Origin of the sequence: Actinoplanes sp. NPDC048988 (assembly GCF_043197815.1) — a bacterium.
Lineage (GTDB): Bacteria > Actinomycetota > Actinomycetes > Mycobacteriales > Micromonosporaceae > Actinoplanes.
The window spans coordinates 113,794-226,139 of sequence record NZ_JBICTW010000017.1 but is presented as its reverse complement, the minus strand read 5'-3'; the positions used below and the strand labels follow the sequence as shown (position 1 = coordinate 226,139).

Below are 112,346 nucleotides of genomic sequence, written 5' to 3'. Positions count from 1 at the left end.
CTCGGGCTCATCGTCGCGATCGTGGGTACCGTGCTCGGCTTCGCCGCCAGCGCCGCCCTGCGATTGTTCTGATCAGAGGGCGAGCTGGGGCCGTACCGGAACCGCGGTCACCGCCGGGCCGACGCTGCGGCCCGGCAACTGCTGCTGGGGCACCGCGTACGGGCCGAGCATCGATTCGATGGCGGGCGCGATGGCGGGGCGGTCGTTCAGCTGGATGAGCCGGGCCGCCCGGGCCAGCGAGCCGGTCTCGCCGTCGCGGAAGCCCTCGCGGTATCCCTTCTCGTAGCGCTCGCCGCGGCCGAGGGCCCGGCCGAGGGCGAAGCATGTGGAGCCGGCCAGGGCGAGCAGGAAGAGCAGCGCGAAGGGTGTCACTGTTGTTTTCCTTCCGGGGCTTATGTACCAATTAGCCGAAAAGTACCCCTCAAGGATCCCGCATGCGGTAGAGCGGTGATCAAGTACGCCAACGGGTGAAGATCAACCCGGCACGGCGATCGATGTCCGTACCAGTTTGGCCGGCACCTCGGCCGGATCGGTCGGGCGGCACAGGTGGTAGCCCTGTCCATATCCGCAGCCCAGGCGCCTCAGGGCGGCGAGCTGAGCGGCGTTCTCGATGCCCTCGGCCACCACCCGGAGGCCCAGGATCTGCGCAAGTTCCACGATCGTGCGCACCAGCGCCAGGTCCTCGCCGGTGAGCTCGGCCCGGGCGATGAAGGCCCGGTCGATCTTCAGTTCGTCCACCGGGAGCTCGCGCAGGTAGGCGAGCGACGAGTAACCCGTACCGAAATCGTCTATCGACAGCTGCACCCCCAGCCCGCGCAACTGATGCAGCGCCGCCTTGCCCAGGTCGGGCTCGCTCATCAGCACCGACTCGGTCAGCTCCAGCGTCACCGCGCTCGACGGCAGCCCGGCGATGGCCAGCGCCTTCATCACGTTGTCGGCGAAGCGCGGATGGACCAGCTGGTGGCCCGAGACGTTCACGTTGAGCCCCAGGTCGGGGAAGTCGCGCCGCCAGCGGGCGACCTGCACCGCGCTGGTCTCCAGGACCCACTGGCCGATGTCGACGATCAGCCCGAACTCCTCGGCGATCGGGATGAAATCGACCGGCGAGACGAAGCCGCGGGCCGGGCTGTGCCAGCGGATCAGCGCCTCGGCGCCGACCGGCTCGCCGTCCGCCAGCCGGATCAGCGGCTGGTACTGCAGGCGGAACTCGCCCTCGCGCAGTGCCCGTTGCAGGTCGCCGCGCAGGCTCAGGTGGTCGAGCGCCTCGGCGTGCATGTACGGCTGGTAGGCCAGCACCCGGCCCGGCCCGTCCTTCTTGGCCCGGTACATCGCCACGTCCGCGTTGTGCAGCAGCTCCTCCGGCTTCAGCGTCGCCTCCCGGGAGACCGCCACCCCGACGCTGGCGCCGATGAAGATCTCCCGGCCGGCGACCCGGAACGGTTCCTTGATCGCGGCGACGATCCGCTCACCGATCAGCGTCGCCGTCTCCACCGGCGAGTCGTGCAGCAGCGCCGCGAACTCGTCGCCGCCGAGCCGGGCGATGGTGTCGCTCGCCCGTACGCATCCGCGCAGGCGCCGGGCGACCAACGCGAGCAGCTGGTCGCCGGCCTCGTGGCCGAGGCTGTCGTTCACCGCCTTGAACCGGTCCAGGTCGACGAAGAGCACGCTGGTCGGGTCCTCCGCGGTCGCCCGCGAGGCCAGCACCCGGTTGAGGATGGTCAGGAACAGGGCCCGGTTGGGCAGGCCGGTGACCGGGTCGTGGTGCGCCTCGCGGACCGCCTCGACCGTGCGGGCGTCGGTCAGGGCCAGACTGACCTGCTGGGCGAAGGCGGCCAGCTGGTCACGCCGCTCGGTGCTCTCGTCGGTCACCCCGCAGAGCAGCGCGACCAGGCAGCCGGCCATCTCGCCGGTGACCCGGACCGGGGCGGCGATCATCTGGCCGCGCGCGTCGACCCGTACGAGAGCCGCTCCTCCGGCCATCGCGGCCCGGGCCAGGCCCTCCGGCGGCGTCACGCCACCGCCCGAGGTCGAGGCGATCGTGAGCCGGCGCTCCGGGCCGCCCTCGGCCAGCAGCAGCGTCACCGTGGCCCCGCCCAGCAGGTCGGCCGCGCCGCCGGTCACCGCGTCCAGGATCTCCGGGAGCGGCCGCCGGGCCGAGATCCCCCGCTGGATCGTCAGCAACGTCTCCACGAGCCTCTGACGGGTCTGCGCGGAGGTTGCCTGCCGCTCCTTCTCGGCGCGCAGGTGCCGTTCGGCGGCCAGCACCCGGATGCTGCGCAGCGCCAGGCCCAGCACCTGGGCCATGCCCAGCAGCATCTGCCGTTCCTCGGGCGCGAACGGCTCGGCCAGCCGGGCCACCACGAGCGCCTCGCCGGCCTGATCGCCCAGCGGGTTCGCGACCGCGTGCAGGTCACCCACGTTCGGCACGATCAGCCGGGGCTGACCGGCGGCGACCTCCAGGACGCCCACTTCCGGGACAACCCGTCCGAAGCCGTACGCCCCGTGCACGCCACCCTCGCGCACGACCGCGCCGACCTCGGCGTCGACCATCTCGGCCGCGCGCTCGACCGCGTTCGCGATCGCCGAGGTCTCGTCCCCGGCGGCGTTGACCGCGGTGAAGTACTCGGTGAGCTGATGGGTCGACCAGGCCAGCATGGTCAGGCCAGGGCGAGGGTGACGAGGGTCAGATGGTGCATGCCGAGCGCGCCGCGCACCCGGGCGATCTCCCCCAGCGTGTAGAGGCCGGCGTACGGGGCGTCGCCGAGGGCCGCGTGCATCGCTCGCATCTCCGCGTCCAGCCCGCCCTCGATCAGGCCGGCCCGGCGGCCACCGCAGTCGAAGGCGAGCACGCCGAGCGGCGGCAGCGGCTCGAGCTGGGCGACCGCCTCGGCGCAGGACTGGGTGGTCCCGTCCAGCAGGGCCTGCCGGTCGCCCTCCATGAGCCAGACCAGCGCGCCCTGCGGCACGTCGGCGGTGCCCCAGACCGACCGCTCGGCGTCGTCCCCGGCGTGGATCACCCGGATGTCCTCGCCGCTGCGCCGGGAGAGCCCGAGCGGCTGCAGCTGCCGTCCCCGGTCGAAGAACTCCTCGGCCGAGCCGTCGAAGTCGTTGCGCCGCAGCAGCACGTCCAGCGCCGGCTGGTCGTCGAGCTGGTAGATGTGCGGGCCGTGGCTCTTGGTGACCACCATGGGCGGCTCGATACGCCGCCAGCCGTGCGCGACGCCGATGCCGATCGGGCCGTCGGAGCCGAGCCCGAGGCCGATCACCACGCCGCTGAGCACCTCGTCGCCGTAGAACTGAAAGGTCCGCTGGAAGCGCCGATCGTCGGCCGAGAATCCGCCGACCAGCGGAATCGTCGCGCCGAGGGCCGAGTAGGCGCCCCGGACGATCTCGTGCGGGCGTCCGGAAAGGCCCTCGCACAGCAGGATCAGCACCTGGTGCTCGTCGTGCAGGCCGTGCACGGCGTCGGCCGCCGCGGCGCCGGCCGCCCGCGGGTCGGACGGGTTGATCGGCGCCACCTTCACCCGCACGGTGAACCCGTCGCCGCCGAGAGCCGCGACCGATACCCCGCCGTCGGTGACTCCGGCGCTGCCCAGTTCGCCCATCGAGGTGCAGCCGACGATCTCGGCCGCCGGCCCGGCCTCGGCCCGCACGGCGGCCAGCAGGGCCGGCAGATCGTGGCTCGCGGAGGCGAAGACGAGGACCGCCTTGGCCGTACGCCCGCCCACGGCTGCGTGCGCCGCCTCGGCGCCCGCCTGGGCGGAGTCGGGGGCGCCACTCTGGCCCACGCCGAACCAACGGTGCGGGTTGATCTGCATGATCCTCTGATCGGCACGATTTGTCGGTTGCTGAGTGGTTGCTTGTGGGGTGCTGTCGTCCGTCCCCGGCGGGCCTGACAGGCTAGACCCTTGTGAGTGACTCTGACCTTGCGCGGCAGGTCCGCGCCGTGAGCCGGCTGACCGGCGAGTTCGTCCTGCGCTCGGGCCGGACCGCGACCGAGTACTTCGACAAGTACCAGTTCGAGGCCGATCCGGTGCTGCTCGACAAGCTGGCCGAGCAGATGGCCGTGCTGATCCCCGAGGGCACCGAGGTGCTGGCCGGTCTCGAGATGGGCGGCATCGCCGTGGTGACCGCTGTGGCCCGGCACGCCGGCCTGCCGACGGCCTTCGTCCGTAAAGAGGCCAAGAAGTACGGCACGGCCCGGCTGGCCGAGGGCGCCGAGGTGGCCGGCCGCCGGGTGCTGGTGGTCGAGGACGTGGTGACCTCCGGCGGCCAGGTCGTCATCTCGACCAACGAGCTGCGCAAGCTGGGCGCGCACGTCGACCACGCGCTGTGCGTCATCGACCGGCAGGAGGGTGGCACGGAGGCGCTGGCCGCCGACGGCATCACCCTGCGGGCGCTGTTGACCCGCGCCGACCTCGAAGCCGCCGCCTAGAAGACCCGGGCCGCCGGGCTACTTCGAGAGCTCGGCGGCCAGCATCTCGGCGATCTGCACGGTGTTGAGGGCCGCGCCCTTGCGCATGTTGTCGCCGGTGACGAAGAGGTCGAGCGCCCGCGGGTCGTCCATGGCCCGGCGGATGCGGCCGACCCAGGACGGGTCGGTGCCGACCGCGTCGATCGGCATCGGGAACTCGCCCGCCTCCGGGTCGTCGACCAGGATCACCCCGGGCGCGTTGCGCAGCGCCTGGCGGGCGCCCTCGGCGTCGACCTCGGAGCCGAACACGGCGTGCACCGCGATCGAGTGGCCGGTGACCACCGGGACGCGGACGCAGGTGGCCGACACCTTGAGCGCCGGTATCTGCAGGATCTTGCGGGACTCGTTGCGGAGCTTCAGCTCCTCGGATGACCAGCCGAGCGCCTCGAACGCCCCCGACCAGGGCACCACGTTCAGCGCCAGGGGCGCTGTGAACGGACCCAGATCGTCGCCGACGGCCTGGCGCACGTTGCCCGGCCGGGAGCCGAGCAGCCGGTCGCCCGCCACCTTGCTGAGCTGGTCGTGCAGGGTGTCCACGCCGAACTGACCGGCGCCCGAGGCCGCCTGGTAGGAGGCGAGCACGAGCTCGCGCAGGCCGTACTCGCGGTGCAGCGGCGCGATCGCCATGATCATGGCCATCACCGTGCAGTTGGCGTTGGCCACGATGCCGCGCGGGCGGTGCCGCAGCGCCTCGGGGTTGACCTCGGGGACCACGAGCGGCACCTCGGGCTCCATCCGGAACGCGGCCGAGTTGTCCACGACTGTCACGCCGCGGGCGGCCACGATCGGCGCCCACTCGCGCGACACGTCGTCGGGCACGTCGAACATCGCGACGTCGACGCCGTCGAACGCCTCGGGTGTGAGCTCGGCGACCGTGAGCTGCTCCCCGCGACAGCCCAGCTGCTTGCCGGCCGACCGCGACGAGGCGATCAGCCGGATCTCACCCCAGACGTTGCGCCGGGAGGAGAGCAGCTCGAGCATGACCGTACCGACGGAGCCGGTGGCTCCGACGACGGCGAGCGTGGGCTGCGCCATGGCAGGCGTTCTTACCGGCCGGTGCCCGCGTAGACCACCGCCTGCTCGCCGCCGCCCAGTTCGAACTGGTCGTGCACGGCGCGGACCGCGGTGTCGAGGTCACTGTCACGGCAGACCACCGAGACCCGGATCTCCGACGTGGAGATCATCTCGATGTTGACGCCGGCCTCGCCGATGCAGGCGAAGAAGGAGGCCGCGACGCCCGGGTGCGAGCGCATGCCGGCGCCGATCAGGGACACCTTGCCCACGTGGTCGTCGAAGAGCAGGCTCTTGAACTTCACCTGCTCCTTGATCTTGTCGAGCGCGGTCATCGCGGTCGGGCCGTCGGCCTTGGGCAGGGTGAACGAGATGTCCGTACGCCCGGTGCCCTCGGTCGACACGTTCTGCACGATCATGTCGATGTTGATCTCGGCGGAGGCCACGGTCTCGAAGATGCGTCCGGCCGCGCCGGGCTCGTCCGGCACCCCGACGATCGTGATCTTGGCTTCGCTTCGCTCGTGTGCGACCCCGGTGATGAGCGCTTGTTCCACGGAAGGGTCCTCCATCGATCCGGTGACCAGGGTGCCGGGCTTGTTGGAATACGAAGAGCGTACGTGGATGGGCACCTTGAAGCGGCGCGCGTACTCCACGCATCGCAACATCAGCACCTTCGCCCCACCGGCGGCCAGCTCGAGCATCTCCTCGTACGTGATCTGCTTGATGTGCTTGGCGTCGGGGACGATGCGCGGGTCGGCGGTGAAGACGCCGTCCACGTCGGTGTAGATCTCACACACGTCGGCGTGCAGGGCGGCGGCCAGCGCCACCGCCGTGGTGTCGGAGCCACCGCGGCCGAGCGTGGTGATGTCCTTGGTGTCCTGCGAGACGCCCTGGAAGCCGGCCACGATCGCGATCGCGCCCTCGTCGAGCGCGCTGCGCAGGCGGCCGGGCGTCACGTCGATGATCCGGGCCTTGCCATGGGTCGAGGTGGTCAGCACACCGGCCTGCGAGCCCGTGTACGACCTGGCCTCGTACCCCAAGTTGTGGATGGCCATCGCCAGCAGCGCCATCGAGATGCGCTCGCCCGAGGTGAGCAGCATGTCGAGCTCGCGGCCGGGCGGCAGCGGGCTCACCTGGTTGGCGAGGTCCATGAGCTCGTCGGTGGTGTCACCCATCGCGGAGACCACGACGACGACGTCGTCACCGGCCTTGCGGGCGGCGACGATCCGCTCGGCGACCCGCTTGATCCGCTCGGCGGTCGCGACGGACGAGCCCCCGTATTTCTGCACCACCAGTGCCACGGCGATCCAATCCTTGGCGTCGAACAATCGCCACCACACTAGCCGTGACCGCCTCGGACGCCGACAGGCGATCCCAGAATCCGGCGCGCCGCGACCCGGGACACGCACGACACGCCGACGTGCGGACCGAGCGATACGGCCGTTGGAGGCGAGAATGTCTCGGTGCGCCCTCGCTTGATGCCTCTGTCCGCCGCCGTCCTCCTCGCGACGGCCGTCGGCGCGTGCGGCGACGCCGCGGGCGGCACCACCACGCCCAGCCCGTCGGCCTCGGCGCCGCCCCCGGCCACGGGCACGCAGGACGCCCGGGTGGCGCTCGCCGGCCGGGCCGCCGCGGCCCTGGACAAGGCGTACGCGGCGCTCTACACGCTGGACCAGGGCGGCGGGAAGGTCCGCAACGTGGTCGCCACGGTCGGCGCCGACGGCACGTGGAAGGTGGACGTCGGCGGCGGGGCGCTGGGCGGCACGGCCGACGTGTCGCTCGTCTCGATCTCCACCGGCGTCTATCAGTGCAGCATCTCCTCGGCGACCAACCCGATCACCCCGACCTGCGTCAAGCTCGCCGACGCCGGCAAGCGCGTGCCCAAGGATTACGACCTCGAGGTCCAGCGGCTCTTCCGGCAGTGGCTGACCGTCTTCACCGACCGGGAGGCGGCGATCGCGGTGACCGAGGTGCAGCCGCTGTCCGGCGCCAAGGGCGACTGCTTCTCGGTCGACTCGACCGCCGCGTCGCTGGCCGACCCGGTCGACGTCGGCATCTACTGCTACTCGGCCGAGGGCGTGCTGACCGCGGCCCGGGTCGGCTTCGGCGTCCTCAAGATGGTCAGCGAGTCGACCGGGCCGGCCACTGTGCAGCTGCCGGGGGCCGTGGTGGCCGGGCCGCCGATGGGCCAGGACGCACCGCCGCCGCCGCCGGCCCAGCCTTCCGTCGCGCCGTCGGCCTGACTTCCCACGATCCGGGCGTCTTGCTGGCCACGCTGTTATCGAGCGCGTAACGTCGCAACCGACATGTGGCAGGCGTTCCTTCTTCTTAGCTGCCGCGACGAGGCCCCATCCCAGGCCGGCACCTCGTCGCGGAGCTGACGCGCGCCGCCTTCCTCGCCTCGCCCTCTCTTAGGAGCAGTTCCACATGTCCAGTCCCTTCGCGTCGCAGCGCGCCAGCACCATGCCGTTCGAGCGCTACGTGCCGTACGAGAAGCAATTCGCCGTTGACCTGAAAGATCGGCAATGGCCGGCCAAGCACGTCGAGGCCGCGCCGCGCTGGTGCGCCGTCGATCTGCGCGACGGCAACCAGGCCCTGATCGACCCGATGTCGCCCGAGCGCAAGCGGCGCATGTTCATGCTGCTGGTCCAGATGGGCTACAAGGAGATCGAGGTCGGCTTCCCGGCCGCCAGCCAGACCGACTACGACTTCGTCCGCCAGCTCATCGAGCAGGACCTGATCCCCGACGACGTCACCATCCAGGTACTGGTGCAGTGCCGGGAGCACCTGATCGACCGTACGTTCGAGTCGATCCGCGGCGCCAAGCGCGCGATCGTGCACTTCTACAACTCGACGTCCACACTCCAGCGCCGGGTCGTCTTCGGCCTGGACAAGGACGGCATCACCGACATCGCCACCACCGGCGCGCGGCTGTGCCAGAAGTACGCCGAGATCCACACCCCGGACACCGAGATCTTCTACGAGTACTCGCCGGAGTCCTACACGGGCACCGAGCTGGAGTACGCGCTGGAGATCTGCTCGGCCGTGATCGACGTGATCGACCCCACGCCGGACCGCCCGCTGATCATCAACCTGCCGGCCACCGTCGAGATGGCCACCCCGAACGTGTACGCCGACTCGATCGAGTGGATGCACCGCAACCTGCCCCGGCGCGAGTCGGTGGTGCTGTCGCTGCACCCGCACAACGACCGCGGCACCGCTGTCGCCGCGGCCGAGCTGGGCCTGCTGGCCGGCGCCGACCGCATCGAGGGCTGCCTGTTCGGCAACGGCGAGCGCACCGGCAACGTCGACCTGGTCACGCTGGGCCTCAACCTGTTCTCGCAGGGCATCGACCCGATGATCAACTTTTCCGACATCGACGAGATCAAGCGGGCCGTCGAGTACTGCAACCAGCTGCCCGTGCACGAGCGCCACCCGTACGTCGGCGACCTGGTCTACACCGCCTTCTCGGGATCGCACCAGGACGCGATCAAGAAGGGCTTCGCGGCCCTGCAGGCCGACGCCGACGCGGCCGGTGTCGACATCGACAAGTTCACCTGGGGCGTGCCCTACCTGCCGGTCGACCCGAAGGACCTGGGCCGCAGCTACGAGGCGGTCATCCGGGTCAACTCGCAGTCCGGCAAGGGCGGCGTGGCGTACATCATGAAGGAAGAGCACAAGCTCGACATGCCGCGACGGCTGCAGATCGAGTTCTCCGGCGTCGTGCAGCACCACACCGACGCCGAGGGCGGCGAGGTCAGCGCCCAGGAGATGTGGGACATCTTCGCCACCGAGTACCTGGTCGAGCACCAGCTCGGCTCCGCCTTCAAGGTCGTCGACTTCGGCACGTCGACGGTGGACGGCAAGGTCGAGGTCGACGTCGAGGTCTTCCACCGCGGTCAGCGGCGGCCGCTGGTCGGCGTCGGCAACGGCCCGATCGACGCCTTCGTGCAGGCGATCGAGCCGCTGGGCATCAAGGCCCGGGTGCTCGACTACCAGGAGCACGCGCTGACCTCCGGCGGCGACGCCCAGGCCGCGGCGTACGTCGAGGTCGAGGTGGGCGACCGCACACTGTGGGGTGTCGGCATCGACGAGAACATCGTCAGCGCCTCGATCAAGGCGGTGAACAGCGCGATCAACCGCGCTCGATAGGTTTTCCGCGGCGCCTACTCCCATCGGCTGATCTTGCTGAGCGGAGCGGGCGCCGCGCTCCTACGCTGGTGCACGTGTCCCCTCGCATTCCGCTGGCTCTCGCCGCTGCCCTGCTCGCTCTGACCGCCTGCGAGCCCGTCTCCGTCCCGCCCTCGTCCGATTCCGGGCCCACGGGGTCGACGTCCAAGCCGAGTTCCGCCAAGGACGCCTCGGCCCAGCTCAGCAAGCTGACCGTGGCCAAGGCCGGTTCGATGGCCGGTTACAAGCGGGAGGAGTTCCCGCACTGGCGCGACACCGGCTCCAACTGCGACGTGCGCGACTCGGTCCTGAAGCGGGACGGCAAGAACGTCAAGTTCTCTGGTTGCAACGTCGTCGCCGGCACCTGGACCAGCTTCTACGACGGCCAGGTCCTGAACTCGCCGACCAAGGTCGACATCGACCACATGGTGCCGCTGGCCAACGCCTGGCGCTCGGGCGCCTCGAAGTGGACGACCGCCAAGCGCGGCGACTTCGCCAACGACCTGGACGACCCGCAGCTGATCGCGGTCTCGGCCAGCTCGAACCGGTCCAAGGGCGACCAGGACCCGTCGACCTGGAAACCGTCGCAAACCAGCAGTTGGTGCGAATACGCGAAAGACTGGATCGCCGTGAAGTCCAAGTGGAAACTCACGGTCACCGACAAGGAGAAGTCCGCGCTCGACGACATGTTGAGGAAGTGCTGATGACCGAGCCCCAGCCCGCTGCCGCCGCACCGACCACCGACATCGTGGCCGGTCCCGGAGGGGTGATGACCGACGAGGTCGGCGTCGTGACCGGCGACCTGACGCTGCGCACCGAGCTCACCGGAACCGACGCCGTGGTCCGGGTCCAGTACAAGGACGCCGGCGAGTGGTACACGGTCACGGGCGCCAAGGCGTCCCTCAAGGACCCGGCGGACGCCGAGGCGATCCACAATGTCGTATCGGGCATCCTGAACCGGCCGGAAGGTTGATCTTCGTGGGCGGTACGGGCCAGCAGAACGGGTCCGTACCGTCCTATGCTCTTCGGAACCGCGTCTCCCCCCTCCGAGGTGCACATGCGTCGTTCCCCCTGGCCGGCCCGGATCGTCATTCCCGTGGCCGCCACCCTCTCCGCCGGCGCCGTGGCCGCGCCGGCCCAAGCCGCCACGATCGGCACCGTCTCCGTCGAGCGGTCGACAGTCGTGGCCTACGTGGCCGATCGCGGCACCGCCCGGCACAACGTCGGCATCACCCGCTCCGGCCGCACGATCACGGTCGACGACTCCGTACCGGTCAAGGCCGGGAAGGGCTGCGTGGCGGTCAAGGGTGACCGCACCAGGGCCCGCTGCACCCTGAAAGCCAACCCGACCTGGCTCCGCGTGGTCCTCGGTGGCTACAACGACATCCTGGTCAACCGGACCGACGTGTCGATGACCGCGAACGGCGGGGCCGGCAACGACCGGATCACCGGCGGTTCCCGGCGCGACATCATCGACGGCAACGCCGGGTCGGACGCGATCTGGGGCCTGGCCGGCAACGACGACATCAGCGACCCGGACGGCGCCAACGCCCTGTCCGGTGGTGACGGTGACGACGTCGTCGTCGGCGGCTGGGGCAACGACCGGCTGTACGGCGGCAACGGCCACGACGAGCTCAACGGCTTCCTCGGCAACGACGTGGAGGACGGCGGCCCCGGCAACGACCACTTCTCCCAGAACGACAACCCGAACCGCGCCGACGCGGACACCTTCGTGGGCGGCGCCGGGTTCGACACGGTCTCGTACGTCTTCCGCACCAAGCCGGTGACCGCCGACGCCGACTCCGTCCGCGGTGACGACGGCGTGCCGGGCGAGCGCGACACGATCAGCACGACGGTCGAGGCCATCATGGGCGGCTACGGCAACGACCGCCTGATCGGGACGCCGCGGGCCGACTACCTGTACGGCGAGGGCGGCCACGACGTCCTCACCGGCGCCGCCGGCAACGATCTCCTGATCGGTGGCACGGGCCGCGACTCCGTCAACGGCGGGGCCGGCACCGACCAGTGCGAGCGGGCCAGTGGTGACACCGTCGTGGCTTGCGAGGCGTCATGAGGCGCCTCGCCGCGACCGTCATCGGCGGCGCCGCCGTGGCCGCGTCCGTGATGGTCGCGCCGCCGGCTGACGCGGCGGTCAAGGGCAAGGTGTACGTGGTCGGCAAGTCGATCGTGGCGCTGGTCGACACCTCGAGCCGGGCCCACAACGTGTCGATCACCCGCTCCGGGCGCACGATCGTGGTCGACGACGTCGTCGGGATCACGGCCGGCGCCGGCTGCGCCAAGGTCGACGGCACGAAGGTCCGCTGCGCGCTCAAGGTCAACCCGTCTCGCATCCGGGTCCAGTTCGGCCCGAAGAACGACACCCTGGTCAACCGGACCGACGTCGCCATCACGGTGCGGGGTGGCGCCGGCGCCGACCGGATCACCGGCGGTTCCCGGGCCGACCTCCTGGAGGGCGATGCCGGAAACGACGCGATCTGGGGCCTGGGCGGCAACGACACCGTCGAGGGCCGGGCGGGCAACGACACCGTCTCCGGTGGCGACGGCAACGACAGCGTGCGGGCCGACGAGGGCAACGACACGTTGTACGGGGGCAACGGCCACGACGTCATGGACGACGGGTTCGGCACCGACCGGGTGTACGGCGGCAACGGCAATGACATGCTCTACGCCGACCGTGGGAACGACACCTACGACGCCGGACCGGGCGACGATCAGATCCGGCAGGAGGACGAGTCCGGAGCGCCGGACGCGGACAACTTCATCGGCGGAACGGGCCACGACTACGTGAGCTACGAGATGCTGAGCAAGCCGATCGTCGCCGACGCCGACGGCGTACGCCGCGACGACGGCCGGGCCGGCGAACACGACACGATCAGCACCTCGGTCGAGGGCATCCTCGGCGGATACGGCAACGACCGGCTGACCGGCACGGCCCGGCGGGACTGGCTCGACGGCGGGCCGGGCAATGACGTGATCGGGGGCGGCGCGGGCGACGACATCCTCAGCGGCGGTCCGGGACGTGACTACGTCAGCGGCGCCACCGGCAACGACCTGCTCCACGGCGACGAATGGCTCGACATGTACCCGGTCGCCGCCGACACCCTGCTCGGCGGGCCGGGCCGCGACACCGTCGACTACAGCTCCTACACCCGGCCGCTCACCATCGACCTGGACGGTGCCGCCGGCGACGACGGCCAGGCCGGGGAACGCGACACCGTCGGAGCCGACGTCGAGGACGTGGTCGGTGGCGCCGGAAGCGACCGGATCACCGGCAACGCGGCCGCCAACACCATCGACGCCGGCGGCGGCAACAACGTCGTACGCGGTGGGGCCGGCAACGACGTCATCAGCGCCTTCGACGGCCTGAACTACATCGGCGGGGACGCCGGCGACGACCAGATCACCACGTACGACCTCGACCGGGATGACCACGTGGACGCGGGCACCGGAACGGGTGACCGCTGTTCCGCCGATCTCGGCGACGCCATCAGCAAATGCGAGACGGTCGACCGCTACTAGAACAAAAGGAAGGGCCGCTCCCTCGACGGGAGCGGCCCTTCCTGCGTACGGCTGAATCAGGCGGGAGTCGCCGCCGGACGGCGACCCGCGACGGTCTCGTCCTCGACCACCGGGAAGTGGCAGGCGGTGAGGTGGCTGGCCGGGTCGTCGAGCCGCGTGACCAGCGGCGGCTCCTCCGTGGCGCAGATGTCCTGCGCCTTCCAGCAGCGGGTCCGGAACCGGCAACCCGACGGCGGGTTGATCGGGCTCGGCACGTCGCCGGTGAGCAGCACGCGGTCGCGCTGCGCCCGGTCACGCCGGACCGGGTCGGGCACCGGCACGGCCGACATCAGGGCGACGGTGTACGGGTGGCGCGGGTTCTTGTAGAGATCGTCCCGCTCCGCCACCTCGACGACCTTGCCCAGGTACATCACCGCGACGCGGTCCGAGATGTGGCGCACCACCGACAGGTCGTGCGCGATGAAGACGTACGTCAGGTCGAATTCGCGCTGAAGGTCGTCCAGCAGGTTGACGACCTGGGCCTGGATCGACACGTCGAGGGCCGAGACCGGCTCGTCCGCGATGATCAGCTTGGGCCGCAGGGCGAGCGCCCGGGCGATGCCGATGCGCTGGCGCTGACCGCCGGAGAACTCGTGCGGGTACCGGTTGTAGTGCTCCGGGTTGAGGCCGACGAGCTCCAGCAGCTCCTGCACGGCCTTCTTGAGGCCCTGCGGGGTCGGGATGTCCTGGATCTGCAGCGGCGCCGAGACGATCGCGCCGACCGTGTGCCGCGGGTTCAGCGACGAGTACGGGTCCTGGAAGATCATCTGGACGTCGCGGCGCAGCGGGCGCAGCTGGGTGACCGACTTGTGGCTGATGTCCTCACCCTCGAAGGTGATCGTGCCACTGGTCGGTTCCAGGATGCGGGTGAAGAGCCGGCCGGTGGTCGACTTGCCGCAGCCGGACTCGCCGACCAGGCCCAGCGTCTCGCCGGGCTTGACCCCGATGTCGATGCCGTCGACCGCTCGTACGGCACCGACCTGACGCTTGAACAGGCCCTTCGTGATCGGGAAGTGCTTCTCCAGCCCCTTCACCTCGAGCAGGTTCTCGCTCATCTAAATCACTCCATGCTCAGAGGTTGGGTAGCACTTCCTGCTGGAAGATCTTCGTACGATCCTCCGCCGGCAGGTGACAGGCGACCTTGTGGATGTCGCCGCGCAGCTCCGGCACCTCGGTGAAGGACCGGTTGCCGTTGCGTCCGGCGTACGGGCAGCGCGGGTTGAAGGCGCAGCCGTCGGGCAGGTTGATCAGGCTGGGCGGTGAGCCCTTGACCGGGTTGAGCCGGTCGCGCACCTCACGGTCGAGGCGCGGCATCGAGCCGAGGAGACCCCAGGTGTACGGGTGCTGGGGCTGCTGGAAGACGTCGACCGCCGGGCCCTTCTCGATCACCTTGCCGCCGTACATCACGAGGACCTCGTCGGCGAGCTCGGCCACCACGCCGAGGTCGTGGGTGATCATGATGACCGCGGAGCCGAACTCCTCCTGCAGGTCGCGGATCAGGTCGAGGATCTGCGCCTGCACGGTCACGTCGAGCGCGGTCGTCGGCTCGTCCGCGATCAGCAGCGCCGGGTCGTTGACCAGCGCCATCGCGATCATCGCGCGCTGGCGCATACCACCGGAGAACTGGTGCGCGTAGTCGTTGAAGCGGCGTTCCGGCTGCGGGATGCCGACCCGGGCGAGCATGTCGATCGCCCGCTCCCGGGCGACCTTCTTGTTCACGCCGGGGTGATGCACCCGGTACGCCTCGACGATCTGCGACCCGACCGTGAAGTACGGGTGCATCGCGCTCAGCGGGTCCTGGAAGATCATCGCCATCTTGCCGCCGCGCAGCTTGCGGACCTGCTCATCGGTGGCGGAGACGAGTTCCTGGTCGTCGAGCCAGATCTCGCCGGAGACCTTGGCGTTGCTGCGGGTGCGGTGCAGGCCGAGGACCGCCAGCGAGGTCACGCTCTTGCCGGAGCCGGACTCGCCCACGATGCCGAGGGTCTGTCCCTTCTCCAGGCTGAACGACGAGCCGGTGACGGCCTGGACGATGCCGTCATCGGTCTCGAAGCGGACGTTGAGGTCCTTGATCTCGAGGAACGGACGGGCGTTGGTGGCGCCGATGGACACGTGACTCTCCCTCAGGCCAGCCGGACGCGCGGGTCGATCCAGCCGTAGACCAGGTCCACGATCAGGTTCGCGAAGACGATGAAGAACGCGGCGATCAACGTTACACCGAGAATGATCGGCAGGTCGTTCTGCCGGATCGCGGTCAAGGCCTGGTAGCCGAGGCCGCGGAGGTTGAAGACCGTCTCGGTGAGGACGGCGCCGCCGAGCAGCGCGCCGAGGTCCAGGCCGAAGACGGTGACGATCGGGGTCAGACCCGACCGCAGGGCGTGCTTGCCGATGACGACCCGCTCGGTCAAACCCTTGGCCCGGGCGGTACGCACGTAGTCCTCACCGAGGGTCTCGAGCATGTTGGCCCGGGTGAGTCGTGCGTACGTCGCCGCGAACAGGAAGGCGAGCGTGATCCACGGCAGCAGCAGGTTGGTGAACCAGTCGGCCGGACTCTCGGTGAACGGCACGTACTGGCCCTGCGGTAGCCATTGCAGCCAGTACACGAAGATCGCCGAGGAGAGCAGACCGGTGAAGTAGACCGGTAGCGAGACGCCCGCCAACGCGGTGGTCATCGCCGCGCGGTCGATGAACGAGCCTCTTCGGAGCGCGGAGATCACACCGAAGGAGATGCCGATGATGAGCCACAGGATCGCGGCGCCCAGGGCCAGCGACAGGGTGACCGGAAGGTCCTCCAGCAGCAGCGGGGTGACTTCCTGGTCGGTCGCGAACGAGTAGCCCAGGCAGGGCGCCGGGCAGTGGGTGACGTCCGGGCCGCTGGCGTAGTCCCGGCCGGCCACGATGCCCTTGAGGAACTTGCCGTACTGCACGACGATCGGATCGTCGAAGCCCATCTTCTGCCGGATGCCCTCGATCGCGGCCGGGTCCGACTGCTTACCGATATAGAGCAGCGCCGGATCACTACCGGTGGCCTTAGGAATCGCAAAGAAGATCGCGAAGGTCACCGCGGTCACCACGAGCAGCGTGACGATCGCGTTGAACAAGCGACGAACGATGTATGCCAGCACGACATTCGGCCGAGGGACGGGCGGGCACCGGAGTCCTCGCGGAAACCGATACCCGCCCGCCGGGGGCGGCCTTCACCAACCCTTCGAATTACCCGTTGTTACTTGGGGTGGAGCAACGTTACTTGCCGTCGCTGGTGCCGAGGGCCTGGAAGTCGAGCATGCCGAAGGCCTCGTGAACGTAGGCGTTGGTCAGCCGCGGGTTGCGGTAGTTCAGCGCCTTGTCGACCACGAAGGGCAGCACGTACGCACCCTCCATGATCTTCTGGTTGATCTGGGTGTAGATGGCCGCGGCCTTCTCGGGGTCGGTCTCGGCGGCGGCGTCGTCGAACAGCTTGTCGATCGCCGGGTCCTTGATCTCGGCCCGGTTGAAGTTGCCGTTCTTCGTGATGAACCGGCTGTCGGCCAGCGGCTGCATGTAGCCGGCGCCCGTCGGGTAGTCCGCGCCCCAACCGGTGATGATGATGCCGTAACCGCGCTTCTTCACGATCTCCGGCGAACCACCGATGGCCGAGTCCTGCGCACCGTCGTACTGGTCGATCTTGGCAGTGATGCCGACCGCCTTGAGCGAGGCCTGCAGGGCCTCAGCCGTCTTGACCTCGGCGTCCCGGTTGTTACGGGCGGCGATGGTCACGTTGAAGCCGTTCGGCTGACCACAGGCGGCGAGGGCCTCCTTGGCCTTGTCGACCTGCGGCTTGCCCTGCTTGCGGTTGTACGGGTCGTAGTTCGCGTCCGAGCCGGCGATGTTCGGCGGCAGGACGCTGGTGCCGATGTCGCCACCGGCGAACTCGCCACCGCGAGCGGCCTGGAGCGACGTCGGGTCGGCCGCGTAGATGACGGCCTTGCGGCAGTCGGGGTTGTTCAGCGGCGCGACCGGGGTCATGTCGGCGAAGCGCAGGAAGCCGGTGTTCGGGGCGTCCGCGTTCTTCTTCAGGTTGGCGTCGGTCAGCAGCTTGGTACGAGCCGCCGCCTGCACACCCGTCTGGCCGACGTCGAGGTCAGCCGTGCCCGAGAGCAGACGGTTGTCCAGGTCGTTGGCGTTGGTGGTGATGGTCAGGTTGATCGCGTCCGGCAGAGCCTTGCGGATCGGGTCGGTCGCCTGGTCCCAGTTGGGGTTGCGGACCCAGGAGACGCTCTTGCCCGGCTGGATCTCCTTGAACATGTACGGACCCGAGGCCGCCGGCTTCGAGCCGTACTGCGCGCCGGTGTCCCGCTTCTGCGGCACCGGGCCGGAGCCCGGCATGGCCAGCAGGTAGAGGAAGTCCGAGTACGGCTTGGCCAGCTTGAAGATGATCGTGCTGTCGTCCGGCGTGGTGACCGACTTCAGACCCAGCTTGTTGGGGTCGGTGTCCTTGTACGGGCCGGGGTACTTCTGGCCCTGGTCGAGGACGTTCGGCAGGTAGTACGGGCCACCGTTGATCACGTCGGTCGCCCAGACGCGCTCGATGCCGTACTTGACGTCCTTCGACGTGATCGGGGCGCCGTCGTCCCACTTCAGGCCGCTGCGCAGCTTGAAGGTGTAGGTCAGCTTGTCGGCGCTGATCTGCGGCTCGGCCTCGGCCAGGTCGGGCTGGAGCTTCAGGCCGTCCTTGCCCGGCTTGCCGGAGTAGTCCACCAGCTTGCGGGTGTAGAGGCGGTTGAGGTTCCAGACGAACGCGTAGTAGCCACGCGCCGGGTCCCAGCTGTCGGCGTCCTGCGACGTCCACAGGTTCAGCGTGCCGCCCTTTTTGTCGCTGGCGTTGACCACACTGGTAGCGGCCGCGTTGAACTCCGACTTGCCGCTCGAGGTGCTGCTGCTATTGCTGTCCGAGCCGCCACCGCACGCGGCGGTGGTCAGCCCGAGCGCGAGGGCGACGCCTGACGCCGCCAGCGCCCTTGTCTTGCGTGCCACCTGATCTCCTACCTTCTCGAAAGCGAACCCGGCCGGTCCGCGGTGGTACTTCGTCCGGAAGACTCAGCGAGCCTTCGGGTCGAGTGCGTCGCGCAGGCCGTCACCGAAGAGGTTGAAGGCGAGCACGGTGATGAAGATGACGCCACCCGGGATGATCATGTACATGGGGTCGATCGAGTAGAAGTTCACCGCGTCCGACAACATGCCACCCCACGACGGGTTCGGCGGAGGGATGCCGACGCCGAGGAAGCTCAACGCGGCCTCGGTCAGGATGTTGGTCGGAATGATCAGCGTCGTGTAGACGAGGATCGGCGCGGCCAGGTTGGGCAGCAGCTCACGGAAGAGGATGCGGCCGGACCGGGCGCCCATGCTGCGGGACGCTTCCACGAACTCGCGTTCGCGCAGGGACAGCGTCTGGCCGCGGACGATACGGCCGATGTACGGCCAGCCGAAGAAGCCGATGACTCCGACGAGAACGAACACCCGCGACCAGCGGTCGCCGAGCCCCAGGAACTCGTCCGGCAGGACGGAGAGCAGGGCGATCGCGAACAGCAGCTGCGGGAAGGCCAGCAGGAAGTCCATGATCCGGCTGATCACCGAGTCGACCCAGCCACCGAGGAAGCCGGCCATCAGGCCGAAGACCGTGCCGAGGATGGTCGAGACGAAAGCCGAGAGGAACGCGACCGACAGGGTGGTCTGCGCGCCGTACACGATGCGGCTGAAGATGTCCCGGCCCGACTGCGGCTCGACGCCGAGCAGGTAGTCCCAGCTGATGCCGCCGAGCCGGCCGAGCGGCGTGCTCAGGGTCGGGTCGAGCACCTCGGTGTTGCGCTCGTCGTACGGGTGACCGAACCACTTGATCAGCAGTGGGGCCAGAATCGCGACGAAGATCAGGAGGATGACGACGCACGCGCCGGCGATCGCCACCTTGTCCTTCTTCAGGCGCCGCCAGGCGATCTGCTTCAGCGATCGTCCAGCGATCGCTTTCTCGCCAGGGCGGTCGGCCGCGTCGGCGGTAGGCGGGGTCGTCTCGTCGGTGACCGACGCCTCTGGGCCAAGCGACATCTAAGCGCCGGTCCTTCCCCGGCGGCCGGACGTGCATGAGTCCACGGCCACCCGGCACAGGATCCGGCGAGGACCCGTGAGACCGGAGGACGATGGCCCACGCAGCGAACGGCAACCGATCGGTTATCGCATGCCTCGAGTGCCTACCCTCGTCGCCTGGGTCAGATCAGACTCCGGCCACGAAGGCACTCGACGGCGGGTGTGCCGCCATCGGATAGGAACACTCACCTAATGCGGTGCTTCAGGTCAAGTTCACTGACTGCACACGAACAGTTCCGTGTCCCCGTCGTGATGTGACCGTGACCTGCGGCGCCGACCAATCGGAAACTACCGTGTAGAAGGGCAGTAAGGAGCGAATCCGGGCCAAAATGCTATCGCCCCGTGACCATACGATCACGGTATGTACCGTCACACCGTTCTGCGGCCCTCAAAAGCGCGACCCAGAGTAATCTCGTCCGCATACTCCAGGTCACCACCAACTGGCAGACCACTTGCCAGTCGTGTGACAGTGATCCCCATCGGCTTGACCATCAGTGCCAGATAAGTCGCCGTGGCCTCACCCTCGGTGTTCGGGTCTGTGGCGAGAATCAACTCCTTGACCTCGCCCGTACCCAGCCGCATGAGCAGTTCACGGATGCGCAGGTTGTCCGGCCCGATGCCCTCGAGCGGGTTGATGGCCCCGCCGAGCACGTGGTAGCGCCCGCGGAACTCGCCGGTCCGCTCGATGGCCACGACGTCTTTGGGTTCCTCGACGACGCAGAGGACCTCGTTGGTCCGGCGAGGGTCCCGGCAGACCCGGCACTGCTCGGCCTCGGCCACGTTGAAGCAGGTCGTGCAGAACCGCACCAGCTCCTTCACCTTGCGCAGCGCGGTGGAGAGCCGGTTGACGTCGGCCGGGTCGGCGGAGAGGACGTGGAAGGCGATCCGCTGGGCGCTTTTCGGGCCCACGCCCGGCAGCCGCCCCAGCTCGTCGATCAGGTCCTGGATGGCACCCTCGTACACGCGATCAGAACCCCGGAAGGCTCAGGCCGCCGGTGGCCGGGCCCATCTTTTCCTCGGTGAGCTCCCGCTGCGCCTCGGCGGCGTTGTGGATGGCCGCGAGGATCAGGTCCTCCAGCGTCTCCACGTCCTCCGGGTCGACCGCCTTGGGGTCGATCTTGACCGACTTGTACTCGCCCAGACCCGTGACGACCACAGAGACCAGCCCACCGCCGGCCGTGCCGGTCAGCTCGGCCGCGGCCAGCTCGGCCTGCGCCTTGGCGACCTGCTCCTGCATCTTCTGCGCCTGCTTCATGATCTGCTGCATGTTCGGCTGTCCACCGGGGCGCATCGCACCGCTCCTCAAAGTCCCGTCGCACTACATGTCAAAGCCCGACACCCGTCAATAACCGACGGGCTCGCCGGGTAACCGCCGCCCAGCGTAGCCGCCCCCTACCGGGGACCCCACGCGCCACAACGGTCTCAGCTCTCACCGATCTTCTCGGCCCCCAGCGCCTCCTGGAGAAGGCGGAAGGCCATCTGTTCACCACTCTCCCGAGCGGTCTTCTCGTCGAGTACGTCGTCCAGCGGTTCGTCCCCCGGATCGAAGCCCTCAAAGCTCGGCGCAGCGCCACCGACCGAACCGCCGGCCCGGGGCGGCCCGTCGAACTCCGGGTCGTACGGAGCCTCCTCGGTAGGCGACCCATCAGACCAGGCCTGCTTGGCCGCCGCCGGACGAACAGCGGCCCCCCGCACCCCACCGCCGGCCCGACCAGCCCCGGCCGCGGCGGCCCGCGCCGCCGCAAGCCCACTGCCGGCCCCCGCCGCGTTCCGAGCCGCCCGAGCCGCAGCGGTAGCCCCCGGCCCACCACTCGAGCCTGCGGCCTCAACCGCGGGCTTGCTGGGAGCGGCGGCCGCGGCCGCAGCGGCCGCTCGGGCAGCGCTGAGACCACCGCTGCTCTGCGCGCCAGGAACGCCCCCACCGGCCTCCGGCACCGCTTCCCGCACCGGCGACGACGGCCATTCGGCACCCGCCGCGCCGTCATCCTCGGACGCAACCACCGGGCTTGCGCCCGACCCCGCCGCCGCCGTGGCAGCCGAGCCGCTGTCCGAGGCAGCCGCACCCACGGTCGCAGTGCCCGGGCCCTGGGTAGCGAGACCCCCCACTGGGGTAGCGGACTCCGCAACCGTCGCGGCGGAGCCACCTGCCGGGGTAGCAGAGCTCGCACCCGTCGCGGCTGGGCCAGCCACCGGGCTAGCAGATCCTGCAACCATCGCGGCTGAGCCCGCCACAGGGGTAGCAGAGCCCGCAACCATCGCGGCTGAGCCCGCCACAGGAGTAGCGGAACCCGTGACGGTCGCTGCAGGGCCGGCTACTGGGCCAGCGGAACCCGCGGCCGTCGCTGCAGGGCCGGTGACGGCGGCTGGGGAGCCGGCAGACGGGTCGGCTGAACTCGCTGTAACGGCTCCACTCGCTGTGGCGGCTCCACTCGCTGTAACGGCTCCACTCGCTGTGGCGGCTCCACTCGCTGTGGCGGCCGCCGGGCGCGGCGGCTCGGCTGGGCTGCTACTCGCCGCCAAGACGCCGATCGGGCTGACCTCCGGCCAGTCCTCGTCGTCGGGCGGAGCTGTAGCGGCCGCCGGAGCGGCCGACAAGCCACCCGGTTTGACCGGTTCTGGCCAGTCGTCGTCGGACGCCGCGGGCGCCGGCGCCTCCCGGCGCCGGTTCTGCGGTTCACGGGCGGCCGAGACCGGCTGGGCCGGTTGCGCGGCCCGGGGCGCGGCGGCCGCCGGACGCTGAGCTTCGTTACGGGCCGGCGGCCGGCCACCCCGCGACGAGCCACCCGGCGCCGAACCGGGCGAAGCCGCCCCGCCCTCACCGGCGATTTCGCAGCGAACTTCCCACCGGCTGCCGAAGACCTCGTAAAGCGCGTTAGCGATCAGCGGCGCTCCTTGCGCGATCCGCTGCTGGAGCGACCCGGCCGCCACCGTGAGAAGAACACTCTGCCCGTCGACCGACCGAACCGTGGCGTTGATCGCCGCCGCCCGGAGCACCTTGCCCCCCGGCTGCTTCTTCACCTCTTCGAGAATGTCGTGCCACGCCTGCCGAATCTCCTCGGCCGTCGGCTGCCCCGGCCCAGCCGCCACGGCCTCGACCGCCACCGCCCCCGGCTCCTCAGGCGCATCCGGCAGAACTCCGGCCGGCTCTTGACGCGCAGCCTGCCCAGCGTCATCCGAACCCGGCTGAGCCGCCCCGTGCGGACCCGCCAGAGACCCAGGCTGAGCCGCCCCATGCGGACCCGCCAGAGACCCAGGCTGAGCCGAACTCGCCGTGGACTGCGGCTGAGCCGAACCCAACGCGGACTGCGGCTGAGCCGAACCAGACGCGGACTGCGGCTGAGCCGAACCAGACGCGGGCTGTGGCTGAGCCGAGTCCGACGCGGGCGGGGCCTGCGGCTCGGCCATCTCGGGCTCGTCGTCCCAGGGCGGCTCGTCGTCGTAGTGCTCCGCCTGAGCGCCCGAGCCGCCATCGGCCACCTCGTTCCAGTCCGGCGAGGCGGCCGCCGCGGAACCGGACGACGCCCGACCCGAGACGGACGCGGGCTGAGCAGAGACCGGCGCGGCCGCCAAAGCAGCAGCCGCCGCGGCGGGCGCAGCAGCGGCGGGCGCAGCAGGCGCTGAAGCAGCGGGCGCGGGCGCAGCGGATACGGGAGCGGCATCAGGCACGGCCGACACCGGAGCGGATACCAACCCGGAATCGGACGCGGACACGGCCGCAGCCGGAGCGGGCGCGGCCGGGGTCGCGACCGGCGGAGCAACCGGGGCTGCCGCCGCCGGGCGACCGCTGGACGACGTGGAGCGGCGGGCCGCGGCGGCCTTCGCGGCGGCGCGGGCCGCTGACAAGCCGCCGCCGGCGCTGGGAGCGGGACCGGCGGGCTGGGGTGCGCCGCCGTTCAGGTCCGGCGCGGGCTCGGCGATCGGTGCCGTTGTGGGGGCGTTGTCCCCGCGTACGGGGAAAGCGATTCTCTGCTCCATGCGCTCCAGGCGCTGAAGCAGCGCGCCCGTCGAATCGTCGGCGCCGGGCAGGAGCATGCGGGCGGTGATCAGCTCGAGCAGGAGCCGGGGCGCGGTCGTGCCGCGCATCTCGACCAGGCCGTTGTGCACGATGTCGGCGCAGCGGGACAGGGTCGCCTGACCGAGCCGGGACGCCTGGGCGCTCATCGCCTCGAGCTGGTCGGCCGGGCCGTCGATCAGGCCCTTGGACACCGCGTCGGGCACCTGCTGCAGCACGATCAGGTCGCGGAAGCGCTCGAGCAGGTCGGACGCGAAGCGGCGGGGATCGTGGCCGGCCTCGGCCACCCGGTCGATCGTCGAGTAGGCCGCGGCGCCGTCGCCGGCCGCGATCGCGTCACACATCTCGTCGAGCAGGGTGACGTCGGTGACCCCGAGCAGGGAGACGGCCCGGGAGTACGAGACCCCGTCGGGCCCGGCGCCGGCGATCAGCTGGTCGAGCACCGAGAGGGTGTCTCGCGCGCTGCCGCCGCCGGCCCGCACCACCAGCGGGAACACCGCCGGCTCGACGGTGATGCCCTCGGCGTCGGTGAGCTGCTGGAGGTAGGGCCGCAGCGTCGCCGGCGGGATGAGCCGGAACGGGTAGTGGTGGGTCCGGGAGCGGATCGTGCCGAGCACCTTTTCGGGCTCGGTGGTCGCGAAGATGAACTTCACGTACTCCGGCGGCTCCTCGACGAGCTTGAGCAGCGCGTTGAAGCCGGCCGGCGAGACCATGTGGGCCTCGTCGATCACGTAGATCTTGTACCGGCTGTTGGCCGGGGCGAAGAATGCCTTTTCGCGCAGGTCGCGGGCGTCGTCGACACCACCGTGGCTGGCCGCGTCGATCTCGATGACGTCGATCGACCCGGCGCCGTCGTTGGCCAGCGAGCGGCACGACGTGCAGACCCCGCACGGCTCGGGCGTCGGTCCCTGCTCACAGTTGAGCGAGCGGGCCAGGATGCGCGCGCTGGACGTCTTGCCGCAGCCGCGAGGCCCGGAGAACAGATAGGCATGGTGCAACCGCCCGCTGCGCAGCGCCTGCGACAGCGGCTCGGTGACGTGCTCCTGCCCGATGACTTCGGCGAACGTACGCGGCCGGTACTTGCGGTATAGCGCGAGTGCCACTCCAGCCCCTCCTCAACGACCGCGCCATTGTCCGTCGGGGGTATGACAAGAACCAACTCTGTACCGCTGGGGTGGCCGGGGTCGCGCCCCGAAAACGCAAAGGGCCTCTCGTGCACCCGTCAGAGCCCGCTTATCCTTGCTGCCTTCCGGCCCTGGGGAGGTTCACGAGATGCACGCCGCACGAGAGGCTTGCCGCTAGCGTACCGAACCCCGCCGGGCGGTGCGCCGGGGACCCGTGCGACGCCCGCGACGGGCATCTGTATTCTGGCGAACGGAGGATTCGCCTAGTGGCCTAGGGCGCACGCTTGGAAAGCGTGTTGGGGGAAACCCCTCACGAGTTCGAATCTCGTATCCTCCGCCAGACAGCACGAAGGGGCTGGACCCACCCGGGTCCAGCCCCTTCGTGTTTGCTACATCTGGGCGGCGGCGATGGCGTCGTCCACCTCCGGGAAGATCGCGAAGTACCGGCTGAGACCGACGGTCTCGAGCAGCTGTACGAGGAACGGGTTGGCGCCGGCGAAGCTCAGCCATCCGCCGCGGGCGGAGATGACCTGCTTGCTGGTGATGAAGGCGCTCAACCCGACCGAGTCGCAGAACTTCAGGTCGGAGAGGTCGACGACGATCTTCGGTACGGGACGCTCCAGCAGATCCGCGAGGATCCCGTGGAGCTGGCCGGCGGTGTCCGCGTCGAGCTCGCCCTTGAGGTGGAGAACGGCGACGTCCGGGCGGTGGTCGGTGACTGTGGCCTGCATGTGGATCACTTTCTGGCGGTGGCGGGCAACCCACGCTAGAAGCGATCAACTAATTGTCGTCGGACAAGCGGTGCGGGCGGAACAAAGCATTCGAGCCGGGTCCCCGAAAAGGGGCCCGGCTCGAATTCAAAAGATCGGCTGGCCGTGTGATGTCAAGCGGGAGCGGCGCAGCCTCGGCTCCTGGCGCCTTAGAGCTTGCGCCACTGCCAGCGTGGGCCACGCCACGCGTCGGCCAGGATCATGGCTGAAGCCCGACCCGGACACTGCTGCACCTTGGACTTGCCGTCTGGGCCGCCCATCTGAGCCTCGACTTCCCAGAACTCGCCGTCGGTGCGCACGTAGACGTCTCGGCGGGCGAGCCGGACGTCACCATTCCACCAGTGATGCTCAACTCTCACGAGTCAAATCTAGGACAGTTTCCAGGTATCGGCGCTGGGCAATCTTGTGAAACTTTCTCACCAGGTGGTTAAAAGCGCATTGTCTGATCCGGTAGTTTTTGGCTTAGTGACTTGCGCTACAGGCACCGTATTTGAGCCGTTTCCCCGTCATCACGGTCTGTCATCGCCACTGGTGGTGGCGGAGGCCCCTCGGGGCCGAAACGGCGTCGTTACGCGCACGATACCTGATCTTGGAAAAGCCTCTCGCGAGGGCCCCTCACGCGCCGTACATGAAATCGATTCATCAGTACGCAGCGTGATCGGCGGCCGGGAAGCTGGGCACGCAAAAAACCCGGCGGCTCCGCAGGGAGCCGCCGGGTCAGTGGCGGTGGTGAAGGGATTTGAACCCTTGGAGGGCTTGCACCCTCACACGCTTTCGAGGCGTGCTCCTTAGGCCGCTCGGACACACCACCGGGAAGTACGTTACCCGACGCCCCACGACGTTCGAAATCGGGTTCCCCTTCGCCGGGCAGACCGGCCGCGACCTGGCAGTATCCGAGGTATGAACGAGCGAGAAGAGACGCGCCGATGAGCGTGCACATCGGCGGGCAGCCGGGCGACATCGCCGAGCGGGTCCTGCTCCCCGGCGACCCGATGCGGGCGAAGTGGATCGCCGAGACGTTCCTGCAGGACGCCAAGTGCTACACCCAGGTCCGCGGCATGCTCGGATTCACCGGCACCTACCAGGGCGTCCGGGTGTCCGTGCAGGGCTCCGGCATGGGCATGCCGTCGGCGTCGATCTACACACACGAGCTGATCAACGAGTACGGCGTGAAGTCCGTCATCCGGATCGGCTCCTGCGGCGCCCTGGCGCCGGACCTCCAGCTGGGCGACGTGATCGCGGCGATCGGCTCGGCCACCGACTCCAACATGAACAGGTCCCGCTTCGACGGCCTCATCGACTACGCGCCGGTGGCCGATTTCGGCCTGCTGCGCACCGCTGTCGACGTCGCCGAGCGCCAGGGGACCCCGATCCGCGTGGGCCCGATCCTGGCCGCCGACGCGTTCTACACCGATCGCCCGGACCTCTACGACGCGCTCGCCGACTACGGCGTACTGGCCGTGGAAATGGAATCCGCCGCGATCTACACCATCGCCGCCCGGTACGGCGCGAAGGCCCTGACCATCCTCACCGTCAGCGATCACATCAAGACGGGCGCGAAGATGGACTCGGCCCAGCGCGAGCAGGGCTTCGGCGACATGGTGAAAATCGGTCTCGAGACCGCGATCTCCGGCGTCGCCTGACCCGACTGCCGCGGCATCGTCAGCGGTGCCGCGGCTTTCCGTTGTGAGTCTCGCCGGCTTCGCGGCCGAAGAAGCCGCGGAGCAGGGCGGCGCACTCGTTCTCGAGCACGCCCGCGTAGACCTCCGGGCGGTGATTGAGCCGACGGTCACGGACCACGTCCCAGAGTGAGCCGACCGCGCCCGTCTTCGGCTCCCAGGCGCCGAAGACCAGGGTGGAAACCCGCGCCAGCACCAGCGCGCCGGCGCACATCGTGCACGGCTCCAGCGTCACCACCAAGGTGCAGCCGCTGAGCCGCCAGCTACCCGTCCGCTCGGCCGCCCGGCGCAAGGCCAGGATCTCGGCGTGCGCGGTCGGGTCACCGGTGGCCTCGCGCTGGTTGCCGCCGACGGCCAACTCCGTACCGTCGGCGGCGAAAACGACCGCTCCGACCGGAATGTCGTCGCCGGTGGCCGAGGCCACCTCGATCGCACGCCGCATCCACGACTCGTGCCGGGGCGAGATCGCCAGGCTCACGCCTCGCGCAGCTCTTCCATCTCGTCGCCGCAGCCGATCCGCTGGCAGATCTCGGCGGTCACGTCGGAGGGCAACATGCCCTCCATGCCGCAGAGCGCCAGCAGCCGATGGGCGCTGACGCCGAGGTCGTTGAGCAGGTCCGCGTCGCCCACCGGATCGGCGTCGGGATCGGCGGCCGGCTTGTCGTCCTCGTCCTCGTCCTCGCCGGCGGCCAGATCGTCGATCTCCAGGGCCGGCGGCGTCTCGATCTCGCCGAGCAGCACGGCGCCGATCCGCGACTCGTCCACGAACGCCGAGTCGGAGCCGAAGACCCGCAGGTCCTCGCCCTCGTCGAGGCGCAGCACAGCGAGATATTGGTCGTCGCTCTCGACGAAGAGCAACGTCAGGTCGGCGTCCGGCTCCACATCACGCAGCGCGTCGACCACCTCGTCGATGTCGGCCAGACCGGTCAGGTCCAGCTCGGACGCCGTCCACCCGTTCTTGCCCCGAGCTACGGCGGCAGCGAATGTCGACAAGTTTCCCCCCACGCGACTTTTGTCTTCAGCGAGTGACGGTAGCGGGAAGAACGGCAGGTGCGGCGCGCCACGCCTTGACGGCGGGCGAAGTCAGGTCAAACGTCAGTTCACCAGGCGACGACGCATGGCGATGAGCTCCCGGAGACGTGCCCGGCGCAGCCTCTGCGGCTGGGTGCTCTCCCGGGCCGATTTCGCACTCGCGAGAGCTGCCAGCAACTCGAGACGACGGCGACGCCGATCGGGGTCGAGCCGGGGCGGTGAGGGGGCCATGAAGCCGAGATTCGCCGACCACAAACCGTTCGTCAAGGCCAAGTGCGCACCGCAACCACGAAGGCACATTTGGTCGCCGACAAGCCGGTCAAGATCGGACAAAATCACCGGGACTTGATGTAGCCAAGACCACACCGCCTAGGGGTTTGTCACCACAGGGGCCAATCCTCGGTGGTGATCCAGCGGGCGCCCACGAAGGCCAGGGCTATCGACAGGCCCAGGCCCGAGGACAGGGCCACCCCGACGGCGACACCGCGGTCGCCGAGGTAGGTCAGCACGACGGCCACGCCCCACGCGCTGATCGCGGCCAGGATGGTCCACCAGGCATAGCTGGCGAGGTCGCGGCCGAGTGTGCCGAACAGCACCATCCACAGCGCGGCGGACCCGATCCCGGCCAGCAGCGGGCCGGCGTTCACCGGATGGGGCTCGCGGTAGGTGGGCCGGGACGGCCCGGGAAAGAGGCCCGACCCCCGGACCGGAAGCTGCGCACTGTGCGGCGCCGCGAACGGGGCGGAGGCATGGGGTCCGGCCGGCGAGAAGGCGGGCTGCAGCAGCTCGGACGCCGGCGCCGGCGCCGGCGAAGGGGCGGCGGAGGAAGCGGGCGCGGCTGGGTGCCAGGGGTCGTTCGGGTTGGTCACCGTCCACCTCCAGCGTCGGCGCCGGCGGCGGGGCGTGCCGTCCGGTGAGTGCCAGCCTATCCACCCCCGCCGCCGCGGAGCGGGTTATCCACAGGCGCCGCCGTCGTCCACAGGCTGGTCGGCAGGATGGGTGCTCGTCTGCCAGGATGGCCCGGTGCCTTTGTTCCGTACCCTCTCCGGTTTGACCGTCCTGGCCGTCTGCCTGGCCGGTTGCGGCAGCGTCACCGGCTCACCGTCGGCGACGGCGACTCCGCAGTTCATCGAGCCTGAGGTGACGGCGAGCGCGAGCGGGAGCGCCGACCCGGCCGCTCCTCCCGCGGCGGCCGCGCCCGGTTCGGCGACGGCGACGGCAGTGCCGTCCAGCGCGGCGCCCACCCCCACGAAGACCTCGCCGACAAAGGCCGCCACGACCACGGTCAAGTACGTCTTCCCGGTCAAGGCGTCGAATGTCGACTACCACCCGACCCACTCCAAATACCCGGCGACCGACATCTTCGCCGACTGCGGTGAGTCGGTGGTCGCCACGACCAGCGGCGTCGTCCTGGAGATCAGTCTCAAGGACGTGTACGTCAAGGGGTCGCCGGACGGGCCGAACAACGGTGGCCTGTCGGTGTCGCTGCTCGGCGACGACGGGGTCCGCTACTACGGGTCGCATCTGAGCAAGGTGCAGAGCGGGATCACCAAGGGCGTCCGCGTCTCCGCCGGTCAGCTGCTCGGCAAGGTCGGTCACACCGGCAACGCCAACGGCGTCTGTCACCTGCACTACGGCATCTCGCCGCCGTGCGCCAAGGTCGGCGACTGGAAGGTTCGCCGCGGTGTCATCTGGCCGGCGACGTTCCTCGACTCCTGGCGCAAGAAGGGCCAGAAGAGCCCGGTCGCGACGGTCGCCGCCTGGAACCGATCGCACGACTGCAAGGCGTGAAAGCGCGGGGCCGCACCCTCGCCCGATGGATGCGGCCCCGCGCGGCCGGGAGAAAAGATCAGGAGAAAGAGCGGCTAACTGAACTGAGCGAAGCGCTTCTGCTGACGGCCCTCGACGGTGGTGAAGGCGCCGCCCATGGCGATGGTCTTCAAGCGCGGGTTGCTGGCCAGGGCCAGGACGCCTTCGACCCCGTTGGCGTCGGCCGTCCAGTCGAGCAGGTGGCCGTCGGCGGCCGCGAGGGCGGCCAGCTTGACGCGGTTGTCGGCGCCGTCGACGCAGGTGCCCTGGGCGCCGGTGCGGGCCGTGCTGCACGCCCGGTCGAAGTGGCCGCCGGCGTAGACCGTGTCGCCCAGGACCGTCACCGCCTGGGCGTCGCCGTCGAAGGTCGCCGACCAGCGCAGGGCGCCCGCGGGGGTGTACGAGCTGATCCGGCCGCCCTGGCCGCCGTGTGCGGAGTAGACCGTGTCGGCGGTGACCGCCAAGGCGTACGTGATCACCGGGGGTTTGGGCTTGAACGTGGTGACCAGGGCGGCTGAGGCCGGGTCGAGGGCGGCCAGTCGGTCGTACCCGGGAACGCTGTTGACCCGGTGGAACTTTCCGCCGACGTAGACCCGGCCGCCGCCGGCCGCGATGGTCTCCACCTGATCGTCGGCCGTGGGCAGCCAGCGCTTGTCCAGGGCGCCCGTGTTCAGGTTGAAGGCCGCCAGCCGGCCGCGGGCCTGACCGTCCACCGCCGTGATCGTCCCGCCCAGGTATAGGCGGCCGTGCGCGGCGTAAGCGGCGAGGGGCCGCCCGGCGATCGTGTGTTTGAACGTGCTGTGCACGGCACCGGTCGCGAGGTCGAGCCGGGCCAGGCTGTCGCGTTTCTCGCCGTCGACGGCGGCGAAGTCACCGGCCACGTAGATCGACGTACCGCTCACCACGAGGGCTTTCACCCGGCCGTCGGCGACGGGTGACCAGGGCAGCAGCGTCCCCTTGCGCGCGTCGATGGCGGCCAGCCGGCCCCGGGCGACCGGCTTGCCGTTGACGATCGCGGCGGTGAAGTCGCCACCCACGTACACGATGTTGCCGGAGTAGGCGACGGCCAGAACCGTGCCGTTGAAGCTGGGCATGGCGTCGGAGCCCTGGGCGAAGGCCGGCGCCGCCAGGGACAGGAGGACGGCGATGAACACCGTCGTGAGCGTTTTCCCCCGGTAAGTCACGAGATAACCGTATGAGCCGAGCCCTCGCCCGACCTGGCGCAAAACGGACCAAACTCCCAGCAGAGTCGGGTGACCCCGACCTGGCCAAAAGGATGATCAAGCGGGGGTGTGTCAAGGTGCTCAGCGTGAACGTGACTGTCGTGGGACTCGGCCTCATCGGTGGCTCCGTGCTCCGGGCGCTGGACGCCTCCGGCCACCAGGTCATCGGCTACGACGCCGATCCCGATACCCGCGAGGCGGCCGACGGCGAGGGCTTCACCACCGCCACGTCGATCGCCGAGGCCGTCGAGGGGCGGGATCTCGTCGTTCTCGCCGTACCGCTGCCGGCCCTGCCGCCGGTCGTCGACGAGCTGAGGGGATTCCCCGGCCTGATCACCGACGTCACCTCGGTCAAGGGCCCGGTCCGCGCGCTGAGTGTGGATCTCCCCAGGTTCGTCGGCGGTCATCCCATGGCCGGCAAGGAGAGTTCCGGCTTCGCCGCCTCCGAGGCCGCGCTCTTCACCGGTTGTTCGTGGGTGCTCTGCCTCGAGCCCGGCGAGACCGGCCTCGACGACTGGCTCACCCTCGCCGCCCTGGTCACCGGGCTCGGCGCCCGCGTCGTCCCGATCACCGCCGGGGAGCACGATCGTGCGGTGGCCCAGGTCAGCCACGTACCGCACCTGTTCGCCACCGCCCTGGCCGGCCAGCTGGAGGGCAATCCCCTGGCCGGCGCTCTCGCCGCGGGCTCGTTCCGCGACGGCACCCGCGTCGCCGCGACCCGAGCCGAGTTGATCGCCGCCATGTGCGGCGGCAACGCGTCGGCGGTCGGCACCGAGCTCGACCGTCTGATTTCCGAGCTTCAGGAGGTACGCGGGTTGCTGGCGTCCGCCGATCCGGTCGAGGCCCTGGTTCCCGCGCTCCGCCCCGCCGTCGCCCTGCGCCGGGCCTGGCCGTCCCGGGCCGGTGACGTGATCGAGCTCCCCCTCGAGATCGGCCCGTTGCTGGAGCTCGGCCGAGCCGGCGGATGGGTCGCCGCGGTGAACGGCAGAACCGTCGAAGCAATCCGGCCGGAAAGTGACCGCAATACGCCCTAGGTTCGGACTGAACCCCGAGAGGAGCAAGTCATGCCAGGTCAGGTCGGCGCCATCGAGAACGAGCAGCAGGGCCTTCTCGCCTATCTCGCCCAGATGCGGTACGTGCTGCGGTTGACCGCGTACGGCCTCACCGACGAGCAGCTGCGCGCGGCCCCGTCCGCCAGCGCGCTCAGCATCGGCGGCCTCATCAAGCACTGCGCCGCCACCGAGGAGGGCTGGATCAGCGACGTCCGGGGCGAACGGCAAAAGCTTGACTATCAGGCGTACGCCGAGAACTTCCGCCTCCGCGACGACGAGTCGATCGAGGACGTGCTCACCCGGTACGACGGGATCGCCGCGCGCACCGAGAAGACCGTGACCGAGATCGGCGACCTCGGGCATCAGATCCCGATCGACCACTCCGTGCCGTGGAACAGCAAGGACATGACGCACTGGACGCTGCGCTGGGTGCTGCTGCACCTGATCCAGGAGACCGCGCGGCACACCGGCCACGCCGACATCATCCGGGAGTCGGTCGACGGCGCCACCGCTTACCCGCTGATGGCGGCCGCCGAAGGCTGGCCCGAGACCGACTGGCTCAAGCCGTGGCGGCCGGCCTGATCACCCGCTGATCGGTCACGATCGCGGTGACCAGGTCGTACGGGGTCACGTCGAACGCCGGGTTCACCGCGGTGGCCCACGGCGTGACCTCCGCCGATCCCCGGTCCTCGATCGGCACGTCGAGGCCGGTCGGCGTGTCCGGGTCGACCGTCGACTCGGGCGCGACCACCACGAACGGCAGACCGGCCCGCCGGGCGCCGAGCGCGTGCGCGTAGGTGCCCACCTTGTTGATGACGTCGCCGTTGGCGCAGATCCGGTCGGCACCGAGGATCACCGCGTCGACCTCGCCCCGGGCCATCAGGAACGGCCCGGCCGAGTCGACCGCCACCCGGTGCTCGATGCCCCACTGCGACAGCTCCCACGAGGTGAGCCGGGCGCCCTGGAGCAGCGGCCGGGTCTCGCTCGCGATCACGCCGGCCAGGTGGCCGCGCTGGTGCAGCTCGTGCACCACGCCGAGCGCCGTGCCGAGGGTGACCGCCGCCAGCCCGCCGGTGTTGCAGTGGGTCAGCAGCCGGGGCCGGTCGCCGCAGAGCTCGACGAGCAGGTCGGCGCCGCGGGCCGCCATGGCCGACGAGGCCGCGATCTCCTCGTCGCGGACGGCGCACGCCTCGGCCAGCGCCGCCTCGAAGGAGGGCAGCCGCCGCGCGGCCCGCTGGGCGCCGCGGGCCAAGTTCACCGCGGTCGGCCGGGCCGCCGACACCCGCTCGACCGCGAGGGCCAGCGCCGCCGGGTCGTCCGCGTGCACCTTGGCCGCCAGCGCCACCCCGAAGGCGCCGGCCACGCCGAGCGCCGGCGCACCCCGTACGGCCAGCGACTGGATGGCCGCGACCAGCTCACCGACCGTGTGCAGCCGGAGGATCCGCAGCTCACCCGGCAGCGCCGTCTGATCGATGATCTCGATGGCCCCGTCAACCCAGTCGATCGTCCGCATGCGGCGATGCTAGCCAGGCTGCGCTTAGGCTGGTCGGCATGTCCTCTCGTGATCCGGTCGCGGACCTGCGGCGCATCGCTTTTCTGCTGGAGCGGGCGAACGAGGCCACGTACCGGGTGAAAGCGTTCCGCTCGGCCGCCGCGACGGTGGCCGCGCTGTCCGCGGACGAGCTGGCCGAGCGGGCCGCCGCGGGCACGCTCGCGAAGCTCGCCGGCGTCGGCGACGTCACCGCCCGCTGCATCGCCGAGTCCCTGGCCGGCGAGGAGCCGGTCTATCTGCGCCGGCTTCGGACCACCGAGGGTACGGATCTTCAGGGCGCCGCCGCCACGCTGCGCGAGGCCCTGCGCGGCGACTGCCACGCGCACTCGGACTGGTCGGACGGCGGCTCACCGATCGAGGAGATGGCGCTGGCCGCCGTCGAACTGGGCCACGAATATCTCGTGCTCACCGATCACTCGCCGCGGCTGACGGTGGCCCGCGGCCTGCCGCCGGCCCGGCTGCGCCGCCAGCTCGACCATGTCGCCAAGCTCAACGACGCGCTGCCCGAGGGCTTCCGGATCCTCACCGGCATCGAGGTCGACATCCTCGACGACGGCTCGCTCGACCAGGAGGACGCGCTGCTGGCCCGGCTCGACGTGGTGGTCGGTTCGGTGCACAGCAAGCTGCGCGACGAGTCGCCCCGGATGACCAAGCGCATGGTCAACGCGCTGGCCAACCCGCACCTGGACATCCTCGGCCACATGACCGGCCGCAAGGTGGCCGCCGCGGGCGGCGGCGACCGGGGGCACCGGGCCGGGCACACCCGGCCGCCCAGCACGTTCGACCTGGACAAGGTCATCGCCGCCTGCGTCGAGCACGGCAAAGCGATCGAGATCAATTCGAGACCGGACCGGCTGGACCCGCCGAAACGGATGCTGACCGTCGCGGTCGAGGCCGGCGGCCTGTTCACCATCGACACCGACGCGCACGCTCCGGGCCAGCTCGACTGGCTGCGCTTCGGCTGCGAGCGGGCCGCCCTGTGCGGCGTACCGCCGGAGCGTGTGGTGAACACCTGGGAGATGGAACGCCTCCTCGAGTGGACGGCGAGCCACGCCTGAAGTCCCGTAGGGTCGGCCCGTGGGACGAATTGATGATCTGGCCGACCGCTACGTCGACGAGTGGGCCGAGCTCACGCCGATCGGCGCCACCTACACCGGCATCGCCGGACATGACGGTAAGACCGACGATTTCTCGCCCGAGGGCTTCGAGGCACAGACCGAGCTCGTACGGCGTACCTTGACCGACCTCGACCTGATCGAGCCGGAGCACGAGTCCGAGCAGGTCGCCAAGGACGCCATGCTGGAGCGGCTCGGTCTCGAGCTCGCCCAGGCCGACGCCGGGCAGACGGCGAGCGCGATCAGCGTGATCTCCAGCGGCATCCACGCCCTGCGCGGCGTCTTCGACGTGATGCCGGCCGAGGGCGAGGAGGCGATCGCCAACATCGCGACCCGGCTCAACGACCTTCCCACCGCCCTGGAGCAGTACAAGCGCACGCTGCTCGAGGAGGCGGACAAGGGCAACGTCAGCCCCCGGGCGCAGATGCTGGCCGTCGCCGAGCAGTGCGACGCCTGGACCGACCCGGACCGTGACGACTTCTACCACGGTCTGGCCGGCCGGCTGGAGGCCGGCGGCGCGCTCGCCGCCGAGCTCGTGCGGGGCGCCGACGCCGCCACCGCGGCCACCGCCGACTTCGCCGAGTTCCTGCGCCGCGACCTGGCGCCGCGGGGCCGCGACAAGGAGGCCGCCGGCCTGGAGCGGTATGAGCTGGCCTCGCAGTACTTCCTGGGCGCGAAGGTCGACCTCCAGGAGACGTACGAGTGGGGCTTCGCCGAGCTCTTCCGCATCGAGGAGGAGATGCGCCGCACGGCGGCCGCGATCGCCGGCTCCGGCGCCTCCATCGACGAGGCGGTGGCCGCGCTCGACGCCGACCCGGCCCGCAACATCGCCGGCAAGGAGGCGTTCCGCGACTGGATGCAGGCGCTGGCCGACAAGGCGATCACCGACCTCAACGGCACGCACTTCGACATCGAGCCGCCGGTGCGGCGCATCGAGTGCTGCCTGACCCCGACCAGCGACGGCGGCATCTACTACACCGGCCCGAGCGAGGACTTCTCCCGTCCCGGCCGCATGTGGTGGGCGGTTCCCGAGGGCGTCACCGAGTTCTCGACCTGGCGCGAGGTCACGACGGTTTACCACGAGGGCGTGCCCGGCCATCACCTTCAGGTGAGCCAGACGCTGCTGCGGGCGGACACGTTGAACCGCTGGCAGCGGCTGCTCTGCTGGTGCTCCGGGCACGGCGAGGGCTGGGCCCTGTACGCCGAGCGGCTGATGGACGACCTCGGCTACCTGGCCGACCCCGGTGACCGGCTGGGCATGCTCGACGCGCAGGCGCTGCGGGCCACCCGGGTGATCGTCGACATCGGCATGCACCTGGAGCTGGAGATCCCGCGGGACAACCCGTTCGGCTTCCACCCGGGTGAGCGGTGGACGCCGGAGCTGGGCTGGGACTTCCTGCGCGCGCACACGCGCATGGAGGAGAAGACGCTGCGCTTCGAATGGAAGCGGTACCTCGGCTGGCCGGGCCAGGCCCCCTCGTACAAGATCGGCGAGCGGATCTGGCTCCAGGCCCGTGCGGAGACCAAGCAGCGCAAGGGTGCTGATTTCGATTTGAAGACATTCCACCGGGACGCTCTCAACCTCGGTGGCCTGGGCTTGGACCCGCTCCGCAAGGCACTTGCACGGCTTTGACCTGATTCGGGCTTTTCCTCAGTCCGCGTCTGGGGAAAAGCCCGTTTCTGCCGTATCCGCACCACAACACAGCGCTACTTCTTGGCGCAGAGCACTCGATCCACTACTCACCGTTTAATAGACGCGGGTCTTATCGGGTACGCATTATGGATCTTGTGGCTTCTCGTACCGCCGGTCTGCCGTTACCATCGCCGCGGTAACTTTCCCTGCTTCCGGAACCGGTGTGGGCTGGGGCTTCATAACCCAGGTAACGGAAACTGAACGCTCGTTACAACTACAGCGACCGGGCCCTGTATCCCCCGATCAGCCGAGAGAGATCTGTCCCTTGGAAAGGCGTTTCTTGAGGTTTTCTCGGATAGATTGGCCCGGATCCGTGCGCCCAACCGGCTACGGAAAGTAGCCGTCACAACGGCTCATCGCGTGTGCATGGCGGAGGACGAAAAGCAATGAACAGCCGGCGAACCCGTTTAGGCTCCGCGCTCGCGGTGATTTTGACTGTTTTGGTGCTCGTGCCGACGGCGGTGCTCTTCGGCCGGGTCTGGACCGACAACGCGGACCATCGCGACCAGACCGAGCTGGAGAAGAAGGGCGTGGAGTACATCACCGCCCTGTCGCCGCTGGTCAGCTCGCTGGCCGAGTCCGAGTCGACAGCCATCCAGGGCGTCGCCGAGCCGCCGGACTCACTCAAGGCCGCGGTGGCCAAGGTCTCGGACGTGGACAACCGCCTCGGCGACGAGCTGAAGACCAAGCAACGCTGGGCCGACCTCCAGCAGAAGATCGGCAAGCTCGCCACGGTCAAGGGCGGTACCGCCGTCTACGCGGCCCACGTCGAGGTCACCGACCTGATCCTCGAGCTGTACGTCACGGTCCGCCGCAACGCCGAGCTCAACCGCGACCCGGACAGCGACATCTCCAACCTCCAGGAGGCCACCGCGGTCGACATGCCGACCACGGTCATCCGGGTCAACCGGATGGGCGACCAGGCCAACCTGCTCCAGGCCGCGAAGGGCGCCGCCGCCGCCAACCTGCGGGTCCAGTTCGGCCAGGAGGTCCTGGCCGTCCAGGACTCGGTGAACAAGCTCACCAACAACCTCCAGGCCGCCGTCGACAACACCAGCAGCCCGACGCTGAGCGGCAGCCTGGTCAGCTCCCTCGACTCGTTCCGCCGCGGCGTCGAGTCGATGACCCGTGGCGCCTCGCTCACCAACGTCAACGTGGCCACCATGTCGACCGCGCAGAGCACGCTCCAGACGGCGCTGAGCACCCTCTCCGGCATCACCCTCAAGGAGATGGACCGCCTGCTCGACGACCGGCTCAGCTCGCTGAACTACCGGCGCACGGAAGCAGTGATCATGGGCGTGCTCGCCCTGCTCCTGGTCCTCGGCGCGGTCGCCTGGCCGGTGGTCAGCCGCCGTCGCGAGGCCGGCGCCGCCGAGCCCGCCCCGGCTCCGCGTCAGCCCGGCGAGTCGACCCGGGACGTCGCGCTGAGCCAGCCCGGCGGCAACCCCGCCTACGGAACCAACCCGTACGGCCAGATCCCGGCCTACGGCGAGCTCGACCCGACACAGCGGGAGCGATCCGGTGCTCTTCGGTAAATTCCGCATCCTGGGCAAACTCGCCCTGCTGGTGCTCGTCCCCCTGCTCGGCGTCGTGGCGCTGAGCGTGCCGATCATCATCAACCGTATCGACGCGGCGACCGAGGCCCAGTCCACGTCGGACACGGTCGAGCTGGCCGGCCGCGTCGGCACGGCCGTGCAGGAACTCCAGGAGGAGCGCCTGCTCTCCGTCGGTTACCTGTTCCGGCTGGTCGACCAGCCGACGCTCGCGGTGCAGAGCGCGCGGGCCAAGGACGCGGTCGCCCGCGTCGACGACGACGTGACCGTCTCCAAGGAGCTCGCGCGGGCCCTGCGTAACGCGTCCAAGCTCGACAACACCCGGCAGAACGTGCTGAACCGGGCGATCGACCCCAACGTGATCGTCACCGAGTTCACCACCTGGATCACCCCGATCATCAACGGCGTGGCGCTCTCGTCCACCGCCGACCTGAAGACCGGTGTCGGCCGGCAGCTGTTCGCCCTCGAGCAGGCGCTGCGCACCGACGACCTGATCAGCCAGGCCTCCGGCTATCTGACCGCGGCGACCATTGTCAAACAGGAGCCCGGCCTGGTCGGCCTGTTCTCCTCCACGCTGGTGCAGATCCAGCAGGTCATCGCCAACTCGCAGGCGTTCTTCACCGACACCCAGTACAAGCTCTACCTGGGTGCGCAGGACGCGTTCACCTCCCGCGTGGGCGCCGACTTCTTCCAGCTGGCGGCGACCGACCCGGGCAACGCCGTGGCGCTGCTGAACATCGAGACGCTCTTCCCGTCGCTGCGCTCGGTGCTGGTGCTCGGTGGCTTCGTGGAGAAGCGGGTCGCGGCCGACGTGCAGGCCATCGTGACGAGCAACCGCGACGCGGCCATCCGTGACGCCTTCCTCATCGGTGGCGGCTCGTTCCTGCTGCTGCTCCTGGTGGTCGGCCTGAGCCTGTTCATGGCCCGCGCGGTGGCCCGGCCGCTGCGCCGCCTCACCGTCTCGGCCGACCGGATCGCCCGCGCGGCCGAGGCCGAGCTCGAGAAGGTCGCCGACGACGAGTCCGAGTCGGTACGGCCGATCCGGCTCGACCCGGTCGACGTCGAGTCCCAGGACGAGATCGGCGACCTGGCCCGCGCGTTCGACCGGGTGCAGACCACCGCCGTACGGCTGGTGGAGCGCCAGGTCGTCGGCCGGCGCAACGTCGCGCAGATGTTCGCGCACGTCGGCCGCCGTACGCAGAACCTGGTCGGCCGCCAGCTGGCCCTGATCGACAACCTGGAGCGCCGGGAGACCGACAGCGACCGCCTGGGCGAGCTGTACCGGCTCGACCACATGTCCAGCCGTCTGCGCCGGAACGCGTCCAGCCTCGTCGTGCTCTCCGGTGGCGCCGGCGCGAACGAGCACATGGCGCCGCTGCCGCTGGTCGACGTCGTCCGTCTCGCCCTCGGTGAGATCGAGGACTACACCCGCGTGGACGTCGACGTCCCCGAGGAGATCGTGGTCGTGCCGGCCGTCCTGGCCGACCTCACCCTGCTGCTGGCCGAGCTGATGGAGAACGCCACCGCGTTCTCCCCGCCGCACACCCGGGTCGTGGTCGGCGCGACCGAGCTCCGCGGCGGCGCCCGCCTGTCCATCGTGGACAACGGTCTCGGCATGCCGCCCGAGCGGATGGCCGAGGAGAACGCCCGGCTGACCCGCCGCGAGCGGCTCGACCTGGCCCCCTCCGAGGTGCTCGGCCTGTTCGTGGTCGGCCGGCTCGCCCGCCGGCACGGCATCGAGGTGACCCTGACCGAGACGCCCGGTGGCGGCGTCACCGCGTGGGTCGACCTCAACCCGTCCCACCTGATCGCCCGGGTGCCCAGCATGGTCGCCCCCGAGATGGCCCCGTTCCCGTCGGTCGCCGCGCCGGCGGCCCCGCAGGGTTACCACACCGCCGAGTTCGCCCAGGTCATCGCCGGATCGGCGGCCCGGGCCTCGGTGCCGGGAAGCCAGCAGCCGTTCGACGCGAACGTGCTCGAGCGGGCGACCCGGACCCTCGAGACCGGGCAGTCGTGGAACGCGTTCTCGCCGGCCCGGGTGGCGCCGGCCCTCGAGGAGCCGGTCTACGAGGCCGAGCCGGTCTACTCGCCGGGACCGGCGTACCAGCAGCCGATCGCCCAGCCGGTCGTGCCGCCGGCGGTCGACCCGGCGTACGAGCTGAACGCGCCCGTCGCCGGCCGTGTCCCGGCGGCGATGCCGGAGCTGCCGGCGGCCGGCCCGTCCGCCTGGCACCAGCAGCCCGCCCCGGCCCCCCAGCCGACGTGGAGCACCCCGCCGGCCGTGGAAGCCCCGCCGGTGTGGAACACCCCGGCCGTGGAGGCTCCGCCCGCGATGCCGGCGATCCCGGCCACTCCGGTCATCCCGGCTCAGCGCACCCCCGAGGAGGACTACCGCCACAACAGCCCCACGGCCTTCGAGGCGCCGCCGCCGCCGGCACCCGGCAACGGGTCGCCGCTGCGCCGTCGTGTGCCGGGCAGCCAGCTTCCCGAAGAGACCGCCGCGCCCACGCTGCCCTCCCGGTTGCCGTCTCCGGACGACGCGCTCGCCGCCCGCTCGGCGTTCGACGACTTCGAGGCGGGTGTGAGCCGCGCCCAGTTCGACGCGGCCGAGACCCAGATGACCGCGCCGCCGTCGGCCGGCCACGCACCGCTCGCCCGGCGGGTACCGGGCGCCACCCTGCCGCGGGACGAACCCAACTACCCGCCGCCGGCAAGTCCGAGCCTGCCGCTGGATCCGGATCAGGCCCGGGCCCTGATGGAACAGTTCGAGTACGGCGTCGCACTCGCACTGAACGAAACTCAGCCACAACCCGAGGGACAACCGCGATGACTTCCCCCTACTCGACCGAAACCGGCCACGGCTATGCCCAGCCCCAGCTGAGCGCGGAGGCCAAGACCTTCAACTGGCTGCTGGACTCGTTCACGTCCGGCACAGCGGGCGTCATCGAGGCGATCGCGGTGTCCTCCGACGGTCTGCTGATGGCCATGTCCGCGATCAAGGACCGGCCGAACGCCGAGCGCCTGGCCGCCGTGGTCTCGGGCCTGACGAGCCTGGCCGGCGGCGCCGCGAGCTGGTACCGGCTGGGCTCGCTCAACCGCGTCATCATCGACATGGCCGAGGGCTACCTGCTGGTCACCGCGATCAGCGCCGGCTCGGTGCTGGGGGTCATCGCCGACCGGTCGGCGAACCTCGGCACCCTGGCGTACGAGATGACGCTCTTCGCGACGAGGGCGGGCGGCGCGCTCAGCCCGCGCCTGATCGCCGAGCTGAAGAACGCCGTTCAGCAATGACCTATCCGGACCCCGACGACCCGGCACACCCGGCTCGGCCGAGTGTCCGGCCCTTCCTGCAGTCCGGTCACCAGTCGGCCGGTGGCTACCGACCCGCTCCGCGCGAAGAGGTGCCCCCGGCCACTGATCCGACCGCCACTCTCCGCCCGTTCGTCATCACGTCCGGGCGTACCGACGGCGCCGATCCCGAGATCGGGATGGAAACCCAGGTGACCGTCAACCCAGCCGCGAACCGCGTCCGTCTCTCACCCGAGATGCGCGCCATCGTGGGACTGTGTGTCGAGCCCGTCTCCGTGGCGGAGATCTCGGCACGGTTGCGCCTGCACCTCGGCGTCACCCGCATCCTCGTCGGCGACCTGCGCGCCGCCGGCCAGCTCGACGTGCACGTGCTGGACAACGACACCCCCGACCCTGAGACCATCATGCGAGTGATCCGTGGACTACGAGCAATCACCTAACCGCGCCTACGGCGGGGCCGCACTGGGCAACGAGGGTCGGCCGAGGAAGGCGCCGGTCCCGGTCAAGATCATCGTTGCCGGTGGCTTCGGCGTGGGCAAGACGACGACAGTCGGCGCCATCTCGGAGATCGCCCCGCTGACCACCGAGGCCGAGATGACCTCGGCGTCGGTGGGCATCGACAACCCCGGCCTGGGATCGACGAAGACGACGACGACCATCGCCATGGACTTCGGCGTGCTGACCATCGACCAGACGCTGAAGCTCTACATCTTCGGCACGCCGGGTCAGACGCGGTTCGCGTTCATGTGGGACGACCTGATCAAGGGTGCGCTGGGCGCGCTCGTCGTGGTCGACACCAACCGGATCGACGACTGCTACCCGGCTGTCGACTACTTCGAGAAGGCCGGGCTCCCGTTCGTCGTCGGCGTCAACACCTTCAACGGGCAAATGCAGTACAGCCTGGACGAAGTGCGCTGGGCCCTGGCCGTACGGGAGGACGTTCCGGTCCTCGCGTATGACGCGCGTTTCCGAGCTTCCGTACGGGACGCCCTCCTGGTCGTCCTGGATCAAGCCCTCGACAAGGCCATTCGTCAAAAGGCGACGTAGGGTGTGCGGCGGGTCGCTCAGATCGAGGTTCCCAAATCGGCCTCAGAGCGGGCACAGTGGAAGGCGACCCGCTACGGAAGGACGATCAGGTGCGAGGCGGACTGGACGACGCGCTCGACAAGCTGGCGCGCCGTGATGAGTTGCGCCGGCGGGCCGCCGGGGAGGCCACCGGCACCCCAGCCGCCGTGACGGAGCTGGTCGAGGCGGTCGCCGGGGTCATCGGGCGCCACCCCGAGCTGGGCGTCAGCGTCGGCGTCGAGGGCGCCGGCGAACCGCTGTTGCTGCATTTCTACGTCGCCGACGGCCAGGTCCAGGTGAACGCGGAGAACGCGGCCGCCCTGGCGCCGGCCGACGTGGACGCACCCCGGCACGCTGACGCCGACATCGAGGTGGGCGAGCCGGTCGAGCGGCCCTGGTCGGCCATGCCGGCCTCACCCCCTCCGGCGAGCTACGACGATCAGGAGCGGTACGGCTACACGCCGCCACCGCCGCCGCAGCAGCCCTATTACGACGAGTCCGACACGGCCGAGCGGCAGTACGGCAGCTTCGACCAGCCGCCGGCGCCCGAGCAGCGCATCCCGGCCCACGACGTCGGCGAGTCCTCCCGCGATCTCGGCGCCCGCCTGCGCGACCTCGGCATGGCCTCGTCCGCCCGCGATCAGTACCCGCCGCATCCGTTCGCCGCGACCCCGCCGCCGCCCGTGCCCGAGCAGGCGCAGGAGACGACCCGCCGGATCACCCCGACACCCCTGCCGAAACCGGTGCCGCTCCAGGTGGAACGCCCGGAGGAGACCGAGATGGCGGCCCGCCGGCTCGCCGCGATGTTGCGTGACGATCCCACTCTGCTCGAGCAACAATAACTCACCGTAATGTCGCCATCGCGACCAGCGCTCGGCCGGTAGTGCCCGATTTGAGCGCTATCGGCGACGTCTGACATGTCTGGGTTGGGCCGATCGGCCACTTTCCTCCAGCACTCAGGGTGACGGTCTTGAATCACGGTGCGTAACTGCATAGCGTTCGACGCGGCCCTCCCCCAGCCTGCCCCGGAGAAGAGTTCGATGTCGTCGCTGCCCGAAGTTCACCTGGTCGCCGGTACACCGGCCGAGGCGTTCCGGCTCGCACCGGTCGCGCTCGCCATGCGCGAGCAGGGCCGGCTCACGCCGGTACTGGTGGCCACCGGCGCCGACCCGGCGGCGGTCGACGCGACCCTGGAGCGGTTCCGGCTCACCCCGAAGATCACCCTGCCGTCCGCGGCCGGGCAGACCGAGACGGTACGCCGGTTCGACGCGCTCTGGGCCGGGCGCACGCCGGACGCGGTGGTGATCCGCGACGACCTGCCGGCGGCGCTCGCGGCGTTCTGGCGGCGGATTCCGATCATGCAGATCGACGCCGGCCGGCGCGACGGCGACCTGCTCGCGGCCTCGGCCGGGGAAAGCCGGCGGCGGCTGCTCGCCCAGGTCGCCACCGTGCACCTGGCGGCGACTCCGCTGGCCGCCATGAACCTGCTCGACGAGCGGGTCGTGGCCGGCGATCTGCTGCTGACCGGCGGCACGGCGGCCGACGCGGCCGGCAAGCTGCTGCGCCGCCGTCCGCACCAGCGGCGCGTCGTGCTGGGCGTGCCACCGGAGCGGGCCCAGGCGATCGGCCCGGCCCTGCGCTACCTGGCCGCCCGCCACCCCGATCTCGAGGTCCTCCGCCCCGACCAGGTCCGGACGCTGGCCGAGGCGTACGTCGTGGTGACCGACGACGGCGACCTGCTCGAGGAGGCGCTGGCCTTCGGAACGCCCGTGCTGGCCATCACCGAGGGCACGGAGTTCTCCGAGGCCGTGCACGCCGGCAGCGTCCGGGTCGTGGCGGCCGACCCGGCGGCGATCACCAGCGCGGTGGCCGAGCTGCTGGACAGCCGGATCCGCCGCGACGCGATGGCGGCCGGCGGCAACCCGTACGGCGACGGGCTCGCCTCGTACCGCGTGGCCCAGGCGACCGCCGCCCTGCTCGGCCACGGCCAGTTCCCCGACCCGATGCCCGCCCGTCCGGTGGCGGGAGTGGCCCGATGAGGGAGAGCGCGATGGACGTCGTCAGCTTCTGGACGAAGTCGTGGACCAGCGACGACCGGGTCGCGGCGCGGCAGTTGCTCGCGCCCGACGCGGAGATCGAGTGGAACCTCGACGCCCCGGTCGACGAGGAGGAACTGGTGCAGACGCTGCACCGCATCGCCGCCTTCGCCGACACGGTGACAGTGGTCGAGCAGACCCACGCCGACGACGGCGCGGCGCTGCTCTACGACCTGGTGGCGCCGTTCGGCACGGTCCGCATGATCGAGTTCCTGGGCATCGAGAACAACCGGATCACCGAGGTGCGGCAGGTGTACGACGTGACCGCTACCGATCGCTTCTTCCCCGGTCTCTACGAGCAGTAGGCCGCCGTTACCCTTTGCACCATGGCAGATCGACTACGAGCCGATGCGCAGCGTAACCGCGCTGCTCTGCTCGCCGCCGCCCGTGAGGTCTTCGGCGAGCAGGGCCTGGACGCCTCGCTCGACGAGATCGCCCGGCGCGCGGGCGTCGGCAATGCCACCCTGTACCGCCGTTTTCCGACCCGGCGTGATCTGATCGCCGCGGTCTTCGCCGGCCAGATGACCGGTTATGTCGAGCTGGCCGAGGCCGCGCTGGCCGATCCCGATCCGTGGCAGGGCTTCGTCGGATATGTGAGCCGGCTCTTCGAGATCCAGGCGACCGACCGGGGCCTGTCCGAGATCCTGGTGACCAGCAGCTTCGACGACGACGAGCGCCTGATCACGCTGAAGGCCACCGCGCAGCGCGGCGCCGCCGAGGTGATCCGCCGGGCGCAGGAATCGGGCCGGCTCCGTGCCGACTTCACCCGGCAGGACATCAGCCTGCTCATGCGGGCCAACGCCGGGGTGCTGCGCAGCTCGACCGATCCGGCGGTGTGGAGAAGGCACCTGTCACTGGTTGTTGACGGCCTGTCATTTAAGGATGTTTAAGGCACTCAGCAAGGTCATTTAACGCGCAGCGGACAAGACTCGACTTCCGTCGTCACCCCCTGCGATCGGAGTCAACCCATGCAACGCAGCCGTCTGCGTCTGGCCATCTACGCCTCGGCGGCGGTCCTCGCCGTGGCCGGCGGCGTCGGCGCGGCGGTCGCGGCCACCACCCCGGCCGGCACCACCGCCGCGACGGGCGGCCTCACCGCCACCTTCAGCAAGGACAGCGACTGGGGCAGCGGTTACCAGGCCCGCTACACGATCACGAACGGCACGAGCGCGGCGGTGACCGGCTGGCAGCTCGCCTTCGGGCTGCCGTCCAGCGCCAAGCTGGGCAGCTTCTGGGACGCCACGGTCACCACCTCGAACGGCGTGTCGACGGCGAAGAACCCGGGCTACGCGCCGACGATCGCGGCCGGCGCGACCGCGCAGTTCGGCTTCATCGTGACCGGCAGCGGCGCCCCGACGAGCTGCACCATCAACGGCGCTTCCTGCGGCGGCGGTACGGCGACCACGGCCCCGACGACCACACCCACCAAGCCGCCCACCACCGCTCCCACCAAGCCGCCGACCACCGCTCCCACCACCACCCCGACGAAGCCCCCGACCACGGCACCCACGACGCCGCCGGCCACCGCCGCGCCTCCCGTGGGAAATAATGGAAATGTCGGTTTCGCGCCGTACGTCGACATGGGACTGCTCTCCAACGGCACCACCACGCTCGCGCAGCTGGGCAAGAGCGGCAACACCAAGTCGTTCAGCCTGGCCTTCGTCACCAGCGCCGGCTGCAAGGCGAGCTGGTTCAACGCCTTCGACCCGCGGGCCAAGCAGTTCGCCGACCAGATCGCCGCGGTCCGCTCCGGCGGCGGCGACGTCAAGGTCTCGTTCGGCGGCGCCACCGGCATCGAGCTGGCCCAGGCCTGCACCAGCGTCTCGGCGCTGCAGGCCGAATACCAGGCCGTCGTCAGCGCGTACAACCTCAAATACATCGACCTCGACATCGAGGGCGCCGCGGTGGCCGACCCGACCACCATCGCCCGCCGCTCGACCGCCCTGGCCGCGCTGCAGAAGGCCAACCCCGGCCTGAAGATCTCGCTGACCCTGCCGGTGCTGCCGGAGGGCCTGACCGCTGACGGCCTCAACGTGGTCCGCTCGGCCAAGAACGCCGGCGTCGACCTCGACCTGGTCAACATCATGGCGATGGACTACGGCCGGGCCGGTCAGGACTACGGCGACCTGGCCATCCAGGCTGTGAAGTCCACCAAGGACCAGATCAAGTCGCTCTACGGCAACAGCGACGCGGCCGCCTTCAAGATGGTCGGCGTCACCCCGATGATCGGCGTCAACGACGACAACGGCGTCTTCGGCCTGGCCGACGCCCGTGACCTGGTCGCGTTCGCCAGCACCAACCACATCGGATTCGTCTCGATGTGGGAGACGAACCGCGACAAGAACGCCTGCACCGGCGCGCTCTTCCAGTGCACCAACGTGGCTCAGTCGCCGTTCGACTTCAGCAAGATCTTCGCCGGCTTCACCGGCTGACAACCCTCTTCCCATCCCCAAGAAGAGCGTGACTCCGGGCCCCCACCCGGAGTCACGCTTCTTGGTTCAGGCGAACCCGCGTCCCGCTTCGGCCAGCGCCTCCGCGACCAGGTCCCACAGGCTCGTGCCCGGGGGCCGGTCGAGCCAGATGTGCAACGCCACCCGCAGGGCCGCGAGAAAAGCGGCTGAGGTCATCTTCACCCGTACGCCCGTCGGGTCCTCGCCCAACCGCACGGCGATCTCGGCCGAGAGTTCGCGCTCGAGCGCCGCGAAGGTCTGCACCTGCGCCCCCACGAGCGAGGCCTGGGTTCGCACGAGGCGACTGCGCGCCACCCACTGCGGGTCGACGTCACCCAGCTCCAGGTAGAACTGGTGGGCCGCCGCGGTGAGCGCCGCCCACGCCGGTTCGCCGCTCGGCCGCGCCCGCACGAGCGCGATCATCGAGTGGATGCGCTGATAGTCGCCGTACAGCAAGGCTTCTTCCTTGCTGCTGAAGTAGTTCGAGAAGGTACGGCGGGAGACGCCGGCCTCGTCGGCGATCGCCTCGACCGTGATCCGGTCGGCGCCGTGCTCTATCGCCAGCCGCATCGCCGCGTCATGCAGGGCCTGACGGGTCGCGGCCTTCTTGCGTTCGCGCAGTCCGGGCTCGGCCGTGGTGCTCATGACATGAGAGTACCGGCGTGTGACTCGCTTCTCAATGAGAAAACTTGCGCACTGGGCATGTTGAGCGGATAGTTGCATGTGGCAATCAAACGGGGAGGGCGACCGTGAACCATGACGCGCTGTCGACGCAGATGCAGGAATTGCTCCGGGCCATCCGCGTGTTCAAGAGCAGGCTGGCCCCGCACAGCGCGGCCCTGCCGCCCGGCACGCTGGGCCCCCTCGCGATGATCGCCACCGGCCGTGGCACCCACGTGAAGTCGCTGGCCGCCGAGTGCGCCCTCGACCCCTCGACGGTCAGCCGCTCGGTGGCGGCGCTGGTCAAGGCCGGACTCGTCGAGCGGGCCGCCGATCCCGCCGACGGCCGGGCCGCGGTGCTCGCCGCCACCGATCGGGGCCGGCAGGTCCTCGACGACGTCATGACTTACCACCATCGGCAGCTTGCCGATGCCCTGCGCGACTGGACACCCGAGGAGCGACGCGCCCTCTCGACGATGCTTCAGCGCTTCACCGACGATCTGATGGAGGCTGCGCGATGAGCGCCCCAAGCATCACCGGCGCCCGACCGGGCGCCATGTCACACCGCCAGATCATGGAGGCCCTCTCCGGCCTCCTGCTGGTGCTCTTCGTCGCGATGGCCAGCTCGACCATCGTCTCGACCGCGCTGCCGACGATCATCGGCGCGCTCGACGGGTCACAGACCCAGTACACGTGGGTGGTCACCGCCACCCTGCTGACCGCCACCGCCTCGACGCCCATCTGGGGCAAGCTCGCCGACCTGTACAGCAAGAAGTTGCTTGTGCAGATCAGCATCGTCGTCTTCGTGCTCGGCTCGATCATCGCCGGCTTCTCACAGACCGCCGGTCAGCTCATCGCCGCCCGCGCGTTCCAGGGCCTCGGCATGGGCGGCGTCCAGGCGCTGGTCCAGGTGGCGATCGCCGCGATGATTCCGCCGCGGGAGCGCGGCCGCTACAACGGTTACCTGGGCGGCGTCATGGCCCTGGCCACCGTCGGCGGCCCGCTGCTGGGCGGCCTGATCGTGGACAGCGACCTCGGATGGCGCTGGTGCTTCTTCATCGGCGCCCCGATCGCCGTGGTGGCGCTGGTCGTCCTCCAGAAGACCCTCAACCTCGAGGTCATCCGCCGCGCCAACGTCAAGATCGACTACCTCGGCGCGTCCCTGATCGCGGCCGGCGTCAGCGTCCTGCTCGTCTGGGTCTCGTTCGTCGACAGCTCGTTCGCCTGGATCTCGTGGCAGAGCGCCGCCATGGTCGGTGGCGCCCTGGTCCTGCTGGCCGCCGCGGTCTGGACCGAGAAGCGGGTCGCCGAGCCCGTCGTCCCGCTCGACATCGTGGCCAAGCGCAACACCGCCCTGGCCATCCTGGCCAGCCTCTCGGTCGGCATGGCGATGTTCGGCGGCGCCGTCTTCCTCGGCCAGTACTTCCAGATCGGCCGCGGCTACAGCCCGACCGAGGCCGGCCTGCTGACCATCCCGATGATGGGCGGCATCCTGATCTCGTCGACCATCTCGGGTCGCCTCATCACCAAGTACGGCAAGATCAAGCCGTACATCCTGGCCGGCACCATCGTGCTGGTCGCGGGCTTCGCCGGACTCTCCTTCCTCGACCACGACACCCCGCTCTGGTACGTCGGCGCCTCGATGTTCCTGGTCGGCGCGGGCGTCGGCATGTCGATGCAGAACCTGGTCCTGACTGTGCAGAACACCGTGTCGCTCAAGGACATCGGCGCGGCCAGCTCCACTGTCGCCTTCTTCCGCTCGCTCGGCGGCACGATCGGCGTCTCGGTCCTGGGCGCCGTCCTGGCCCGCCGGGTCACCGACACGATCACCACCGACCTGGCCAACGCCGGCGTCTCGGGCGGCAGCAGCTCCGGCGGCGGCGTCAGCACGCTGAACCTGTCGGCCCTGCCGGACGCGGTGCAGCACATCGTCCGGGCCGCGTACGGCGACGCCACCGGCCACATCTTCCTGATCTCGGCGGCGGTCGCGGTGGTCGGTGTGGTGGCGGCGGCCTTCCTCAAGCCGATCGCACTGCGCACCACGGTCGACGTCGACGCCCCCGCCGCCTCGACGCCCACCAAGGAAGAGGCGCTCGCCCGCTGATTTCCCTTCGAAGATGCGGCACCCCGCAGGGTGCCGCATCTTTCTGTATCCGGCTCGTTACAGCAGTGGCGACAATCGTCACGCCGGTAGACATGGAACTCAGGGCTAACACAGAGCTAACCTTCGGAAGCGGAGCGCTGATCATCCTCATCCCCATGCCCGCGCTGCCGATAGTCGGAAGGGAAAGGGAGGTGGCCGGTGGACGCCAAGAGTCTCTCCGCCGCGCTGCTCGAACTCGAGGACGAGATCAACTGGGACGCCGAGGCGATGCTCGACCGGGCCGTCCGGCTCGAACGGCAGGCCCGCCTGCTCGGCAACGAACTGCTCGCCACCCGGGCCCGGCTCAGCCAGGCCAACCTGCGGATGCGCGCCGGCGACGTCGCGGGCGCGGCCCAGCGCATCTGGAAGGTGCACCAGTGGGCGGTCGACAACGGCGCCCGGCAGCTCACCGCCCGTACCCACCTGGTCTGGTCCAACATCCACCGCCACCTCGGTGACCCGGCCCAGTGCCTGGAGCACGCCGTGCTCAGCGTCGAGCTGCTCGACGAGACGGCCACCGACCACATGCGCGTCTGGCACCGGGTCAAGCTGGCCGACGCGCTGGCCTTCAGCCACTCCATCGACGCCGCGCGCTACCGCTTCGAGCAGGCCGAACGGCTGGCGATCGAGTACGGGCGGCAGGACCTGCGGCTCGCGGTCCTCAACAACTTCGCGTACGCCGAGTACGCCGCCGGCAACCACGAGATGGCCGAGCGGGTCGCCCAGCGCCTCCAGCGCCACGCGGCCGAGCACGGCTTCGAGCTCGACGCCTCCCTGCTCGACACCATCGGCCTGATCGAGATCGGCCGGGGCCGGTACGCCGAGGCCGAGCGCACACTGGAAGCCTGCATCGACCGTCATCTGGCCGGCCGCGAGGACGACGCCGACGCGCTCCCGGAATACCTGCTCACCCTGACCCGAGCCCAGCGCGGCCTCGAGGCGTACGACCGGGCTCAGGCCAGCCTCGACGCCTGCCGCAGCCTGTGCGAGGAGCGTGAACTGGCCGACGTGCTGGTGCGGGTGCATCAGGAGCAGGCCGAGCTGCACGCGGCCCGCGGTGAGTTCGCCCAGGCGTACGAAACCCACAAGATCTTCTTCACGGCCTTCACCAACCTGCACTCCCGGCAGCGCGAGGCCCAGGCCCGCACCCGGCAGGCGCTGTTCGAGACGGCCGAGGCCCGCCAGGAGGCCGAGAGGTTCCGCGAGCAGGCCCGGCGCGACCCGCTGACCGGCCTGCGCAACCGCCGCTACCTCGACGAGCAGCTGCCCGGCCTGATCGACACCGACCCCGGCCTGGTCGTCGCGATCATCGACCTCGACCACTTCAAGCGGATCAACGACCAGCTCTCGCACGACGTCGGCGACCAGGTACTCGTCCAGGTCGCGAAACTCCTCGAGACGGAGCTGGCGGCGATCTGCAAGGAGGCCTTCGTGGCCCGGCTCGGCGGCGAGGAATTCGTGATGGTCCTGCCGGGCCGCTCCGTCGCCCGGGCCGCCGCCGAGATCGACGGCATCCGCCGGGCGGTACGCCGCTACGACTGGACCTCGCTCACCCGGGGCCTGCCGGTCACGATCAGCGTCGGCGTCGCCGGGCTGGCCGAGACCGAGAGCGACAACGTCCTGTCGCTGGCCGACCGCAACCTGTACGCGGCCAAACACGCCGGCCGGGACCGCGTGGTCCACCGCGGAAGCCACGCCGCGGCGGCCTGAGCTGGCACTGAATTTGATCAATTAGGACCGCTACGCTGTACTCCGCACCGACGGACCCCCGCTCGGCGAAGAGGAGACGGTCGTGGACGACGAGGTCGCACCCCCCGGCGTGAACATCAACGTGCCGCACTCCGCCCGCATCTACGACTACTGGCTGGCCGGCAAGGACAACTTCGCGGTCGACCGCGCCGTCGGCGACGCCATGATCAAGGCGATCCCGGGCATGCGCTACATGGCCGGGGAAAACCGCAAGTTCGTCCACCGAGCGGCCCGCAACCTGGTCGAGAAGGAAGGCATCCGCCAGTTCCTCGACATCGGCACGGGCATACCGACGCGCCCCAACCTGCACGAGGTGGCCCAGCGGATCGACCCCACGGCCCGGGTGGTCTATGTGGACAACGACCCGATCGTGCTGGTACACGCCCGCGCCCTGATGATCAGCACGGAGCAGGGCCGCAGCGAGTACATCTCGGCCGACATCCGCGATCCGGCCTCACTGCTCGAAGATCCGGTCCTGCGGGAAACGCTCGACTTCCACGAGCCGATCGGCCTCACCCTGATCGCCATCCTCATGCTGATCGCCGACCGGGACGACCCGTGGTCCAGCGTGGCGGCCCTGCGCGACGCGATGCCCTCCGGCAGCTGCCTGGCCATCACTCACCCAACGGCCGACTTCGCCCCCGACGAGGTGGCCGAGGCGGTCGCCGCGGCAACCGGGGCGGGCATGACTCTGGTCGCCCGCACAAAGGAGGCCGTCGAACGCCTCTTCGGCGACTGGGAGCTGCTGGAGCCGGGCGTAGTGCCCGTCTCAAGCTGGCGCCCCGACGAGCAGATCGACAACCCCCAGGCCGCCTACTACTGGGCCGGCGTAGCCCGAAAGCCGTAAACCCACCACCGCCGCCGCCGCAGGCCCTGGGCCCAGCACGCGTCACCCAGAACCCGCCCGTGCGGGCGGAAGCCGTGAACGCGGCGCGGAAGCCGCGTGCCCACCCGACACGGCGCAGAAGCCGCAAGCCACCCAGCGCGCAGCGCCCGGCCGCCATGGCAAGGCCCGAAAGCCGTAAACCCGCGCGGCGCGGCGCGGGAAGCCCAGCCGACGCCGCCTGAAAGCCATAGAACCAGCCCGGTCAGACGCTGCCCGAAGGCACACCGGTGCCCGATGAGGGCTGAGCCGAGCCGACGAGCCCGAAGTGCGGAAAGCCTCGACGCCCCAAGCCCCGTCTGTTTATTGGGCCTCGCCGTCTGCTGCCGACTTGGACAGAGCGCGAAGGCGGCGTCACGAAGCGGGCGCGAAGGCGGCGTCGCGAAGCCGGCGCGAAGAGGGCGCGAAGACGGCGTCACGAAACCGGCGCGAAGGCGGCGTCACGAAACCGGCGCGAAGGCGGCGTCACGAAGCCGGCGCGAAGGCGGCATCGCGAAGCGGGCGCGAAGGCCGCATCGCGAAGCGGGTGGGAAGCCAACCGGCCGAGCGATCCGGCACGGGGGAACCGGACCGCCCGGCCGGAGCCTGGCGGCGCCCAGAGGCGCTGGAGTGGGCGTTACGGCGTCACGTCCACCAATTCAGTTGTTTACAAGGCGCCAATAACGGGTATCCATTAGGCAGTACATAGGAGAACTCCGCCTCACGAGGCGTAATCGAGCCGTGCCGCCGCCGACCGTGCGTGACCGCCGGGCCGCGCGTGGGACATTCGTGGCTGAGGCATGACGACAACTGGTCACTCGTGTGTGTCGGAACCATCCTCCTCAGTGGACGGCGGGCGGTCTGCCGCCGGGGTTCCGGGGCGGGTCAGGGCGTACCTGATCCCCCCGAAACGGTGGGTCACAGCGCTCGCGCGGGTGGATGCCGCGGTTACGTCGTCGGTCACTGTCTCGTCACGGTAGAGCGGTGCCGGGTTGCCCCGGCGCGAACCCTCGGCCCCTTCGGGGTCGGCCCCGAAGTGCTCCGGGCCGATGTTGGGAACGGACATTGTGGTACCTCTCGCTCGGACGCCCCCGCCAAGGAGCCTCGCGCCGAGGCCGCAGACGCCGTTTCCGCGACCGATCAGTCACTCAAAGATGTCACCCTTAGTGACCCCCAAGAGTATGCGTACGTGCGTTATCATGCTCACAATCCCGTGAGTACGCAAGGCCAAATGCACGTGCATTTGCACAACGTGTGAGGCATTGATTGCTCAGGGGAGAGCATCTGCCTCCGGACGATCCCCGACCGGAGCAAACCAAGGGAGCTTCACATGACGCACGCGGTTAACGGCATCCCCGCCGGGCAGTTGGAGGGTGTCACCTGGCAGAAGAGCCGGCGCAGCAACCCCAGCGGCAACTGCGTCGAGGCTGCCGTTCTCTCGAACGGTGACGTGGCCATGCGCAACTCTCGGGACCCCGAGGGCCCGGCCCTGATCTACACCCCGGCCGAGATCGAGGCGTTCCTGGGCGGAGTTCGCGACGGCGACTTCGACAACCTGCTCGCCTGAGAACAGGTCAAAAAGACCAAAGACTAGAGGCGTACGAGACTGCAGCTCGTACGCCTCTAGTGTGAAACCCGAAAAAAGCCGTCAGGCCGGTCGGCCGATCTCGTGCAGCAGCTTGCCGAGGATCTCCGGCGTGTGGTTGGGCGGCTCGGCGTCGATGCAGACGCGCTCCATAGCCATCGCGTACTGGTCGACGTCCTCGCGCTTGTCCAGATAGATCGCGCTGGTCAGCTGCTCGACGTAGACGACGTCGGGCAGCTCCGGCTCGGGGAAGCGCAGGATCGCGAACGGCCCGCCCGCGGCCGCGTGACCGCCGGCGTGGAACGGAATGATCTGGAGCCGCACGTTCGGCTTCTTGGCCGCCTCGATCAGGAACTCGATCTGGGCCCGCATCACGTCGATGCCGCCGATCGGCCGGCGCAGCACCGCCTCGTCGATCACCGCCCAGAGCTGTGGCGCGTCGCCCGGCCGGTCGAGGATGGCCTGGCGCTGGCGACGGAGTTCGACCCGCCGGTCGATTTCCTCGGGCGTGACTCCCGCGTGGCCCAGCATGATGACGGCGCGGGCGTAATCGGACGTCTGAAGCAGACCCGGAACGAACTGGATCTCGTACGTACGAATCAGCGTCGCCGCCGCCTCGAGGCCCAGATAGGACTGGAACCACCCGGGCATGACATCGCTGAACTGCTGCCACCAGCCGGGGTTGTTCGCCTGCCGCGCCAGCACGAGCAGCGATTCGCGCTCGGCGGCGTCCCTCACCCCGTACAGGGTCAGCAGGTCGTTGACGTCCCGCTCCTTGAAACTGACCCGGCCGAGCTCCATGCGACTGATCTTGGAGCCGGAAGCCCGGATCTCCCACCCGGCGTCCTCACGGGTGATCCCCTTGGCTTCGCGGAGCTTGCGCAACTGCGTGCCGAGCAGGATGCGCAGGACGGTAGGTCCGCCGGTCGGCGCCTCCTCCTGCTGCGTACCCGCGCTCACCTGACTCCTCGTCATAGCTGTGTGTGGGCTGCCGGCCGCAGTCCCCAAGCATCCTAAGGGGGAGATCTCCCCAGGCGAAACATCCCAAGCCTAATGCCCAGAGCATTCGCCCACTGCGGATGCACGTGCATCCGGCCTTGCGAACGCACCTGTCGGCGAGGATGATAGCTGACAGACACGCACCGATTGCTGACAGAGCGTGCTGAAAGTTCGGCTTCTCGGCCGATGCGGGGGTTCCAGTGGTGGTGATTACCACCCTGACGTCCGTGTCCCCGAGATCTGGGAGGGTCCACTCGATGTCCACGGCACCGACCGCTACCCCCACCATCGCCCCACCTCAGCGGGACCCGGCGGACGTCGCGCCCGCCGACAGCTACCACCCGTCCGACCGGGTGTGGGTCTACCGCGACGGCTGGCGCGCCGGAGTGATCGAGGCGGCCTCGCCTCGCGCGGTGACCGTCACCTACCGGCCCGGCGCCCACCTCGGCACCGGCGTCGACACGTTCACCGCCCCCTACGTGGCGGCTCGCTCGTCCGAGGACGCGGCGGTCGACCGCCGTCAGCCGTTCCCCGGCCGCGGCAGCCTGTACACCCAGTCGGGCCTTCCACTGCGCCACTCGGCCGCATGACCGGCGCGGTCACCGTGGCCGCGGTAGTCGGCCTGCTGAGTCTCCTGTCGGGCGTGTGGCTGGGCTGGCGCCTCCGCCAGACCAACAACCCGTGCCCCACATGCGGCGTCCCGCATGCCGCCACCGCCTCCGGCGGCTCCTGAGCCGGCGGCACACTTCGAGCACTCGCCCGGCGGGCGAGTGCTCTTTCGTGTCACCCGACCGGGTCGATGTTGAAGTTGTCCCGGAAGACGTTGTCCGGGTCGTACTGCTTCTTCAGGGCCCGGAGCCGGGTGAGCGACTTCTCCGGCCACGCTTCGTGCACACGTTCGGGGCTCAGGTCGGTCTCGAACGAGAGATAGAGGCCCCGGAAGTGGGACGCCATCGCCGCCCATTTTTCGTCCAGTTTGTCCTTTGAGGACCCGAAAGCGACGACTGAGAAGTTAGCCGATCGGTGCGAATAGGCCGTGGCGTTCTCCGGTACGTCGGCGACCGCCCCACCGACCGAGCGCACCTGGAAGAAGTAGACGGTTCCCGAGGCCAGCAGGTCGGCCACCGCCTCGCAGAAGCCGGGCGTGAGGTGGTCGATGAGACCCGATCGGGCCACCGGCTCGCCCTGGCCCTCGTGTGTCGCGTCCGGCACGTTCATGACCCCGGCGTACGGCACCAACTGCACCTGCTGGTCGAGCAGCGGGGCGATCCGCGCGATCGGCGTGAACCGCTCGATGATGGTCTCCGGCTTCACGGCGTCCACCACCCCGTACACCTGGGCCAGCGATTGTCCCCGGCGCGGCGGTCCCATGATGAGGTTGGTCGTGACGTCGCGCGGCGCGGCCTCCATCGCCTCGCCCCACGCCCGCAGCAGCCCGGCCGGGTCCGACGCCTCGAACACGAACTGGCCGAAGCCGACATCACCGATCTCGTCCACCTGGAACTCGAAGGCGGTCACGATGCCGAAGTTGGCTCCGGCACCGCGTACGGCCCAGAAAAGCTCCTGATTCTCCTCGTCGCTGACCCGGACCCGGCTGCCGTCGGCGAGCACCATCTCCGCCGCCCGCACATGATCGATGGTCAGGCCGTGCTCGCGGGCCAGCCAGCCGATGCCACCGGCCGTGGCCAGGCCGCCCACCCCCACGCCGCCGTAGTCGCCACTGCTCAGCGCCCACCCGTGCGGCGCCAGCACCGCGGCCACGTCCTTCCAGCGGGCGCCGGCCTCGACCCGCACCAGGCGATGCTCGGCCGACAGGACGGTGATGTCGCGCATCGACGACAGGTCGATCACGATGCCACCGTCGTTCGTGGACCGTCCGCTGATGCCGTGCCCGCCGCTGCGTACCGCCAAGGGCACGTCCTGGTCACGGGCGAACGCCAGCGCCTCGACGACCTGCCCGGCGTCGCGCGGCTGGATCACCAGACCCGGCGAGCCGCCGCGCATGTAGGTGGAGCGCACCTTGGCGTACCCGAAATCGCCGGGCTCGACGGCCGAGAGCGAAGGCGGGAGACCGTCGTAGTCGATGTCGTCACGCCGCTGCGCGAGCACCGCGGCGCTGCGGACCGGCCCGGTCGTCACGCCGCCCCGGGCGCGTTCCCGGCCGACCGCCTCGCGCACCGCCGGGATCACCTCGGTCGCGAAGCGCTGCATCTCCTGCGGGTCGTCAGTGCCGAGGATGAAGGTCGCGATGCCGTTGTCCAGCGCCATCGGCACGAGCTCGCCGATCCACTCCTCCGGCGACTTCCCCGGCCCGCCGATGTTGAGCAGCCGCCGGATCTCCCGCGGATCACGACCGGCGCTTGTGGCCGCCTCGTCGATCAGCTCATTGCCGCGGGCGAGATCACCCGGCTTGAGGTACGAGAGGGACGGCAGCCAGCCGTCGGCCTTGGCACCCACCAGGCGCAGCATCCGCGGTTTGTAGGCGCCCACCCAGATCGGCACCTCGTGCTCCGGCGCCGGCCCGCGCTTGGCCCCCGCCAGCTCGTAGTACGTACCGGCGTACCGCAAATGGTTGGTGTCGGCCTCGTTCCACAGCTCCCGGATGACGTCGATGGCCTCGCCGAGCTGCTCCACCGACTCGCCGGGCGACCGCCGGGGAAAGCCCATGGCCACCATCGCGTCCCAGAACGCTCCCGCGCCCAGGCCGAGGGCGAGCCGCCCGCCGGAGAGCAGGTCGAGGCTGGCGGCGGCGCGGGCCAGCACGGGCGCGGGCCGCATCGGCAGGTTGAGCACGTTGCCGGCCAGGTGGATGGTCTCCGTCTGAGCGGCCACCCAACTCAGCAGCGTCCACGTGTCCAGGAACGCCGGCTGGTACGGGTGGTCCTGGAACGTGACCAGGTCGAAGCCGAGCTGCTCACTGAGCTGCGCGCGAGCGACAGCGGCCCTGGGCGGATTGTTGACGGGCGTGATGAACGTCCCGAATTCGAGCGGGTGACCGTAATCCACATGTTGATCGTAGGTGTGCCGCGTGACGGAGCGTACGTTTTTGAGCACAGGGTGGTGGGTATCTATGCCGCCGTCCGGCATCCCCCCGCGGAGGTGGTCTGGCGTGCTCGACCCCACTGACAAGGCCGCCTTCGACGGCATGGTGACCCAGCTGCGCGAGGTCGACCCGCGCTTCTGCCGGCGCGTGGACCGGATGAGCCGGCCCAAGCGCCGGCTCAAGACGGCCCACGCGATTCTGTTGTGGACGGTGGCGCCGCTGTGCATCGTCTATGGCGGCTGGACCGGCCTGCTCCTGGCCGTCCTGGCCGTCGGCTACGGGACGTACCTGTTCAACCGGCGCAACGGCACCTCACCGGCGCCGATGTGGTGGACGGCGCCGCGGAAGCACGCTTAGCGCCACTTCTCCCCGGTAAGCCGCTCGTACACCTCGATGTACCTGTTACGGGTCGCTTCGACCACCTCGTCCGGAATTTCCGGACCGGGTTCGGTACGGTCCCAGTCCGTGTTGTGGGTGGCCCAGTCCCGCAGGAACTGCTTGTCGAGGTAGCGCTGCGTCCCACCCGGCTTCCACTCGTCGGCCGACCAGAACCGCGCGGCGTCCGGCGTGAGCAGTTCGTCGGCCAGCTTCAGCGACCCGTCCTTCGCGACCCCAAGCTCGATCTTGGTGTCCGCGATGATGATCCCCTTGGCCACGGCGATCTCCGACCCCCGCCGGTACACCTCGAGCGTGATCCGCTTGAGCTCGGCGGCCCGCTCGGCGCCAAGCTTCGCCTCGACATCGGCGTACGTCATGAACTCGTCGTGCCCCTGCCCCGGCGGCACCTTGGTGGTGGGCGTGTAGATGGGCTCGGGCAGCTGAGACCCCTCGATGAGCCCCGGCGGCAGCTCAACCCCGGAGACGGCGCCGTCCCGCTCGTACTCCTTGAGCCCCGACCCGGCGAGATAACCACGGGCGATGCACTCCACCATGACCATGTCGAGCCGCTCACACCGCACGGCCCGCCCGGCCCACTCAGCGGGCACATCGGTGGCGGAGATGATGTGGTTGGGCACGACATCAGCGAGCTGCTCAAACCACCAGAGCGACAGCTGGGTGAGGATCTTCCCCTTGTCCGGGATGGCGGTAGGCAGCACAACGTCGTAAATCGAGATCCGGTCCGACGCCACCAGGAGGATGTCCTCCCCATCGGCATAGATCTCCCGGATCTTCCCCGAGTGCAACAGCTCCACGTGCTCCCCTTAGCCAAGACGGTGTGCCCTGCTCACGCTATCCGACCCAGTGAGGCCCCGATTGGCGACTGGGCGTCGGTCCGTGATCGTGCAAACTGTCGCGGTGCCAGACAAGCTCCCCGCGGGACTGTACGAGACGGTAGTCACCGATTCCCTTCTGACCGCACTTCAGGACCTAGACCCTCAACTCGTCAAGACAAAGGGACTTCGGCCCGCCGATGCCTCCGACCGCATTGCGCAGTTGATCGCGCGCCAGGTCCTCCGCGCCCTCGACACGGTGGGCCAGGACGAGCGCGTCGCGGTCGGGGTCGAGGTGGCGCAGTTGCTCACCGACGCGCTGAACGGTCGGCTACCGAAGGCCAACGTGAAGGCCGATCGGGCGACGGCTCCGGGGCAGGTGCTCACTGCCGTCGCGGAGTGGCGGCCGGATCGCTCGGAGCATGTACCGGCGTCACCGCTGATTCCTCTCCTCGACACCACCCTGCTGACCAACTCGCGAGGCGAGCCGACAGTGGGCAGCCAGGTGCTGCGCGAAATCGAGTCGGCCGACGCCATCGACGTCGTGATGGCGTTCGTCCGCAAGAGCGGCATCCGGCCCCTGCTGCCGTCTCTGCGTCGGCACACCGAGCGTGGTCGTCGGCTGCGAGTCCTCACCACCACCTACACCGGGTCAACCGAGGCGGCGGCACTGGACGAACTCGCCGACCTCGGCGCCGACATTCGCATCTCGTACGACACGACCACCACCCGCTTGCACGCGAAGGCCTGGCTGTTCCACCGGGACAGTAGCTTCAGCACCGCTTATGTCGGCTCCTCCAACCTCACCCATTCCGCGCAGACCGCCGGCATGGAGTGGAACGTTCGGGTATCGGCCGCCCGCAACCTCGACGTGATCGACAAGATCAGGGCGGTCTTCGACAGCTACTGGGCGAGCGCGGACTTCATTCCGTACGCCAAAGAGCAGTTCCAACGGTCGCTCGACCGGATGCGCCAATCCGACAAGGGCGACCAGTTCACCCTCAGCCCGGTCGAGATTCGCCTCGAACCGTTCCAGGAGCGCCTGCTGGAACTCGTTGAGCTGTCCCGAACGAACGGGCACCACCGCAATCTGCTCGTCTCGGCCACCGGCACCGGCAAGACCGTGATGGCCGCGATCGACTACGCCCGGCTCCGCCCGCGGTTGCCTCGGGCTCGGCTTCTCTTCGTCGCCCACCGCCAGGAGATCCTGAGCAAGAGTCGCGCCACCTTCCGGCACGCGTTGCGCGATCACGCCTTCGGCGAGTTGTGGGTGGGCAACGACCGGCCGAGCGCCTTCGACCACGTCTTCGCCTCGATCCAGAACCTCACCGAGAAACGCCTGGAGGTACTGGCCGAGGATCACTTCGACGTGATCATCGTCGATGAGTTTCACCATGCGGCGGCGCCGTCGTATGCGGCTCTGCTCGACAAGCTCAAGCCGCGGGAGCTGCTCGGCCTGACCGCCACCCCGGAACGGACCGACGGCCTACCGATTCTGCACTGGTTCGGCGACCGGATCGCGGCCGAGTTGCGCCTGTGGGACGCCATCGAACAGCACCGGCTCGCGCCCTTCATGTATTACGGCATCCATGACGGCATCGATCTGACCGACGTCCCGTGGCGGCGAGGGCAGGGTTACGACACCGAAGCGCTCACCGAGAAGTACATCGCCAACGGCTCCTGGGCTCGCCTGGTCTTCCAGCAGCTCGTCGACCACGTTGATGACGTCGCCACGGTCCGTTGCCTGGGCTTCTGCGTCAGCGTCGCGCATGCCCAGCACATGGCCGCGCAGTTCAAGGAAATCGGCCTTCGGGCGGTGGCCGTTTCCGGGAACACGCCAGCCGACGAGAGGGCGAAGGCGCTCACCGACTTGGAAGCCGGCAAGATCCAGGTCGTCTTCTCGGTGGACCTCTTCAATGAGGGCGTCGACATCCCGCTGGTGGACACGCTGCTGATGCTGCGGCCCACCGACAGTGCCACCCTGTTCCTGCAACAGCTCGGCCGCGGACTGCGCCTCGCTCCGGGGAAGAACTTCTGCACGGTGCTCGACTTCGTGGGGCAACACCGACGCGAATTCCGCTTCGACCGACGCTATCGGGCCCTTCTCGGCGGCACTCGTCTGGATCTTGAGCACGCCATCGAAGAGGGCTTCCCTTTCCTACCGCCCGGCTGTCACATGGAACTCGACAAGGTCGCGCAGGACATCGTGCTGCGGAATGTTCGCGAGGCGGTGCCGTCCAAGTGGCCGGCCAAGGTACAAGAACTGCGGGCCCTGCACCACGCCGGCGGTGAGGTCTCGCTCGCGCGCTACCTGCGCGAAACGGGCCTCGAGTTGCAGGACGTCTATGCCAGCAACCACACCTGGTCCGAGATGCTGGAGAACGCGGGTCTTCCGGTCCAGCCGGCCGGACCGCACGAGCAGCCGCTGCGCCGAGCCATTGGCCGCATGCTGCACGTGGACGACCGCAAGCGGTTGGACGGCTACCTCCCGTTCCTGGAGGAACGGCCCGAGGTAAGCACGATGAGCACGGCGGAGCGTCGACTGCTGCGCATGCTCGTCGCGAACCTCAGCAACCAGGTGCTGACCAAACACCAGTCCATGCAAGAGGCCGTGAACCTGGTTTGGGACCATCCCCAGGTGCTGGCCGAGGCCCGGGAACTGATAACCACGTTGCACGACGCGCCGGCCCACCTGTCCTACGACGCCCTGCCCGAGGTTCCGCTCCAAGTTCATAGCCGCTACACGCGCATCGAGATGCTGGCGGCGGTGCGGGATGACGCCGTCGCCAAGACCCCGGAGTGGCGTGAAGGGGTCTATGACGCCGCGGCGATCGGCGCCGATCTGCTGGCCTTCACCCTCGACAAGACCAGCGGGGATTTCTCGCCCACCACGCGCTACCGCGATTACGCGATCAGCCCGGAATTGATCCACTGGGAAAGTCAGTCGCTGACGTCGGCGGACAGTCCGACCGGCCGCCGCTATCAGCGGCATGCCTCGATGGACCGGCACATCCTGCTTTTCGCCCGCGAGAACACCGACGAGCGTGCGTTCTGGTTCCTGGGCCCTGCCACTTACGTCAGTCATGAGGGCGAGCGTCCGATGGCGGTGACCTGGAAGCTGGACATTCCCCTCTCCGGCGACCTGTTCGCGGCCTTCGCCGCAGCTGTCGCATAACGCAAGCGCCGCCCGGTCTCAGTTGCTGACCGGGCGGCGTTCGGAAGTGCTTAGGCGGGCTGCTCCGCCGGGCGGCGGAAGAGGACCAGGGACGGGGACAGGGTGTAGCCCTTGACTCGGATCAGGGCTACCGCGCCGGCCACCGCCGCGACTGTGGTTACGGCGCCGGCCAGGAGCAGGGACTCTCGGGGGCCGATCGTGTCGCAGAGCCAGCCCACCGCCGGGGCGCCGACCATGCCCGAGAGCGAGGACACCAGGCCCAGGGTGGCCAGGACTCGGCCTCGCATGTCCTCTCGGGTGTCGAGCTGGACTCGGGTCGAGACGACCGTGTCGAAGATGACGGCGCCGGCGGCGATGGGGAGGATCAGGGCGGCGAAGCCGAGGACGTTCGGGGCCAGGCCGGAGCAGAACTGCAGGACGCTGATGAAGAAGCCGGTGGCCAGGAGGACCCGCAGGGTGGAGCGGCCACTGCCGGCCAGGAGCAGGCCGCCGGCCACGGCGCCTACCGCGAAAACGGTCGAAAGGAAGCCGTACGAGCCGGACGAGCCGGACAGCGGGCCGGCGACCATGGCGGCCATCGAGACCTGGTAGTTGCGGCCCAGGGAGCCCAGGATGAAGGACAGGGCCAGGACGATGAGCACGGCGGGCTGGGACAGGACGTAGCGGAAGCCGGCCAGGATGCCGCGCGCGGAGGCGGGGGCGACCGTCAAGGTGCGCATTTCGCCCGTACGCATCAGGCACAGCGCGCCGACGACCGCGAGGTACGACGCCGCGTTGATGGCGAACAGGGCCGACGGGCCGGTGATGCCGACCAGGACGCCGCCCAGGGCCATGCCGCCGATGCGGCCGGCCGAGCTGAGGACCGAGCCCAGGGCCAGGGCCGAGCCCAGCGACTCGGCGGGGACCAGGGCCGAGCCGAAGCGGCCCAGCATCGGGCCCTCGAAGGAGCTGATCACGCCGGAGAGCAGGGCCACGGCGTAGATGGTCCAGTTGGCGTGGCCGAAGAGCAGGGCCACGGCCAGGAGGGCTCGCACCATCTGAAACGCCATCAGGAACGGGCGGGCCGGCAGGCGGTCGGCCAGGGCGCCACCCCAGCTGCCCAGCAGCAACACGGGCAGGGCCTGCAGCATGACGACCAGGCCCATGGTGGCGGCCGAGCCGGTCGCGGACAGGATGAGCCAGTTCAGCCCGAGCACCTGCATCCACGTGCCGCCCACCGAGACCAGGTCGGCAGCGGCCCAGAGACGGTAATTGCGCACTCGCAGCAGCGCGAACATCGGAGCCAAAGCGGCGGCACCTCCACAGGAAAGCGGCGCCGTCCCTCGGCGCCGCCTGCCTGTTCGGGAAGTGACCCCGGACCGCTTCGGCCTAATCGAGCCGCACTACCAACACGCAACCAGCGGAGTTGTAAACCCGGAGACTTCAGAGGTACGCGGTCACGGCCACCGCCGAAACCTGTTAGAACCCGCCCCAGCGACGGGCAGCTGCAACGAAGGCTCCTCACCGGCCTCCGGCCGGTTCGTCACTCAGGGCGCAAGAACCGTCAAACGGTTCTTCGACACCGCAAAGACCCGCCCGTCCTTCACGATCTGAAACCCCTCCACGGTGCCGACCTGCGCCCCGGTCGCCGCGCTCAACACCGCCCCGCCGGTGTAGATCAGGCCGCCGGCCCGTACCGGCTGGCCGGCGACCGCGGGCAGCTGCCGCCACCACACCCGCCGGCCGGTGCTCATGTCAAGGGCTTCGACAGTGCGTTCGGCCGATCGGTACACGCGGCGGCCGTCGGTAGCGATCAGCGCGCTCTGCTTGCCCTCGGCCGTCCACAGCTGGGCGCCGTCGGAGGCGCGGACGGCCGTCAGCGCCGTACCGTCCGAAACGAGGAACCGGTCGGCCGCGGGGGTGGCGCTCTCGGCGTACCAAATGCGATTTTTGGTCCAGGACGCGACGCCCGAGGTGATCGTGACCGCCGTGGTCGTCTTGCCCTTGACCAGCAGCAAGCGGCCGTTCGCGGAGACCCCGGAGGCCTCGTAGAGGGCCTTGCGCCACACCTCACGGCCGTCCGTGGCGCGGTAGGCGACGGTCACCTGCTCGTCCGAGGGTGAACCGCCGGAGATCACGACCACGCCCTTGTCGACGACGAACGAGGCCACCGGCACCGGCGACGCGATCCGCCAGCGCACCCGCCCGGTCGCCACGTCGAGGCCCACGATCCGCCCGTTGGGGTCGCTCATCGACTGGCAGTCGCTGTTCGCGGCGACCAGCACGCCACCGGAGATCGCCATCGACGGGGTGCTCGAGTCATCCGGGTCGTCCCAGTCGAACCGCCAGGCGAGGCGCCCGGTCATCGCCCGATAGGACGAGATGCCCCTCTCGTCCGTGGCGATGACCGAGCCGTCGCCGCCGCCGCTGATCAGGGGCGCCGACGGGCCGCCGCACGCGCCCCCCTTCTCGCGCAGCGCGACCGACCACCGCGGGGCGAGCCCGCCGACGGTGCCGGCGTTGACGACGGATTCGCCCGGGTTGTAGAAGCTGTCCTCGGCGTCGTAGCCGGCGTGGTCCCAGCCGGCCGGGCCGGGCGCCGCAAGAGTCAGCGCCAGAAGCAAAGATGAACAAAAAGGACTAAACACCCAGACAACGTACGCGAAAAGGCGGCCCCGCCAGGCCGCCTTCCGGTTTCACGCTACTACCCGTTCATCAACTTGAGCATCTGCTGAATCTCGCCCTGCCGGGACTGCTTGACCCGCTCGCCGAACTTCTTGGCCTCGGCGTTCTGGCCGCCGGTGGCCTCGATCTTCGACATCTCCATCGCCTGGTGCTGATGAGCCAGGAAGAGGTTGAGGAACGCGGTGTCGAACTCGGACGCCTTCACCGTGCCCAGCGCCTTGATCTCCGCCGCACCCGTGCCGGGCAGGCCGCCGTGGTCGGCGTGCAAGCTGGCCGCGGTGTCGGCGGTGGTCTTGGCGCCCCAGCCGGCGAGCCACGACTGGATCATCGCGAGCTCGTCCTTCTCGGTGGCCTGGATGGCTTGGGCCAGCGTGCGCAGCTCGGGGTTCTGGGCCCGCTTGACGGCGGTCGAGGTCATCTCGAGCCCCTGCTTCTGGTGGTAGGCCAGCATCTGCAGGAACATCACATCGGTCTCGTTGTGCTCGTCGCCGGCCTTGATCTCGGCGACCGCCACGGCTTCACTCGTGGGCGCCGCCTTGCTTTCCGGCGCGGCCTTCTTGTCCGTTCCGCAGGCACCGAGCAGCAGCGGCGCGACCAGGGCGGCGACGATCAGGCGGCGCTTCACAGCGGGAGCCAGAGGGCGAGGGTGTAGATCGACGGCTCCCAGCTGACGATCGACGTGTGCGACTGGCGGGTCTGGTAGCGCGTGCCCTTGTAGGTCACGACGTCACCCGTCTTGTAGGACACGCCGGGGGCCCACGCGGCCCCGCCGGCCGCCGGCGGAGCGGTCGTAGCGGTCGCCGTGGGAGCGGTCGTTCCGGGAGCGGTCGTCGGTGCCTTGGTAGGCGTGGTCGCAGTAGGCGCAGTTGTCGGGGCGCTGGTGGTGGGCGCCGTTGTCGGTGCCGTCGTGGGCGTCGATGAGGACGACCCGCCGATGTTCAGGTCGACGCAGTTGTAGAAGGCGTTCGCGGTGTCGGCGATGTTCCACACGGCGAGGACCTTCTGCCGGCCCGGGAACTTGGACAGGTCGACGGTGTGATTGACGACCGCCGCCGGCTGCGCGCCGCCGTCGTCGAACGTGGCGACCTTCGTCCCGCCGATGAAGTAGTCCCAGGTCGAGGTCTTGTGGCGCGCCGTCAGGACCCAGCTGAAGTTGACCGAGGAGCCGACGGCCTTGGCCGGCCAGTTCCGTGACTCGTCGGACAGCACCGAGAACTGGGACACCCCGCCATCGCACGACTTCAAGCCCTTCGGTCCCTCGACGGACTGGGGCTCGAACTGGATCTGCCCGCAGTTCGACACCGCCCCCGACGCGCACAGCGCCTGACGGCTGGGCGGCGAGGACACGTATCCGTGGGCCAGGGCGGGCGAGGCGACCGTCAGAGTCGCACCCGCCGTCATACCGAGGGCCAGCAGTGGGTAGGCGATCTTCCTGCGCATGTCAGCTCTCTCCGTCGAGGTCGTCCCGGCATTTACCGGCGGAACGCTACGAGGAGCTGCCATAACGGAGCCTTAAAGGCACCGGAAAGGATCATGAAACCGACACCCCGGCATCTGAGGCGCAGGAATCGATGGACATCGACGGCTAGTCGGATCGAGGACAGAGTCGGGCGGATGACAGCACTACCGTGAGTACGCATCACATTCACGGAGAGGAATGATCGGTGTGCCAATCGCGGTGAGTCTCCAGGTTCCGTCCGTCCAAACGAATGCGATCAAGGACGGCGCGAAATACGGTGCGCCGATGACTACGAGCGCCAACTCCGTCATCGCCGCGATCGATGTCCGCCGTCCGGGCTTGAAACTCGCCAAGAAGCACTCGCTGATGTTCTTCGTCCAGGGCCACCACATCGCCCATTTCGACAGTCCGCTGTTCGACGAACCCATCACCGCCACCGACCGGGGTGTCTCAGTTCCCGATGCCGACGGCAGCCCGGCCGAGCAGCCGGACAGCGAGGGCCCGCTCAACACCATCGGCTACGTCATCGAGCGCTACAGCGCTCTGTCCCCGGCCGACCTTCGCACCCTCATCCAGTCATCGCAGCCGTGGCAGGCCGCGACCAAGCCGGGAGGCGGCGGGCGCATCGACCTGGACATCCTGCGTGACTGGTTCCGCCGCGACGACGAAACCAACGACCCCGACGACGAGCGGCCCAACCAGGCCGAACGTGCCCAGGCCAACGAACTCTGGAAGACCCACAAGGCGCAGCAAGCCTCCTGACCTGCGAGGGAGCGGTATGGCCGAACCATATGGCCCGTGGCGGCTCGACGACTTCGAATCGAAGTTTGACGAGTGGAGTCTGACCGTTCCGCTCCCCGGCAAGGTTTACGCCGACATCGAAAGGTGGATCACTACTCGCACTGACCGCCCACGAGGCGACGCCGTCTTGGTCGACGGTGAGGAAGACGTATGGCTGGCCCCAGTGGCCTACCTCCCCGATCTGGACAGCGGTCTGCAGCGGGTCGTACGCGCCTATCGAATCATCGAGGTCGAGCATCGGATCGTGTGCGAGCTATTCGCGGTCCTGCCGACTTCGATCGGCGCGGAGGCGGACATGTGAGCAGCCACTGGGAGTTGAAAGAGTTCAAGGTGCTGTTTCCTCGCTGGCGTGACCTCAGCCAACCGAAACCTCCCGCCCACGTGGTGAAGCGCGTCGACATCTGGTGGCGTGGCCTCGAGTTCTCCCCTGATCGCCCGCGCGCTGACCGGGTCAGCCCGGACAGAGACCACGTCGGCAACCTGTGGTGGACATGGGTTCCGAACGGCGACTGGACTGATGAACAGAAACGCCGGTTCCGGGTCGTCTGCTATCTGCGAGTCTTCGAGAAGGATGATCCGCGGCAGATCGTCTGCGAAAAGTTTGAGACATGCGAGGCCGTATCGCCGCCGGCAGGAACCGTCGCCTGAGCACAGCCGCTGGTCAGCGAGGTACCGCGTGCCACCGAAAGACACACCCGGAATTGCCGCTTAGGGGACGAGGCGCCGGCCCCGATCGGGCGCCTGGAGGAAGATACCGACCCGGGCGCCGCCGAGCGGGCTGCGGGAGACCACGAGCTGACCGCCGACCTCCTCGGCCGCCCGTCGCACGATGTCCAGGCCCAGCCCGGTCGAGCCGGCCCCGCTCACCCCGCGCTGCACCGACCGTGACGGGTTGGCGATGCCCGGGCCGGCGTCGTCGACCAGCAGCCCGGCCGCCGAGACGCTGACCCGGAAGGCGGTGCCGTCCGGGGTGTGCGAGAAGACGTTGCCGAGGATCGCGTCGACCACGCCGATCAGCTCGCTGCGCGGGATCGTCACCATGACCGGCTCGTCGCCGCCGACCACCTCCCACGGCCGCTCCTGGTCCTCGGCCAGCACCGACCAGAAGGCGAGCCGGTCGGCCAGCACCTCGACCAGGTCGGTCTGTTCGCGGCCGCGCGCCTCCACCCCGAGCCGAGCTCCCTTGATGATCGCCTCAAGCTCCTCGTCCAGCAGGTCGCAGGCCTGGCGCATGCGCTCGCCGATCGGGCCGGGCGGCATCGCTTCCGCGTCGAGGCGGAGCGCCGTCAACGGCGTACGCAATCGGTGTGAAAGATCCGCCGCCAGCTCGCGTTCCTTGTCCATGAGGCTGCGCAGGTCGTCGGCCATCGCGTTGAAGGCGGTGGCCGCCTCGCGCAGCTCCGGCGGACCGTCCGGCTCGACCCGGGTGCCGAGCTCGCCGCCACCGAGCCGCCGGGCCGAACCGGCCAGCTCCCGAGTCGCCCGCACCAGCCGGCTGCCGAGCCGGTCGGCCAGCAACGTCGAGCCCGCGACCAGCGCGATGGCCAGCCCGCCGAGCACGACCCAGGCCATCCAGACACCGCGGCGCATCTCGGAGTCGGGCACGTAGACCTCGACCACCACCGTGCGGCCGTCGGTGAGCACGGTCGGCTGGAGATAGGCCACGCCGTCCGGGGCCGGCGCGAGAACGGACTTCCGGTCCTGGGCGACGATCGAGATCTGCGCGTCCGACAGGTGGGAGAAGCCGATCGCCGCGACATCGGGCAGATGGACGGCCATCCGGCCGGCGCCGCCGGCCGTCGTGCTGGCCACCGCGTTGGTCAGCAACGTCGGGTCGGCGTCCACGCCGAGCACGGTGACCAGCGACGTCGCCTGCTGACGGGCGTCACTGACCGCCCGGTCGTGCGCGATCTGCTGAACGGCCACGGCCAGTGGCACGAGGAACGCCAGCGCGACCATCGAGGTGATGGCCAGGGCGAGCCGGTTGAGCGCCCACCTCATCGCGGATCGACCATCATCACGCCCACCCCGCGCACGGTGTGCAGGAAGCGCGGCTTGGCCGCGGTCTCGCCCAGCTTGCGGCGCAGCCAGGAGATGTGGACGTCGATCGTCTGCTCCTCGCCGATCCGGGCCTGGTTCCAGACCTCGTTCATCAGCTCCCGCCGGCTGATCACCTGCCCGACCCGCTCGGCCAGGTAGGCCAGCACGTCGAACTCGCGCCGGGTCAGCTGCAACGGCTGCCCGCCCAGCTCGGCCCGGCGCTGCCGCGGGTTGATCACCAGGTCGCCCACGGTGATCGCGCTCGGCTGCTCCTCGGCCTGGGTGCGGGCCCGGCGCAGCACGGCGGCGATCCGGGCCAGGATGTGGCCGCCCGAGAACGGCTTGGTCACGTAGTCGTCGGCGCCCGCGCTGAGCAGCTGGATGATGTCGGCCTCGGAGCGCCGGGCGGTCGCCACGATCACCGGCACGTCGGAGACCGACCGCATCATCCGCAACGCGTCGGTGCCGTCGATGTCGGGCAGGCCGAGATCGAGAATGACCAGGTCAGGACGCTCGTCGGTGACAATCTTGAGAGCCTCGGTGGCCCGCCCGACCGGCCGTACGACGTGCCCCGCATCGGTCAGGGCCCGGGACAGCGCGGCCGTGATGATGCGGTCGTCCTCGACCAGCAGGATCAGCGCCATGGCGTACACCATAGGGGCAGGTGCGATTATGGTCGCCGTGCGATCTTCGGAGTGGACACCGATCGTGGGCTGGCTCGCCGCCACCGCCACAAGCATCGTGCTGGCCTCGGTGGCCCTGCTCCCGGTCCTGCGGACCACGGCGCCCGAGGACAGCGCGCTGGCCGCCCTGCCCGCAGCCGACGCGAGCAGCTTCCCGGCGCCGCTGCCCAGCGTGACCACACCTTCGCCGGCCGCCCCGTCGGCGGTCTCTCCGAGCACGGCCACGACCACGACGACGACCCGGCCGCGCCCGACAAAAACGACGAAGCCGACGGCCAAGCCGACGACCACCCCGCCGAAGACGACTACCACCACGACGACGCCCTCGACCACGACGGAGGACGGCTGGACGGTGACGACCGGCGCCGACGGCGTACGAACGTACGTCCGCTCCTTCAAGGTCGAAGGCGGTCAGGCCGTCATCCGGATGACCTCCGACGGCGTCGTCTCGCTGGTGACCGCGACCCCGGCCGACGGCTGGGCCGTCCAGAAGGTCCAGGACTCACCGGGAAACCTGGCCGTCTACTTCAACGAGACGAACCACAGCTTCATCATCCACGCCACGTGGTGGGACGACCGCCCGTTCGTCGAGGTCAGCGAAATCGGGTCTTAGCAGGGCATTTGTTGATTACGTGATCGCGTCGAGGGTAAGTGGGCTCCGAGACTGAAGGGAGCTCACTGATGACGACGCATACCGAGCAACAGCCCACCGCGCAGCTGGTCAGCCAGCTGAGCGAACAGGTGTCGACGCTCGTTCGGGACGAGTTGACGCTCGCCCGGATGGAGATGGTGGAGAAGGGCAAACGGGCCGGCACGGGCGCGGGACTGCTCGGCGGGGCCGGAGTCATAGCGCTGTACGGGGTGGGTGCCCTGCTGGTGACCATCGGCGCGCTGTTGGCGCTGGTCATGCCGGTCTGGGCGGCGGCGCTGATCGTGACCGTGGTGCTGTTCGGGGCGGCCGGGGTGGCCGCGCTGATCGGCAAGAAGCAGGTGCAGCAGGCGCTGCCGCCGGAGCCGAAGGCGGCCATGGAGAGCGGCAAGCGCGACGTCGAGGCGGTCAAGGAAGCGATCCGGGAGGGGCGGCACGCATGAGCGACACCAGGTCACGTGACGAGGTGAAGCGGGAGATCGCCGAGACGCGGGCGGAGCTGGCCGAGACGGCGGCCGCCCTGGCCGCCAAGGCCGACGTCAAAGCGCAGGCCAAGCGGGTCGCCGCCGAGAAGACCGAGCAGGTGAAGCAGGCCGCGGTCCGCGCCAAGGAGGCCGCCGCGGCCAAGGCGGGCGACGTGAAGCAGGCCGCCACGGCGAAAGCCGACGACGTGAAGCAGGCCGCCGCGGCGAAAGCCGACGACGTGAAGCAGGCCGCCGCGGCGAAAGCCGACGACGTGAAGCAGGTAGCGGCGTCGACCGCCGGTGACGTGAAGGCCAAAGCGGCCGATGTGAAGGCCAAGGCCGCCGACGTCAAGCAGGCCGCCGCTGACAAGACACAGCAGGTCAAGAGCGCGGCGATCGAGAAGACGCAGGAGATCAAGGGTGGCGACGCCGGCGGGGAGGGGCATCCGAAGCATGCCGCTCCCGCGACCGGCGTCGCGCACATCAAACAAACCACGGCGGAGACCGCAGCCCGTGTCGCCGAGGCCGCCGCCGAGACTAAGGAACAACTCACCACCCGGGAGCCGGGCAGTCGCCCGATCCCGCGCGCGGTGATCGCCGGGGTGGCCCTGGCGATCGCGGCGGCGGCGGGCACGATCGTGCGAGCCCGCCGCCGCAAGTAACGGCTAGGGAACCGCGTCCTGGGGGAAGTGCTCGAGCAGAGCCTCCTCCAGGACGCCGTTCATCATCCGGGCGTACGTCCCGGTCAGATGGAATCGATTGCGATAAACCGTGACGTTTCCGATCACGGGGGTGCAGATCCTCGTGCAGAGCCAGGGCAGCACCGACACGTAGCCGGCGCCCGCCTCGCGCGCGGCCAGCGCCTCGGCCGCGTTCCAGACGCGGGCGGTCGCCGCCGTCCGGCTCGTGGCGCAGGCCGAGATGTCGGCGATGTTGGCGCTGAGGCACTCGGGGCCGCTCTGATCCAGTACGGGCGTGTCGCCGAGCACGACCACCTGGGCGGCCGACCGTCGCAGCGTGCGCAGGGTCGTGGCCAGGCCCGTCTGCCACTGTCCGGGCGTGACCAGCACGCCCCGGCCCCGCTTCTGCGAGAAGCTTCCGCTTGTCACGATCACCAGCTCCGGCCGTACCGAAGCAATCCTGGAAGCCACGAACGACCGGAACCGATCGCACTCGGCGAAAGGCCGGCTCTCCTGCTGGTTCCAGAAGGTGATGGCCGGGGCCGGACAGGCCGGCTTGCCGAACAGCTGAAGTCGCCAGTGCCGCCGTTCCGCGATTTCCGACAAGGCGGGCAGCCACATCCCGGCGTGCGAGTCGCCGTAGAGCACGACGTCGGTGGCGGCGGCCCGGTCACCGAACACGCACGGCTCGATCCGGTCCGCCGTGGGGCCGGCCTCGCACTTGTCATTGTCGAAGCCCAGGTCGGTCGGGGCCGTGGCCAGCGCCGGCGTGAGGTCGGCCGGCAGCGCGCGCAGGGCCGGCGCCTCGCGGACGGCGGCGAGCACGTGCGACAGCGCGATCCGCGGCGCGGGCGCCTTGGCCTGACGCGGGCGGGGCGGCGGCGCGCCCGTACACCCGGCCAGAAGCACCACGGCGAGGGCGAGGATCGGCAGACGGTCAGTCCTGGACATGCGGGGCCGGCGCTCCTAGTCGAGGTTGGTACTCGTCACCCCGCCCGGTGTCGGCGGCCGGCGACGTGGACGTCTTCCACCCCGCCACCGCGAGCGGCGCCGCGACCAGCAGGAGGGCCAGGGCCAGGCTGAGCAGGTGCGAGCGCTTGAGGCGCCGGCTGCGGCGGATCGGGTCTTCGACGCAGAAGTACGTGACCACGGCCAGCGCCACGCTGAGCAGCACGAGCACGGCCCGCGTGCGCGCGGGCAGCGGCTCGCCGGCAGCCTGCTCGGCGATGATCAGGACCGGCCAGTGCCACAGATAGAGCGAATACGACAGCCGCCCCAGGAACATCATCGGGCGGCCGCCGAGCAGCGCGTCCCCGCGACCCGCGAGGACGAGGACCGTCGCTCCCACCGGCAGCACCGCGGCGTACCCCGGGAAGGAAGTTCGCTCGTCGAAGGTCAGAGCGGCGATCACGATGAGCGCGACACCGACAGCGGCCATCGAACCGGCGATCCGGTACGGAATGTGGCGCAGGCGCGGCGCGGCCAGCCCGAGCAGGCAACCGGCGGCGAGTTCCCACAGGCGGGTCACCGGCGAAAAGAAGGCCCAAGGGCCGGACTGCCCGATTGAGTACGCGAGGGAGAGCACCGCCGCGCCGAGGAGCCAGTACGGAAGGGCCCACCGGAAGCCGAGCCAGAGCAGGAGTACGAGGGCCACCGGCCAGACCAGGTAGAACTGCTCCTCGACGGCCAGCGACCAGAAGTGCTGCACGGGAGACGGCGCGGACTGGGACGCGAGATAGTCGACGCCCCGGCTCGCGAAGCGGAAGTTCGAGGCGAAGAGGGCGGCCCAGGTGGCGTCCTCGGCGATCTCGTCGCCACGCAGGAAGCCGAGCCGGTGGTAGCCGGCGAGAACGACGGTGACCAGCACCAATCCGGCCGCCGGAAGCAGGCGCCGGCACCGCCGGGCGTAGAAGCCGACGAGCGAGATCCGCCCGGTCTCGGCGAGTTCACGCAGCATCAGCGAGGTGATCAGAAAACCGGAGATCACGAAGAAGACGTCGACACCGATGAAGCCACCACCGACGCCGGGCACGCCGGCGTGGAAGAGGACGACGAGGGCGACGGCGACCGCACGGAGGCCTTCGATGTCGGGCCGGAAAGACGTCGACCCGGCGGCCGCGGGGGCCGCCGGGTGGCTCACGCCGGTTCTGGTCTCCATCATCGGAGATGAGATTAGGGCGGCGAAACGGGCAAACAGCGCTTTTAATGACGAAACAGCTCGTTATGCGGAGCTTTCTCCGAACCGCCGACATTGCCGCCCCAGAGCTGCTACTAGGGTGTCGATCATGGCTGACGTCGAGGTGTTTCCGCTGGGTGAGGTGTCGGTGGCGCACGAGCCGGCCACCCCGGGCGAGGTGGTGGCGGGAAAGCCGACGCTGGGCACCACACCGATCACGACGCTCGGGGACACGGGCGTGGAGATCGGCATCTGGGAGATGAGCACGGGCGCGGTCCGCGACATCGAGGTGGACGAGGTGTTCGTCGTGCTCGAAGGGGCGGCGACGATCTCGGTCGAGGGGGCGGCGCCGGTCGCGGTCAAGCCCGGGGACCTGGTGCGGCTCAGCGCGGGCGCGGCAACAGTGTGGGAAGTGACGTCGCCACTGCGGAAGTTGTACGTCGCCTAGCTCGTGCCGCGACCCGGTGCGTCAGACGTAGGCGCAGCCGCTGGCGGGGGTGCCGGTCAGGGCGATCATGTCGTTCAGCTTGTCGCGGGCCTGGGTCAGTTCGGCGATCTGGGCGTCGATGCGGTCCCGTTCGGCGGCCAGGCGGGCTCGAGACTCCGGGGTGCTGACCTTGGCGTCTACGCACGGCAGCAGGTCGGCGATGGTTTTGCTGGTCAGGCCGGCCGAGTACAAATGCTGAATCAACTGGACGCGGTCGACCGCGGGCTCGGCGTAGTGCCGTTGGCCGCTCGGGCTTCGGCTGGACAGCAGCAGGCCCTGTTCCTCGTAGTAGCGCAGCGCGCGAACACTCACGCTCGCGCGCTGGGCAAGTTCACCGATTCGCACAGTGACTCCCATCGCCGCTCTTGCCTCTGACGTCAACGTCAGGTTCCAGCTCAACCATAGTAGGTAAACGGAGCAGTCGCCCTGGCCACGGGCGAACGTCGGTCTCGTCACGCAGGCACCGAAGCGAGGGACAAGCCGGACTCGTCGATCGCTTCGCGTCCGCGCCGCGGCGAGGTGGCGGGGGCGATCGTCACCGCGCTGTCGGCTTTGTCGGGGTTCGCTTCTGACGGGGCGGGCGCTTACGCGGCGCCGAGGCGCCGCATGGAACGTGACCAACGCCGCGCCTCGAAAATCACCGGCGGCTACGAAGCCCCGGAGGTCCCGCTGGTAACCGTCGTGCGAGCTGCGCTCGACGGTGTCGAGGAGAACCGGCTCGAGGTAGTCGTCGACGGCCGGCGCGCCCACCTCAAGGGCCGGCAAGGGAACGGACGGCCGGCCGACTGTCCATGCGAGACAGATAGCGCCGATCTGAGCATGGGCCTCTCCCATGTAACACACTGAAACAAATCGGGAAATGTTTCTGATACACGCAGTCAAGCGTGTCACTGTGATAGATGTCAATGTCTATGCTGCGGGTATGAGAGCGGGCCCGACCGTGCGGGACATCGCGGCCCACGCCGGTGTCTCCATCGCCACCGTCTCCCGGGTCCTCAACGACCAGGAGCATGTCGCGCCCGAGACCCGTGACCTCGTGCACCGGGCCGTCGAGCAGCTGGGCGGGCGTGGGCCGCGACGGCGTCCGGCCCGGGCCGGGGCCGTCTTCGTGCGCTGCCCCTACCTGCTCACCGACTACTTCGGACTCATCGTCTCCTCCATTGCCGAGACGCTCGATCTGCACGGTCGTCAGCTTGTGCTCAACGCCGGCGAGGCCGCCCAGCACAGTGAGGTTCTGCCCTCTCTCGCCGGTCGGCCCGGCGTCGGTGGCGCCATCGTCGTGCTGCCGCCGGAGCCCGGCGCGGAGCTGGTCGCCCTTCAGGCCGCCGGTTTCCCCTTTGTTGTCGTCGACCCGCGCGAGGCCGTTCCCCGCGACATCGCCGCCGTGTCGGCGGCCCACTTCGCCGGGGCCCGCAGCCTCACCGAACATCTGACCCGGCTCGGTCATCGCCGGATCGGCCTGCTCGCCGGTCCGGACAACTGGCTGGCCAGCAGCGCTCGGCGGGCCGGACACGTGTCCGCGCTGGCCGACGCCGGGGTGCTGCCCGACCCGGCTCTCGTCGTGCCCGGCGAGCCGACCGTCCAGTTCGGCTACGACGCCGCCCGTCATCTGCTCGACCGGCCCGATCGGCCCACCGCGCTGCTCGGCTTCAACGACAAGGTCGCCTCGGGAGCTCTCGCTGCTGCCGCCGGCTGCGGGCTCCGGGTCCCTGACGATCTGTCGATCGCCGGGTTCGACGACATCGACCTGGCTCAGGCCACCAGCCCGATGCTCACCACCGTGCGCCAGCCGCTGGCCGAGATGGGGCGGATCGCGGTCGGTCTTCTCGTACGGCTTCTCGACCGGCACCGGCTCGACGCGCTGCACGTCGAGCTGGCCACCGAGCTTGTCATTCGTGACTCGACCGGCCCGGTTCCCGCTGCTGCGGCGGGTCGCTGATCGCGCCCCACTGTGGAAGGGGCGGCGACGCCTCCAGGGCCCGGGGAGCCGGGACGACGGCCTCGGACGGCTCGGGCAACGGTTCCGCGGGCAGTGGTGTCATCGACACGCGGGGCAGCGTGACGATCGCCGGGTCGACCTCGACGGCCTGCACGACGGAGCCCGTTCCCTCGTTCTTGACGAGCACCATCGCGTACTCGGGAAGGTCCTGAAGCACGCGCGGCTCGATCGTGTACTCGTAGACCCTTTCGGCCGACGACGCGTCGTTCCAGTTCGTGCCCCGGGCGGTCGACTCGGTCTGGCTCCAGTTGCGGCTCTTGCTCCAGTTCGTGCTGCTGAAGCGGCGCAGGTGACGGCCGCCGAGGCGGGATCCGCGTTCGCCGCCCTTGCTCTCGCTTTCGCCGTACGTGTCGGCCAGGGTGTGGGTCTCCTCGCCGCCCAGCGAGCGGGTGAGCCGGCTCAGCACGAACTTGTGCCCGCGCCCGACGAACTCGGCCGCCTGCTGTGCCTCCTGGTGGTTGCCGAGGCGCATCAGCGCCACCTCGCCGCCGCCGATGGTGCGCAGCGAGTCGGCCCGCAGGTGGGCGAAGAACAGGACCAGCCGGATGCCGCGCCGCTCGCAGAGGGTGCTGAGCCGTTCCAGCGCCCGGTGGTGGATCTCGTCGGCGCCGAGCAGGATCAGCGAGCCGATCGGCGGCTCGGCGCGGCGCACCTGGCGGCCCAGCCACTGCACGGTCAGGTCTTTGAGCAGCTCGTTCTGGGCCTGGCCGCCCTCACCGCCGGCCACCAGGCAGGTGAGGTCGGCGACGCCCTCCGCGGCGCCGGCCGAGCCCATCTCCTCCAGGGGGTGCAGGAAGGCCTCGATCCGGCGGACGCGCGCCGGGTCGAACTGCAGGCTGAGCAACTGCTCGCGCTCCGACGGGGTGAGCAGAGGCGAGGCGGGCCGGCCGGCGAGCACGCGCAGCGCGGCCAGCAGGCGGCCCATGGTCAGCCGGGGCGCGAGGATGGTGCTGACCTCGGTCAGCAGCAGCGCGTCCTGCGAACGTTCGGCCCGGTTGCCCTCGGGCGCGTCGCCGTACATGGCCTCGACCAGGCCGTCGACCAGTTCGGCCGGGGTGAGGCCGGCGACCAGGTCGAACTCGGCCAGTTGCTCGGGCAGCACCAGCTCGCGTACCGAACGGTTGGTCGTCTCGGCCAGCCGGATCAGCTCGCCGCTGAGCGCCTCGCCGGTGAAGTCGGCCAGCACCATCCGGCCGCGGGTGGCCAGCAGCGACCCGCCGAAGACGGTGAGCACGGCCTCCCAGCCGTACATCGTGCCGCCGATGATGTCGACCCGGCGAGTGCCGGGTGACGGGCTGGCCGCCGACCATTCCGTACGGGCGTCGACCGCCTGCTGTTGCTGTTGGTCGTGCCACTGGCGGCGGCTGTCCCAGGCGGCGTGGTCACGCGCGTACTCGTCCTGGGCCTTCTGCCGTGCGGTCGCGACGGCCTTGCGGGCCCAGCCCGGCATGAGGGCGGCGATCACGGCCCCGGCGATGCCGGCCAGGAAGGCGAGACCGGCGAACAGGAACACCACGGTCCGGGCGCTGTCGCTGTCGTCGCGCGCGAGGACGCCGCCGCAGCAGCCGATCAGCACCGCGAGCAGGAGTCCGGCGCCGATCGAGATCAGGACCCGCCGGGTCGTGCCGCGTTCCGCGCGGGCCAGCCGCTCGCCCAGCTCGGGCGGCAGCGGCGCGGGCTGCGGCGGTGGCTCGGTGAAGCGGCGCCGGTAGAGGTTACGGTCGCTGAAGATCCACCCGAGACGCTCACCCTCGGTGGCCAGCCGGGGCAGCGGATCAACGTTCGTCATCTCACCATCCGCAGACGTGTGGTCGCTCGAATCAGTCAACCAGAGAAGAAGATGTACCCATGAAGTGGCTATTACTTCTCCTCCTCCTGATGATCGTTGCCGCCGTCGCCGCGCGGGTGCTGCTCAAACGGGCGGCCCAGGATTCCGGGCCGGCCATGCGACGGCGTTGCGTGCGGTGCCACGGCACCGGCTGGGTCGGCGGTGGTCCGCAACGGACGCTCGACTTCGACGGCCAGGGCTTCCGCGACGAGCACACCCCGGCGACCATGTGCGACGCCTGCGGCGGCACCGGTTTCGCCGGAAGTTGACGTACGCCGTAAGGCCGCACCCAGCAGGCCGAAACCCACCACCAGGACCGCCGGGCCGAGAACCCCCAACGGCCCGAGCGGAAGCGCGAAGAAGCCGGCGAACCCCGCCCCGACCAGCACCGGAACCCACCAGCGGACCAGACCGTCGCGCGCCGCGCCGACGGCGACCGCGATCAGCCCGAGCAGCGACAACACCATCCCGGGCAGCGCCCAGCCCAGCGTGAACAGTGGATAGCCGTCGGTCAGCGCCATGGCCCGCTCGGCGACCGGGTCGCCGAGCGCCTGCCGCGCCGCCAGGTCGGTGTAGTCGCCGAGCATCAGCGCGCTGAAATTGATCAGCGCGAGCACGGTGACGAAGGCCGCCGCCCGGGTGAACCGGGCGCCCCGCTCGGCCACCGCGATGACCGCCGGCACGAACAGCACCCACGCCAGATGCAGGAAGAACGCACTGGCCTGAGCCAGCGCCGGATGCTCGGCGAGGGCGTCGGCGGGCGGCACGGTCGCCATACCGACCGCGAACGACAGCGGGGCGGCGACCAGGCAGATCAGGCCGGCCCGGCGCGGGAACGACGTCTCGGAGCGCGCGAGCATCCGGCGGGCGGCCAGGCCGTACGCGACGACGAGCAGCACCGGGCCGGTCAGGCAGAGCGGCACCGGGGAGATCGCGAAGAGCAGGTAGAGCGCCGTGCCGGCCAGCGCCAGCCCCGCCGTCCACCAGTTGATCACCCGCGCCCGGGCCGCGGCCAGCGGCACCACGATCAGCGAGAGGGCCCAGCCCAGGATGCCGGGCACCTGCCAGCCCCACTGGGCCCAGGCGTAGGAGCCGATCCGGTCGTCGTAGGCGGCCAGTTGGGCGTCGGTCAGCCCGGGCTGCTGTTCCAAGGCGAGCAGCCCGACGTCGAAGGCCATCAGACCCGAGAACGTCACCAGGCCGAGCAGCGTGGCCACCCAGCCGATCGCGGCCAGCATCGAGCCGCGTCCCCTGATCCGCAGCAGCAGCCCGATGAACCCGACCGCCAGCAGCACCCACGCCCAGTGCAGCAGGACCGCGTGCCACAGGGTCGCGTCCGGGTGCTGCCGGTAGACGCCGTACTGCTCGTCCTCGCCGAGCGCCGGGTCGACACCGGTCGCCACCGCGAGCGCGACCGGTGCCAGCACCAGGCACGCCGCTGTCGCCTTACGCCACATCGCTTTCTCCCCCTCTGTCGTCTGCGGAGGGACGCTACGAACGGCGGGCCGCGCGGTAACCCGTACCCAGAAGGAACTCGGGTCCGCCGCGTGGGGGACGGGTTGTCATCCTCGCGGCGGGTTCGGCACCGGCCGTGGCGGCCGTAGCGTCGACGCATGATCCTGCGCCGGCTGCGGCCGATGGACGCCGTGGTGGCCGGCGGCTTCGTGGCGTTCGCCCTGGCCGAGGAGTACTTCATCCGGATGCCCGGATGGTGGTGGCCCTGGCTGCTGGGCCTGTTCGCGGTGCTGATTCTCGTACGCCGGCTGTTTCCCCTGCTGACGATGCTGCCGCACGTGGTCGGGCCGCTGCCGCTCTTCTACGAGCCGGCGACCATCGCGGGCGAGGCGACGGTCAACTTCCGGCTCTGGCAGCTGGTCGCCGAGATGATCGCCGCGTACACGGTGGGCCGCTGCGTGCCGCCGACCGGCCGCGACCGGCGCGGCCTGATCGGTGCCGGGCTCATGGCGGCGACGTTCGCCGTCTACCTCGTCTCCGACCCCGGCGACCCGATGGCCGCGATCTTCTTTCCCTTGGCGCCGTACGCCCTGGGGGTCGTCCTCGCGGTGCAGGCGCGCCGCACCGCCGACGCCGCGTCGGCCCGTGCGGCCGTCCGCGAACAGCTGGCCCGCGAGGCGGTCATGGAGGAACGGGTCCGCATCGCCCGGGAGCTGCACGACATGGTGGCCCACAGCGTGACGGTCATGGTGATCCAGGCCGGCGTGGTGCGGCGCCGCCTCGACGCCGGCCTACCGGTGGACCGGGAGCTGCTGCACACGATCGAGTCGTCCGGCCGGGACGCGGTCGGCGAGCTGCGCCGCACGCTGGGACTGTTGCGCGGCGAGGGCGCCGAGAACGCGGAGCCGCCGGCCGGCCTGGACCGGCTCGACGAGCTGGTCGCACAGGTGCGCGAGGCGGGCCTGACGGTGACGGTGAGACGGGAGGGGGAACCGGTGCCGATCCCGCCGGCGATCGACATGTCGGCCTACCGGATCGTGCAGGAGGCGCTGACCAACGTGCTGCGCCACGCGGGCCCGTCGCCGGTGACCGTGACCGTCTCCTTCCACCCGGACGGCCTGCACCTCGCCATCGTCGACGACGGCACCCGGGTCGCGCCGGCCGCGGCGGGGCACGGCCTGATCGGCATGCGGGAACGGGCCGCGCTGTTCGGCGGGGAGCTGAGCGCCGGGCCGCGGACGGCGGGTGGGTTCGCGGTGACCTGCCGGCTTCCGCTGCCGGTGGTGGCCCGGCGATGAGCATCACCGTGGTGATCGCCGACGACCAGCGGATGGTCCGGGCCGGGCTGCGCATGGTGATCGAGACCGAGCCGGACATGACAGTGGTGGGTGAGGCGGGCGACGGGGCCGAGGCGGTCGCGCTGGCCCGGCGGATCCGGCCCGACGTCGTCCTCATGGACATCGCCATGCCCCGGCAGGACGGGCTCGCCGCGACAAGCACACTGCTCGCGGCGCCCCAGCCGCCTCGGGTGATCATGTTGACGACGTTCGACACCGACGAGAACCTCTACCGGGCGCTGCGGGCCGGTGCGAGCGGCTTCCTGCTCAAGGTCTCCTCCCCCGAGCATCTGATCACGGCGATCCGGGTCGTCGCGGGCGGCGAGGCCCTGCTCGACCCGGCGGTCACCACCCGGGTCATCTCGGCCTTCGCCGCGCAGCCGGGGCCGCGGGCGCCGGCCCAGCTCGACGGGCTCACGCCCCGCGAGGCCGAGGTGCTGCGGCTGGTGGCCCGGGGCCACTCGAACGCCGAGATCGCGGCCGCGCTCGCGGTCGGCGAGGCGACCGTGAAGACGCACGTGGCCCGGGTGCTGATGAAGCTCGGGCTGCGCGACCGCGTCCAGGCCGTCGTCTTCGCCTACGAGTCCGGGATCGTCCGGGCCGGCGGCCACGGCTGAGAACAATCCTCAGACCGGCCGGCCGGCGGCCGATCATCACACCATGCTTGCTGCGGACTCCTCGGTCGCCGGCTCCGGCGCCCTGCGGGCGACCTCGCTGGCCTTCGTCGAAGTCGACCGCGCCGGGGTGATCCGCGAGTGGAACCCGGCCGCGGAACGCCTCTTCGGCTGGTCCCGGCCCGAGGCGCTGGGCCGGTCGCTGGCCGACACCATCGTGCCGGCGCCGCTGCGGGCCGCGCACGCCGCCGGTTTCGCCCGGCGCCTGGTCGCGGGCGACGACGCCTGGCCGGGCATCCAGGTACAGGTTCCGGCCTGCCACCGGGACGGCTCCGACCTGCTCGTCTCCATGGTGATCAACGCCGTCGACGACGGCTACTGCGCGTTCCTGTCCGACCGAACCGAGTGGCACCACGCCCAGCAGCAACTCCAGCGCACCACCACGCTGGTCAGCTCGATCCTCGAGCACACCTCGGCCATGATCTCGGCCAAGGACCTGGACGGGCGCTTCCTGTTCGTCAACGGGACGTACGAGCGCGTCTTCGGTCTTTCCGCCCCCGACCTGGTGGGCCGGCTCGACACCGACGTGCTGCCCGACGCCGTGGCGCTCGTCTGCCGCCGCCGCAACCAGCGGGTCGCGGCCACCGGCGAGGCGGTCACCGGCCTCGAGGAGGTGCCGTTCGGCGACGAGATCCGGCAGTACGTGGTCACCCGGTTCCCGCTGACCGACCCCGACGGATCGGTGTACGGGGTGTGCGCCATCGCCATCGACGACAGCGAACGCCGTCGCAGCGAGGCCGCCCTCGGCGAGAGCGAGCGCCGCTTTCGCGCGACCGTCAACCACGCGCCCGGCATGCTGTTCCAGTTCCAGGTCGCCCCCGGCGGCGGCGAGTCGTTCACCTTCGTCTCCGAGGGCTGCCGGGAGATCTACGGCCTCGACCCGCGCGCCGTGATGATCGACCCGTCGCTGATCACCGACATCATCGCCGAGGAGGACCGGGAGTCGTTCGTCCGCAGCGTGACCGAGACCGTGCTGACCCTTCAGCCGTGGCGGTGGCAGGGCAGCGTGATCCGCCACGACGGCGAACGGCGCTGGCTGCACGCGAACGCCCGCCCGCACCGCCGGGCCGACGGGACGACGGTCTGCGACGGCATGGTGGTCGACCGCACCGGGGACCGCCGCACCGAGATGGAGCTCGACGAACTCACCCGGCGCCTGGCCGTCGGCCGCTTCACGGTGACCACCGGCCTGGACGGCCGGCTCCTGGTCGTCGAGTCGACCGGCGAGGATCCTTTGTCGTACGACGGCATGGAAGCGGCCTGGGCCGAAGCGCTCGCCGGTCTCCCGGCCGACGCCGACCTGCCCGAGCACGGACTCTGGATCCGCCTGCGCCCGCGCGTCGCCCAGGGCCGCCTCCTGATCGACGGCACGTGCTTCCCGCTGGCCGCCCGGTGAGCGCTGCCCACGCGTTGAACGCCGCCCACGCGTTGAACGCCGCCCACGCGTTGAACGCCGCCCACGCGTTGAACGCCGCCCACGCGTTGAACGCCGCCCACCCCGCGACGGCCGGCCACGCGATGAGCGCTGCCCACGAGGCGACGGCCGGGGGCGCGGTCAACGGCGTACGGCTGCCTCGCAAGCTTGGTGAGACCGCGGTGCCGATGGAGCCGGTGCCCGCCGGCACGCCGCTGGCCGAGATCGTGGCTCTGCTGCGCGACGACCCGGACCGCCCGGGTGTGCTGATCGACTCCCCGACCGGGCCGCGGCTGCTGAGCCGCAGCTCGCGGACGCTGCACGATCCCCTCGTGCTGCCCGCCGGGACCGACGTCGACCTGGCCGCCGAGGCCGCCCTGGCCCGCCCCGACGGCGAACGCGACGAACCGGTGGTGGTCCGCTGGCCCGACGACCGCTACGGCGTCGCGCCGGTGGTCGGCCTGCTCACGGCCATGGCCGGCCGCTACGCCCGGATGTCGCGGGCCGACCACCTCACCGGTCTGCCCAACCGCGCCACCCTGCTGGCCGAGGGGCGGCAGCGGCTGGCCGCCGGGACGCTGGCCGCCGTCGTACACCTGGGCCTGGACCGGTTCCACGAAGTCAACGACATGCTCGGCCGGGACGGCGCCGACGCGCTGCTGCAGCGGGTCGCGGCCGCGCTGCGCGGCGCCTGCCGACCGCAGGACCTGATCGCCCGGTACGAGGGCGACCAGTTCGTGGTGCTGCTGGCCCACCCCTCACCGGCGCCCGACCTGGCCCGGCTCGGCCGGCGGCTCACCGACGCCATCCGCGGCCCGCACACGATCGACGGCGTGCCGGTCAGCCTGGAGGCCAGTGTCGGCGTCGCCGACGCCGGCCACGGTGACATCTCCGTGGTGGGCCGCCGCGCCGCGGCGGCCATGCACAGCGCCAAGAAGGACCGCATCGGCGCCGTCCGGTGGACCGAGGACCTCGGTCTCGGCCAGCGCGCCGACCTGCGCCAGCTCACCGAGCTGCGGGCCGGCATCCGGGCCGGGCATCTGCTGTTGCAGTACCAGCCGCTGCACGGCGCGGGGTGCCGCACCGCCCGCGGCGCCGAGGCGCTGGTGCGCTGGCAGCACCCGCAGCGGGGCATGCTGCCGCCCGGCGTCTTCCTGCCCGACGCCGAACGCTCCGACGTGATCCTCGAGCTGACCGACTGGGTGCTGGCCGAGGCCATCCACCAGGCCGGCCTCTGGCACCGCCAGGGCCGGGGCCTGCCCGTGTCGGTGAACCTGTCCGCCGCGTACCTGGCTCAGGACCGGGCCGTGCCGACGATCCTGGCCCTGCTGCGCCTGGAAGGGCTGCCGGCGTCGCTGCTCACCGTGGAGATCACCGAGACGGCGGTGCTGACCCGGCCCGATCAGGCGGCGGCACGGCTGGCCGAGATCAGGGCGGCCGGCATCCGGGTCGCCATCGACGACTTCGGCACCGGGTACACGTCACTCGGGTTGCTGCCGGAACTGCCGATCGACGAGCTGAAGATCGACCGGTCGTTCGTGACCCGCATGCACGACTCGAAGCCGCACGCGGTGATCATCGATTCGGTGATCGCCATCGCCCGCGCGCTCAGCCTGACCGTGGTCGCCGAGGGCGTCGAGGACGAGCCGACCGCAGCCGCGCTGGCCGAAGCCGGCGTGGACCTTCTTCAGGGCTTCCATCTGGGACGACCCGGACCGGCCGAGAGAGTTCATCCGATTTCTCGACTATCGCCGGTCCACACCCGGCAGTAACCTTTCCCTCCGGAGAACAACGGGTAACGAAGGGTCCGCGATGACCGCTGCTACGGTCGACGTCGAAACCAGCCCCGACGGCACGCTCGTCATCCAGCCCCACGGCGCTCTCGACGCCGAGGACGCGGTCGAGCTGCGCCGCACCCTGGTCCACGCCGTGCGCCACGTGCGGCCCCTGCGGCTCGTCCTCGACCTGCACGATGTTCCCGACATCGATCCGATCAACCTGGGCACCCTGGTCGCCACCTGCTTCCTCGGCGACGACCATCAGGTAGCGGTCTTCCTCGACCACACCAGCCCCGCCCTCGCCGACCGGCTCAGCGCGGCCGGCGTGGCCCATCACCGCCTGCGCGACGTGGGGCTCAGCCCAGCCGGTCGGGAGCGCCCAGCGGCGTGAACTCGAAGATGTCCGGCCAGGCCGGGGCGTAGAGCACGTCGTCGTCCCGCCGCTCGCACAGGCCGGTGGCCTCGAGCATCTGCCGGACGCCACCCCGCGCGTCGGTGACCTCGAAGCCGTGCCCGCCGCGCAGCGCCTTGGTGTAGCCCATGAGCAGGACCTCGATGCACTCGCTGCCGATCTCGTCGACGCCGGCCAGATCGACCACGACCCGGCCACGGCGCTTGCGGGCGAACGCATCCCACAGCCACCGCCGCAGCTCACGGTGGGCCGCCTTGTCGAAAGAGCCGCTCAGGTGCAGGTACGTGGTGTTGCCGGCCTTGTCGGTGTCTCTCTCGATGGCACAGCGGAGGTCCGTCATGTACCCGGTGTACCCGCCCCAGGTAACCGCCCGCCGAATACCACGAGACCGTTCGGCGGTGCGATCCCAACCAGGCCGTTCACGGGGCGAAGCGGTAACCCATCGCCGGCTCGGTCAGCAGGTGGCGGGGGCGGGCCGGGTCGGTTTCCAGCTTGCGGCGCAGGCGGGCCATGTACTGGCGCAGGTAGTTGGTCTCGGTGCCGTACTGCGGGCCCCACACCCGCTGGAGCAGGTGGTACTGGCTGAGCAGCTTGCCGGGGTGGCGGGCCAGGTGTTCCAGCAGTTCCCATTCGCGCGGGGTCAGGCGTACCTCGTGGTCGCCGCCGGTCACGGTTCGGGTGGAGAAGTCCACGGTGTGGGCGCCGATGGTGATCACCGGGCCGGCCTCGTCGCCGGGCTGGGCGCGCCGGGTCACCGCGCGCATTCGGGCCAGCAGCTCGTCCACGCCGAACGGCTTGGTGATGTAGTCGTCGGCGCCGGCGTCCAGGGCCGCCACCTTGTCGGCGCTGCCGGCCCGGCCGGAGAGCACGATGATCGGTACGCCGGTCCAGCCGCGCAGGCCGCGGATCACCTCCACGCCCTCCATGTCGGGCAGGCCCAGGTCGAGGACCACCAGGTCCGGACGGTGGTGGGCGGCGGCGTGCAGGGCCGAGGCGCCGTCGGGTGCGGTCTCCACCTCGTACCGCCGGGCCTTGAGGTTGATGCGCAGCGCCCGCACGATCTGCGGTTCGTCGTCGACCACGAGTACGCGGGTCATGAGCTCACCGGCAGGGAAAGGACCATGGTGAGGCCACCTCCAGGGGTCTCTTCGGGGGTGAGGCTGCCGCCCATCGCCTCGGTGAGGCCGCGGGACAGGGCCAGGCCGAGCCCGACGCCGGTGTGGTTGTCCCGGTCGCCGAGGCGCTGGAAGGGCAGGAAGACGTCGTTCCAGCGGTCCCGGGGGATGCCGGGTCCGTGGTCGATGACGCGGAGTTCGAGGGTGTCGCCGTACCGGCTCACGGTGATCACCGGCGGGTGCTCGGGCGGGCTGTAGCGCAGGGCGTTGGCGACCACGTTGACCAGCACGCGTTCGAGCAGGCCGGGGTCGGCCCGTACGGGCGGCACGTCGTCCGGGATGTGCAGGGTGACCCGGCGGCCGTCGGGGCCGAGGTCGTCCAGCGCGCGCGGGATGACCTCCTCGGCACCGACGTCGACGGTGCTGACGCCGAGCGCGCCGGCCTGGAGGCGGCTCATGTCGAGCAGGTTGGCCACCAGGCGGTCCAGCCGGTCCAGCGACTCGTCGGCGGTGACCAGCAGCTCGTGCCGGTCGTCCTCGTCGAAGTGGACCTCGTCGCTGAGCAGGCCCGCCACCGACGCCTTGGCCGAGGCCAGCGGGGTGCGCAGGTCGTGGCTGACCGCGGCCAGCAGCGCGGTCCGCATCCGGTCGGCCTCGGCCAGCGGTTTCGCCGCGGCCGCCTCGGCGCTGAGCCGTTCCTGGCGCAGCGCCACCGCGGCCTGGGCGGCGAACGCCTCGACCAGACGACGGTCGGAGGCCTCCAGCGGATGGCCTTTGAGCAGCATCGTGACGTGTTCGTCGGCCCGCACCTCGACGTCCGCCTCGGCCGAGCGGGTGCAGACCGGCGTGCCCACCTCGGCCGCCGGCTCGCCGTCGCTGAGCAGGGTCACCGAGTCGAAGCCGAACGTCTCGCGGACCCGTTCCAGCAGGGCCATCATCGGCCGCTCGCCACGGACCACGCTGCCGGCCACGGTGGACAGGATCTGGGCGTCGGCCGAGGCGGACGCGGCCTGCCGGGTCTTGCGGGCCGCGGTGTCGACCACCCAGCTCACCGCGAGCGCCACCACCACGAAGATGCCGAGGGCGAGCAGGTTGTCCCGCTCGGCGATGGTGAATTTCTTCAACGGCGGGGTGAAGAACCAGTTCAGGATCAGGGATCCGGCGACCGCGGCGAGCAGGGCGGGCCAGAGGCCGCCGATCAGCGAGACACCGATGACGGCGGCCAGGAAGAGCAGGATGTCGTTGGTCAGCGACAGGGACGGGCCGATGGTGAGCAGTACGGTCAGCGCGGGCAGCCCGCCCAGGACGGCGGCGAAACCCGCGATCTGCCGGGCCGGCGACAAGGCGACCGGCACGCGGGCCCGCCGGCGGCCCTGAGCGGCGCGCTCGTGCGACACCAGGTGCACGTCGATCGAGCCGGACTGGGCGATCGTGGTGGCGCCCACGCCGGAGGAGAAGATCTGGGCGAACCGTCCCCGGCTGCTGGCGCCCAGCACGATCTGGGTGGCGTTGACCGCCCCGGCGAACTCGAGCAGGGCCTGTGGCACGTCCGACCCGGCGACCTGGTGGTACGTGCCGCCCAGGGTCTCCACGAGCAGGCGCTGCTTGGCCAGCCGGGCCGGGTCGGCGCCGGCCAGCCCGTCGTTGCGGGTGACGTGGACGGCGAGCAGGTCGGTGCCCTTGTTGCGGGCGGCGATGCGGGCCGCCCGCCGGATCAGGGTGTCGCCCTCGGGGCCGCCGGTCAGCGCCACCACCACCCGCTCGCGGGTCTCCCAGGTCTTGTCGATGCCGTGCTCGGCGCGGTACTGGCCGAGCTGGTCGTCGACCTTGTCGGCCAGCCAGAGCAGGGCCAGTTCGCGCAGCGCGGTCAGGTTGCCGGTGCGGAAGTAGTTGCCGAGGGCCGCGTCGACCTTCTCGGGCTGGTAGATGTTGCCGTGCGCCATCCGCCGGCGCAGCGCCTCGGGCGTCATGTCGACCAGCTCGACCTGCTCGGCCGCGCGGACCACGGCGTCCGGCACGGTCTCCCGCTGCTCGACGCCGGTGATCTGGGCGACCACGTCGTTGAGCGATTCCAGATGCTGCACGTTGACGGTGGTCAGCACGCTGATGCCGGCGTCGAGCAGGGCCCGCACGTCCTGCCATCGCTTGGTGTTGGCCGAGCCGGGCACGTTGGTGTGCGCGTACTCGTCCACGACGGCCAGTTCGGGCTGGCGGGCCAGCACCGCGTCGAGGTCCAGCTCGGTGAACTCGGCGCCGCGGTAGGTGACCCGCTTGCGCGGGATCACGTCGAGGTCGCCGATCATCGCCGCGGTGTGCTTGCGGCCGTGCGTCTCGACCAGCGCGACCACGACGTCGGTGCCGCGCTCGGCCCGGCGGTGGGCCTCCTCGAGCATGGCGTAGGTCTTGCCGACGCCGGGCGCGGCGCCGAGATAGATCCGCAGTTCTCCACGCGCCATGGCGCCGCGCCTCCCCTCTCTACTTTCCGTCCAGGGCCAGGTTGAGCTCCAGGACGTTGACGGCCGGCTCGCCCAGGAAGCCCAGGGCGCGGCCCTCGGTGTGCTCCTCGATGAGCTTGTGCACCCGGGCCGGCGACAGGTTGCGCTCGCGGGCGATGCGGGGCGCCTGCAGGTTCGCGTAGGCCACGCTGATGTCCGGGTCGAGGCCGCTGCCGCTGGCCGTGACGGCGTCGGCCGGGACGACCGGGTGGGCCGGGGCGTCGCCGCGGATCGGGGTGACGACGCCGCCCTCGGCCACGTAGTCCTGGCCGTCCTCGGCCGGCTCGACCGTGACGCCGTGGTAGGTGGCGACGAACGGCGTGCCGGTCTGGTTGACCGAGACGGCGCGGGTGACCGGGCCGGTCAGGCCGTCGCGGTAGAAGACGGCGAGTACGGCGCCGACACCGTCGGCGGTGCAGTACGGCCGGCTGCCGTCGACGTTCTCCAGCTTGCCGATGGCCAGACTGCGCGCGCAGACCTGGGTGAGGAGGCTCTTCGCATCAGCCGTGTCGACCACGCTCTCCGGGCCGAGGTTGCTGGCCGCGGTGGCCGTGGGGTCGTACCCGTCGGCGCCGGCCGCCGAGGGTCGGCTCTGGAAGTACTTCGGGACGGGGTTGCCGTCGGCGTCGGTGAACGACTGGCCGATGAGCGTGCTTCCGGCGCTCGTCAGAGAGCCGTTCGCTTTGCCGGAGAGGCCGGGCAGGTGCCCGACGGCAACGAAGGCCAGGGGGTACGCGAGTCCGAGGAGGACCGTGAGGACGAGCAGCGCGCGCAGCGCCGCGATGTGCTGTGAAAGCCAGGCAGGGAGTCGCATCTTGTCAGATCCCGGGGATGAACTGGATGAGGAGGTCGATGAGCTTGATGCCGAGGAACGGCACGATGACGCCGCCCAGGCCGTAGATCCACAGGTTGCGGCGCAGCAGCGCGCTCGCGCTCGACGGCCGGTAGCGCACGCCGCGCAGGGCCAGCGGGATCAGCGCCACGATGACCAGCGCGTTGAAGATGACCGCGGACAGGATGGCCGAGCCCGGCGAGTGCAGCCGCATGATGTTGAGGGCGTCGAGGCCCGGGTACACCGCCGCGAAGATCGCCGGGATGATCGCGAAGTACTTGGCGATGTCGTTGGCGATCGAGAACGTGGTCAGCGCGCCGCGGGTGATGAGCAGCTGCTTGCCGATCTCGACGATCTCGATGAGCTTGGTCGGGTCGGAGTCGAGGTCGACCATGTTGCCGGCCTCCTTCGCGGCCGACGTGCCGGTGTTCATGGCCACGCCGACGTCCGCCTGGGCCAGCGCGGGGGCGTCGTTGGTGCCGTCGCCGGTCATCGCGACCAGGCGGCCGCCCTCCTGCTCCTTCTTGATCAGGGCGAGCTTGTCCTCGGGCGTCGCCTCGGCCAGGAAGTCGTCGACGCCGGCCTCGGCGGCGATCGCGGCCGCGGTCCGCGGGTTGTCGCCCGTGATCATCACGGTCCGGATGCCCATCTTGCGCATCTCGTCGAAGCGGGCCCGCATGCCCGATTTCACGACGTCCTTGAGGTGGATGACGCCGAGGATCCGGTCCTTCTCGGCCACCACCAGCGGGGTGCCGCCGGAGGCGCTGATCCCGTCGACGATCTCGCTCACCTCGTCCGAGGAGTGCCCGACCCACTTGATCACGGCACCGGCGGCGCCCTTACGAATCTGCCGATTTCCGATGTCCACACCGCTCATCCGGGTCTGCGCGGTGAACGGCACGAACGTCGCGTCGGTCATCAGACCGGGCTCGCGCTCGCGCAGGCCGAAGTCGTTCTTGGCCAGGACAACGATCGAGCGGCCCTCCGGTGTCTCGTCGGCCAGGCTGGACAGCTGCGCGGCGTCGGCCAGTTCCCGCGCGGTGACCCCGTCGACCGGGACGAACTCGGACGCCTGGCGGTTGCCCAGGGTGATCGTGCCGGTCTTGTCGAGCAGCAGCGTGTTGACGTCGCCCGCCGCCTCGACCGCGCGGCCCGACATGGCCAGCACGTTGCGCTGCACCAGGCGGTCCATGCCGGCGATGCCGATGGCCGAGAGCAGCGCGCCGATCGTGGTCGGGATCAGGCAGACGATCAGCGAGACCAGCACGATGCCGGTGACACCGTGCGCGTTGATCGCGATGGTGTCCGGCGCCGCCGCCTGATACGCCTTCGAGAAGATGGCCAGCGGCTGCAGCGTCACCACCGACAGCAGGAAGATGATGGTGAGCGCGGCCAGCAGGATGTTGAGCGCGATCTCGTTCGGCGTCTTCTGCCGGTTCGCGCCCTCGACCAGGGCGATCATCCGGTCGACGAAGCTCTCGCCCGGCTTCTGGGTGATCCGGACGACGATCCGGTCGGAGAGCACCTTGGTGCCGCCGGTGACGGCCGAGCGGTCGCCGCCCGACTCGCGGATCACCGGGGCCGACTCGCCGGTGATGGCCGACTCGTCGACGCTGGCGATGCCCTCGATGACGTCGCCGTCACCGGGGATCACCTGGCCGGCCTCGACCACCACGACGTCGCCCTGCTTGAGCTCGGTGGCCGCGATCTCACGGCCGTCTTTCAGGTAGGCGACGGTGTCCTGCTTGGCCGCGCGCAGGGCGGCCGCCTGCGCCTTGCCCCGGCCCTCGGCCACCGCCTCGGCCAGGTTGGCGAACACGACGGTCAGCCACAGCCAGACCGTGATGATCCAGGCCAGCACGCTGGGATCGGTGATGGCCAGAACGGTGGTGAAGACCGAGCCGACCTCGACGATGAACATGACCGGGTTGCGCCAGAGCGCGCGCGGATCGAGCTTGGCCAGCGCCTGCGGCAAGGAGCGCCACAACTGATTCGGGTCGAGCAGCCCACCGCGTACTGACGAAGGGGAAGGGGTTTTCGGAGGAGAGGCGAGCAAGGTCATGAGAGGCCCTCCGCGATGGGACCGAGAGCGAGAGCGGGCAGGAAGGTCAGCGCGACCAGCACGATCGTGACGCCGACGACCAGACCGACGAACAGGGGTTGGTGGGTGGGCAGGGTGCCCTCGGACTCCGGCACCGGCTTCTGCCGGGCCAGCGAGCCGGCCAGGGCCAGCACCAGGATGATCGGCAGGAAGCGGCCGAGCAGCATGGCCAGGCCGAGCGCGGTGTCCCACCACGGGGTGTTGACCGTGATGCCGGCGAAGGCGGAGCCGTTGTTGTTGCCGGCGCTCGTGAAGGCGTACAGGACCTCGGAAAGCCCGTGGGGTCCGGTGTTGAGCGCCGTGGAGTTGTTGCCGGTGGCGAACGCGGCCGCCGTGCCGATCAGCACGATCGCCGGCGTGACCAGGAAGTACAGCGACGCCAGCTTCATCTCGCGGGCACCGATCTTCTTACCGACGTATTCCGGCGTACGGCCGACCATGAGACCCGCCACGAAGACCGTGATCGTGGCCAGGATGAGCAGGCCGTACAGGCCGGCGCCGACACCGCCGGGGGCCACCTCGCCGAGCATCATGTTGACCAGCGGCATCATGCCGCCGAACGAGGTGTACGAGTCGAGGAACGAGTTCACCGCGCCGGTCGAGGTCAGCGTCGTGACCGCGCCGAACGCGGCCGAGTCGGGCACGCCGAACCGGACGTCCTTGCCCTCCATGGCGGCGCCCGCCGCCTGCGGGACCGTGCCGCCGCCGTGCACCTCGAAGCCGACGGTGAGCGCGATCGAGGCGATCGCCAGCACCGCCATGACGGCGACGATCGCGTAGCCCTGCCGGTTCTGGCCGACCATCCGGCCGAACACCCGGGGCATGGCGAACGGGATGCACAGGATCAGGAACAGCTGGATCCAGTTGGTCCAGGTGGCCGGGTTCTCGAACGGGTGGGCCGAGTTGGTGTTGTAGAAGCCGCCGCCGTTGGTGCCGAGCAGCTTGATGGCCTCCTGCGAGGCGACCGGGCCGCCGGTGATGTGCTGGGTGGCGCCGGTCAGCGTGGTGACGTCGGTGCCGCCGGACAGGTTCTGCACCACGCCGGCGATCATGAAGACCAGGGTGGCCAGTGCGGCGATCGGCAGCAGCACGCGCAACGTGATCCGGGTCAGGTCGACCCAGAAGTTGCCCAGGGCGTTCGTCCGGCGGGCGGCGAAGCCGCGGATCAGCGCGACCGCGACCGAGATGCCGACACCGGCCGAGACGAAGTTCTGCACCGACAGGCCGGCCATCTGAGCGAGGTGACCCATTGTCGACTCGCCGGAGTAGGCCTGCCAGTTGGTGTTGGTCACGAAGCTGACCGCGGTGTTCCAGGCGATGTGCGTGGGCACACCGTCGAAGCCGAGCGACAGCCAGATCCTGTCCTGCACCCGCAGGAACAGGTAGAGGAACAGGATCGAGACGGCCGAGAACGCGAGCACGCTGCGGGCGTAGACGCCCCAGGTCTGCTCGGTGTTGGGGTCGACGCCGACCAGGCGGTAGATGCCGCGCTCGACGACGCTGCTCTTGCGACCGGAGACGACCCGGTACAGGTAATCACCCAGTGGCCGGTACGCCGCGGCGACCGCGAGCACCAGCGTGATGACGAAAAGCCAGCCGGCCATCAGAACTTCTCCGGAAACAACAGGGCCGCCACGAGGAACCCGGCCAGGGCGACGGCGACGATGAGGCCGATGACGTTGACGGCGGTCACGAGCGTTCGACCGCCTTGATCAGCACGGTCAGCGCCGCGAACAGCACGACCGTGAGAACGACGAACCCGAGATCAGCCACGGGGTGACTCCTTGGACATGAGGGCTTAGGTGGTACGCGGTGAAGCGAACCGCGCCGGGAACCCCTCGTCATCGGCGTTGACGCGTTGCGTACGGCCGCCGGGGGTTTCTTCACGCGTTTTTGACGCGGCTGCGACCGGGGCCACAAAGAATCAGGGGGTCGCTCTCTGAGGTGGAGTTGTTTACGCTGCGTTCACCTGGGATCGATGCACTCCGATCAAAGGAGATCTCGAGATGCGCGAGCTGTTACCCCTGCTGGGCCACGGCCGGGACGCGAAGACCTGCCTCTACCGGTGCGGGAACGCGTGCGACCACCCCGCGCCCAACCAATCCGACAATGCGTATTTGGGCGACATCATCGACGCGGCGGTGAGCCGGCGCGGGTTGCTGGCCGCCGGTGGAGTCGGTGCGCTGGTGCTCGGCGTGGACGTATCGCCGGCGACCGCGGCCCCCGCGGCCCCTGCGGCGGCGGCCCCCACACCCGGGGGCGCCCTGACCTTCAAGCCCATTCCGCCCAACGAGCTCGACACCTTCATCGTGCCGAACGGATACGACCACGCGGTGGTCATCCGCTGGGGCGACCCGATCGTCGCCGGGGCGCCGGGCCTCGACGTCCATCACCAGACCGGCGAGACGCAGTCGAAGCAGTTCGGCTTCAACAACGACTTCCTCGGCGTGCTGCCCTTCCCCGGCCGCGACGACCGCGCCCTGCTGGTGTCGAACCACGAGTACACCAACGAGGAGCTGATGTTCCCCGGCTTCACCACCCAGGAGGCGCTCACCGTCGACCAGGTCCGGGCCGCGATGGCCGCGCACGGCATGTCGGTGGTCGAGCTGGAACGGGTCGGCGACACCGGGCAGTGGCGGCCGGTCCGGTCGAAGCGGCGCCCGTACAACAAGCGGATCACCATGCTGGCCACCGAGTTCCGGGCCGACGGGCCGGCGGCCGGCTCGCCGCTGCTGCGGACCGCGGCCAACCCGGCCGGGACCACGATCATCGGCACGCTCAACAACTGCGCCGGCGGGGTCACGCCGTGGGGCACGGTGCTGTCCGGCGAGGAGAACTTCAACCAGTACTTCGTGGGCGGCGACGCCGTTCCGGCGGCCGACAAGCCGTACCTCAATCGCTACGGCATTCTCACCACCGCGCGCTACCCGTCCGGATCGCGCCGCTGGGAGCGGGCGCAGGAACGCTTCGACCTGGCCAAGCACCCGCACGAGGCGAACCGGTTCGGCTGGATCGTCGAGGTCGACCCGTTCGACCCGGGCGCGAAGCCCCGCAAGCACACGGCGATGGGCCGCTTCAAGCACGAGGGCGCCAACGTCATCGTGGCCAAGTCCGGCCATGTCGTGGCCTACATGGGCGACGACGAGCGGTTCGAATACCTCTACAAGTTCGTCTCGGCCGGCAAGTACCGCAAGAACGACCGGCGGCACAACCTGACCCTGCTCGAATCGGGGACGCTGTACGTCGCCCAGCTCAGCGGGGACAGCCCGGCGGCCGAGATCGACGGCACCGGGAAGCTGCCCTCGGACGGCGCGTTCGACGGCACCGGTAGATGGATCAAGCTGGTTTCGGGCACCACCTCGTACGTACCGGGAATGACAGCGGTCGAGGTGTTGACTTTCGCCCGTCTCGCCGGGGACGCGGTGAAGGCGACCAAGATGGACCGGCCCGAGGACGTCCAGCCCAGCCTGAAGACCGGCAAGATCTACGCCGCTCTCACCAACAACACCAACCGCGGCGTGGGTACGTATCCCGGTGTCGACGAGGCGAATCCGCGCGTGGCCAACAAGCACGGCCAGATCTTCGAGATCACCGAGGACGGCGGCGACCACACCGGGACCACCTTCACCTGGTCGCTGCCGATCGTCTGCGGCGACCCGGCCGACCCGTCCACCTACTTCGCCGGCTTCGACAAGACGAAGGTCTCGCCGATCTCCTGCCCCGACAACGTCGCCTTCGACAGCACCGGGAACCTGTGGATCGCCACCGACGGCAACGCGCTGGGCAGCAACGACGGGCTGTTCGCGACGCCGATCGAGGGCCCGTCGCGCGGGCACCTCAAGCAGTTCCTGACGGTACCGCCGGGCGCCGAGACGTGCGGCCCGTTCATCACCGGCGACGACCGGTCGGTCTTCGTCGCGGTACAGCACCCGGGCGAGGTCACCGGCGGCACGATCGACAACCCGGCATCGACCTGGCCCGATGGCGACTTCGCCAAACCGGCGGTCGTCGTCACCTGGCACCTCGATAACAGAGCTATCGGTAGTTAAGACGTTTACGCCGCGTTCACCCCGGACCGGTAGTCCGGGGTGAACGCCCTCTCCTACGTTTCGGGCAGCTCACCTATCGAGGAGATGAGATGCCTGATATTCGCCGTCGGTTGCTACCCCTGCTGGGGCACAGCGGCGGGAGCCGGGACGCCATGACGTGCCTCTACCGGTGCGGCAACGCGTGCGACCACCCGGCCCCGAACGAATCGGCCAACCAGTACCTCGGCGACGTCGTCAGCTCGGCCCTGAGCCGGCGGGGACTGCTCGCGGCCGGCGGCGCCGGCGCCCTCGTACTCGGCCTCAGCTCCAGCCCGGCAGTCGCGGCGGCCCCGGCAAGCGCCGCGCCTCTCGCTCATGGAAACCACGGCGGCGGCGTCAAGGCAGGGCCGCTGACCTTCAAGGCCATCCCGCCCAACCAGCTCGACACCCTGATCGTGCCCAACGGCTACGACTCGTCGGTCGTCATCCGCTGGGGCGACCCGGTCGTGCCCGGCGCCCCCGCGTTCGACCTGGCCCACCAGACGGCCAAGGCCCAGTCGAAGCAGTTCGGATACAACAACGACTTCGTCGGCGTCATCCCGATCGACGACGACCGGGCCCTGCTCGTGGTCAACCACGAGTACACCAACGAGGAGCTGATGTTCCCGGGCTTCACCAGCCTGGACGCGCTCTCGGTGGAGCAACTGAAGGTCGCCATCGCGGCGCACGGCCTCTCCGTGGTCGAGATCGAGCGGGTCGGCCACACCGGCCAGTGGCAGCCGGTCCGATCGAAGCGGCTGCGCTACAACCGCCGCATCACGGCCCTGGAGACCCCGTTCCGGCTCACCGGCCCGGCCGCCGGCACGCCGGCCCTGCGCACGGCCGCCGACCCGAAGGGCTACACGGTCATCGGCACGCTGAACAACTGCGCCGGTGGGGTCACGCCGTGGGGCACGGTGCTGTCCGGCGAGGAGAACTTCAACCAGTACTTCGTCGGCGGCGACGCGGTGCCCGAGGCCGACAAGGCGAAGCTCAACCGGTACGGCATCACCACCACCGCCCGCTACCCGAGCGGCTCCCGCAAATGGGACCGGGCTCAGGAGCGCTTCGACCTGGCCAAGCACCCGAACGAGGCGAACCGCTTCGGCTGGATCGTCGAGGTGGACCCGTTCAACCCGGACGCGCCGCCGCGCAAGCACACCGCGATGGGCCGGTTCAAGCACGAGGGCGCCAACGTCATCGTGGCGCGCTCGGGACACGTCGTGGCGTACATGGGCGACGACGAACGCTTCGACTACCTGTACAAGTTCGTATCAACCGGCAAGTACAAGAAGAACGACCGGCGGCACAACCTGACGCTGCTCGAGTCGGGCACGCTCTACGTCGCCAAGGTGACCGGCGACAGCCCCGCCGGGGAGATCACCGCCCCGTTCGACGGTACCGGCACCTGGATCAAGCTGGTCTCGGGGAACACCTCGTACGTGCCCGGCATGACCGCGGCCGAGGTGCTGACCTTCACCCGCCTGGCCGGCGACAAGGTCGGCGCGACCAAGATGGACCGTCCCGAGGACGTCCAGCCCAGCCTCAAGACCGGCAAGATCTACGCGGCGATGACGAACAACACCAACCGGGGCGTCGGCTCGAACCCCGGCGTGGACGAGGCGAACCCGCGCGTGGCGAACAAGCACGGCCACATCTTCGAGCTGGTCGAATCCGGCAACGACCACACCGGCACCAGCTTCACGTGGTCGCTGCCGATCGTCTGCGGCGACCCGGCCGCCGCCGACACGTACTTCGGCGGATACGACAAGACGAAGGTCTCGCCGATCTCCTGCCCCGACAACGTGGCCTTCGACAGCGCCGGCAACCTGTGGATCTCGACGGACGGCAACGCGCTGGGCACCAACGACGGGCTGTTCGCGACCCCGATCGAGGGTGCTGAGCGGGGCGCCCTGAAGCAGTTCCTGACTGTGCCGCGCGGCGCCGAGACGTGCGGCCCGTTCATCACGGGCGACGACCGCTCGGTCTTCGTCGCGGTCCAGCACCCGGGCGAGATCAGCGGCGCCACCGTTGACAAGCCCGCCTCCACCTGGCCCGACGGCGACTACGCCAAGCCCGGCGTCGTCGTGACGTGGCGCCTCGACGGCGGCCCGGTCGGCAGCTGACGCCCGCCCCTCCCAAGGCACGCGACGCCACCGGCCCGGTGGCGTCGCGTCTTCATGCGGTCAGCGCTCGCCGCCCGAGTAGCGCACCACCTCGGTGACCAGGTGGGCGGTCGCGTCGTCGGTCAGGGCGTAGTACACCTGCCGCCCGCGGCGACGACGCCGGATCAGACGCGCGTCGAGCAGGAACCGCAGGTGGTGGGCGACCGCGGTGGGGTCGGCGGGCACGGCGGCGGCGATCTCGGGAGGACCGAGCTCGCCGCCACGCAGCAACACCAGGATCCGCAGCCGGTGTTCGTACGCCATCCCGCGCAGAACGGTCACCGCCCGCTCGAGAACGTCATCGTTCACGCCCGGCCCGGTCATGCGGCGGCCATTCCTCTCAGCGGGCGGGCGAGAAGCGAAGAGACGGCCAGGAGCAGGGTCGCGGTGAGAGCGATGCTCGCGCCCGCGGCGACGTTCCAGAGGTACGAGGCGTAAAGACCGCCCAGGCCACTCGCCACGGCGAACGCCACCGCCAAGGCCGTGATCACGGGCAGGCGCGCCGACCACAGGCGAGCCGCGGCGGCGGGGGCGACGATCAGGGCGACGGCCAGGATCGTCCCGACCGCGGGGACGATCGTGACCACGACCGCCTCGACGGTCAGCAGGAGTACGACGTCCCAGGCACCGACGGCCAGGCCGGCCGCCCGGGCGCCGCCGGGGTCGAAGCCCGCGAACGTCAACGGCCGGGCGCAGACCGCCAGCAGGGCCGCCACCGCCACCAGCATCGCCGCCGTGATCAGAATGTCCTGGTTGTTCACAGTGAGGATGGAGCCGACCAGCAGCGCCGACAGATCGCGGCTGAAGCCGCTCTGGGTAGCGATCAGTCCCGCACCCAGCGCGAAACCGGCCGAAAGCACCACCCCGGTGGCGGCCGCCGCGTTCTGGCCCGGCCGGCGGCTCAGGGCAGCCACACCCAGCGCCACCACCGCACCGGCCACGATGCCGCCGGCGAAGACGTTCACACCGATCAAAGACGCGGCCACGACGCCGGGAAAGGTGGCGTGGGTGAGCGCCATCGTGAAGAACGACAATCGGCGCACCACCACCTGCACGCCGATCAGGCCGGCCAGCGCCCCGGCCAGAACCACCTCGGCGATCGCCCGGTGCAGCGCGTCATCCCACCAGCTCATGGGGTGAGTCCTTTCGGGTGGGCGGTGTCGCGCCGCGCGAAAGCGAGCGTCCGCGCGTGGGCAAGAAGCGGCGCAACGGCAGCAACAGGAGATAAGCCGCCACCAGCAGGAGGACGACGGCCGAGGCCGAGGTCAGGGCGATGCCGTGGTCGACCGACGCCGTCCAGCTGATCCACAGGCCGCCGTAGCCGGCCAGCAGGATCAGGACCGTGCCGATCACCGCCATCGCCGCCAGCCTTGCGGTGATCAGGCGGGCCGCCGCGGCCGGGATGATCAGCAGGGCGACGACCAGGATGGTGCCGACCGCTCGGACCGCCGCTACCACGACCAGCGCCACGATCACGTTGAGCCACAGGTCGAGCCAGAAGAGGCGATAGCCGGCCGCCGCCGCCGCGGCCGGGTCGAAGGTACGGAACAGCAGGGGCCGGGCCGCGATCGCCAGCATGGCCAGGATCACCGCCGCCAGCGCCGCCGTCTCCACGATCTGGCGCGGCGTCACCGTCAGCAGGCGTCCGAACAAAAAGGACGTCAGATCCGAGGTGTACGACGATTCGCGCGACACCAGCACCACGCCGATCGAGAACATCGCGGTCAGCACCACGGCCGTGGACGCGTCGTCGGAGAGCGCCCCGCTTCGCGTCAGCAGGGTCAGTACCACCGCGGTGAGCAGCCCCGCCACCAGGGCGCCGACGACCAGGCCCTCCACGCCGCCGGCCAGGAAGCCGATCACCACGCCGGGGAAGACCGTGTGGGTGAGCGCGTCCGAGACGAACGAGAGCCGGCGGGCGAACACGAACACGCCGACCGGGCCGCAGATCAGCGCCAGCAGCGCCAGCTCGGCCATCGCCCGGGCCATGAACGGCACAGTGAGGATCACGGCTCCACCAGGACCGTGCGGCCGTCCGGCAGGTCGATCGCGTGTCCGCCGTACGCCGAACGCAATTGATCCGCCGTCAGCACCTCGCCGGGCGGGCCGAAGGCCCATTGCCGGCCGTTGATCAGGCAGACCAGGTCGGCCACGTCGCGGGCCAGGGCGAGGTCGTGGGTGCTCAGCATCAGGGCCGTGCCGCCCTTCGTGAGTTCTCGCAAAACAGTCAGGATCGCCTCCTGACTGACCACGTCGACGCCGTTGAAGGGCTCGTCGAGCAGCAGCAGTTCGGGTTCGGCGGCCAGCGCGCGGGCCAGCAGCACCCGCTGCCGCTGACCGCCGGAGAGCAGCCCGAACCGGCGGCCGGCCTCGCCGGCCAGCCCGACCCGGTCCAGGGCATCCCGGGCGGCCCGCCGGTCGGCCGCCCGGGTGGGCCGCCACCAGCCGATCCGGCGGTAGCGGCCCATCAGCACGACCTGCGCGGCGGTGACCGGGAAGTCCGGGTCGAGGTCACCGACCTGCGGTACGTAGCCGCACCTGACGCGCGCCTGGCCCGGCGCGTCGCCGAACACTTGGGCCGTGCCGGCGAGCACTTCGGTGAGCCCCAGTACCGCCTTGATCAGGGTCGACTTGCCGGCGCCGTTGGGACCGGCCAGGGCGAGGCACTGCCCGGCCTCCAGCGACAGATCCACGTGGGTGAGGACCGGGGTGCCGCGGTAGCCGACGCTCGTGTCGGTGAAGCGGAGGACCATCTCAGCCGGCCAGCGCGTCCACGATGACCTTGGTGTTGTGCTCCTCGGCGCCGAGGTAGGTGCCGGTGGGCGTGCCCTGCTCGCCGAGGCTGTCGCCGTAAAGGGCGTCCTCGCCGCCGATCACCTTGACGCCGGCCTGCTGGGCGATCGCCTCGGCCGACTTCGGCGGGAGCGAGCTCTCGGTGAAGATGGCCTTGGTGCCGGTTGCCTTGATCTTGGCCACCAGGTCGGTGAGCTGCTGCGCGGAGAGCTCGGCCGACGTGTCCAGGCTGGGGATGACCGAGCCGACGAACTGCAGCTTGTAGCGGGCCACGTAGTAGCCGAAGGCGTCGTGATTGGTGACCAGCTTGCGGTCGGCCGCGGGCAGCTTGGCGAACGCCGCCTCGTTGTCGGCGTCCAGTTTGTCGAGCTTGGCGGAGTACGAGGTCAGGTTCTTGGCGTACGAGTCCGCGTCCTCCGGATCGGCCGCCGCGAGCGCCTTCTCGATGGTGGTAACCATGAGTTTGGCATTACGAGGGTCGTGCCAGATGTGCGGATCGTGCTCCTCACCTTCGGCATGCGCCTGTTCGCCCTCTTCCTCGTGGCCGCCCTCGCGCAGGGTGAGGCCCTGGCTCGAGTCCACGACGGTGCCCTTGAACCCGGCCGAGGCGATGGTCTGGTCGAGCCACGACTCGAGGCCGACGCCGTTCTTGACGACGACCTTGGCCTCGCCGATGGCCTTGATGTCGGCCGGCGTCGGCTCGTACTCGTGCGGGTCCACATTGGGCTTGATGATCTGAGTGACGGTGACGTCGTCCCCGCCGATGTTGCGGACGAAGTCGGCCACCTCGGGGGTCGTCGCGACCACGGCGAGGGCGGAGCTGTCCGGCGCGGCCGCCGCTCCGTCGTCGGAGCCGCAGCCGGCCAGCGAGATCAGTGCCGCCGAGACAGCGAGAATTCCCAGTGCTTTCACGCTGCGAAACGGTAATCGTTTTCAACAATTATCGTCTAATGACAAGATGCGGATGTCGCCACACGTCGATCAGACGGTGAACGTGAAGTACTGGTACGCCCCGTAGGTCGGGTAGTTGACGGTGTCGCCGGAGGTGCCGGTCAGGTAGGCCGCGCGAACCCGGTAGCGGGCGCCGGCCGGGTGGGCGCCGGTCAGCGTGAAAACCGACTTGCCGGCCGAGGTCAGCGGCACGTCGAGCACCCGCCAGGTCTTCCACGCGCCGCCCGAGGCCACCTCGAAGATCAAACGCTGCTTGCGCTTGGGGTACGGGGTCATGGTCGTGACGAAGTACGGGTGCACCGTCTTGCGGTAGTAGCGGTAGGACACCGTGCCGATCTTGGCGGTTTTGTACTGCCGTGACCCCTGAAGGGCGACCGCCACCTTCGTGTTGAGCACCGCGCCGGCCGTGGCCGGCAGGTACTTGGCGTCGCCGGCGAACTTGACCTGCACGGTGGTGGTCCGGGTCAGCTTCAGCGAGGCGGTGAGCGCCCCCTTGGCGTCGACGGTGGTCTTGCGGAGCAGGCGGGCGGGCTCGGTGCCGTACGGGTCGGCCCAGATCTCGACGACCCGGTTGGTCGCGGTGGCGCCGAGGCGGGCGGTGACCGTCACCGTCGTCCCGTACGCGCTGACCGTGCCGGCCGGGCTGAGGGTGAGCGACGGGCGGACCCGGACGACCGGCGGCGGCGCCGTGGTCGGAACCGTCTGCTCGGGGCCGTCGAGCACCCAGAGGCGCCACTCGGCCTTGTAGTTGTAGCCGAAGGTGAAGACGCGCTTCCCGCCCGGCTCCCAGACGACCTTTCCGGTCTGGTCGGGGACCGGCTTGTTCTCCGGCGCCGTGTTCGGCAGCTGAAACTCCTGGTCGGCGGTCTCCGAACCGGCCGGGTAGAGGGCCACGTCGGTCGTGCCGTCGCTGTTGTTGTAGCCGATCGCGATCCGGCCGTCGGTGTTGACGTCGATCGACGACGGGGTGCAGATCGTGTTGTCGTACCCGGCGACGCGCGCGTACGGGCTGGCGACCGGCGCCCGCCAGATCGGGCAGCCGACCCCGAAGCCGATCAGCGAGGCGCCGTCCGCGGTGACGGCGGCGTCCCGGACGAACGTGGCACTGGAGCTGGAGTTGGCCGTCAGCCTCTCCTTCGCCCCCGACACGTCGTAGACGGCGACCGCGCCGCCGGTCACGGCGTTGTTGGAGACGTCGGCCACGACCAGCGTGCCCGGGGCGCCCGGGGCGGTGAGCAGCTTCGGCGCGTCGTGGAACGCGGTGCGCTCGGCCGTGGCGTCGTGGAACGCCACCGAACCGCCGGCGACGTCGAAGGAGCCGAAGTTGCCTACGTAGCCGTTGTCGGCCGAGCCGTCGTAGCCGAACCACACCCGGCCGCCGGCCAGCGCCAGCGTGCGCGGGTACACCGTCGCGCCCAGCTCGTAGCGGCCGGTCTCGGCCAGCGTCTCGGGGTTGAGGGCGACGATCGCGTGCGCCTCGGCCATCGCCGCGTACAGCGTCCCCGAGTCGGCCGAGAGCGCGAGCCCGTCGACGCCCGGCAGCGCGGTCTTCGTCGTCTCGACCTTGCCCGCGTACGTGGTCCGCACGAGCTGCCCGGTGTTCTGGTCGCTGATCAGCAGCCGCTGACGCGTGGTGTCGACGGCGACGTCACTCACGATCGAGACCGGCAGCAGCGCGCCGCCGCCCAGCTCGGTGGAGGCCGAGGCGTCCAGGGTGCCCACGGCGACCGCGACCGCGGCGGTGCCCAGGACCGTCACCGCGGTGAGGGCAGCACGAAGTTTGCGCATGAGGGTGCAACCTACGGCAGGTGATCAAATTTGGGCGGCCAGGGCGGCATGGCGGCCGTCGCGCCAGATGAGGCCGGCCTCGGCGAAGCCGGCGTCGCGGGCGGCGGTCAGGTGCCATGAGACGTCGCCCGCGAAGTTGGCGGGAACGCGATCACGGAAGACGTCGGCCCGGGCGGCCATCAGGGGCCCGAACTCCTGAGCCTGGGACAGATCGTTCCACCACCGCACCCAGGCCATCTCGGCGGCGGCCTCGCCCGGGGCCGGGTCCATCGCCCGCATCACCGAGGGGAGGCCGTCGTCGGGCATGAGGTCGGCCACCACGAGCAGGCCGCCGGGAGCCAGCACGCGGCGGCACCGGCGGTAGAGGGCGCGGATCGCCGCCGGCGGCAGGTAGTGCACCGTCATCACCGAGGTGACCAGGTCGTGGCCGCCGCCGGCGTGCGCGGCCCACGACGCCGAGTCGAGGTCGGCTTCGATCACCGAGACGCCGGCCGCGCGGGCCAGCGAGAGCAGGACCGGATCGAGGTCGACCATGGCGACGTCGCAGCCGGGCCAGCGGGCCGCCATGCGCTCGGCCAGCACGCCCGGCCCGCCGCCGAGGTCGAGGCAGCGCCGCGGAGAGCCGCCGCGGACCGCCTCGACCGTGGCGGCGATGGCCGACTCGAGGCCGGCCAGGCCGGGCACGAAGCCGGTCATCACCTCGTCCCACGTGCTGCGCCAGCGATCGGAGTGGAGCGCGGTCGACGGCATGGGACCCATCCTCGGCTGCTAACGGAAACGACACCCATTTCTATCAAACGGATGCCCCGTCAGCGGTCAAGCGCCGCCAGCGCGTCCAGCAGGCGGTCCACCTCCTCGACGGCGGTGTACGCGTGCAGACTCACCCGTACCGAAGAGGTCTTCTCGCCTTGCTCTCCTTGACAGTGACCGTCCGCACGGACCAGAAGCCCCTCGCTCTCGAGGATGAAGCCCAGGTCGTTGGAGGAGATTTCACGGTGGCGAAATGTCACGATCCCCTGTCGGCGCTGCACCGGCGAGGCCGCCGTCAGGCTGGCCTGACACCCGAGCACTTCGTAGCAGGAGAGGCGGTCGAGGCCGTCGGTGAGCCGCGCGCCCAGGGCCCGGCTCCAGCGCGCGATGCGATCGAGGCCGGTCCGGTCGAGCCAGTCCATCGCGGCGGCCAGGCTCACGATGCCGCTCGTGTTCGGCGAACCCCGCCACCCGGCGGGCTGGAAGGCGGGGCCGCGCTTGTTGGCCGCCCAGACGGCACCGATGCCGGGCAGGGCCATCGCCTTGTGCCCGGAGAAGACGACGAAGTCGACGTCGAGCGGCGCCACCGACAGCGGCAGGTGACCGAATCCCTGAGCGGCGTCGAGGCAGATCGCCACCGACGGGCCCACCGCCCGGCGCAGGCGGTCGATGTTCATGTCGTTGCCGTAGACGTGGTGCACGTGAGTCGCGGCGATCAGCCGGGTCCGCGGGCCGATCATCCGGCGCAACCGGTCGAGGTCGTAGTCGTGCGCCTCGTCGTACGGCATCGCCCGGACGCCGACCCGCGAACCGGTAGCCGCCTCCAGCCAGGGCACGATGTTCGCGCTGTGATCGGCGAACGGCACGATGATCTCGTCGCCGTCGCGCAGCTGAGGGGCCAGCCAGTCGCGGGCGACCGCCCGCAGGCCCTCGGTCGTCCCGCTGACGAAATGAACACCCGACTCATCGGATGAGTCGCCGAGGAACGCTCGCAGTTGACGGCCGGCGGCGGTGATCCGATCCGTGGTGCGGTTGGCCCACGGATAGGTGCCGCGGGCCGCGTTCGCGTTGCCGGTGGTCAGATAGTCCATCACCGCGTCCAGGACGGCCCGCGGTTTCTGCGAGGTCGCCGCACTGTCCAGGTAGGCCACCCCGGGATGAGCCAGGAGCTGCGGGAACTGGGCTCGCACCCCAGCGTGCCAGGGCAGCAGCTCGCGGATGGTTTCGGTGTCGCGTGACCGGATGCCGAGCATCAGTCACGCACCAGGGTGGCGCCGGCATCGCGCCAGGCGATGACACCGCCGGCCAGCGAGCGGGCGTACGGATGCCCCATCCGGGTCAGCAGCGCGGCGTACCGGGCCGACTTCTCGCCGACCGGGCAGACCAGCAGCACCGGCTGCCGCTGGCTGAACGGCAGTCCACCGTGGAGCAGTTCGTCGAACACCTCGTCGACGATGTTGATCGAGCCGGCGATGTGCTGGGCCTGGAACGCGTACGGGCTGCGCAGGTCGACCACGAGGCCCGGCCAGCGCTGCGCCTCGGGCACGTCGATGGCCGGCGCGGCCGCCACCTCGGCCGCGGACAGCGAACGGTGGTCGTTGCGGCGGGCCGGCCGGCCGAACAGGGCGGGCCGCCGTTCCCGCAGGTAGCTGAGGTAGCTCTCCATCCGGTCGCAGACGATGAAGACGGCGGTGCGGCGCTCGGTCAACGACGAGTCGAGCGCTCTCAGATGGCGTACGGCCCCCTGATAGGCCCCGCCGCCGGTCGGCCCGGCCGGCGTGCCGCAGCGCCGGATCAGCGTGAGCATCCCGTCGATGGCCTCGTCGGCGCTGATCGTCTCGAGGCGGTCGTACACGTCGGGGTCGAACAGCCCCACCTCGTGCACCTCGTCGATCGTGCGGATGCCGGGGATGAAGTCGCTCTTGCGCGCGACCAGACCGATCACCCGTACGTCGGGATCGTGCTGCCGCAGCGCGCGGGCGACCCCGGTGGACGAGCCGGCCGTGCCCACGCAGGCGATGAAGTAGTCGGGGGCGCGGCCGTCCAGATCCTTCACGATCTCGGCGCCGGTGCCGGCGAAGTGGGCCTCGATGTTGTTGTCGTTGAAGTACTGGTCGGTGTGCACGTAGCCGCTGCCGTCGGCCGCGAGCGCCTGGTGCATGCGGGTCAGCGGGTCCTCGGTGTCGGCCGGGTCGAGGCATTCGGCCTGGCCCGGCAGTTCCTCGATCTCGGCCCCGAGCAGCAGCAGGAGATCTTTGACCTCCGGCACCTTCATCCGGTTGGTGATGCTCTTGAACGGCAGGCCGTGCAGGCCGGCCAGCATCGCGAGCGCCTTGGCCGTGTTGCCGCTGGAGAGCTCGACCACCGTGTCACCGCGCCGGACGGCGCCGTCCAGCAGGGGGCGGAGCATGGCCAGGGCGGCCCGGTCCTTGAGCGAGCCGAACGGGTTGAGCAGCTCCATCTTGGCGTACAGGTCGATGTGGCGAAGGCCGTGGACGGCCGGATCGACGCGTACCAGCGGGGTGTTGCCGATCGCCTCGGTCATGTCGTCGAGTCTCATGATTCCTCCGCGCGCGGGTGGACGGGCCAGTACTGCTCGTCGAGGCACCAGCGCCAGGCACCGCCGTCGCGGTAGACCGCCACCTTGCGGCCGATCGGCTGGTGCAGTGCCTGGGTGGCGCTGAAGTCCATGAAGTAGCCGGCGGTGTTCACGAAGGCCAGCAGGTCGCCAGGACGGGGCGTGACCGGGAGGAACACCTGGCGACGGGTGATCAGGTCGGCTTCGAGGCAGAGGTTGCCGAGCAGATAGAAGGCTCCGGGCGGGCCTGGTTCGCCGGCACTGACGACCAGTGGATCCATCAGGACGCCGTGTTCCTCCAGGCTCACATCGCGGGCGTTGCAGTCGAGCCGCACCAGCGAGTCGCGCACGTCGAGCACCCGGGCCAGCACCAGGCCGCACTGGTCGAGCAGGGCCCGGCCGGGCTCGATGTCCAGCTCGTACATGGTGTCGAGCAGCAGCGAACCGAGCGGGCGGCGCAGGGCCGGCGCGGGGGCGCCGAGGAGCTGGTCGAGATATCCGGCGCCGGAGACCGGCCGGTACGAGGGGTAGAGCCCCAGCACGCCGCGCAGCGTGCCGCCCTCGTTGCGCAGACCGTAGCCGTGCCCGTTCCAGGTCATCGGTTCGCGCCGGCCGAGGACGGCCTGGGCCAGCTCGGACGTGTACCGCTCCCACTGCGCGCCGTCGGCCAGGTAGTTGACGCCGAACCCGCCGCCGATGTCGACCGAGCGCACCTCCAGCCCGCGGGCCCGGCACTCCTCGAGGGCGGCCAGGCAGCCCTCGAGGGCGATCGCCTTCTCCGGCCACCCGATGGTGTCGAGGTGGTAGGCGACACCGACCGGCTCCAGCTCCTCGCGGTGCTTCTCCAGCAGGTCGAGCACGTCGCCGAGATCGCCGGCGGGCACGCCGAAGCGGCTGCGCCGGCTGATCACCTGGACGCCCTGCGAGGCGAACCCGGAGAGCCGGACCATCACCCGTACCCGCCGAAGCCGGTGCTCGGCGACGATGGCGGCCAGGTCGGTGAGCTCGCCGAGCGAGTCGGCGTTCACGATCACGCCGGTGCGCGCGGCCAGCCAGAGGAACTCCCGGTTCTTCGGGCCGGTGGCCATGATCCGTTCGGGCCCGAATCCGGCGCCGAGAGCGTGCTGCAATTCGGCCAGCGAGGCCACGTCGACGCCGGCCTCGGTGGCGGCCAGCCGGCGGAGCAGGGCGGCCGACCTGTTCGCCTTGTGCGCGAAGTAGACGCGGCCGCGCAACCGATGGTCGCGATAGGACTCGCGAAAAGCGTCGACATTCGCTTCGAGCAGGTCGGGCAGGACGATGTTGAGTGGTGATCCGAGCCCATCCACCAACTGCCTCAACAGCTCACCCTCGTCGAGAACGGATCGGGCGACGGGTTCGATTCTGGGGGTCAGATAGAGCGGATTCAGATCGGGCACAATGGCGACCTCCCGCTTGGCGGTTTTCCCAACCTAACCGATGATCGGAAGTCTTTCTATACCCGCAGTGATGAGTCAATCACTCATTCTTGTTTGCGCATGAATAAACTGAATTTGTCAATCCCTCTGTCGTTGATTGAGCACTGACATAAGCAATTGCGCATGTATCGGGGCCGCTAATCTTGCGCCGTGACCGGCCGACACGCGCACTCACCCGATCAGCTTCCCGAGGCGTCCCGGCGGGTCATCGCGGCCCTGCTCATCCCGGCCGCGATCGCCACCGGAATCGCGATGATCGTGCTCTGGCCGGCCCGCCCGGCGCCTCCGGCGGCCGAGAACAATCGCGTCGAGGGCACGGTCACGGCGGTCGACGGCCAGGCGACGGTACGCCTCGACGACGGCCGCGAAATCACGGCGGAAGGCGCCGGGAATGTGCGCGCCGGCGACGACGTGGTTCTGCTGCACACGCCGAACGCGGTGCCGGGCGGCACCGATTACGCAATCGTCGACCGCCAGCGGAGCACGCCGATGATCTGGCTGCTCGCCCTCACGGCCGCGGTGATCCTGGCCTTCGGCCGATGGCGCGGGCTCCGGTCGCTCGCCGGCCTGGCCGTCAGCTTCGCGGTCCTGCTGCTCTTCATCATCCCGGCCATCCTCGACGGCTCGCCGCCGCTGCTGGTCGCCGTCGTCGGCGCCGCGGCCATCATGTTCGCCGCGCTCTATCTGACACACGGCGTCAGCACGCACACGTCGGTCGCCGTCGCGGGCACGCTGGCCAGCCTGGTCCTCACCGGCCTGCTCGGCGCCGGGTTCACCGCCGCCCTGCACCTGACCGGCGTCGCCACCGACGACGACGCGTTCCTGTCGGCCACGCTGGGCGGCATCGACATGCGCGGCCTGCTGCTGGCCGGGATCGTCATCGGCGCCCTTGGCGTGCTCGACGACGTCACGGTCACCCAGGCCGTGACGGTGGCCGAGATGTCCGCGAGCTCGTCCGGATGGCCGCTCTACCGGGCGGCGATCCGCGTCGGGCGGGCGCACGTCGGATCGGCGGTGAACACCATCGTTCTCGCGTACGCGGGCGCCTCGCTCCCGCTGTTGCTGCTGTTCTCCACCAGCACGCAGCCGGCCGGCGACCTGCTGACCGGCGAGCTCCTGGCCCAGGAGATCCTGCGCAGCGCGGTCGGCACGATCGGCCTGGTCGCCTCGGTGCCGCTCACCACGGCCCTCGCCGTCCTGGCGGCCGACCGCAGCCATCGCTTCACCTAGATGTCTTGCCGCGGCGCCGAGGCTCGCCCCAGGTGGCCAATTCCCGGAAAAAGACAGCGCTTCTGACGGCCGGCTCCCTGATCAGCGCGACACCGGCGGCGACCCGATCCGGGCGACGTCCCCACGATGACCAAGCTGATCGACGACGGGGCCGACGGCCCGATGACCGACTATCCCGACCGACTGCGCACGGTCCTCGCCGGAAAGGGGCTTCGGACTTCCTCGACCCACCCGGAGAACACCCTGCCGGCCTTCGCGCGTTCGCTGGCCCATCCGGCGATCTCGACGCTGGAGCTCGACACCGGTGTCACCCAGGACGGCCAGCTGGTGGTGCCGCATGACCGGGCGGTCAACGGCTCGCACTGCGCCGACGACCCCGCCGTCATGCGACGCGTGATCGATGTCGGCGTGGACGGGATCAGCAGCGACGACCCGGATCGGCTGATCAAGATGGCGATCCGCAACGGGTTGCGCTGAGATCGAGCCATGCGGAAACGAATTCTCGGCAACGGCCTGGAGGTCTCGGCGATCGGTTTCGGCGCGATGGGGATGAGCCAGGGCTACGGCTCGTCCCCGGACCGCGCCGAGATGATCACTCTGCTCCGGCGGGCGGTGGAGCGTGGCGTCACCCTTTTCGACACCGCTGAGGTCTACGGGCCGTACGTCAATGAAGAGCTGGTCGGCGAGGCGCTCGAGCCGGTGCGGGACCAGGTCGTGATCGCCACCAAGTTCGGCTTCGCGATCGGCGCCGACGGGGTGGACAGCCGCCCGGCGCACATCCGGGAGGTGGCCGAGGCGTCGCTCCGGCGGCTCCGGGTCGACACGATCGACCTGTTCTACCAGCACCGCGTCGACCCGTCGGTGCCGATCGAGGACGTGGCGGGCGCCGTCAAAGAGCTGATCGCGGAGGGCAAGGTACGGCATTTCGGCATGTCCGAGGCCGCGGCCGCGACGATCCGCCGTGCGCACGCGGTGCAGCCGGTGACCGCTCTGCAGAGTGAGTATTCGCTGTGGTGGCGGCGGCCGGAGACCGAGGTGTTCCCGACCCTGGAGGAGTTGGGCATCGGTTTCGTGCCGTTCAGCCCGCTCGGCCGCGGCTTCCTCACCGGCAAGATCGACGCCAGCACGTCGTTCGATCAATCGGACATGCGGCTCTCGCTTCCGCGTTTCTCGGCCGAGGCCCGCGCGGCCAACCAGGCGCTGGTCGACCAGCTCGGCGCGATCGCCGCCGGCAAGGGGGCGACGCCCGCGCAGATCGCGCTGGCCTGGCTCCTCGCCCAGAAGCCGTGGATCGTCCCGATCCCGGGCACCCGGCGGTTGGAGCGCCTGGAGGAGAACCTGGGCGGCGCGACCGTGGAGCTCACCGAGGGCGACCTCGAGGAGATCGAGGCCGCCCTGGCGAGGGTGGCGGTCGTGGGTGACCGCTACACCGAGAGCGCGGAGCGCAAGACGAACCTTTAGCGGTCGCTGATCAGCAGGCCGGGCACGACGGTCCGCCCGGTCCGGAACTCCGTGTAGGCCCATTGCTCGACGTCCGGCTGCGGGCCGACCGGGGTCAGCGTGACCTGGCCGTTCCCGCCGCGCTCGACCTGAGCCGGCGTGTTGATGGTGGCGTTGTGCCGGTCACCGCGCTGCGGGACGACGGTCACGCCGAGCTGGTAGGGAATCTCCGGCGTGTACGTCGACTGGGCGTGCACATAGGCCGTGTAGACGCCCGGCGGCGGGAAGAACCGTGCGATCCGCTCGTTGCTGTGCCAGAAGGCCCAGCTCCGCTCGACCAGTTTGCCGTCCTTGTAGAGGTAGAGGTCGAGGTTGATGTTCGGGTCGTCGGACGCGGTCTGCACGATGAGGCCGGCCGCACCGGGCGGCACGACGATCTTCGTGCCCTGCGTTCCGACCCCGCCGGGCGCGAAGGAGCCGCCGCTGACCGTCGTGCTGAGCTTCTTGCCGGCCCACTTGACCGGGGTATATCCAGTGGTACGGCCGGTCAGCGGACCGGTGAAGCCGGGCTCCAGGGATCCCTGGCCGAGTCCGCCCGTGCGGCCGAACTCGAGGCCGGTGTCGTCGTACGGCCGCGGCGTGAAGCCCCACGGCCGGGCGGCGACGGTGAGCCGCACGCGGTGCTTGTCACCGCGCAGGACCAGCGATCCCGTCGAGTAGCGGTCCCAGGTCGCGCTGCCCCGGGCCAGCGTGATGGTGACCGCGGCGGTCGCTCCCGGCCGTACCGTGAACGTGCGCGGGCTGATGGCGACGTCCATACCGGACAGGCCGTCGACGCCGGCCCGATAGGTCTCCGTACGGCCGCTGACGTTGGTGAATTTCCGGACGAGCCGTACCGGGTGCAGGCCGTCGTACTCGCGCAGCGCGATCGACGGCAGGTTGAGCTCCTTGCCGTCGGGCGCGGCGGCCGCGGCGAAGGCGGTCAGGGAGTCGGCGGACGGCTCGACCACCAGACCCGGATCCGAGGCCTTGGCGACCGCCGGCAGCCCGGAGCCCTGCTGCAAGGGGCTGGTCGTGGCCTTGGTGTCACCCGCGGTGGTCCGCAGCGCGGAGGCCACCGCGCCGGGCGACCATCCCGGGTGCCGGACCCGCAGCAGTGCGGCCATGCCGGCCACGTGCGGGGCCGCCATCGAGGTGCCGGAGTACGCGTCGAACAGCCGCCCGCCGGCCATCGGCGACACCGCCGCGACGACGTCGACGCCGTCCGCGACG

Annotated in this window: 105 protein-coding genes, 2 tRNA genes and 1 other RNA gene (2 of these 108 only partly in view); 53 read left to right on the top strand and 55 right to left on the bottom strand. The window is 70.2% G+C overall.

What is annotated here, in order from left to right:
* Nucleotides 1–72 carry the final stretch of a hypothetical protein gene (locus ACGFJ7_RS37910; protein ID WP_392646783.1) on the top strand. It extends 144 nt beyond the left edge of the window, so the window shows 72 of its 216 coding nt (coding positions 145–216); its start codon lies off the left edge, out of view; the stop codon is at nt 70–72.
* Here ACGFJ7_RS37910 and ACGFJ7_RS37905 read toward each other — a convergent pair whose 3' ends face one another.
* The 3 genes from ACGFJ7_RS37905 to ACGFJ7_RS37895 form a co-directional block, all read right to left on the bottom strand.
* A complete protein-coding gene (locus ACGFJ7_RS37905) occupies nt 73–372 on the bottom strand; it encodes a hypothetical protein (protein WP_097317520.1) in 300 nt (99 codons plus the stop codon).
* Between the two features lie 102 nt (nt 373–474).
* Nucleotides 475–2,655: a putative bifunctional diguanylate cyclase/phosphodiesterase gene (locus ACGFJ7_RS37900; RefSeq protein WP_392646781.1), complete on the bottom strand. Its 2,181-nt coding sequence runs from the start codon at nt 2,653–2,655 to the stop codon at nt 475–477.
* Between the two features lie 2 nt (nt 2,656–2,657).
* Nucleotides 2,658–3,818 carry an FIST N-terminal domain-containing protein gene (locus ACGFJ7_RS37895; protein WP_360247345.1) on the bottom strand — a complete coding sequence of 387 codons (1,161 nt, stop codon included), beginning with the start codon at nt 3,816–3,818 and terminating at the stop codon, nt 2,658–2,660.
* Nucleotides 3,819–3,910: 92 nt separating this feature from the next.
* Between ACGFJ7_RS37895 and pyrE the strand changes: the two genes are divergently transcribed.
* The gene (gene pyrE, locus ACGFJ7_RS37890; protein ID WP_360247347.1) at nt 3,911–4,435 is read left to right on the top strand and encodes an orotate phosphoribosyltransferase; all 525 of its coding nucleotides are present in this window, start codon (nt 3,911–3,913) and stop codon (nt 4,433–4,435) included.
* Between the two features lie 18 nt (nt 4,436–4,453).
* On the opposite strand, the gene ACGFJ7_RS37885 is transcribed toward pyrE, so the two are convergent.
* Complete coding sequence (locus ACGFJ7_RS37885) at nt 4,454–5,509, bottom strand: aspartate-semialdehyde dehydrogenase (protein ID WP_392646778.1); 1,056 nt, start codon at nt 5,507–5,509, stop codon at nt 4,454–4,456.
* A gap of 11 nt (nt 5,510–5,520) precedes the next feature.
* Nucleotides 5,521–6,786: an aspartate kinase gene (locus tag ACGFJ7_RS37880; RefSeq protein ID WP_360248265.1), complete on the bottom strand. Its 1,266-nt coding sequence runs from the start codon at nt 6,784–6,786 to the stop codon at nt 5,521–5,523.
* 177 nt (nt 6,787–6,963) lie between these two features.
* Between ACGFJ7_RS37880 and ACGFJ7_RS37875 the strand changes: the two genes are divergently transcribed.
* The 6 genes from ACGFJ7_RS37875 to ACGFJ7_RS37850 all read left to right on the top strand — a co-directional run bounded on the left by ACGFJ7_RS37875 (nt 6,964) and on the right by ACGFJ7_RS37850 (nt 13,195).
* Nucleotides 6,964–7,728, top strand: a complete 765-nt coding sequence (locus ACGFJ7_RS37875) for a hypothetical protein (protein WP_360247351.1) — start codon at nt 6,964–6,966, stop codon at nt 7,726–7,728.
* A gap of 184 nt (nt 7,729–7,912) precedes the next feature.
* Nucleotides 7,913–9,637 (top strand): 2-isopropylmalate synthase, encoded by a 1,725-nt coding sequence (leuA, locus tag ACGFJ7_RS37870; RefSeq protein ID WP_360247353.1) that lies wholly within the window; start codon nt 7,913–7,915, stop codon nt 9,635–9,637.
* A gap of 74 nt (nt 9,638–9,711) precedes the next feature.
* Nucleotides 9,712–10,359 carry an HNH endonuclease family protein gene (locus tag ACGFJ7_RS37865; RefSeq protein ID WP_360247355.1) on the top strand — a complete coding sequence of 216 codons (648 nt, stop codon included), beginning with the start codon at nt 9,712–9,714 and terminating at the stop codon, nt 10,357–10,359.
* Complete coding sequence (locus tag ACGFJ7_RS37860) at nt 10,359–10,628, top strand: hypothetical protein (RefSeq protein ID WP_360247357.1); 270 nt, start codon at nt 10,359–10,361, stop codon at nt 10,626–10,628. The genes ACGFJ7_RS37865 and ACGFJ7_RS37860 overlap by 1 nt, the downstream gene beginning before the upstream one ends.
* 84 nt (nt 10,629–10,712) lie before the next feature.
* A complete protein-coding gene (locus ACGFJ7_RS37855) occupies nt 10,713–11,729 on the top strand; it encodes a calcium-binding protein (RefSeq protein ID WP_360247359.1) in 1,017 nt (338 codons plus the stop codon).
* Nucleotides 11,726–13,195, top strand: coding sequence for a calcium-binding protein (locus ACGFJ7_RS37850; protein WP_392646775.1), 1,470 nt, complete (start codon nt 11,726–11,728; stop codon nt 13,193–13,195). Before ACGFJ7_RS37855 ends, ACGFJ7_RS37850 begins: the two co-directional genes overlap by 4 nt.
* Before the next feature lie 56 nt (nt 13,196–13,251).
* Here the strand turns inward: ACGFJ7_RS37850 and ACGFJ7_RS37845 are convergent, their stop codons facing one another.
* The 9 genes from ACGFJ7_RS37845 to ffs all read right to left on the bottom strand — a co-directional run bounded on the left by ACGFJ7_RS37845 (nt 13,252) and on the right by ffs (nt 24,658).
* Complete coding sequence (locus ACGFJ7_RS37845; protein ID WP_360247363.1) at nt 13,252–14,289, bottom strand: dipeptide ABC transporter ATP-binding protein; 1,038 nt, start codon at nt 14,287–14,289, stop codon at nt 13,252–13,254.
* A 16-nt stretch (nt 14,290–14,305) separates the two neighbouring features.
* A complete protein-coding gene (locus tag ACGFJ7_RS37840) occupies nt 14,306–15,346 on the bottom strand; it encodes an ABC transporter ATP-binding protein (RefSeq protein ID WP_360247365.1) in 1,041 nt (346 codons plus the stop codon).
* 11 nt (nt 15,347–15,357) lie between these two features.
* Entirely contained in the window at nt 15,358–16,359 is a 1,002-nt protein-coding gene (locus ACGFJ7_RS37835; RefSeq protein WP_360247367.1) for an ABC transporter permease, read from the bottom strand.
* Between the two features lie 118 nt (nt 16,360–16,477).
* Nucleotides 16,478–18,247, bottom strand: a complete 1,770-nt coding sequence (locus ACGFJ7_RS37830) for an ABC transporter substrate-binding protein (RefSeq protein ID WP_360247369.1) — start codon at nt 18,245–18,247, stop codon at nt 16,478–16,480.
* A gap of 63 nt (nt 18,248–18,310) precedes the next feature.
* On the bottom strand, nt 18,311–19,312 hold the full coding sequence (locus ACGFJ7_RS37825) for an ABC transporter permease (RefSeq protein ID WP_360247371.1): 1,002 nt from the start codon (nt 19,310–19,312) through the stop codon (nt 18,311–18,313).
* 408 nt (nt 19,313–19,720) lie between these two features.
* On the bottom strand, nt 19,721–20,314 hold the full coding sequence (recR, locus tag ACGFJ7_RS37820; RefSeq protein WP_097317503.1) for a recombination mediator RecR: 594 nt from the start codon (nt 20,312–20,314) through the stop codon (nt 19,721–19,723).
* Between the two features lie 4 nt (nt 20,315–20,318).
* The gene (locus ACGFJ7_RS37815) at nt 20,319–20,618 is read right to left on the bottom strand and encodes a YbaB/EbfC family nucleoid-associated protein (protein WP_360248267.1); all 300 of its coding nucleotides are present in this window, start codon (nt 20,616–20,618) and stop codon (nt 20,319–20,321) included.
* A 155-nt stretch (nt 20,619–20,773) separates the two neighbouring features.
* Nucleotides 20,774–24,466, bottom strand: coding sequence for a DNA polymerase III subunit gamma and tau (locus tag ACGFJ7_RS37810; protein WP_392646771.1), 3,693 nt, complete (start codon nt 24,464–24,466; stop codon nt 20,774–20,776).
* Nucleotides 24,467–24,563: 97 nt separating this feature from the next.
* Nucleotides 24,564–24,658, bottom strand: an RNA gene (ffs, locus tag ACGFJ7_RS37805) — signal recognition particle sRNA small type.
* A gap of 81 nt (nt 24,659–24,739) precedes the next feature.
* Between ffs and ACGFJ7_RS37800 the strand changes: the two genes are divergently transcribed.
* A tRNA-Ser gene (locus ACGFJ7_RS37800) sits at nt 24,740–24,827 on the top strand.
* A gap of 49 nt (nt 24,828–24,876) precedes the next feature.
* Here ACGFJ7_RS37800 and ACGFJ7_RS37795 read toward each other — a convergent pair.
* The 3 genes from ACGFJ7_RS37795 to ACGFJ7_RS37785 form a co-directional block, all read right to left on the bottom strand.
* Nucleotides 24,877–25,218, bottom strand: coding sequence for an STAS domain-containing protein (locus ACGFJ7_RS37795; RefSeq protein WP_360247375.1), 342 nt, complete (start codon nt 25,216–25,218; stop codon nt 24,877–24,879).
* A gap of 188 nt (nt 25,219–25,406) precedes the next feature.
* Nucleotides 25,407–25,616 (bottom strand): hypothetical protein, encoded by a 210-nt coding sequence (locus ACGFJ7_RS37790; protein WP_097317499.1) that lies wholly within the window; start codon nt 25,614–25,616, stop codon nt 25,407–25,409.
* 362 nt (nt 25,617–25,978) lie between these two features.
* A tRNA-Ser gene (locus ACGFJ7_RS37785) sits at nt 25,979–26,068 on the bottom strand.
* A 115-nt stretch (nt 26,069–26,183) separates the two neighbouring features.
* Between ACGFJ7_RS37785 and deoD the strand changes: the two genes are divergently transcribed.
* A complete protein-coding gene (deoD, locus tag ACGFJ7_RS37780) occupies nt 26,184–26,900 on the top strand; it encodes a purine-nucleoside phosphorylase (protein WP_203765402.1) in 717 nt (238 codons plus the stop codon).
* Nucleotides 26,901–26,919: 19 nt separating this feature from the next.
* Here the strand turns inward: deoD and tadA are convergent, their stop codons facing one another.
* From tadA to ACGFJ7_RS37765, 3 genes are all read right to left on the bottom strand, one after another.
* The gene (tadA, locus tag ACGFJ7_RS37775) at nt 26,920–27,414 is read right to left on the bottom strand and encodes a tRNA adenosine(34) deaminase TadA (protein WP_392646768.1); all 495 of its coding nucleotides are present in this window, start codon (nt 27,412–27,414) and stop codon (nt 26,920–26,922) included.
* Nucleotides 27,411–27,929 (bottom strand): tRNA adenosine deaminase-associated protein, encoded by a 519-nt coding sequence (locus tag ACGFJ7_RS37770; protein WP_360247378.1) that lies wholly within the window; start codon nt 27,927–27,929, stop codon nt 27,411–27,413. The genes tadA and ACGFJ7_RS37770 overlap by 4 nt, the downstream gene beginning before the upstream one ends.
* A gap of 419 nt (nt 27,930–28,348) precedes the next feature.
* Nucleotides 28,349–28,837 (bottom strand): hypothetical protein, encoded by a 489-nt coding sequence (locus ACGFJ7_RS37765; protein WP_392646766.1) that lies wholly within the window; start codon nt 28,835–28,837, stop codon nt 28,349–28,351.
* A gap of 154 nt (nt 28,838–28,991) precedes the next feature.
* Here ACGFJ7_RS37765 and ACGFJ7_RS37760 point away from each other — a divergent pair, with 154 nt between their 5' ends.
* Nucleotides 28,992–29,759, top strand: a complete 768-nt coding sequence (locus ACGFJ7_RS37760) for a M23 family metallopeptidase (protein WP_392646764.1) — start codon at nt 28,992–28,994, stop codon at nt 29,757–29,759.
* A gap of 74 nt (nt 29,760–29,833) precedes the next feature.
* Here the strand turns inward: ACGFJ7_RS37760 and ACGFJ7_RS37755 are convergent, their stop codons facing one another.
* Nucleotides 29,834–30,961: a PQQ-binding-like beta-propeller repeat protein gene (locus ACGFJ7_RS37755; protein WP_360247382.1), complete on the bottom strand. Its 1,128-nt coding sequence runs from the start codon at nt 30,959–30,961 to the stop codon at nt 29,834–29,836.
* Nucleotides 30,962–31,086: 125 nt separating this feature from the next.
* Here ACGFJ7_RS37755 and ACGFJ7_RS37750 point away from each other — a divergent pair, with 125 nt between their 5' ends.
* Together ACGFJ7_RS37750 and ACGFJ7_RS37745 are read left to right on the top strand one after the other, a co-directional pair.
* Nucleotides 31,087–32,034, top strand: a complete 948-nt coding sequence (locus ACGFJ7_RS37750; RefSeq protein ID WP_360247384.1) for a prephenate dehydrogenase/arogenate dehydrogenase family protein — start codon at nt 31,087–31,089, stop codon at nt 32,032–32,034.
* A 30-nt stretch (nt 32,035–32,064) separates the two neighbouring features.
* Nucleotides 32,065–32,634, top strand: a complete 570-nt coding sequence (locus ACGFJ7_RS37745; RefSeq protein WP_392646761.1) for a DinB family protein — start codon at nt 32,065–32,067, stop codon at nt 32,632–32,634.
* Here the strand turns inward: ACGFJ7_RS37745 and mtnA are convergent.
* Nucleotides 32,612–33,565, bottom strand: coding sequence for an S-methyl-5-thioribose-1-phosphate isomerase (gene mtnA / locus ACGFJ7_RS37740; protein ID WP_360247388.1), 954 nt, complete (start codon nt 33,563–33,565; stop codon nt 32,612–32,614). The two genes, ACGFJ7_RS37745 and mtnA, sit on opposite strands and share 23 nt — an antisense overlap.
* Nucleotides 33,566–33,603: 38 nt before the next feature.
* Between mtnA and ACGFJ7_RS37735 the strand changes: the two genes are divergently transcribed.
* The 12 genes from ACGFJ7_RS37735 (at nt 33,604) to ACGFJ7_RS37680 (ending at nt 46,867) form a co-directional block, all read left to right on the top strand.
* A complete protein-coding gene (locus tag ACGFJ7_RS37735; RefSeq protein WP_392646759.1) occupies nt 33,604–34,662 on the top strand; it encodes a PHP domain-containing protein in 1,059 nt (352 codons plus the stop codon).
* A 19-nt stretch (nt 34,663–34,681) separates the two neighbouring features.
* Nucleotides 34,682–36,352, top strand: a complete 1,671-nt coding sequence (locus tag ACGFJ7_RS37730) for a DUF885 domain-containing protein (protein WP_360247392.1) — start codon at nt 34,682–34,684, stop codon at nt 36,350–36,352.
* A 503-nt stretch (nt 36,353–36,855) separates the two neighbouring features.
* Nucleotides 36,856–37,947 (top strand): hypothetical protein, encoded by a 1,092-nt coding sequence (locus ACGFJ7_RS37725; protein WP_360247394.1) that lies wholly within the window; start codon nt 36,856–36,858, stop codon nt 37,945–37,947.
* Nucleotides 37,934–40,795 (top strand): nitrate- and nitrite sensing domain-containing protein, encoded by a 2,862-nt coding sequence (locus tag ACGFJ7_RS37720; RefSeq protein ID WP_360247396.1) that lies wholly within the window; start codon nt 37,934–37,936, stop codon nt 40,793–40,795. Before ACGFJ7_RS37725 ends, ACGFJ7_RS37720 begins: the two co-directional genes overlap by 14 nt.
* Nucleotides 40,792–41,256 carry a roadblock/LC7 domain-containing protein gene (locus ACGFJ7_RS37715; RefSeq protein WP_097317486.1) on the top strand — a complete coding sequence of 155 codons (465 nt, stop codon included), beginning with the start codon at nt 40,792–40,794 and terminating at the stop codon, nt 41,254–41,256. Before ACGFJ7_RS37720 ends, ACGFJ7_RS37715 begins: the two co-directional genes overlap by 4 nt.
* Complete coding sequence (locus ACGFJ7_RS37710) at nt 41,253–41,714, top strand: DUF742 domain-containing protein (protein ID WP_360247398.1); 462 nt, start codon at nt 41,253–41,255, stop codon at nt 41,712–41,714. Before ACGFJ7_RS37715 ends, ACGFJ7_RS37710 begins: the two co-directional genes overlap by 4 nt.
* A gap of 22 nt (nt 41,715–41,736) precedes the next feature.
* Nucleotides 41,737–42,321 carry an ATP/GTP-binding protein gene (locus ACGFJ7_RS37705; RefSeq protein WP_360248273.1) on the top strand — a complete coding sequence of 195 codons (585 nt, stop codon included), beginning with the start codon at nt 41,737–41,739 and terminating at the stop codon, nt 42,319–42,321.
* An 89-nt stretch (nt 42,322–42,410) separates the two neighbouring features.
* Nucleotides 42,411–43,181, top strand: a complete 771-nt coding sequence (locus tag ACGFJ7_RS37700) for a hypothetical protein (protein ID WP_360247400.1) — start codon at nt 42,411–42,413, stop codon at nt 43,179–43,181.
* 198 nt (nt 43,182–43,379) lie between these two features.
* Entirely contained in the window at nt 43,380–44,378 is a 999-nt protein-coding gene (locus tag ACGFJ7_RS37695) for a UDP-N-acetylglucosamine 2-epimerase (RefSeq protein ID WP_360247402.1), read from the top strand.
* 11 nt (nt 44,379–44,389) lie between these two features.
* Entirely contained in the window at nt 44,390–44,740 is a 351-nt protein-coding gene (locus ACGFJ7_RS37690; protein ID WP_360247404.1) for a hypothetical protein, read from the top strand.
* A gap of 21 nt (nt 44,741–44,761) precedes the next feature.
* Nucleotides 44,762–45,325, top strand: coding sequence for a TetR/AcrR family transcriptional regulator (locus ACGFJ7_RS37685; RefSeq protein WP_392646755.1), 564 nt, complete (start codon nt 44,762–44,764; stop codon nt 45,323–45,325).
* Between the two features lie 78 nt (nt 45,326–45,403).
* Nucleotides 45,404–46,867, top strand: coding sequence for a cellulose binding domain-containing protein (locus tag ACGFJ7_RS37680; RefSeq protein ID WP_392646753.1), 1,464 nt, complete (start codon nt 45,404–45,406; stop codon nt 46,865–46,867).
* 66 nt (nt 46,868–46,933) lie between these two features.
* Here the strand turns inward: ACGFJ7_RS37680 and ACGFJ7_RS37675 are convergent, their stop codons facing one another.
* Entirely contained in the window at nt 46,934–47,530 is a 597-nt protein-coding gene (locus ACGFJ7_RS37675) for a TetR family transcriptional regulator (protein WP_360247410.1), read from the bottom strand.
* A 104-nt stretch (nt 47,531–47,634) separates the two neighbouring features.
* Here ACGFJ7_RS37675 and ACGFJ7_RS37670 point away from each other — a divergent pair, with 104 nt between their 5' ends.
* The 5 genes from ACGFJ7_RS37670 (at nt 47,635) to ACGFJ7_RS37650 (ending at nt 53,866) form a co-directional block, all read left to right on the top strand.
* Complete coding sequence (locus ACGFJ7_RS37670; protein WP_360247412.1) at nt 47,635–48,066, top strand: MarR family transcriptional regulator; 432 nt, start codon at nt 47,635–47,637, stop codon at nt 48,064–48,066.
* Nucleotides 48,063–49,649 (top strand): MDR family MFS transporter, encoded by a 1,587-nt coding sequence (locus ACGFJ7_RS37665; RefSeq protein WP_360247414.1) that lies wholly within the window; start codon nt 48,063–48,065, stop codon nt 49,647–49,649. Before ACGFJ7_RS37670 ends, ACGFJ7_RS37665 begins: the two co-directional genes overlap by 4 nt.
* 198 nt (nt 49,650–49,847) lie before the next feature.
* Nucleotides 49,848–51,398 (top strand): diguanylate cyclase, encoded by a 1,551-nt coding sequence (locus tag ACGFJ7_RS37660; protein ID WP_392646750.1) that lies wholly within the window; start codon nt 49,848–49,850, stop codon nt 51,396–51,398.
* An 82-nt stretch (nt 51,399–51,480) separates the two neighbouring features.
* Nucleotides 51,481–52,284 carry an SAM-dependent methyltransferase gene (locus tag ACGFJ7_RS37655; protein WP_360247418.1) on the top strand — a complete coding sequence of 268 codons (804 nt, stop codon included), beginning with the start codon at nt 51,481–51,483 and terminating at the stop codon, nt 52,282–52,284.
* Between the two features lie 1,345 nt (nt 52,285–53,629).
* A complete protein-coding gene (locus ACGFJ7_RS37650) occupies nt 53,630–53,866 on the top strand; it encodes a DUF397 domain-containing protein (RefSeq protein WP_392646749.1) in 237 nt (78 codons plus the stop codon).
* Nucleotides 53,867–53,947: 81 nt separating this feature from the next.
* Here ACGFJ7_RS37650 and ACGFJ7_RS37645 read toward each other — a convergent pair whose 3' ends face one another.
* Nucleotides 53,948–54,859, bottom strand: a complete 912-nt coding sequence (locus ACGFJ7_RS37645; protein ID WP_392646747.1) for a helix-turn-helix domain-containing protein — start codon at nt 54,857–54,859, stop codon at nt 53,948–53,950.
* 281 nt (nt 54,860–55,140) lie between these two features.
* Between ACGFJ7_RS37645 and ACGFJ7_RS37640 the strand changes: the two genes are divergently transcribed.
* Both ACGFJ7_RS37640 and ACGFJ7_RS37635 read left to right on the top strand, forming a co-directional pair.
* Nucleotides 55,141–55,473: a hypothetical protein gene (locus tag ACGFJ7_RS37640; protein WP_360247424.1), complete on the top strand. Its 333-nt coding sequence runs from the start codon at nt 55,141–55,143 to the stop codon at nt 55,471–55,473.
* Entirely contained in the window at nt 55,470–55,616 is a 147-nt protein-coding gene (locus ACGFJ7_RS37635) for a hypothetical protein (protein WP_392646744.1), read from the top strand. The genes ACGFJ7_RS37640 and ACGFJ7_RS37635 overlap by 4 nt, the downstream gene beginning before the upstream one ends.
* A gap of 50 nt (nt 55,617–55,666) precedes the next feature.
* On the opposite strand, the gene ACGFJ7_RS37630 is transcribed toward ACGFJ7_RS37635, so the two are convergent.
* Nucleotides 55,667–57,889: an LLM class flavin-dependent oxidoreductase gene (locus ACGFJ7_RS37630; protein ID WP_360247428.1), complete on the bottom strand. Its 2,223-nt coding sequence runs from the start codon at nt 57,887–57,889 to the stop codon at nt 55,667–55,669.
* 103 nt (nt 57,890–57,992) lie between these two features.
* On the opposite strand from ACGFJ7_RS37630, the gene ACGFJ7_RS37625 reads away from it, so the two are divergent.
* Nucleotides 57,993–58,283 (top strand): DUF3040 domain-containing protein, encoded by a 291-nt coding sequence (locus ACGFJ7_RS37625; RefSeq protein WP_392646742.1) that lies wholly within the window; start codon nt 57,993–57,995, stop codon nt 58,281–58,283.
* Here the strand turns inward: ACGFJ7_RS37625 and ACGFJ7_RS37620 are convergent.
* A complete protein-coding gene (locus tag ACGFJ7_RS37620) occupies nt 58,280–59,119 on the bottom strand; it encodes a phosphoribosylaminoimidazolesuccinocarboxamide synthase (protein ID WP_392646741.1) in 840 nt (279 codons plus the stop codon). The genes ACGFJ7_RS37625 and ACGFJ7_RS37620 overlap by 4 nt on opposite strands.
* 103 nt (nt 59,120–59,222) lie before the next feature.
* Here ACGFJ7_RS37620 and ACGFJ7_RS37615 point away from each other — a divergent pair, with 103 nt between their 5' ends.
* Nucleotides 59,223–62,312: a DUF3427 domain-containing protein gene (locus tag ACGFJ7_RS37615; protein WP_392646740.1), complete on the top strand. Its 3,090-nt coding sequence runs from the start codon at nt 59,223–59,225 to the stop codon at nt 62,310–62,312.
* Between the two features lie 50 nt (nt 62,313–62,362).
* On the opposite strand, the gene ACGFJ7_RS37610 is transcribed toward ACGFJ7_RS37615, so the two are convergent.
* The 4 genes from ACGFJ7_RS37610 to ACGFJ7_RS37595 form a co-directional block, all read right to left on the bottom strand.
* Nucleotides 62,363–63,589 (bottom strand): MFS transporter, encoded by a 1,227-nt coding sequence (locus ACGFJ7_RS37610; RefSeq protein WP_392646799.1) that lies wholly within the window; start codon nt 63,587–63,589, stop codon nt 62,363–62,365.
* A gap of 249 nt (nt 63,590–63,838) precedes the next feature.
* Complete coding sequence (locus ACGFJ7_RS37605) at nt 63,839–64,915, bottom strand: PQQ-binding-like beta-propeller repeat protein (RefSeq protein ID WP_392646738.1); 1,077 nt, start codon at nt 64,913–64,915, stop codon at nt 63,839–63,841.
* A gap of 80 nt (nt 64,916–64,995) precedes the next feature.
* Nucleotides 64,996–65,601 carry a DUF305 domain-containing protein gene (locus ACGFJ7_RS37600; protein ID WP_360247438.1) on the bottom strand — a complete coding sequence of 202 codons (606 nt, stop codon included), beginning with the start codon at nt 65,599–65,601 and terminating at the stop codon, nt 64,996–64,998.
* Entirely contained in the window at nt 65,598–66,416 is an 819-nt protein-coding gene (locus ACGFJ7_RS37595; RefSeq protein ID WP_360247439.1) for a lytic polysaccharide monooxygenase, read from the bottom strand. The genes ACGFJ7_RS37600 and ACGFJ7_RS37595 overlap by 4 nt, the downstream gene beginning before the upstream one ends.
* A 226-nt stretch (nt 66,417–66,642) precedes the next feature.
* Between ACGFJ7_RS37595 and ACGFJ7_RS37590 the strand changes: the two genes are divergently transcribed.
* From ACGFJ7_RS37590 to ACGFJ7_RS37580, 3 genes are read left to right on the top strand one after another with little or no spacing between them, the layout of a single operon-like run.
* Complete coding sequence (locus ACGFJ7_RS37590) at nt 66,643–67,197, top strand: hypothetical protein (protein ID WP_360247441.1); 555 nt, start codon at nt 66,643–66,645, stop codon at nt 67,195–67,197.
* A 16-nt stretch (nt 67,198–67,213) separates the two neighbouring features.
* Nucleotides 67,214–67,537, top strand: a complete 324-nt coding sequence (locus tag ACGFJ7_RS37585) for a hypothetical protein (protein ID WP_392646735.1) — start codon at nt 67,214–67,216, stop codon at nt 67,535–67,537.
* Complete coding sequence (locus ACGFJ7_RS37580; protein ID WP_360247445.1) at nt 67,534–67,884, top strand: hypothetical protein; 351 nt, start codon at nt 67,534–67,536, stop codon at nt 67,882–67,884. The genes ACGFJ7_RS37585 and ACGFJ7_RS37580 overlap by 4 nt, the downstream gene beginning before the upstream one ends.
* Nucleotides 67,885–67,944: 60 nt before the next feature.
* Here ACGFJ7_RS37580 and ACGFJ7_RS37575 read toward each other — a convergent pair whose 3' ends face one another.
* Complete coding sequence (locus ACGFJ7_RS37575) at nt 67,945–69,237, bottom strand: HAMP domain-containing sensor histidine kinase (RefSeq protein ID WP_360247447.1); 1,293 nt, start codon at nt 69,235–69,237, stop codon at nt 67,945–67,947.
* Nucleotides 69,234–69,920: a response regulator transcription factor gene (locus tag ACGFJ7_RS37570; protein ID WP_392646733.1), complete on the bottom strand. Its 687-nt coding sequence runs from the start codon at nt 69,918–69,920 to the stop codon at nt 69,234–69,236. Before ACGFJ7_RS37570 ends, ACGFJ7_RS37575 begins: the two co-directional genes overlap by 4 nt.
* Nucleotides 69,921–69,948: 28 nt before the next feature.
* Between ACGFJ7_RS37570 and ACGFJ7_RS37565 the strand changes: the two genes are divergently transcribed.
* From ACGFJ7_RS37565 to ACGFJ7_RS37555, 3 genes are all read left to right on the top strand, one after another.
* A complete protein-coding gene (locus tag ACGFJ7_RS37565) occupies nt 69,949–70,572 on the top strand; it encodes a DNA mismatch repair protein MutL (RefSeq protein ID WP_392646731.1) in 624 nt (207 codons plus the stop codon).
* Between the two features lie 68 nt (nt 70,573–70,640).
* Entirely contained in the window at nt 70,641–71,051 is a 411-nt protein-coding gene (locus ACGFJ7_RS37560) for a phage holin family protein (protein WP_360247453.1), read from the top strand.
* Nucleotides 71,048–71,734, top strand: a complete 687-nt coding sequence (locus ACGFJ7_RS37555; RefSeq protein WP_392646728.1) for a DUF3618 domain-containing protein — start codon at nt 71,048–71,050, stop codon at nt 71,732–71,734. Before ACGFJ7_RS37560 ends, ACGFJ7_RS37555 begins: the two co-directional genes overlap by 4 nt.
* 3 nt (nt 71,735–71,737) lie before the next feature.
* On the opposite strand, the gene ACGFJ7_RS37550 is transcribed toward ACGFJ7_RS37555, so the two are convergent.
* Together ACGFJ7_RS37550 and ACGFJ7_RS37545 are read right to left on the bottom strand one after the other, a co-directional pair.
* Entirely contained in the window at nt 71,738–72,703 is a 966-nt protein-coding gene (locus tag ACGFJ7_RS37550; protein ID WP_392646726.1) for an SGNH hydrolase domain-containing protein, read from the bottom strand.
* Nucleotides 72,690–73,913: an acyltransferase family protein gene (locus ACGFJ7_RS37545; protein ID WP_392646724.1), complete on the bottom strand. Its 1,224-nt coding sequence runs from the start codon at nt 73,911–73,913 to the stop codon at nt 72,690–72,692. Before ACGFJ7_RS37545 ends, ACGFJ7_RS37550 begins: the two co-directional genes overlap by 14 nt.
* Nucleotides 73,914–74,037: 124 nt before the next feature.
* On the opposite strand from ACGFJ7_RS37545, the gene ACGFJ7_RS37540 reads away from it, so the two are divergent.
* Nucleotides 74,038–74,376, top strand: a complete 339-nt coding sequence (locus tag ACGFJ7_RS37540) for a cupin domain-containing protein (protein WP_392646723.1) — start codon at nt 74,038–74,040, stop codon at nt 74,374–74,376.
* Between the two features lie 21 nt (nt 74,377–74,397).
* Here ACGFJ7_RS37540 and ACGFJ7_RS37535 read toward each other — a convergent pair whose 3' ends face one another.
* The gene (locus ACGFJ7_RS37535; protein WP_360247463.1) at nt 74,398–74,760 is read right to left on the bottom strand and encodes a MerR family transcriptional regulator; all 363 of its coding nucleotides are present in this window, start codon (nt 74,758–74,760) and stop codon (nt 74,398–74,400) included.
* A gap of 261 nt (nt 74,761–75,021) precedes the next feature.
* Here ACGFJ7_RS37535 and ACGFJ7_RS37530 point away from each other — a divergent pair, with 261 nt between their 5' ends.
* The gene (locus ACGFJ7_RS37530) at nt 75,022–75,261 is read left to right on the top strand and encodes a hypothetical protein (RefSeq protein WP_360247465.1); all 240 of its coding nucleotides are present in this window, start codon (nt 75,022–75,024) and stop codon (nt 75,259–75,261) included.
* A gap of 76 nt (nt 75,262–75,337) precedes the next feature.
* Complete coding sequence (locus ACGFJ7_RS37525; RefSeq protein ID WP_360247467.1) at nt 75,338–76,354, top strand: substrate-binding domain-containing protein; 1,017 nt, start codon at nt 75,338–75,340, stop codon at nt 76,352–76,354.
* Here the strand turns inward: ACGFJ7_RS37525 and ACGFJ7_RS37520 are convergent.
* Together ACGFJ7_RS37520 and ACGFJ7_RS37515 are read right to left on the bottom strand one after the other, a co-directional pair.
* Nucleotides 76,305–78,203, bottom strand: a complete 1,899-nt coding sequence (locus tag ACGFJ7_RS37520; RefSeq protein WP_392646720.1) for a hypothetical protein — start codon at nt 78,201–78,203, stop codon at nt 76,305–76,307. The genes ACGFJ7_RS37525 and ACGFJ7_RS37520 overlap by 50 nt on opposite strands.
* Before the next feature lie 71 nt (nt 78,204–78,274).
* Entirely contained in the window at nt 78,275–79,699 is a 1,425-nt protein-coding gene (locus tag ACGFJ7_RS37515; protein WP_392646719.1) for a hypothetical protein, read from the bottom strand.
* Nucleotides 79,700–79,855: 156 nt separating this feature from the next.
* Here ACGFJ7_RS37515 and ACGFJ7_RS37510 point away from each other — a divergent pair, with 156 nt between their 5' ends.
* Genes ACGFJ7_RS37510 through ACGFJ7_RS37490 form a run of 5 tightly spaced genes read left to right on the top strand, consistent with a single transcriptional unit; the run spans nt 79,856 to nt 85,291 of the window.
* On the top strand, nt 79,856–80,995 hold the full coding sequence (locus ACGFJ7_RS37510) for a sensor histidine kinase (RefSeq protein ID WP_392646717.1): 1,140 nt from the start codon (nt 79,856–79,858) through the stop codon (nt 80,993–80,995).
* Nucleotides 80,992–81,651, top strand: a complete 660-nt coding sequence (locus ACGFJ7_RS37505; protein ID WP_360247475.1) for a response regulator transcription factor — start codon at nt 80,992–80,994, stop codon at nt 81,649–81,651. The genes ACGFJ7_RS37510 and ACGFJ7_RS37505 overlap by 4 nt, the downstream gene beginning before the upstream one ends.
* A 43-nt stretch (nt 81,652–81,694) precedes the next feature.
* Nucleotides 81,695–83,104, top strand: a complete 1,410-nt coding sequence (locus ACGFJ7_RS37500; protein ID WP_360247477.1) for a PAS domain S-box protein — start codon at nt 81,695–81,697, stop codon at nt 83,102–83,104.
* The gene (locus ACGFJ7_RS37495; RefSeq protein WP_392646715.1) at nt 83,101–84,894 is read left to right on the top strand and encodes a putative bifunctional diguanylate cyclase/phosphodiesterase; all 1,794 of its coding nucleotides are present in this window, start codon (nt 83,101–83,103) and stop codon (nt 84,892–84,894) included. Before ACGFJ7_RS37500 ends, ACGFJ7_RS37495 begins: the two co-directional genes overlap by 4 nt.
* 40 nt (nt 84,895–84,934) lie before the next feature.
* Nucleotides 84,935–85,291 (top strand): STAS domain-containing protein, encoded by a 357-nt coding sequence (locus ACGFJ7_RS37490; protein ID WP_392646713.1) that lies wholly within the window; start codon nt 84,935–84,937, stop codon nt 85,289–85,291.
* On the opposite strand, the gene ACGFJ7_RS37485 is transcribed toward ACGFJ7_RS37490, so the two are convergent.
* The 7 genes from ACGFJ7_RS37485 to kdpF form a co-directional block, all read right to left on the bottom strand.
* On the bottom strand, nt 85,257–85,652 hold the full coding sequence (locus tag ACGFJ7_RS37485) for an STAS domain-containing protein (RefSeq protein WP_360247483.1): 396 nt from the start codon (nt 85,650–85,652) through the stop codon (nt 85,257–85,259). The genes ACGFJ7_RS37490 and ACGFJ7_RS37485 overlap by 35 nt on opposite strands.
* Nucleotides 85,653–85,731: 79 nt before the next feature.
* A complete protein-coding gene (locus ACGFJ7_RS37480; RefSeq protein ID WP_360247485.1) occupies nt 85,732–86,409 on the bottom strand; it encodes a response regulator in 678 nt (225 codons plus the stop codon).
* Nucleotides 86,406–88,883 carry a DUF4118 domain-containing protein gene (locus tag ACGFJ7_RS37475; protein ID WP_392646710.1) on the bottom strand — a complete coding sequence of 826 codons (2,478 nt, stop codon included), beginning with the start codon at nt 88,881–88,883 and terminating at the stop codon, nt 86,406–86,408. Before ACGFJ7_RS37475 ends, ACGFJ7_RS37480 begins: the two co-directional genes overlap by 4 nt.
* Before the next feature lie 19 nt (nt 88,884–88,902).
* Nucleotides 88,903–89,736, bottom strand: coding sequence for a potassium-transporting ATPase subunit C (locus ACGFJ7_RS37470; RefSeq protein WP_392646708.1), 834 nt, complete (start codon nt 89,734–89,736; stop codon nt 88,903–88,905).
* A gap of 4 nt (nt 89,737–89,740) precedes the next feature.
* A complete protein-coding gene (gene kdpB / locus ACGFJ7_RS37465; protein ID WP_360247491.1) occupies nt 89,741–91,816 on the bottom strand; it encodes a potassium-transporting ATPase subunit KdpB in 2,076 nt (691 codons plus the stop codon).
* Entirely contained in the window at nt 91,813–93,459 is a 1,647-nt protein-coding gene (gene kdpA / locus ACGFJ7_RS37460; RefSeq protein ID WP_392646706.1) for a potassium-transporting ATPase subunit KdpA, read from the bottom strand. Before kdpA ends, kdpB begins: the two co-directional genes overlap by 4 nt.
* On the bottom strand, nt 93,459–93,548 hold the full coding sequence (gene kdpF, locus ACGFJ7_RS37455) for a K(+)-transporting ATPase subunit F (RefSeq protein ID WP_360247495.1): 90 nt from the start codon (nt 93,546–93,548) through the stop codon (nt 93,459–93,461). Before kdpF ends, kdpA begins: the two co-directional genes overlap by 1 nt.
* Before the next feature lie 313 nt (nt 93,549–93,861).
* Between kdpF and ACGFJ7_RS37450 the strand changes: the two genes are divergently transcribed.
* Nucleotides 93,862–95,904, top strand: a complete 2,043-nt coding sequence (locus ACGFJ7_RS37450; protein WP_392646704.1) for a PhoX family protein — start codon at nt 93,862–93,864, stop codon at nt 95,902–95,904.
* A gap of 89 nt (nt 95,905–95,993) precedes the next feature.
* Nucleotides 95,994–98,048, top strand: coding sequence for a PhoX family protein (locus ACGFJ7_RS37445; RefSeq protein WP_392646702.1), 2,055 nt, complete (start codon nt 95,994–95,996; stop codon nt 98,046–98,048).
* Nucleotides 98,049–98,108: 60 nt separating this feature from the next.
* On the opposite strand, the gene ACGFJ7_RS37440 is transcribed toward ACGFJ7_RS37445, so the two are convergent.
* From ACGFJ7_RS37440 to ACGFJ7_RS37395, 10 genes are all read right to left on the bottom strand, one after another.
* Nucleotides 98,109–98,396: a metalloregulator ArsR/SmtB family transcription factor gene (locus ACGFJ7_RS37440; RefSeq protein ID WP_360247501.1), complete on the bottom strand. Its 288-nt coding sequence runs from the start codon at nt 98,394–98,396 to the stop codon at nt 98,109–98,111.
* A gap of 11 nt (nt 98,397–98,407) precedes the next feature.
* Nucleotides 98,408–99,220, bottom strand: coding sequence for a metal ABC transporter permease (locus tag ACGFJ7_RS37435; RefSeq protein WP_360247503.1), 813 nt, complete (start codon nt 99,218–99,220; stop codon nt 98,408–98,410).
* Entirely contained in the window at nt 99,204–100,097 is an 894-nt protein-coding gene (locus tag ACGFJ7_RS37430) for a metal ABC transporter permease (RefSeq protein WP_392646700.1), read from the bottom strand. Before ACGFJ7_RS37430 ends, ACGFJ7_RS37435 begins: the two co-directional genes overlap by 17 nt.
* The gene (locus tag ACGFJ7_RS37425) at nt 100,094–100,840 is read right to left on the bottom strand and encodes a metal ABC transporter ATP-binding protein (protein ID WP_360247507.1); all 747 of its coding nucleotides are present in this window, start codon (nt 100,838–100,840) and stop codon (nt 100,094–100,096) included. Before ACGFJ7_RS37425 ends, ACGFJ7_RS37430 begins: the two co-directional genes overlap by 4 nt.
* Before the next feature lies 1 nt (nt 100,841).
* A complete protein-coding gene (locus tag ACGFJ7_RS37420; protein ID WP_392646697.1) occupies nt 100,842–101,792 on the bottom strand; it encodes a metal ABC transporter substrate-binding protein in 951 nt (316 codons plus the stop codon).
* Between the two features lie 69 nt (nt 101,793–101,861).
* The gene (locus ACGFJ7_RS37415) at nt 101,862–103,619 is read right to left on the bottom strand and encodes a YncE family protein (RefSeq protein ID WP_392646695.1); all 1,758 of its coding nucleotides are present in this window, start codon (nt 103,617–103,619) and stop codon (nt 101,862–101,864) included.
* 24 nt (nt 103,620–103,643) lie between these two features.
* Complete coding sequence (locus ACGFJ7_RS37410) at nt 103,644–104,369, bottom strand: class I SAM-dependent methyltransferase (RefSeq protein ID WP_360247513.1); 726 nt, start codon at nt 104,367–104,369, stop codon at nt 103,644–103,646.
* A gap of 59 nt (nt 104,370–104,428) precedes the next feature.
* Entirely contained in the window at nt 104,429–105,622 is a 1,194-nt protein-coding gene (locus ACGFJ7_RS37405) for an aminotransferase class V-fold PLP-dependent enzyme (protein WP_360247515.1), read from the bottom strand.
* A complete protein-coding gene (locus ACGFJ7_RS37400; protein ID WP_392646693.1) occupies nt 105,622–106,929 on the bottom strand; it encodes a pyridoxal-phosphate dependent enzyme in 1,308 nt (435 codons plus the stop codon). Before ACGFJ7_RS37400 ends, ACGFJ7_RS37405 begins: the two co-directional genes overlap by 1 nt.
* Nucleotides 106,926–108,365: a Y4yA family PLP-dependent enzyme gene (locus tag ACGFJ7_RS37395; RefSeq protein ID WP_392646691.1), complete on the bottom strand. Its 1,440-nt coding sequence runs from the start codon at nt 108,363–108,365 to the stop codon at nt 106,926–106,928. Before ACGFJ7_RS37395 ends, ACGFJ7_RS37400 begins: the two co-directional genes overlap by 4 nt.
* 189 nt (nt 108,366–108,554) lie before the next feature.
* Between ACGFJ7_RS37395 and ACGFJ7_RS37390 the strand changes: the two genes are divergently transcribed.
* From ACGFJ7_RS37390 to ACGFJ7_RS37380, 3 genes are all read left to right on the top strand, one after another.
* Nucleotides 108,555–109,634 carry a YibE/F family protein gene (locus ACGFJ7_RS37390; RefSeq protein ID WP_392646689.1) on the top strand — a complete coding sequence of 360 codons (1,080 nt, stop codon included), beginning with the start codon at nt 108,555–108,557 and terminating at the stop codon, nt 109,632–109,634.
* Nucleotides 109,635–109,760: 126 nt separating this feature from the next.
* Nucleotides 109,761–110,111, top strand: a complete 351-nt coding sequence (locus ACGFJ7_RS37385) for a glycerophosphodiester phosphodiesterase family protein (RefSeq protein WP_392646688.1) — start codon at nt 109,761–109,763, stop codon at nt 110,109–110,111.
* A 9-nt stretch (nt 110,112–110,120) separates the two neighbouring features.
* Nucleotides 110,121–111,095: an aldo/keto reductase gene (locus ACGFJ7_RS37380; RefSeq protein WP_392646686.1), complete on the top strand. Its 975-nt coding sequence runs from the start codon at nt 110,121–110,123 to the stop codon at nt 111,093–111,095.
* Here the strand turns inward: ACGFJ7_RS37380 and ACGFJ7_RS37375 are convergent.
* Nucleotides 111,092–112,346 carry the 3' end of a S8 family serine peptidase gene (locus tag ACGFJ7_RS37375; RefSeq protein ID WP_392646684.1) on the bottom strand. The gene runs 1,682 nt beyond the window's last position, so only the last 1,255 of its 2,937 coding nucleotides appear in the window; its start codon lies beyond the right edge, outside the window; its stop codon occupies nt 111,092–111,094. The genes ACGFJ7_RS37380 and ACGFJ7_RS37375 overlap by 4 nt on opposite strands.

Coding starts and splice junctions, on each gene's coding strand:
- ACGFJ7_RS37640 (WP_360247424.1), top strand. CDS start 55,141: ATGTCCACGGCACCGACCGCTACCCCCACCATCGCCCCACCTCAGCGG.
- ACGFJ7_RS37450 (WP_392646704.1), top strand. CDS start 93,862: ATGCGCGAGCTGTTACCCCTGCTGGGCCACGGCCGGGACGCGAAGACC.
- ACGFJ7_RS37520 (WP_392646720.1), bottom strand. CDS start 78,203: ATGACGAACGTTGATCCGCTGCCCCGGCTGGCCACCGAGGGTGAGCGT.
- ACGFJ7_RS37550 (WP_392646726.1), bottom strand. CDS start 72,703: ATGTCCAGGACTGACCGTCTGCCGATCCTCGCCCTCGCCGTGGTGCTT.
- ACGFJ7_RS37635 (WP_392646744.1), top strand. CDS start 55,470: ATGACCGGCGCGGTCACCGTGGCCGCGGTAGTCGGCCTGCTGAGTCTC.
- ACGFJ7_RS37575 (WP_360247447.1), bottom strand. CDS start 69,237: ATGAGGTGGGCGCTCAACCGGCTCGCCCTGGCCATCACCTCGATGGTC.
- ACGFJ7_RS37545 (WP_392646724.1), bottom strand. CDS start 73,913: ATGATGGAGACCAGAACCGGCGTGAGCCACCCGGCGGCCCCCGCGGCC.
- ACGFJ7_RS37540 (WP_392646723.1), top strand. CDS start 74,038: ATGGCTGACGTCGAGGTGTTTCCGCTGGGTGAGGTGTCGGTGGCGCAC.
- ACGFJ7_RS37560 (WP_360247453.1), top strand. CDS start 70,641: ATGACGACGCATACCGAGCAACAGCCCACCGCGCAGCTGGTCAGCCAG.
- ACGFJ7_RS37400 (WP_392646693.1), bottom strand. CDS start 106,929: ATGAGACTCGACGACATGACCGAGGCGATCGGCAACACCCCGCTGGTA.
- ACGFJ7_RS37570 (WP_392646733.1), bottom strand. CDS start 69,920: ATGGCGCTGATCCTGCTGGTCGAGGACGACCGCATCATCACGGCCGCG.
- ACGFJ7_RS37665 (WP_360247414.1), top strand. CDS start 48,063: ATGAGCGCCCCAAGCATCACCGGCGCCCGACCGGGCGCCATGTCACAC.
- ACGFJ7_RS37380 (WP_392646686.1), top strand. CDS start 110,121: ATGCGGAAACGAATTCTCGGCAACGGCCTGGAGGTCTCGGCGATCGGT.
- ACGFJ7_RS37690 (WP_360247404.1), top strand. CDS start 44,390: ATGGACGTCGTCAGCTTCTGGACGAAGTCGTGGACCAGCGACGACCGG.
- kdpA (WP_392646706.1), bottom strand. CDS start 93,459: ATGGCCGGCTGGCTTTTCGTCATCACGCTGGTGCTCGCGGTCGCCGCG.
- ACGFJ7_RS37735 (WP_392646759.1), top strand. CDS start 33,604: ATGTCCTCTCGTGATCCGGTCGCGGACCTGCGGCGCATCGCTTTTCTG.
- ACGFJ7_RS37650 (WP_392646749.1), top strand. CDS start 53,630: ATGACGCACGCGGTTAACGGCATCCCCGCCGGGCAGTTGGAGGGTGTC.
- ACGFJ7_RS37470 (WP_392646708.1), bottom strand. CDS start 89,736: ATGCGACTCCCTGCCTGGCTTTCACAGCACATCGCGGCGCTGCGCGCG.
- ACGFJ7_RS37445 (WP_392646702.1), top strand. CDS start 95,994: ATGCCTGATATTCGCCGTCGGTTGCTACCCCTGCTGGGGCACAGCGGC.
- ACGFJ7_RS37815 (WP_360248267.1), bottom strand. CDS start 20,618: ATGCAGCAGATCATGAAGCAGGCGCAGAAGATGCAGGAGCAGGTCGCC.
- ACGFJ7_RS37855 (WP_360247359.1), top strand. CDS start 10,713: ATGCGTCGTTCCCCCTGGCCGGCCCGGATCGTCATTCCCGTGGCCGCC.
- ACGFJ7_RS37510 (WP_392646717.1), top strand. CDS start 79,856: ATGATCCTGCGCCGGCTGCGGCCGATGGACGCCGTGGTGGCCGGCGGC.
- ACGFJ7_RS37405 (WP_360247515.1), bottom strand. CDS start 105,622: ATGCTCGGCATCCGGTCACGCGACACCGAAACCATCCGCGAGCTGCTG.
- ACGFJ7_RS37825 (WP_360247371.1), bottom strand. CDS start 19,312: ATGTCGCTTGGCCCAGAGGCGTCGGTCACCGACGAGACGACCCCGCCT.
- ACGFJ7_RS37875 (WP_360247351.1), top strand. CDS start 6,964: ATGCCTCTGTCCGCCGCCGTCCTCCTCGCGACGGCCGTCGGCGCGTGC.
- ACGFJ7_RS37845 (WP_360247363.1), bottom strand. CDS start 14,289: ATGAGCGAGAACCTGCTCGAGGTGAAGGGGCTGGAGAAGCACTTCCCG.
- ACGFJ7_RS37795 (WP_360247375.1), bottom strand. CDS start 25,218: ATGCAGGCCACAGTCACCGACCACCGCCCGGACGTCGCCGTTCTCCAC.
- ACGFJ7_RS37895 (WP_360247345.1), bottom strand. CDS start 3,818: ATGCAGATCAACCCGCACCGTTGGTTCGGCGTGGGCCAGAGTGGCGCC.
- ACGFJ7_RS37900 (WP_392646781.1), bottom strand. CDS start 2,655: ATGCTGGCCTGGTCGACCCATCAGCTCACCGAGTACTTCACCGCGGTC.
- ACGFJ7_RS37610 (WP_392646799.1), bottom strand. CDS start 63,589: ATGTTCGCGCTGCTGCGAGTGCGCAATTACCGTCTCTGGGCCGCTGCC.
- ACGFJ7_RS37425 (WP_360247507.1), bottom strand. CDS start 100,840: ATGGTCCTCCGCTTCACCGACACGAGCGTCGGCTACCGCGGCACCCCG.
- ACGFJ7_RS37645 (WP_392646747.1), bottom strand. CDS start 54,859: ATGACGAGGAGTCAGGTGAGCGCGGGTACGCAGCAGGAGGAGGCGCCG.
- ACGFJ7_RS37695 (WP_360247402.1), top strand. CDS start 43,380: ATGTCGTCGCTGCCCGAAGTTCACCTGGTCGCCGGTACACCGGCCGAG.
- ACGFJ7_RS37860 (WP_360247357.1), top strand. CDS start 10,359: ATGACCGAGCCCCAGCCCGCTGCCGCCGCACCGACCACCGACATCGTG.
- ACGFJ7_RS37680 (WP_392646753.1), top strand. CDS start 45,404: ATGCAACGCAGCCGTCTGCGTCTGGCCATCTACGCCTCGGCGGCGGTC.
- ACGFJ7_RS37485 (WP_360247483.1), bottom strand. CDS start 85,652: ATGACGGACCTCCGCTGTGCCATCGAGAGAGACACCGACAAGGCCGGC.
- mtnA (WP_360247388.1), bottom strand. CDS start 33,565: ATGCGGACGATCGACTGGGTTGACGGGGCCATCGAGATCATCGATCAG.
- ACGFJ7_RS37505 (WP_360247475.1), top strand. CDS start 80,992: ATGAGCATCACCGTGGTGATCGCCGACGACCAGCGGATGGTCCGGGCC.
- ACGFJ7_RS37415 (WP_392646695.1), bottom strand. CDS start 103,619: ATGCGCAAACTTCGTGCTGCCCTCACCGCGGTGACGGTCCTGGGCACC.
- ACGFJ7_RS37555 (WP_392646728.1), top strand. CDS start 71,048: ATGAGCGACACCAGGTCACGTGACGAGGTGAAGCGGGAGATCGCCGAG.
- ACGFJ7_RS37565 (WP_392646731.1), top strand. CDS start 69,949: ATGGTCGCCGTGCGATCTTCGGAGTGGACACCGATCGTGGGCTGGCTC.
- ACGFJ7_RS37710 (WP_360247398.1), top strand. CDS start 41,253: ATGACCTATCCGGACCCCGACGACCCGGCACACCCGGCTCGGCCGAGT.
- ACGFJ7_RS37435 (WP_360247503.1), bottom strand. CDS start 99,220: ATGAGCTGGTGGGATGACGCGCTGCACCGGGCGATCGCCGAGGTGGTT.
- ACGFJ7_RS37685 (WP_392646755.1), top strand. CDS start 44,762: ATGGCAGATCGACTACGAGCCGATGCGCAGCGTAACCGCGCTGCTCTG.
- ACGFJ7_RS37745 (WP_392646761.1), top strand. CDS start 32,065: ATGCCAGGTCAGGTCGGCGCCATCGAGAACGAGCAGCAGGGCCTTCTC.
- leuA (WP_360247353.1), top strand. CDS start 7,913: ATGTCCAGTCCCTTCGCGTCGCAGCGCGCCAGCACCATGCCGTTCGAG.
- ACGFJ7_RS37585 (WP_392646735.1), top strand. CDS start 67,214: ATGGCCGAACCATATGGCCCGTGGCGGCTCGACGACTTCGAATCGAAG.
- ACGFJ7_RS37525 (WP_360247467.1), top strand. CDS start 75,338: ATGAGAGCGGGCCCGACCGTGCGGGACATCGCGGCCCACGCCGGTGTC.
- kdpB (WP_360247491.1), bottom strand. CDS start 91,816: ATGACCTTGCTCGCCTCTCCTCCGAAAACCCCTTCCCCTTCGTCAGTA.
- ACGFJ7_RS37675 (WP_360247410.1), bottom strand. CDS start 47,530: ATGAGCACCACGGCCGAGCCCGGACTGCGCGAACGCAAGAAGGCCGCG.
- ACGFJ7_RS37410 (WP_360247513.1), bottom strand. CDS start 104,369: ATGCCGTCGACCGCGCTCCACTCCGATCGCTGGCGCAGCACGTGGGAC.
- ACGFJ7_RS37530 (WP_360247465.1), top strand. CDS start 75,022: ATGGAACGTGACCAACGCCGCGCCTCGAAAATCACCGGCGGCTACGAA.
- ACGFJ7_RS37715 (WP_097317486.1), top strand. CDS start 40,792: ATGACTTCCCCCTACTCGACCGAAACCGGCCACGGCTATGCCCAGCCC.
- ACGFJ7_RS37385 (WP_392646688.1), top strand. CDS start 109,761: ATGACCAAGCTGATCGACGACGGGGCCGACGGCCCGATGACCGACTAT.
- ACGFJ7_RS37500 (WP_360247477.1), top strand. CDS start 81,695: ATGCTTGCTGCGGACTCCTCGGTCGCCGGCTCCGGCGCCCTGCGGGCG.
- ACGFJ7_RS37595 (WP_360247439.1), bottom strand. CDS start 66,416: ATGCGCAGGAAGATCGCCTACCCACTGCTGGCCCTCGGTATGACGGCG.
- ACGFJ7_RS37480 (WP_360247485.1), bottom strand. CDS start 86,409: ATGACCCGCGTACTCGTGGTCGACGACGAACCGCAGATCGTGCGGGCG.
- ACGFJ7_RS37850 (WP_392646775.1), top strand. CDS start 11,726: ATGAGGCGCCTCGCCGCGACCGTCATCGGCGGCGCCGCCGTGGCCGCG.
- ACGFJ7_RS37475 (WP_392646710.1), bottom strand. CDS start 88,883: ATGGCGCGTGGAGAACTGCGGATCTATCTCGGCGCCGCGCCCGGCGTC.
- ACGFJ7_RS37515 (WP_392646719.1), bottom strand. CDS start 79,699: ATGTGGCGTAAGGCGACAGCGGCGTGCCTGGTGCTGGCACCGGTCGCG.
- ACGFJ7_RS37490 (WP_392646713.1), top strand. CDS start 84,935: ATGACCGCTGCTACGGTCGACGTCGAAACCAGCCCCGACGGCACGCTC.
- deoD (WP_203765402.1), top strand. CDS start 26,184: ATGAGCGTGCACATCGGCGGGCAGCCGGGCGACATCGCCGAGCGGGTC.
- ACGFJ7_RS37885 (WP_392646778.1), bottom strand. CDS start 5,509: ATGGCGCAGCCCACGCTCGCCGTCGTCGGAGCCACCGGCTCCGTCGGT.